Origin of the sequence: Pseudomonas sp. PDM05, assembly GCF_014851685.1 — a bacterium.
Classification (GTDB): Bacteria; Pseudomonadota; Gammaproteobacteria; order Pseudomonadales; family Pseudomonadaceae; genus Aquipseudomonas.
Genome location: NZ_JACVAC010000007.1, coordinates 54,121 through 163,472, shown reverse-complemented (window position 1 = coordinate 163,472; position 109,352 = coordinate 54,121). Strand labels below are relative to the sequence as shown.

Here is a 109,352-nt window from a genome sequence, read left to right as displayed (position 1 = left end):
CCCGAGGCGAGCTTGATCGCCATACCGGACGCCGGCTTGCCGTTGAACTGTGCACTGATGCTGTAGTTCTGGCCGCCCAGTTCGATACGCGCAACGTCGCGCAGGCGAACCTGCGAGCCATCGGCATTGACCTTCATCAGGATCTTGCCGAACTCTTCGGCGGTTTGCAGGCGGGTCTTGCCGATGATGGTTGCGTTCAGCTGGGTGCCGGGCAGGGCAGGCAGGCCGCCCAGTTGGCCGGTGGCCACCTGTACGTTCTGCGCGGCGATGGCGCTGCTGACGTCTACCGGGGTCAGCTGGTAGTTGTTCAGCTTGGCCGGGTCGAGCCAGATACGCATGGCGTACTGCGAACCGAAGACCTGGAAGTCACCGACACCCGCCGTCCGGGAAATCGGGTCCTGGATGTTGGACACGATGTAGTTGGACAGGTCGTCCTTGGTCATGCTGCCGTCTTCCGACACCAGACCGATCACCATCAGGAAGTTCTTCACCGACTTGGTCACGCGGATACCCTGCTGCTGCACTTCTTGCGGCAGCAGTGGGGTCGCCAGGTTCAGCTTGTTCTGCACCTGAACCTGGGCGATGTCCGGGTTGGTACCCTGGTTGAACGTCGCGGTGATGGTCATGCTGCCGTCGGAGTTACTGTCCGAGGCGACATAACGCAGGTTGTCGATACCGTTGAGCTGTTGCTCGATGACCTGCACCACGGTGTCCTGCACGGTTTGTGCGGACGCGCCTGGGTAGGTCACCTGGATGTCGATGGCGGTTGGCGCGATGGCCGGGTATTGGTTGATGGGCAACTTCAGGATCGACAGTGCCCCGACCAGCATGATCACCAGGGCAATTACCCAGGCGAAAATGGGACGGTCGATAAAAAATTTCGACATGGGTTACTCCCCCTGGCCAGCAGCGGCGGCAGGAGCGGGAGCAGAACCGGCAGGCTTGGCGTTGTCGGCGTCCTTGACCTTGACTTCGATGCCCGGCTTGATGAATTGCAGGCCTTCGGTGATCACGCGGTCACCGGCGTCGAGGCCTTTTTCCACCAGCCAGTAGGCGCCGGACGTGCGGTTGGCAACCAGGGTGCGTTGCTCGACCTTGTTGTCCTTGTTCACCACCAATGCCGTCGGGATGCCCTTGATGTCGCGGGTCACGCCTTGCTGTGGCGCCAGGATGGCCTTGCTGTTCACACCGGCTTGCAGCTGGGCATGAACGAACATGCCGGGCAGCAGGGTGTGGTCAGGGTTGGGGAACACGGCGCGCAGGGTTACCGAACCGGTGGTCTGGTCAACCGACACTTCGGAGAATTCCAGCTTGCCGTCCTGGCCGTACGCGCTACCGTCTTCCAGGGTCAGCTTGACCTTGGCGGCATTGGCACCGGCTTTTTCCAGTTGGCCGCTTTCCAGGTCGCGGCGCAGTTTCAGCATTTCAGCCGAGGACTGGGTGACGTCGACGTAGATCGGGTCCAGTTGCTGGATCACCGCCATGGCATCGGTCTGGCCATTGCTGACCAGCGCGCCTTCGGTCACCGAAGAACGGCCGATACGCCCGGAGATCGGCGCGAACACTTTGGTGTAGCGCACGTTGATCTGGGCGGTTTGCACGTTGGCTTCCGCGGTCATGCGGTTGGCGACGGCGGTGTCGTATTCCTGGCGGCTGACGGCCTGCTCATCGACCAACTGCTTGTAGCGATCGGAGATGGACTTGGTCTGGGTCAGGCTGGCCTGCGCGCTTTTCAGGGTGGCGTCATACACCGACGGGTCGATCTGGTAGAGCTGTTGCCCTTCCTTCACGTCGCCGCCTTCCTTGAACAGGCGCTTGAGAATGATGCCGTTGACCTGTGGGCGAACTTCCGCAATGCGGTAGGCGGTGGTGCGGCCTGGCAGCTCGGACGTCAGGGTATAGGCTTGCGGTTGAATGGTGACCACGCCGACCTGAGGGGTTTGGGCGGGCGGAGCCGCTTCTTCCTTTTTACATCCGCTGAGCAGCGATGCCAGGGCGACGGCAGTGACCAGAGCGGTAACAGCTGGCTTAAGTTGCATGAAGATCCTCGGGTCAGGCGCGCAGGATGCGCACAAGAAATGTGGAAGGGTGAAAAACAAGCTGTGAGTGGATAAGTAGCTTGCTACGCAATATACTTACGTTCACGGTTGTTTGTAAACTCTTGACAGGCTTCGCGGAATGTTGACAAAGCAGTGCCCAAAGCCTCGATTTCATTACGTTCGGCACCCACGATGGTGCCGTCCCACAAATATTCAGATGATCGTCAACGGCTATTAATTCTGCGTTAACGATAGTCTCAAGTGTCCTGATTGAGGTTTTACTGCCATGGTTCGTCGCACCAAAGAGGAAGCTCAGGAAACGCGCAGCCAGATTCTCCAAGCCGCCGAGCAGGCCTTTTATGAGCGCGGTGTGGCACGCACCACCCTGGCGGATATCGCTGCGCTGGCCGGCGTGACGCGGGGGGCCATCTATTGGCATTTCAGTAACAAATCCGATTTGCTCCAGGCGTTGCTCGACACCCTGCACGAACCCCTGGACGAACTGGCCCGGGCCAGTGAAAGCGAGGATGAACTCGACCCGCTGGGCTGCATGCGCAAGCTGTTGATTCACTTGTACCATCAGGTGGCCCTTGACCCGAAAACCCGGCGCATCAATGAGATCTTGTTCCATAAGTGCGAATTCACCGATGAAATGTGCGACATGCGCCGTCAACGCCAGACTCACAGCCTGGAGTGCAATCTGCGTATCGGCTTGACCCTGCGCAATGCAGTGCATCGTGGTCAACTGCCGGAAAACCTCGACACCACCCGTGGTGCAGTGTGCATTCATGCCTATATCAACGGGCTGATCGGCCAATGGTTGCTGGTCCCCGACAGCTTCCAACTGCATCAGGACGCTGAGCGCTGGGTTGATATAGGGCTCGACATGCTGCGCTTGAGCCCGAACCTGCGCAATTGAGACAAAATGCGTAATTGCATCCGGTTGTGTCAACAGTAAAGCCTAAGGATGGTCAATCGTCCTTGTGCCGTATTTGTGGGGTGACTTTATATACGCGCTGGCCGGGGGTTGATAGGTAGCCGGCTAAGTATTTTGTAGGGATTTTGTTGCAGGGGTGTGAAGGAATGTTTCCTGGCCCCCATGAAAAAGCCCCGGTTCCTGCGAACCGGGGCTTTTTCGTTTCAGCTTGTTACATCACAGCGCGAGGGTCGGGTAGTCGATGTAGCCGACCGGGCCTTTGCCATAGAAGGTTTGCGGATTCGCTTCGTTCAGCGGCGCATCAGCCTTCAAGCGCGCCGGCAGGTCCGGGTTGGCAATGAACGGCACACCAAAGGCCACCGCATCCGCCTTGCCCGAGGCCAGCCAGGCGTTGGCGCTGTCCTTGGTGAAGCGTTCGTTGGCGATATAGGTGCCGCCGAACGCTTTCTTCAGTTGTGGGCCGAGGCTGTCCGCGCCTTCTTTTTCACGGGAGCAGATGAACGCAATGCCACGCTTGCCCAGTTCGCTGGCGACGTAGGTGAAGGTCTCTGCCAGATTGTCGTCACCCATGTCGTGGGAATCGGCACGTGGTGCCAAATGCACACCCACACGTCCTGCGCCCCAGACCTCGATGGCGGCGTCGGTCACTTCCAGCAGCAGGCGTGCACGGTTTTCCAGGGAGCCGCCGTAGTTATCGGTGCGCTGGTTGGTGCTGCTTTGCAGGAACTGGTCGAGCAGATAGCCGTTGGCACCATGGATTTCCACGCCGTCAAAGCCAGCGGCCTTGGCGTTCTCGGCGCCGGTACGGTAGGCGTCGACGATGTCGGCGATTTCCGCGGTTTCCAGGGCACGTGGGGTCGGGTAGTCGGCCAGTGGGCGCACCAGGCTGACGTGGCCTTTAGGCTGGATTGCGCTCGGGGCCACCGGGGTTTCGCCGTTCAGGTACGACGGGTGGGAGATGCGCCCCACATGCCACAGTTGCAGGAAGATCTTGCCGCCCGCGGCGTGCACGGCCTTGGTGACGTTGGCCCAGCCGCGTACCTGGTCGTTGGACCAGATGCCCGGGGTGTCCGGGTAACCCACGCCCAGCGGCGTCACGGAGGTGGCTTCGCTGAGGATCAGCCCGGCGGAAGCACGTTGCACGTAGTACTCGGCCATCAGCGCGTTGGGCACGCGACCTTCATCGGCACGGCAGCGGGTCAGCGGCGCCATGATGATGCGGTTGGACAGTTCCAGGTCGCCCAGTTTGATCGGATCGAAAATAGTCGTCATGGGAAAACACCTTCTCTTTGAAGTTGATCAGTTGGTCACAGGGGCCAGGTCGGCATTGCCGTTCTGACGGAAAGTAATCAGGGTCACCAGCAGCGCGAGGATCGCCAGGGCACCGGCGGCCAATGGCACGCTGGTGAGGCCGAAACCGTGGGCGATCACGCTGCCGCCGACCCAGGCGCCAAGGGCGTTGCCGATGTTGAAGGCACCGATGTTCAAGGTGGACACCAGGTTCGGCGCGGCTTTGCCGAAGGTCACGACGTTGATCTGCAACGCAGGCACGGCGGCGAACGCGGCGGTGGCCCACAGGAACAAGGTGATTTCCGTCGGGATCACGGCGATGCTGGTCCAGCTCAGCGCGGTGGACACCACCGCCATGCTGATGAACACGCCGATCAGGGTTGCGGCCAGGCGTTTGTCCGCCAGCTTGCCGCCGACGATGTTGCCCAGGGTCAGGCCCAGGCCGATCAACAGCAGGGTCCAGGTCACGCCTTGGGGCGAGATGCCGGTGACGTCGCCCAACAGCGGCGCGACGTAGGTGAAGAGGGTGAACATCGACGCGGAGAACAGCGCAGTCATGGTCAGCGACAACCAGATACCAGCACCTTTAAGGGCCGCCAGTTCGGCACGCATGTCGAGTTTTTCTTCGTCACGCTTGGCCGGCAGGAAGCGGATCAGACCGATCAGCGCGACCACACCAATCACGGTCACCGCCCAGAACGTCGAGCGCCAGCCGGCGGCCTGGCCCAACGCCGTACCCAACGGTACGCCCAGCACGTTGGCCAGGGTCAAGCCGGTGAACATCAATGCCACGGCCGATGCGCGCTTGTTGGCTGGCACCAGGTTGGCGGCGACCACCGAACCGATCCCGAAGAACGCGCCGTGGCACAGCGCGGTGACCACACGGGCAAACATCAGCACGTTGTAGTCGCTTGCCAGGGCGCAGAGCAGGTTGCCGACAATAAAGATGCCCATCAACGCTACCAGGGCGGCCTTGCGCGGCAGCTTGGCGGTGGCCAGTGCCATGAACGGCGCGCCAATGGCCACGCCCAGGGCGTAGCCGGTGACCAGCCAACCGGCGCCGGGGATCGACACACCGAGGTCCGCCGCCACATCGGGCAACAGGCCCATGATGACGAACTCGGTGGTGCCGATGGCGAAGGCGCTCAGGGCCAGTATGAGTAGCGAGAGGGGCATTGGGGTTCCTTTACAGCGGTGCGCTGAGTTCTGTAGTGAGCGCATCGAGGAACGCCTGGATGGTGTCCTCGTTGCGTTTGAAAAAGTGCCACTGCCCGGCCTTCTGGCTGCTGATCAAACCCGCGCGTTGCAAGGTCGCCAGGTGGGCCGACACGGTCGACTGGGACAAGCCGCAGCGTTGGTCGATCTGCCCGGCGCAAATGCCGTATTCGTGGTTGTGCAGTTGCTCGGGGAATTGCACTTTCGGGTCTTTCAGCCAGTTGAGGATGTCTCGCCGTACTGGGTGCGCCAGGGCTTTTATTATTTCGTCGAGGTCGATGGACATGGCAGGTGCTCGGTGTCTTGAAGCGTTATATCGCGATGAGGCGAACCTTAAATCGTTATATCCCGATATACCAATATGATTTTGCTCTGAGAACAGGCCAAATCGGTATATCGGGTTATAACGATACGTTGGCGGCAGTGCTAAACTGCGCGCCATGAATTATCTCGCACATCTGCACCTGGGCGGCCAACTTCCTGCGCAACTGCTGGGCAGCCTCTATGGCGACTTCGTCAAAGGCCGCCTGCAAGGCCAGTTCAGCCCGTCAATCGAGGCGGCGATCCAGCTGCATCGTTCCATCGACCGCTTTACCGACAGTCATCCATTGGTGGGGCAGGCGTTGTCGCGCTTCAGCCTGACCCGCCGGCGTTATGCCGGGATCGTCCTCGACGTATTTTTCGACCACTGCCTGGCGCGGGATTGGGCGCTGTATGCCGACCAGCCGCTGGAGCGCTTCACCTCGCAGGTGTACCGCGTGCTGGCGGCCGAGCCACAACTGCCGGGGCGGCTGGCGCAGATTGCGCCGTATATGGCGGCCGATGACTGGTTGGGTTCGTATCGTGAGTTTGCAGTGATGGAGCAGGTGCTGCGGGGGATTTCGCGGCGGTTGACGCAGCCTGAGGAACTCGGACATGCCATGCAGGAATTGCGGGTGTTGTATGAACCGCTGAGTGACGACTTCCGAGTGTTCTATCCACAGCTACAGGCTTTTGCACAAGCCCAACTGAACACTGAGATCTAAATGTGGGAGCTGGCTTGCCTGCGATGGCGGTCTGCCAGTTGATACATGTGTAGCTGACCCACCGCTATCGCAGGCAAGCCAGCTCTCACATTTTGAACTGTGTTCATGCTGCAAATGCAGGTCGAGCCTCTACCTCTTCCGCCTCTGGCACCGGCCCGAACAGCGCCTTCTGCACCGCCTGCTGCGCCTGATACGCCAGCGCCGCACGCTCCTGCCCGGCGCACGCAATCGGCTTGAGCAGATGAATTTCCACATCGCCCTGATCATTGGCAAACAAGCGCATCAGGTGCGAGAGCAAATCATCATCGCCAATGAACGGCGCCAATGCGTCCACCTGACCCTCGCGCAGATAGCGGATCGCTACAGGTTGTAGCGCCACATCCGCATCAATCGCACTGGCCAGCAAGCGCCCGTGAAAGGTGCGCAGGCTGCGCCCGTCGGTGGTGGTGCCTTCGGGGAACATCAACAGCGGGTGCTGTTGCTCCAGATGGCGGGTCATCTGCTTGCGAATCAACTGGCTGTCGCCCGAACCACGGCGAATGAACAAGCTGCCGGCCTTCGCCGCCAACCAACCGGCCACCGGCCAGGTGCGCACTTCGGCCTTGGACAGGAACGACATCGGGGCCACGGCGCCCAGCAATGGAATGTCGGTCCACGACACGTGATTGCTCACCCACAGCATCGGCTGGGTCGGCAGCTCACCGTGTACCGTTACGCGAAAGGGCAGGGCGTTGGTCAGCCGCGCCATGAAAAACCGCGACCAACGCTGGCGCCGCAGCATCGAATTGGCGATACCCAAGCGCTCGAACAGGCCAAACACACTGGCCATGCTCAAGCCCAGCGCCACCACCACCAGCACGCGGGCAATGCGCCCGTACACCCGCAGGCGGCTCATCACATGGCCGCCTTGAAGTGGCGGGCGTAGCGCGGGCACAAGTTATCGCGCTTGAGCAGGATGAACACGTCGGCCACCTGGAAGTCCTCGTCCCAGCACGGCTCGCCGCAGATCTTCGCACCCAGGCGCATGTAGGCCTTGAGCAGCGGTGGCATCTCCGCGATGACGTTGGACGGCAGGTCCAGCGCCGGCAATGGTTTTTTCGGTTCGGCACGCAGGTGTTCGTTGCACAGGTAGCGTTCGCGCAGGCGCTGCATGATCGCGTGGGCCTGGATGCCGCCGTCGTGCATCGGGATGCTCGCGCAGCCCATCAGGTAGCTGTAGCCGCCCTGGTTCAGCACTTCGGCCAACTCGCCCCACAATACGGCGATGGTGCCGCCGTTGCGGTAGGCCGGGTCGACGCAGGTGCGGCCGATTTCCAGGATCGGGCCTTGCAGGTGGAGCAAGCCATGCAAGCTGAATTCTTCTTCGCTGTAGAACCGACCCAAGGTGCTGGCGGCCGCGTGGTCGAGCAAGCGGGTGGTGGCGACCAAACGACCGCTGTTCAAGTCCCGCACGCCGATGTGGCTGCAGTGAACATCATAGTCATCCATGTCCAGACCCAGTTCCGCGCCTTTCAGCTTGGCGTTGAATTCGCCGCTGAACACGTTGAACCGCAAGGCCTGGGCTTCCTGCAATGCCTGCGCGCCAACCAGGCGTTCGGCTTGCAGACGGCGTTCATTGCCGGTGTCGCTGATGCGGGCGATCTGAGTCATGGCGAGTCTCCGAGTGCCGGCCACGATTTCGGCCGGTCGACTTTGTTGTCCAAACTCAGGCTATGGAGCCCCGGTGTCATCTCCATGAAGTTATGGTGACGCTTGGATGACAGGCTGCCCTGTCGCGAATCTGTCATTGCCCTGCGCTAGCCTCGCGGGCTTGAATGCCCCCCTTGAGTCCGCGTCCATGGTCAGAGGCCTGTTGTGTGTTGCCCTGCTGTCAGTCACCGTTACCGCCCACGCCGAAACCTGGCCTGCCAAGGAGTGGGCCAGGGGCTCGCAAATCGAAGGCCCCGCGCTCGATGCCTTGAACGCCTACGCATTTCCCCCGCGCGACGACGCCACCCGCCAAGGCATTCGCACCGATGCGCTGCTGGTGGTCCGTGATGGCGTGGTCATCTACGAACGCTACGCCGCGCCGACCACGGCCAGCACTGCGCACCTCACTTGGTCTGTGAGTAAAAGCCTGATGGCGACGGTGTTGGGCGTGGCCTACGGTGAAAACCGCTTCAAACTGACCGACCCGGCTGCGCGGTTTTATCCGCCGATGAAGCAGCACCCCACGGTGACGATGGCCGACCTGTTGCACTGGGCCTCGGGTCTTGACTGGCAGGAGGACTACGAATACGCCCCGCTGAAATCCTCGGTGGTGGCGATGCTCTACACCCGTGGCCATCGCGATATGGCTGAGTTCGCCGCCGACACCGACGCCGCCCACGCGCCGGGCCAGGTGTTCCGTTATTCCAGCGGCGACAGCAACATCCTGTCCGCCGCCCTCAAGGGCATGCTTGGCCACAAGGCTTACATGAGTTACCCGTGGGATGCGCTGTTCAAGCCGCTGGGCATTCACAACGCGACCTGGGAAACCGATGCCGATGAAACCTTTGTCGCCTCGTCCTACGCCTACCTCACTGCCCGCGACCTCGCACGTGTCGGCCTGTTGATGGCGCGGGACGGTCGCTGGGGCGAGCAGCAGTTGCTGCCCAAGGAATGGATTGCCTTCAATCGCCAGGCGTTTGCCCACTACCAGGCCGGCCAGGATGAAGCCGTGCCGGGCGGGCACTGGTGGCTCAATCAAGGCGCCCAAAGGCCGTGGCCGGATGCGCCCGCCGATACCTTCGCCGCCCTGGGCCATTGGGGACAGGCGTTGTATGTGATGCCCGACGAACACTTGGTGATCGTGCGCTACGGCGATGATCGCGACGGCAGTTACCGCCACAACGAACTGCTCAAGCGCGTGCTCGCGGCGGTGCAGCCATGATCCGTGGTCGGCCGTTTACAAGCCTGTTGCTGCTGTTGTTGCTCGTGTTGCTGGGGTGGATCTGGCACGAGCGCGTCAACCTGCAAGCCTTTCCCGACATCATCGCGGCCTACACGGCGAAGGAGTATTGCTCGTGCCGGTATGTGGCGAACCACCCGGCGGAGTATTGCCGCGGGTATGTAAAGCAGTACGTGCCGGTCAGCGCATTCACCGACAACCCGGAACGCAGCGAAGTCACCGCCAGCGGGCTGGGCCGCACCCACAGCGCGCGCTGGCTCGGCGACCGCCTTGGCTGCCGCCTCAATCCCTGATACGCCTCATATCCCTTGTGGGAGCGGGCTTGCTCGCGAATGCGGTGGATCAGCCAGCAAGTCTGTATCTGACACACCGCCTTCGCGGGCAAGCCCGCTCCCACACAAGCCCGCTCCCACACAAGCGCCACTCCACACAAACCCGTGCCCAGATTGGATTTGCGCCGCTTGTGACATTGCGCTTAAGGTTCGTGCAGGTTTTTCTCCCTACGAGTCTTTAATGCTGATCAAACCCCTGGCCTTCGCTCTGTTGGCCGCCGCTGCCGTGCCTGCCCATGCCGACTGGTATCTGGATAACGAATCCTCACGCCTGTCCTTCGTCACAAGCAAAAACGCCGACATCGCCGAAGTGCAGCGCTTTCTGGTGCTGCATGGCAAAGTCGACGGCAACGGGGCGGCGCAGGTCGAAGTGGAGCTGGAGTCGATCAACAGCGGCATTCCGTTGCGCGATGAGCGTATGCGCAATGACCTGTTCGAAATCAAGACCTTTCCCGACGCGCTGATCAACGCGCAGATCAACCTGCAACCCATCAATGACCTGGCCCCCGGCGCGCAATTGGAACTGCGCTTGCCGCTGCGCGTCACCCTGCATGGCAAGACCCAGACCTACAACGCCGAACTGCTCGCCACGCGCCTGGATGACCGGCGCTTCCAGGTCGTGACCCTGGAGCCGGTGGTGATGCATGCCGAGGACTTCGATTTGATGCCCGGTGTGGCAGCGTTGCGTAAGGCGGCCGGTTTGGCGTCGATCAGCTTGTCGGTGCCGGTGGGTGCGGTGCTGATCTTTACGGCGCGCTGACCGTGGGCGGCGCAGTGTTCCCGTGGCGCAGCGCCAACCGCTTCGAGTTGTTGATCGACGGGCCGAATTTCTTCCCGCAGATGCTGGTGGAGATTGCCCGTGCCGAGCGGCAGGTTGAACTGGAGTTGTACCTGGTGGAAGCCGGCGCCTGTGCCGAGGCCATGGTGCAGGCGTTGGTGCTTGCCGCTGAACGGGGTGTGCAGGTGCGCTGCCTGTTTGATGACTACGGCAGCCTGGCGTTTACCCTCGCGCTGCGCAAACGCCTGACCGATGCCGGTGTGGAACTGCGTTTTTACAATCGCCTGAGCTGGCGGCGCTGGATGCGCAACCTGTACCGCGACCACCGCAAACTGTTGCTGGTGGACCAGGGCTGCGCCTTCGTCGGCGGCACCGGTGTTACCGATGAATTCTGGAACCCGGGCCACGACACGGCCGACTGGCACGAAGTGATGGTGCAGATCAGCGGCCCGCTGGTGCAGGACTGGCAGGCGCTGTTCGACCGCCAATGGCACGCCAACGCCGCCCGCCGCGAATGGAAACCCGCGACCCGTTTCGGCTTGCCGCGCTTGCCCAGAACGCCTGCCACCGGGCCGGGGCTGGGACGTGTTGCATACGCCGACGCCCGCCAGCATCGGGATATTCTGCAATCGCTGATCCGCGCCTTGAACGGCGGCCAGCAACGTATCTGGCTGGCGACCCCGTACTTCCTGCCGACCTGGGGCGTGCGCCGCGCATTGCGCCGGGCGGCAGGGCGCGGGGTGGATGTGCGCTTGCTGCTGACCGGCCCGCGCACCGACCATCCGTCCGTGCGCTATGCCGGGCACCGGTATTACCCGCGCCTGCTGCGCTCGGGGGTGCAGATCTTTGAATACCAGCCATGCTTTTTGCACTTGAAGATGGTGCTGGTGGACGATTGGGTCAGTGTCGGCTCGTGCAACTTCGATCACTGGAACCTGCGCTTCAACCTCGATGCCAACCTGGAAGCGTTGGACCCAGAGTTGACGCAAGCGGTGGCGGGCAGTTTCGAGCGGGATTTTGCCCAGAGCCTGGCGGTCAGCCTGGAGGCGTGGAAGTCGCGGCCGTTGTGGCGGCGAGTGAAGCAGCGGGTGTGGGGGTGGATTGATCGGTTGGTGGTCAACGTGCTCAACCGACGCGGTTAACCAGACCGCTGAGAGCAAAATGTGGGAGCGGCGGTGCGACGATTCGACTTGCTCGCGAATGCAGTGGATCAGCCAACTCTTCAGTGGCTGACACGACGCCTTCGCGAGCAAGCCCGCTCCCACATTTTTTGACCGCGTACGCTTTTAGAGCAGTTCGAACGTCTGCTGCTGCACATCCTGGGAATCCAACCCGATCTGCACATTGAACTCACCCGGTTCCGCCGCGAACTTGAGCTGGGTGTTGTAGAACTTCAAGTCGTCCTCGGTGATGCTGAAGTGCAGCGTGCGTTCTTCGCCAGCCTTGAGCAGCACCTTCTGGAAGTTCTTCAGCTCCTTGATCGGGCGGATCATCGAACCGGCCACGTCCTGGATATACAACTGCACCACGGTTTCGCCGTCGACCTTGCCGGTGTTTTTCAGCGTGATGCTGGCATCAAGCTTGCCGGTCTTGTTCAAGGTGGTGGACGACAACGCCATGTCCGACAGGCTGAACGTGGTGTAGCTCAGGCCATACCCAAACGGGAACAAGGGCCCGGTGGTGTCATCGAAGTACTGCGAGGTGTAGTTGCCCGGCTTGCCCGGCGTGAACGGCCGGCCGATGGTCAGGTGGTTGTAGTAGGTCGGAATCTGCCCCACCGAACGTGGGAACGTAATCGGCAGCTTGCCCGATGGGTTGTAGTCACCAAACAGCACGTCGGCGATGGCGTTGCCACCCTCGGTGCCGGCGAACCAGGTTTCCAGGATCGCGTCGGCCTGCTGGTTCTCTTCGAGAATCGACAACGGGCGGCCGTTCATCAGCACCAGCACCAGCGGCTTGCCGGTGGCTTTCAGCGCCTTGATCAGGTCGCGCTGGCTCTGCGGGATGTTCAGGTCGGTGCGGCTGGAGGATTCGTGGGACATGCCACGGGACTCACCCACCGCTGCCACGATCACATCGGCATTCCTGGCGGCTTTCACCGCTTCGTCGATCAACACTTGCGGTGCGCGCTTGTCGTCCACCACTTCCGGGGCATCGAAGTTGAGGAAGTTGAGGTAGTCGACCACGGCCTTGTCGTTGGTGATGTTGGCGCCGCGGGCATAGATCACTTTGCCTTTTTCGCCGATCACCGCGTTCAGACCGTCCAGCAGGGTCACCGATTGCGCCGGGCGCCCGGCGGCGGCCCAACTGCCCATCATGTCGATCGGTGCCTTGGCCAGCGGGCCGACCAGGGCGATGGTCGCGGATTTTTTCAGTGGCAGGGTGTTGTTCTGGTTTTTCAGCAAGACCAGGCTGCGCCGGGCAATATCACGCGCCTCGGCGCGGTGCAGGCGACTGTCGGCATAGGTATCGGCCGGGTCATCCTCGGCCTTGCCGATGCGCAGGTACGGGTCCTTGAACAGGCCCATGTCGTACTTGGCGCCGAGTACTTCGCGCACGGCGTTGTCGATGTCGCTCTGTTCGATCTCGCCGGACTTGAGCAGCCCTGGCAATTCCTTGCCGTACAGCGAGTCGTTCATGCTCATGTCGATACCGGCCTTGATTGCCAGCTTGGCGGCTTCACGCCCGTCCTTGGCCACGCCGTGCTTGATCAGTTCGAAGATCGCACCGTGGTCGCTCACGGCCAGGCCCTTGAAGCCCCAGTCCTTGCGCAGCAGGTCGTTCATCAGCCAGGTGTTGGCGGTGGCGGGCACGCCGTTGATCGAGTTCAGCGCCACCATCACACCGCCGGAACCGGCCTTGATTGCCGCGTGGTACGGCGGCAGGTAGTCCTGGTACATCTTGACCGGGCTCATGTCGACCACGTTGTAGTCGCGCCCGCCTTCCACCGCGCCGTACAGGGCGAAGTGCTTGACGCTGGCCATGAGGCTGTCGGCATTCGCGGGGCTGGTGCCCTGGAACGCCTTGACCATCACTTCGGCAATCCGCGAAACCAGGTAGGTGTCTTCGCCGAAACCTTCGGAGGTACGGCCCCAGCGCGGGTCGCGGGAGATGTCGACCATCGGCGCAAAGGTAATGTCGAGGCTGTCGGCGGCGGCTTCCTGGGCGGCGATGCGCCCGGAGCGGTGGATCGCGTCCATGTCCCAGCTGGAGGCCAGTGCCAGGCTGATCGGGAAGATCGTGCGGTGGCCGTGGATCACGTCATAGGCGAAGAACATCGGGATCTTCAGGCGGCTGCGCATCGCCGCGTCCTGCATCGGACGGTTTTCCGGGCGGGTGATCGAGTTGAAGGTGCCACCGATGCGACCGGCGGCGATTTCCTTGCGGATCAGCTCGCGGGGCATTTCGGGGCCGATGCTGATCAGGCGCAATTGGCCGATCTTCTCATCGAGGGTCATCTGCCTGAGCAGGTCGCTGACGAAGGCGTCCTTGTCTTTAAGCGCAGCAGGCTTTGTTTCTGCCCATACGGGGTGACTGGCCAGAGTGGCAACAAGGCCGAGCAAACACAGCTTTTTCATGAATATCCTTTTTCGGCTCACTGCACAGCGAAAATGCGCTGTTCTGCCAAAATGTGGGGAGCGTACGTTGTTGTTCGAGTGTTATACCGACAAATGCCGCACACTTCGGAACTCTTGTTTGCGGTGGGCATCTTTTTAGCTGATTGATTCGATGCAATCCAGTCGTGGTAGCGGATTATGCCTCACGGTTGCCAAATTCCATCAAAGTTCGCCAGGAGAAACACCATGCAAGCAGCACAGGGTTACCGCTGGGGCTTGAAAGCCGCGGCATTGTTATTGATCAGCAGCGTGCTCAGCGGTTGCGGCATCAACAATATTCCGACACTGGACGAACAGGCCAAAGCCGCCTGGGGCCAGGTGCAGAACCAGTACCAACGGCGTGCCGACCTGATCCCCAACCTGGTGGAAGTGGTCAAGGGCTACGCCGCCCATGAGCAGGACACCCTCACCGCGGTGATCGAAGCGCGGGCCAAGGCCACCTCGATCCAGGTGGATGCCAGCACCCTCGACAACCCGGAAAAACTCAAGCAGTTCCAGCAAGCCCAGGACGGTTTGAGCGGCGCCCTCAGCCGCCTGATGGTGGTGTCCGAGCGCTATCCGGACCTCAAGGCCAACCAGAACTTCCTGGCCCTGCAATCCCAGCTTGAAGGCACCGAAAACCGCATCGCCGTGGCGCGCCGCGACTTTATCCAGGCGGTGCAGGCCTACAACACTGAGATCCGCACCTTCCCGGGCCGGCTGTGGCACAGCGTGATGTACAGCGACTTGCCGATCCGCGCCTCGTTTGAAGCCACCAGCGCCGACGCCGATAAAGCGCCGCAAGTGAAGTTCAAGTAAAGCTGCACTGAGGTGTCGATGCGTTTACTAAGGATAGGCCTGGCGCTGTGGCTGTTGGCTTGCGTGGGCGCGGCCCAGGCGGCGCTGACATTCCCGGCGCTGACCGGGCGGGTGGTCGATAACGCCCAGATGCTCGACGCGCCCACGCGCGAGAGGCTGACCCAGCAATTGCAGGCGCTGGAGCAGACCTCGGGCGACCAGATCGTGGTGGTCACCGTGCCCGACCTGCAAGGCGTGCCCATTGAAGACTTCGGTTACCAATTGGGCCGCCACTGGGGCATCGGCCAGAAGGGCAAGGACAACGGCGCACTGCTGATCGTCGCCCGCGATGAGCGCAAATTGCGCATCGAAGTCGGCTACGGCCTGGAAGGTGTGCTCACCGATGCGCAAGCGTGGGTGATCATCAACCAGGTGATCGCACCGAAGTTCAAGGCTGGTAACTTCAGCCAGGGCATCAGCGACGGCGTGGCGGCGATGCTGCAGGTGGTGGGCGGCGAACCGCTGGCCGTGCCGGCGCATGTGGCGGATGCCAACTTTGCCAAGGATAATCCCGGGTTTTCCATTGGCTTATTTATCCTGCTGATCGGCGTGTTGTGGTTGTGCAATCGCCTGGGCCTGCCGGTGGGCGCGATTCTGCTGGCGATTCTCAGCAGCAGCGGCCGTGGTGGTGGCGGCGGTGGTGGCGGCGGTTTCCGTGGCGGCGGTGGTGGTTTCGGCGGCGGTGGGGCTTCGGGCGGCTGGTGATGATAATAATGAGAGAGCAACGATAACCATGGCATTACTGACTGAACACGAGCAGCGCCAAGTCGCCGAAGCCATCGCCCGCGTGGAGAAAACCACCGACGCGGAACTGGTGACGGTACTGGCGGCCCGCGCCGACGATTACGCCTACATCCCGCTGTTGTGGGCCAGTCTGATCGCGCTGGTGGTGCCCGGCGTGGTGCATTACCTGTCGGGCTACATGACCATGTACACCTTGCTGCTGGCGCAGTGGGCGACGTTCATCGTGTTGTGCCTGGTGTTCCGCTTGCCCAAGGTCACCACGCGCTTGATCCCGCGTTCGGTGCGCCATTGGCGCGCATCCAACCTGGCGCGCCGACAGTTCCTGGAGCAGAACCTGCACCACACCCTGGGCAGCACCGGCGTGCTGATTTTTGTCAGCGAGGCGGAGCGGTATGTGGAGATCCTGGTGGATGACGGGATTTCCAAGCGCCTGGATGACAGCAGCTGGAATGCCATCGTGCAGGCGTTTACCCAACAGGTGAAGCAGGGGCAGACGCTGGCGGGCTTTATCGACTGCATCGAAGCGTGTGGTGAGTTGTTGAAGGTGCATGTGCCGGTGACGCAAACCCGCAATGAATTGCCCAATCGCCTGATCGTGCTCAACTAAAAATGTGGGAGCGGGCTTGCTCGCGAATGCGGTGTGTCAGTCAACAGATTCATTGTCTGATCCACCGCATTCGCGAGCAAGCCCGCTCCCACATTGGGTGTTGTGTCGGCAATACAATTACCGTTAGTCAAATAACCCCGTGCCCTGAAGCCCCGTCCCCCCTAAAATGCCCGGCATTCCCAGCCCGAGGCGTTTTTGTTCATGTCTGTCACCGCTCAACCTGTCAGCGACCACCACGCCCAGTTCATCGAACTGCTCGGCACAAGCCTCACGCAGAACGCCTTTATCAAGCTGGTGCTGGCCAAGTACGTCGGTGACGAAGCCGAGTTGCAGCGCCTGATCATCAAGGCGGTGACGGTCAAGGAGCAGGCGTGCCTGTCCTTCGTCTATCGCTATAAAACCCGCGACATCACCAAGAACTTCCCCGTGGCCGAGGGCGTGGCGACGATTGCCGCGCTGCTGCCGGCGCAGTTCAAGAACGCGCACTTACTGTCGTTGACCGACGAAGCCCAGCTGGAATACAGCAAGAAGAACAAAAGCTCGCTGTTCAAAAGCAAGCCGCAGCAACTGCGCGAGGCGCCGAGCGCCGAGCACAACCGTGAGAAGAATCGCTTCCTCGACCTCAGCCGGCCATTCCTCGCTGACCTGGGCGTGACCGACGCCAAGCAGGCGCTGATCCCGTCGATGTCGCGCAAGTGGAAGCAGATCAACAAGTTCATCGAAGTGTTCAGCCATGCGCTGACCAGCTCACCGCTCAAACTGGACCGCCCGGTGCGCGTCGCCGATTTCGGCTCGGGCAAGGGTTACCTGACCTTCGCCATCCACGATTACCTGCGCAACACCCTCAAGGCCGAAGGCGAGGTGACGGGCGTCGAGTTGCGCGAAGACATGGTGACGTTGTGCAACAGCGCCGCCGCGCGCCTTGAACATCCGGGGCTGGTGTTCAAATGTGGCGATGTGCGCAGCGTGGCGCCGAGCGAACTGGACGTGATGATCGCCCTGCACGCCTGCGACATCGCCACCGACTATGCGATCCACACCGGCATCCGTTCCGGCGCGTCGATCATCATGTGCTCGCCGTGCTGCCACAAGCAGATCCGCCTGCAGATCCAGAGCCCGGCGCTGTTGAAGCCGATGCTGCAATACGGCTTGCACCTGGGACAGCAGGCCGAGATGGTGACCGACAGCTTGCGTGCGTTGTTCCTCGAAGCGTGCGGGTATGAAACCAAGGTGTTTGAATTCATCTCGTTGGATCACACCAACAAAAACAAGATGATTCTGGCGGTCAAGCGTGAGCAGCCGCTGGATAACGCGCAGTTGCTGGAAAAAATCCAGGAGCTGAAGGCGTTCTACCACATCACCGAACACTGCCTGGAAACCCTGCTGCGTGCGGATGGCTACCTGAACTGAACAGCTATCCCCTGTGGGAGTGGGCTTGTGTGGGAGCGGGCTTGCTCGCGAACGCGGTGGATCAGTTTAAAAATGTGTGACTGACACACCGCATTCGCGAGCAAGCCCGCTCCCACATTTAGACCGTGTCTGGCTTGAGAGCAGGCGCAGGCTGCACCGAAGTCTTGCGCCCCAGCATCACCGTCACAATCACCCCACAGGCAAACACCCAGGTAATCGGCTCAATGTGTTCGCCAAAGAACAATGCCGAAAACGCGATGGTGAAGAAGATCTGCAACAGCTGAATCTGGCTGACCCGCGCAATGCCGCCCATGGCCAACCCGGCGTACCAGGCGAAGAACCCCAGGAACTGCGAGAACAGCGACACATACCCAAACGCCCACCACGCACGCATCGACACCGCGCCTTGATGCTGCGCCGCCAAGTACCACACCGGGCCGATCAACAGCGGCGTCGACAGCACCAGCGCCCAGCAGATCACCTGCCAGCCGCCCATCTCCTTGGCCAGGCGGCCACCTTCGGCATACCCGAGGCCGCCCACGGCGATGGCGCCGAGCATCAGCAAGTCGCCCGCCTGGATACTGCCCGCGCCGGTGATCAATGCATAACTCAACACCAGCCCACTGCCCAGCGCCGCGCAGGCCCAGAAGGCTTTTGACGGCCGCTCGTGGGACAGCCACGCCGCATACAGCGCCACACACAGCGGTTGCAGGCCGTTGACCAGCGCGCCGTGGGACGCCGGCAGGGTTTGCATGGCCCACGCCGACAGCACCGGAAAGCCCAGGATCACCCCGGCAATCACCAGGCACAGCCCGCGCACCTGGCGCCAGCTCGGCCACTGTTCACGGCGCCACAGCAACAACGCTGCCGCCGGGATCGCCGCGAACAACGCACGGCCGAGGCCGTTGAGCAACGGGTGGATTTCCTGCACCACGATGCGGGTGAAGGGCAGGGTCAGACTGAAGATGATGACGCCCAGCAGGCCAAGGGCCATGCCGGTGTTTTCGCGCGAGCTCATGGAGTGGGACCGAAATCGATAGGGCTTCAAGGGAAGCCCATCTAGCCACAACCCCCGCCGATCAAGGGCCTACAGCTGGGTGCGGATTTATCCGTACAGTTGCATGCTGGAGGAACCGGGTTTGTGTAGGGAACTGGGCTTGGGTGGGAGCCGGGCTTGCCCGCGATGCAGGCACCTCGGTATGCCTGTTGCACCGAGGTGATGCTATCGCAGGCAAGCCAGCTCCCACAAAAGCCAGCTCCCACTCGACCGGCTCGCTCGGTTAGAAGAACCGCGTAACGCTGATCTTCGCGTTGCGCCCTTCGCTGTAGGCGCGGTCGCCGCTGAGTGCCGGGCGGTAGTTGTTGTTGAGCAGGTTATCGACGGTGAAGTTGACCTCGGTGCCTTTCAGGCCGGCTTGCTGCGGCTTCCAGTTGGCGAACAGGCCCATGCTGGCGTAGTCGTCGTTGGCGTATTGGTCGTAGAACGTGTCGCCCACGCTGCTGTTGAAGCCGCTGGAGTATTTGTCGCTGGGCAGGCGGTCGGTCTTGCGCACGAACTGCGCGGTCCAGCCGACCTGCGCGTCCCACGCCGGGATCTTGTTGCCCATCATCAGCACCCATTTGGCCGGTGGAATATCTCGCGCGTACACGTGGGTGCTGGTGGCCCACGGGTTGGTGTAGGGGTTGTCGCGTTTGCCGGTGGCCCAGGAGTAGGTCACCGAGCCGAACACGTAAGTCGAGTCGTAATAGGCTTCCAGCTCGAAGCCCTTGATGGTCATGCCACCGACGTTGCGGTAGTTGGTCTTGGCCGCCATGTCGGCGCTGGTGCAGACGCTGTCGATGGTGCCGGACACGCTGTTTTGCCGGTCGCAGCCGATGCCCGTGGCCTTGAAGATTTCGTCTTCGATGCGGTTATGGAACAGCGTGGTGCGCAGTTGCAGGTTGTCGCCATGGCCGATGAGGTTGGAGAAGTTGGTGACGTTACCCGCCGTGATCGCCGTGATGCGCTCCGGCTTGAGGTTGAGGCTGGTGGACGTGCGGCTGCCGAGGCCTTGCACTTCGTATTGTTCGTCGATCACCGGGGCGCGCCAGGTTTTGTTCCAGCTGGCGAACATCGCCACATCCGGGGTGATGGCCCAGTAGGCGGCCAGGCGCGGCGACCAACCTGTGTAGGTTTTGTCGCTGTAGTCGTGGCCGATGCTGGGATCGGGGTTGCTGTAGTACGGTGCGTCGTTGGCTTCGCCGCGGTTGCGCACATGGTCATAGCGCAGGGACGGGGTGATGGTCACGTCGCCGATCGTCACCGCGTCCTGCACGTAGAACGAATGGGTGTCGACTTTGCCGTGGGGCATGAAGTACGGCTGGAAATGCCCGTAGTTGTACTTGGCGGTGTTGTAGGTGGCGCCCGGCATCCAGCTTTCGGTTTCACGCTTGTGCTTGCGGATCTGCACGCCGGTGGTCAGCGCGTGTTCCAGCGGCCCGGTGTTGAACAGGCTGGTGTTGCGCAACTCCAGGATCTTGTCGCCGTAGGCCGTGTCCATCTTGCGCCCGCCGGTGGCCAGGCTGAACGAGGCGTCCTCGTTGCGCTCGTCGGTCTGGTCGGTGCGGGACACCGAGTAGCTGAGCTTCAAGTCGATCAGCGGGTTGTCCAGCGGCTGGTAGAGGTACTTGCCGGAGTAGGTGGTGTCGACGGTGGTGCGGTTGGCCAGGAAGCGCTTCAGTGCGCCCTCGTAGCCATAGCGGTCGATGGCCGATTGCAGCGGCGGTGTGGGATAGCTTTTGGCCGAGAACGGCGTCCAGCGCTCGCTGCTCGCGCGCGAGTACGACAACCCCATGCTGTGTTCATCGGTGAAGTGCGCGTTGACCTTGAACAGCTTGCCGTCCACATCCTGGGCGCTGTTGGGCAGGCGCTTGGGGTTGATCGGGAACTTGTTGTCGGGATCGGGCGGGGTGCCGGCCAGTTTCATGTCGCCGCCGTCGCGCTGGGTCAGGTAGGCGAGCGCATCGAAGCGGCCGTCGTCGGTGCGGCCGTAGACGGCTGAGCTATAGACCTGCTCGTGGTCGTTGCTGGCGTAGCCGTACTTGAGCATGGCGCCGGCGTCGCGGCCGTCTTCCAGCAGGTCGGGGGCGTCCTTGGTTTCCATGATGATCGAGCCGCCAAAGCCGCCGTTGCCGGTGAAGGCCGAGTAGGGGCCTTTCTCCACTTCGACGCTCTTGATCAGCTCGGGCTCGATAAACACCGTGCCTTGCTGGTAGCGCTCAAAACCGCTCTTGGTCGCGCCATCCACCGACATCGGTACGTCTTCGGCCTCGCCGAAGCCGCGAATGTTGATGGTCTGCCCGCCCGGCTTGGACGAGCCGCCCATGAACACGCCAGGCAGGGTCTGCAACAGCGATGGGATGTTGTTGGGCTGGTAGCGGTCGATGTCGGCCTGGCGCAGGGTTGAGCGGCCGACGGTGGTGGAGTCGACCTTGTTGCCGGTGCCGATCACGCTCAGGGCATCCAGTTGCACGGCGCCGCTGTTGGTGGTCTTGGGGTCTTCGGGCTTGACCACGTAGGTGCTGCCGACCCTGATCAGGGTAAATTCACCGTTTTTGAGCAGGGTGCGAATGGCCACTTCCGGGGTGAAGTCGCCGTCGAGCGCTGGCGCCTGCACGTTCTTGAGCAGCGTTTCATCGAACAGCAGCTGGATTTTAGCCTGCTGCGCCACTTGGCTCAGAGACGTGGCCAGCGCCTGGGCGGGCAGTTGCAGCCTGAGCGAATCCGCCTGGGCGCTGAGGCTGAACGCCAGGCAACTGGCGATGAGGGTCGGTCGAAGAAACAGGTGCGAAGCGTGGCAAGGCGCGCGAAACATGAAATCCCCCGGTGCGGCTAACTAGCCAAAAGGTGTGCGTATCAAATGCAGACCGGAGGGAGACGGGGCAGGTAAATAAATCCACACCTGCGAATGAAAAATATTCTCAAATAGGTGTTATTTGCTTGCTTCGATCCTGATGATGCCATCGGCTGAGGTCACGGTTTTTACCGGCAGCAGGGCCGGGAGGGCGCTGAGCAGGGCGTCCGGATCGTTTACGTCGAGGTTGCCCGAGACCTTCAGTTGCGCCACGGCATGGCTGACCTGCATCGGGGCTTGCGGGCGGTAAAGGCCCAGTTCGTCGATCAGGCTGGCCAGCTCGCGATTGCGAAATGCCAGGTGCCCGCTGCGCCAGTCGGCGACTTCTTCGCCGTTGAGGCTTTGCTGCTGCAGGGTGCCCTTGGCGTAGTTGAAGGTGGCGCGTTGTTGGCCTCCGAGCAGTGCGACGGGGCTTTTGGCATCGGGTGCGAAGGCGACCTGGCCATGGGCGACGCTGACCACCAGTTGCTGCTGGCTGCGGCGCACGTCAAAACCGGTGCCAACCACCCGTACATTCGCTGCGCCGGCTTGTACGAACAGTGGACGTTCCTTGTCAGGCGCGACCTCTATGTACAACTGGCCTTTGTCCAGGTGAAGAATGCGCTGGTAGGCGCTGAAATCCACGCGCACGCGGGTGTTGGCGTTTACATACAAGGTGCTGCCATCGGGCAGGTTCAAGGTGCGCATGCCCTTGGCGTGGGCGGCAACCTGGGTGTGAAAAAGCTCGCGTGGCGTGTCGATCCTGTTGGCCAGCACGGCGCAGACCAACGCGGCGGCCACCGCCAGAGCCGGGCGCCACATCGGCGCTTTGCGCTTGGGCAGCGCCACGGGTTTGTTCAGTTGCTGCAATTGGGCCAGGTCGGCCCACAGTTGCTCGAACTCGGCATAGGCGCGGGCATGTGCAGGCTCGGCCTGCCAGGCGGCAAAGGCCTTGCGCTCGGTACGGTCGGGGTCGTTGCGGTTGCGGGTAAACCAACTGGCGGCTTGGGCGTCGATAGAGTCGATCTCTTCGATGTCCATTGCGTCTGTGTCGCTCAGGCGGTTCATTCTGGCTGCTCCGTGCCGGGTTCGTGTTGAAGGCGTCGCTTGCAATGCAGCAGGGCGAAGGCGATGTGTTTTTCCACCATGCTGGTGGAAATCCCCATGCGTTCGGCGATCTGCGCCTGGCTCAGGCCTTCGAGGCGGTGCAGCATAAGGGCTTCTCGGCGGCGGGGCGAGAGCTCGGCGAGGACTTCTTTCAACTGTTCCAGGCGTTGCAAGCGCTGCACGGCGGCCATGGGCTCGTTGTGCTCGTCGGTGACCGGCTCGGCATTCCGTTCGGCCTGATCGCTGTGGACGGTATGGCGCACCTTCTGTTTGCGCCAGTGATCACGCAGCAGGTTGCGTGCCATCTGGAACAGAAACGCCCGCGGCTGCTCGACCTTGGCGCGGTCGCGGTAGTCCAGCCATTGGGTGAAGACGTCCTGGGTCATGTCCGCAGCGTCGCTGGCGTTGTCCGTGCGTTTGCGCAGGAAATACAGAATATCTGTATAGAACCCGCGAAAGGCATCGGCCGACAGCGGGTCGGGCTTGGGGCGAGACATGAATATCCTTCTTGATGAAGCGCGACGTAGGAAAGTCGCGAATGGTATCGAGAACCATTGCTATTTGTCTCTAAAAAAGTGGGAGAGGCCTTGCCCTCGATGACCCTGGTTCAGCCAACGCATGCAGTGGCTGACACTCCGGCATCGGGGCCACGCCCCTCCCACATTTTTCTCAGCGTTCGACGGGCACGGACAGTGCAGGATTGCCCAACGCATGGGTACGCGCGGCAAAGAACCTCAGTTCCACATCGGTTCCCTCGAACAACTGCGAATACCGCCGCTTCTGCTGACGAATAAACCCATCACTGCGTCCCGACACCGAAATCGCCAAGGTGGTCAATCCCGCCTGGCGAATCGCATCCACCAAGTGTTTGTCCTGTGCCCCCAATTCGTGGCCGAAGATGCACAACGCCCCTTCATGGGTCAGCAATTGCTCATAGCAGAACGACAGGTAATCCGAACTGCGGATGGTCTTGAGCTTCTCTTCAACCTTGCCCTCGCTGACAAACAGTGGCACATCGTCGAGGGTCTTGATCGTGTTGTTGATCGCAAAGCTGCTGAGCAAGGTGCTGTCGGTGGTCGGCAGCTTGCGTGCGGTGCCGTCGAGGTTGCGCACCAGGTGCAGACCGCCGTGCAGGTAGAGGATGCGCGTGGCGTCGGTGCGGGTGTTGCGCAGGTCGAAGCTGGCGTCGGCGCTGCGGAACAGGTCGTCAATGCCCGGCGCGTGCAGGATCGCCCAGTAGTTGAGCAAGTCGTAGTTGCTCGTGAATACCGTGGAGTAGCTTGCCAGTTCGCGGTTGATCGTCGCCAATGTCGACGGTTGCACCAGGCGCCACGGGATATGCACGGCGTGGATGGTATTGATCAGCGCTTCCTTGATCGCGTAGTAGCGATTGCGCGGCGCCGCCGAGCTGACTGCCAGCGCCTTGTTGACCCGGCTGGTGGTTTTCAGGGCACCCAGGGCTTGCTCGAAACTGCGGGTTTGCAGCGCATCGAACACGCTGAGCTCGGATTGGCTCAGGGGCTTTTCTTCGACGGTGCGGGCGTTTTCGAACAGCGAGTCGTAGGCAAAGTCTTCCCAAATCGTACGGCTGGCGCCGTTGCCGATCAGAATCCCGCTGAAGTCGATCGCGCTGCGCAGGGCGCTCCAGTCTTCAAGGTGGGCGTCAATATCCTGGAAATCCTTCATTGCGGCGGGTCTACTCGAAATCGGCTGGGCGGTGACTTTATCACGAGCGGGCGTTGATCCTGATCAAGATGCGCTGCGCGCCATGGGTTGATTCTGTAGGCATAAAGCCTCTGAGGATTCGCCATGAGCAGCACCTTCTTTATTCCCGCCGTCAACATCATGGGCACTGATTGCCTCGACGAAGCCATGACTGCCATTCGCAACTACGGCTTTCGCAAGGCGCTGATCGTCACCGACGCCGGCTTGGCCAAGGCGGGCGTGGCCCACATGATCGCCGAGAAACTGGCGATGCAGGACATCGACTCGGTGATCTACGACGGCGCCAAACCCAACCCCAACGTGGAAAACGTCGAGAACGGCCTGGCGCTCTTGCAGGCGAGCGCCTGCGATTTTGTGGTGTCCCTGGGCGGCGGTTCTCCGCACGACTGCGCCAAGGGCATCGCCCTGTGCGCCACCAATGGCGGGCATATCGGCGACTACGAAGGGGTCGACCAATCGAGCAAGCCGCAACTGCCGCTGGTGGCCATCAACACCACCGCCGGCACCGCCAGCGAGATGACCCGTTTCTGCATCATTACCGACGAAACCCGCCACGTGAAAATGGCCATCGTCGACCGTAACGTCACGCCGCTGCTGTCGGTCAACGACCCGGCATTGATGGTCGGCATGCCCAAGGGCCTCACCGCCGCCACCGGCATGGACGCCTTGACCCACGCCATCGAAGCCTACGTGTCCACTGCCGCCACGCCGATCACTGACGCTTGCGCGATCAAGGCCATCGAACTGATCAGTGCCAACCTGCGCCTGGCCGTGCGCGACGGCAGCGACAAGGCCGCGCGGGAAAACATGGCGTATGCGCAGTTCCTCGCCGGCATGGCGTTCAACAACGCGTCGCTGGGCTTTGTGCACGCCATGGCCCACCAACTGGGCGGCTTGTACGATTTGCCCCACGGCGTGTGCAACGCTGTCCTACTGCCCCATGTGCAGAGCTTCAACGCCAGCGTCAGCGCCAAACGCTTGTGCGACGTGGGCCGCGCCCTGGGCGCAGACGTCAAGGGCATCACCGTGGAAGAGGGCGCCCAGGCGGCCATCGCGGCGATTCGCAGTTTGTCCCAGGACGTCGACATCCCCGCTGGCCTGCGTGAATTGGGCGCCAAGTTGCAGGACATCCCGCTGCTCGCCACCAACGCCTTGAAGGATGCGTGCGGGCTGACCAACCCACGGCGCGCGGATCAAAGGCAGATAGAAGAGATCTTTCGCAGCGCTTTCTAGCGGGGCAGTGACGAGCCGCAAGCGTTAAGCTACAAGTGAAATCGCATTCAACTTGAAGCTTGAGCTTGCGGCTTGCCGCTGAGGTCCCCCTATGAGAGTTCTGTTATTCGGCGCCACCGGCATGGTCGGCCAAGGTGTTCTGCGTGAATGCCTGCTGGCCGCTGACGTGCAGGAAGTGGTCGCGGTTGGCCGCACGCCCCTGACCCAGGAACACGGCAAGCTGCATCAGGTGTTGCACAGCGACATGCTGGATTTCCAACCCCTGGAAAACCTGCTGCAAGGTTTTGATGCGTGCTTCTTCTGCCTCGGCGTTTCGTCGGCGGGCATGAGTGAAACCCAGTACACCCACCTCACCTACGACCTGACGTTGGTCGCGGCCAGCACTTTGGCGCGGCTCAATCCGCAGATGACGTTTATCTATGTGTCCGGCGCCGGTACGGACAGTTCCGAGGCGGGTAAGTCGATGTGGGCGCGGGTCAAGGGCAAGACCGAGAATGCCTTGCTGCGCTTGCCGTTCAAGGCGGTGTATCTGTTCCGGCCAGGGGCGATCCAGCCGCTGCACGGGGTGCGGTCGAAGACGCCGTTGTACCAAGGGTTTTATACCGTGCTCGGGCCGTTGCTGTCGCTTGTACGCCAGGTCAAGCCAAGTTGGGTTGTCAGCACCGAGACCGTTGGCCGGGCGATGTTGCAGGCGGCGAGCCAGGGCGCGCCACAACCGGTGGTGGAGCAGGCCGAGATCAATCGACTGGCCGGCGAGCGCCGCTGATGTTGCACAAGAGCCTGGTGCGCCGCCTGGATTTGATCACCCTGCAACTGTTTGTCGCGGTGTTTGAAGAGGGCACGCTGACCCGCGCCGCTGCGCGCGAAGCCATCGCGGTATCGGCTGCCAGCAAGCGGCTGATGGAGTTGGAGCAAGTGCTGGGCGTCAACCTGTTTGTGCGGCGGGCCAAGGGCATGGACCTGACGGCCGCCGGTGAAACCCTGTTGCACCATGCACGGCAGATGCTGTTCAACGTCGAGAAAATGGGCCTGGAACTTGGCGAACACAGCCATGGTGTACGCGGATATGTGCGGATGCTGGCCAATCTCTCGGCGATCATTCAGTTCCTTCCCGAAGACCTGCGGGATTTTTCCGCACTGCACCCTCAGGTCAAAACCGACCTGGAGGAGCGCCCCAGCAACGGCGTGGTCCAGGGTGTGCTGGATGGGGTGGCGGACCTGGGGATCTGCTCCAGCGACACCGACATCAAAGGCCTGCCCAGCGTGATTTATCGCCTCGACAAACTGGTGGTGCTGATGCCCGCGGATCACGCCTTGGCAGCCCGCGATAGCCTGGCCTTCGCCGAAACCCTGGACAGCGACTATGTCGGCCTGCACGCCGCCAGCTCGATCAATATGCGTACCCACGCCGCCGCACGGGAGGCGGGCAAGATGCTGCGCCTGCGTATTCATGTGCCGGGGTTTGATGCGATGTGCCGGATGGTCCAGGCGAACATGGGCATCGGCATTCTGCCGCGCAAGGCGTACGAATTGTTCGGCCGCGCCCTGGGTTTGCATGCCGTGCCGCTGACGGATGCCTGGTCGGATCGCAGCCTGATCCTGGTGGTACGTGATGAGGCGCAATTGTCGCCAGTGAGTCGTTTGCTCTTTGATTACCTGAGCAATACGTCTGAGTCCTACAGATAATTCTTCGATCGTTCGCCTTTCGCGAACGCTACTTGCCAACTGACGGTTGGATTTCTGCCGTATTGGCCCTCTAGTCTTGGCGCCACATTCCAAGAATAAGAGGTCCACACCATGACGGGTCCCCTGAGCGGTATCAAGGTGATCGAGATCGGCACGCTGATTGCCGCGCCGTTCGCCGCCCGGCTGATGGCCGAGTTTGGCGCCGAGGTGATCAAGATCGAAGCCATTGGCCAGGGCGATCCACTTCGCAAATGGCGAAAGCTGCATGAAGGTACGTCGCTGTGGTGGTACCTGCAATCGCGCAACAAGAAGTCCCTGGCGTTGGACCTCAAGTCCGGCGAAGGGCTGGACCTGATCAAGCAACTGCTCGGCGATGCCGACGTGCTGATCGAAAACCTGCGTCCCGGTGGCCTGGAAAAACTCGGCCTGGGCTGGGACGTGTTGCACGCCCTCAACCCCAAGCTGACCCTGGTGCGCATCTCTGGCTATGGCCAGACCGGCCCGTATCGCGACCGTCCTGGCTTCGGTGCCATTGGCGAGGCCATGGGCGGCATCCGCTACACCACCGGCAACCCGGACTCGCCTCCGGCGCGGGTCGGGGTGAGCCTGGGGGACTCCCTCGCGTCCCTGCACGGGGTGATCGGCGCGCTGATGTCGCTGTTGCGGGTCAAGACCGGGCAGGGCGATGGGCAGATCGTCGATGTGTCGCTGGCCGAAAGCGTGTTCAATCTGATGGAAAGCCTGGTGCCCGAATACGACATGCTAGGCCATGTGCGTGAACGCAGCGGCGGCGCCTTGCCCGGCATCGCGCCGTCCAACACTTACCTGACCGCCGATGGCGCCTACGTGGTGATTGCCGGCAACAGCGACCCGATCTACAAGCGCCTGATGAACGCCATCGGTCGCGCCGACCTGGGCGAAGCGCCGGAGTTCGCCCATAACGATGGCCGCGCCGCCAAGAGCGGGCTGCTCGATGCGGCGATCACCCACTGGACCAGCAGCCTGCCCATCGACCAGGTACTCAGCGCGCTGGAAGCCGCCGAAGTGCCGGCCGGACGCATCTATTCCGTGGCGGACATCGTCAGCGATCCGCACTATCAGGCGCGGGACATGTTGCTCAGCGCCGAGCTGCCCGGCGGCGTGTCGGTGAAGATGCCCGGCATCGTGCCCAAGCTCTCGCAAACGCCTGGCGGGGTGAACTGGTCGGGTCCGGCCCTGGGCCAACATACGGATGACATTCTTGGCAGCCTGGGTCTTACCGGCGCCGATATTCAACGCCTGAAAACGTCCGGAGTGGTGCAATGATTCGCGACTATTCAGACCCGCTGATCGTGCAGGAAGTCTCCCCGCGGGACGGCCTGCAAATCGAGCCGACCTGGGTCGAGACCGCCGACAAGATCGCCCTGATCGACCAACTTTCATTGGCCGGTTTTTCGCGGATCGAAGCCGGTTCGTTCGTGTCACCGCAGGCCATTCCCGCATTGCGCGATGGCGAGCAGGTGTTCCAGGGCATCCAGCGCAAGGCCGGTGTGATCTACGTGGCGTTGATCCCCAACCTCAAGGGCGCCCAACGCGCCATCGAGTCCCGCGCCGATGAGTTGAATCTGGTGATGTCTGCCAGCCAGACCCATAACCTGGCCAATATGCGCATGCGATGCGAGGCGTCGTTGGCGGCGTTCGGCGATATTGTCAGCTTTGCCGCCGACCATCCCGTGCGCCTCAACGCCAGTATCGCCACCACCTTTGGTTGCCCGTTCGAAGGAGCGATCGATGAGGATCGCGTGCTGCAGATTGTCGATGCTTATCGCGAGCTGGGCATTCAAGGCATCAGCCTTGCCGATACCACAGGAATGGCCAACCCGCGTCAGGTCGAGCGCCTGGTCAAGCGTGTGCTGGAGCGCGTGCCTGCCAGTGACCTGACCCTGCATTTCCACAACATCCGCGGCCTGGGGTTGTGCAACGTGCTGGCGGCCTACGAGGCGGGGGGCCGGCGGTTTGACGCGGCCCTCGGCGGCCTTGGTGGCTGCCCGTTTGCGCCGGGGGCGTCGGGCAATATCTGCACCGAAGACCTGGTCAACCTGTGTGAAGAAGTGGGCATTCACACCGGGATCGACTTGCCGCACCTGCTGCACCTGTCCCGCCAATTGCCGGCCTTGCTGGGGCATGAATTGCCCGGCCAGGTGGCCAAGGCCGGGCGCAATTGCGACCTGCATCCACCACCGGCGTACATCGCCACGCTGTAACCCCGCACCAGACAACAAAAACAATCGGGCGCCTGTGAGCAGCCCGCTGGAGAGAAAACATGAGCACTAATCCGTTAGAGGCCGGCGCGCGGCCGGCAGTTGAAGTCGACCCGATCAAAGCCGTGGTCAACAAGGTCGCCTGGCGCCTGATGCCCCTGATCATGGTCTGCTATCTGTTCGCCTTTTTTGACCGTATCAACATCAGCTTCGCCAAGTTCCAGCTGCAGGCCGACCTTGGCCTGAGCAACACTGCATACGGCTTGGGGGCTGGGCTGTTTGTGGTTGGCTATGTGATTTTCGAAGTGCCGAGCAACATGATGCTCTACAAGGTCGGGGCTCGCCGGTGGATCGCGCGGATCATGGTGTCCTGGGGGCTGGCGACGGCGGCTATGGTGTTTGTCACGGCTGAGTGGCAGTTCTACGTGCTGCGCTTTCTGATTGGCGCCATGGAGGCAGGCTTTGCGCCGGGCGTGCTGTATTACCTGACGCTGTGGTTTCCCCAGGACTTCCGTGGGCGTATTACCTCGATGCTGTTCCTCGCTTCGGCGTTTGCCGGGCTGGTGGGGGCGCCGTTCTCCGGGCTGGTGCTGGAGCACATGGACGGTGTGCTGCAAATGCGCGGCTGGCACTGGCTGTTCCTGCTCGGCGGTATGCCGTGTGTGGTCTTGGCGTGGATGGTGCTGACGCAGTTCAAGGACCGTATTGAAGATGCGCCGTGGCTGAGCGCCGAAGAAAAAACCTTGCTCTCCAGCCGCATCGCCGTGCATGAGGTCCACAAGAAGGGCTCGCTGCTCCAGGCCCTGCGAATTCCCGGTTTCCTGATGCTGGGGCTGATCTACTTCCTGATCCAGGTAGCGTCCTACGGCCTTAACTTCTGGGCGCCGCAATTGATCCGCAGCACCGGTATCGAAAGCTCGGTGGTGATCGGCTTGCTGACCGCCATCCCCTATATCTGTGGTGCGATCACCATGGTGCTGGTAGGACGCTGGTCGGATGCCACCGGCGAACGCCGCAAGTTTGTCAGTGGGTTGGTGGCATTGGGCGCGGTAGGGTTTTTCTGTGCCGGTATCTTTGACGACCACACCACGTTCCTGATCGTGGCGCTGGGCCTGTTGGGTGCGGGGATCATCGCTGCCATCCCGACCTTCTGGACCTTGCCGCCCAAACTGCTGGCCGGCGCGGGTGCCGGTGCGGCGGGTGGGATTGCCTTGATCAACACCCTGGGACAACTGGGCGGTATTGTCAGCCCGGTGATGGTTGGGCGGATCAAGGACATCAGCGGCAGCACCACCCCGGCGCTCTACGTGATTGGTGTGTGTGCGTTGATCGCCGCTGCGCTGTTGTTGTGGGGGCTGCCACAAAAGCTGCGTACGTCCGACAAGCGTTGACGAATTATCACGCTGCGGCCAAGGCCTTGGCTGGCGTGGCGCTGAACTGAATCAACGCTACCCCGCCAATCAACAACAACGCCCCCAGCACCCGGGGCGTTGTCAGTTGGCGCTCCGCCAGCCCAAACAGGCCAAAGTGATCGAGCAGCAACGAGGCGAGCATCTGCCCGGCCATGGCCAGTGCAATAAATCCTGACGCACCGAGTTTGGGCAACAGCATCAACGCCAGGGAAATAAAACACACGCCAAATGCGCCACCGGCCCACATCCACAACGGCGCCTTGCTGATAAAACCCAGGCTCGGCAGGGGCAAGCGCAGCGCCACAATCACCGGCAGCAACACCACAATGCTTACCAGCAGCGACGCCAGGGTGGCCCACAACGGGTGCCCGAGCCCGCGCCCGAGGTTGGCGTTGATCGCACTCTGAAACGGCACCACTGCCCCGGCGATCACTGCCAGCGCCAATAAACCCAGCCAATGCAATGTGGTCATCATGAATCTCCCAAAGGTTTTGCTGGACTCTAAGGTATTCGTCGCGCAAATTTAAATTCCAAGTTCTTATGCCGAGCATGCAGCTGATGAATGATCTGCGCCGCATTGATCTCAACCTGCTGGTGATCCTCGACGCCTTGCTCAGCGAGCAACACGTCACCCGCGCCGCCGAGCGTTTGCACCTGAGCCAGCCGGCGGTCAGCCATGCGCTGGCGCGCTTGCGCGATGTGCTCGGCGATCCTTTGCTGGTACGCCAGGGTGGCAGCCTGGTGCCCACCGCGCGCGCCTTGGAGTTGGCGGCGCCACTGGCCGAAGCCTTGGCCCAGGTACAGGCGTTGCTGGCGCCCAATCAATTTGATCCGGCGTCGGCCAAGCGGCGGTTTCGCCTGGCGATGTCGGACTACAGCGCGGCGATTTTCCTACCTGATTTGGTGCGCATGCTGCGCCGTGAAGCGCCGGGTATTGACCTGCAAATCATCCAGGCCAGCCGCGAGGGCATGGTGGATGGGGTGCTTAATGGCGATCTCGACCTGGCTGCCGGGGTCTTTCCTGACATGCCGGCGGAACTGCGGACTACACCGCTGTTTGAAGAGCACTACACCTGCCTGGTGGACCGCAACAGCTTGCCGGAGGGTGGCACGCTGGACCTGCCCACCTACCTCTCGCGCCCCCATGTGTTGCTGGAAATGCGAGGCAGCGGCACGCCGGAAATCGAGCGCGCATTGACGGCAATCCGTGAGCGCCGGCATGTGGCGATCAGCCTGCCACACTGGGGCGTGGCGCCGCAGTTGATCCAGGGCACGGATCTGATTTTGACGGTGTCGTCGCGGGGCTTGCTGAACATCGATCACCGGCATTTGGTCGCGGTGGCGCCGCCGTTTCATATTCCGTCGTTCGCGTTTGAGCTGGCGTGGCACGTGCGGCGGGGTGGGGATTCGGGGTTGCAGTGGTTGCTGGGGCGGATGCGGGGTGTATTGACTGATATAGAAGTGTGTTCAGCATTGCGCTGCGAGGTAGAACATGCAGAATCTTTCCACCCTTAACCGTCCGTCAGAGTCGCGCCCATGACCCCCTCCTTGCTGCTCGCCGTCCTCGCTTCAGGTTTTATCTACGGTATTACCCCGGGTCCAGGCGTCCTCGCCGTATTCGGCATCGGCGCCGCCCGTGGCCGTCGCGCCGGGGCGGGTTTTCTGTGTGGGCACTTGTTGGGCGACGTGGTGTGGTGCAGCACGGCGCTGATCGCCATCGTTGGTGCGCGGGAGGTGGGCAGTGGTGCATTTGATGTGCTGGGCGTGCTCAGCGGCCTGTATCTGTTCTGGCTCGGCTGGCGTGCGATCCGCACCCAGCGCCGCAGCAGCGATGCACCGCAAGGCGCTGCGCGGCATCCGTTCTGGCACGGCATCCTGTTCGGCCTGACCAATCCCAAGGCATACCCGGTGGCGGTTGCAACCTTTACGGCGTTGTTGTCCAGTCGTGCCGAGTTGCTGACGTGGTCGATGTTGCCTGCGCTGATCTTCCTCAGCTTCGTCGGTGGCGTGCTGGCCTACGCGATCCTGATTGGCGTGGTCGGCGCCCAGCGGGTGCGCACGGTGTATCAGCGGCATGAAATCCTCATCACCAAGCTTTGTGGGGTGATGTTTATCGGCTTTGCCATCAACGCGTTGGCCCATGCGCTGCCGGGCCTGTTTGCCAGTAAACCGGCGTGACGCAATCACGACCGTTCGTCGCACTGGCAAGTTTTTTCTAAACCTTTGCCGCCCTGAAAATTCGAATTCAGGGCGGGGTGTATTCCCCCTCGCCTAATTTTGCCCTGGAGGAACCCATCATGAGCCGCATGGCTATCCGGTTACGCACCGCCAGTTTCGCGATGCTGCTGGGCCTCGGCGCCAGCAATGCTTTCGCCCAGTCGCCTGCTGAATTCATCGAGCAGGCCTCGGCCAAAGGGATGGCCGATATCGAAACCAGTCGCATGGCCCACGCCAAGACCTCGTCCCAGGAAATCAAGGATTACACCATCGAGGTGATCAACGAACGCACCCTGGCCAACCAGCACCTGGCGGCCATCGCCAAGAAGCTGGAGCTGCCGGTGGCGCCGCGGGAAAAGATCGTCGACAAAGCCGAAACCTTGATGCCCGAGCTCAAGGACGGCGACTCCTTCGACGCCGCCTACACCGCGCAACAGGTCAAGGAAAACGAAGACGCCATTGCCCTGTTCAAACAGGAAGGTGCGGCGTCGGATGTGCCGGAAATCAAGGCGCTGGTGGATGAGACGTTGCCCAAGTTGCAGGAGCGTCTGCAAAAGGCCCGTGCCCTGGCGTCGACCTACGGTAAAGGCCATCAAGGCGACGGTTGAGTGTCTGGCCGGAACTGAAAAACGGCGGTTGGAGCCTCTCCAACCGACGTTTTTTATTCGCTCTAGAACGCCATTTCCGCCTGGCCGGTGCCTTCCAGCGCAAGCAGGTATTGCTTGGCTTGCAGGCCGCCGGCGAACCCGGTCAGTTCACCCGAGGCGCCAATCACCCGATGGCACGGTGCGATGATCGAGATCGGGTTGCGCCCGTTGGCCGCGCCCACGGCGCGCACGGCCTTGGGGTTGCCGATCTGCCGGGCGATCTGGCTGTAGCTGCGGGTTTCGCCGAAGGGGATGGTCAGGAGTGCCTGCCAGACCTGTTTCTGAAAGTCGGTGCCGCTGAAGTCCAGCTCCAGCGTGAATTGACTACGGGTGCCGGCGAAATATTCCTGCAACTGGCGCTCGGTTTCCAACAGCACCGGGCTGCTGTTGGCCTCCTGCAATTGCCCCAGGCGTACACGGTTGGCGCGCTCTTTTTCCCACAGGATCGCGCTGAGCTTGCCGTCGCGCGCCACCAGGGTGAGCTGGCCGACCGGGGAGGGCATGAGTTTGTATTCGTAGGGCATGGGTGGGCTCCTGTGGGCGAACGTCATGGCGCCACTGTAATTGTATCCGCCCGGTTGGAAACTACGTTTCTTGCGATTGAATTTTCCTGGGCCTAGAAGTTCCAGTACACCCAGTTGGCGTAGAGCGGGTACCAGTAAATCCAGGAAATGTTATACAAAGCCTTAAGAAATGAGGCTGTTCCCGTCAGTAACAGTGAAATGACATTGAACGCGGTGATGATTGAGGCGAACACGGTCAAGCGTCGGTTGGCATGTTGCCTGGCCAACCGTATGCCATAAGCCGACGCGACGATCGATCCTGCCGCGATGACCGGTCCGATGAAAAACGGCAGCCTCATAAACGACAGTAGCAGCGGCAAGACCAGTACCCAGCCGACCACCTGGCGTCGTATGGCCTTTGGCGTGTGTTGCTGGGGTTCTAGCATGGGCGTGATCTCGGTGTCAGGGGGGAGGAGCTGACATCATTTAGAGATCAACTCGTCACCACAGTCGGACTTTGCTGAAGTGGCGCTGGCGGTCTTGTTGCAGACGCTTCAGCGCCGCCGCCGCGGCTTCTTCGGCAATGATCTCGAAGTATCCTTCGTAAACATTCTGCTTGCTATCGAGCGTCTGCCACTTCACCTATCACCCTCATAAAGGCTTGTACTGATAGGTTTTTTTCTACATCACGAGTCAGTACCAACAACTGTGCACACGCATCCACTTCCACCAAAGGCCTGTACGTCACGCCCTTGTGCATCAAGCTTTGCGCGCATTGCGGCACCAACGCCACGCCTTGCCCTGCCGCCACCAGGGCAATGATCGAGGTGATCTGTCGGCCGGTCGGCCCCGCGCGCAGGGGCTGCCCATGCTCGCGGTACAGCTGTTCGATGGACTGGTTCAGTCCCGATCCATGATCCGCCGGAAACAGGATCAGCGGATAAGCACTGAGCTGCGCCAAGCTCACCTGCGCCTGGCGCGCCAACGGGCTGTCGCTGGCCAACGCGGCCACCAAGGGTTCCTGGCCCAGCGACAGTGCCTGCACTTCACTGCTTTGCGGCAACCGGCGGCTCAAGCCAATGTCCAGGCGCCCGTCCGCCACCTGCGCGCCGAGGCTGCCGGAGGCGCATTCCACCAGGGTCAGCTGCACGTCGGGAAAGCGTTGGGCAAAGGCATGAATCACCTGGCTGAACAGGTCCGACAAGGCAATCGAACTGACATACCCCAATGCCAGTTGCCCAGCGGTGCCTGCGGCCAGTTTGCCGGCGATCACCTGTGCCAGCTCCACCTGTTCCAGCACACCCCGCGCATAGGGCAAGAACGACCGGCCTTGAGCGGTAAGTGTCACGGTGCGGCTGGTGCGATCGAACAGCTTGAAACCCAACTCGGCCTCCAGCGCCGAAATCTGCCGGGTCAGCGGTGGCTGGGCCAGGTGCAGGCGAATGGCGGCTCGACCGAAGTGCAGTTCTTCGGCGACCGTCAGAAAGTACCGCAGCTTGCGTAGGTCGAGCATCCTGGCCCTCGGGTATTGATCGGTGTGAATTCGGTATTGGTTCAAGACCTGCCGGGCATTCTATAAAGACCTCACAACATAAAACGAGAGGTTTCATGACGTCGCGCCTGTCTTGACCGGCTGCAAGCGCCTTGAGCCTGAGCAGATTCCTACGCCATGACCGACACCGTCGTTATACCCGCTTCCCAATGCTCTGCCCGCCGTCGTTCGTTGATCGCCGGGTGCAGCGCCCATGCCGTACACGATGGCTTGACCGACGTTATCTATGTGCTGCTACCCATCTGGCAGGCGCAGTTCGCCATGTCCTACGCGCAGATCGGGCTTCTGCGCGGCGCCTATTCCGGGATGATGGCTGTGTTCCAACTGCTGGCGAGCCGCGCCGCCAAACGCTGGGGGCGCACACCGTTGCTGGTGGGGGGGACTGCGCTTGCGGGTATCGCTTACTTGATGGTTGGGCAAGCCACCGGGCTGGTCCTGTTGCTGCTGGCCTTGCTATTGGGCGGCCTGGGCGCGAGTACGCAGCACCCGCTGGCGTCGTCGATGATCAGCGATGCCTATGAGGAGGGGGGTGGGATCAAGCAGGCGCTGTCTCAGTACAATTTCTCCGGAGACATCGGCAAAACCCTGATCCCCGGCTTGGTTGGCCTGCTGCTCACCGTCATCAGCTGGCGCGCCAGTGCCACCTTGTTGGGGCTACTGGGTTTGGCGGCGGCGGGGCTATTGTGGTGGCTGATTCCTACGCCGTCGCGAGCACCTGCCACCACGAAAACGGCCAGACCCTCCAGTGGAATCGGCTCCGCCAGCGGCTTGCGCGCACTGATCTGCACCGGCACCCTCGATAGCGCCGTGCGCATGGGCTTTCTCACGTTCCTGCCGTTCCTGCTGCAAGCCAAAGGCGCAGGTACGGCCGGTGTCGGCCTGGCCCTGAGCCTGCTGTTTGTCGGCGGCGCGTTCGGCAAATTGCTTTGCGGTTATCTCGGAGCGCGCATCGGCATGATGAAGACCGTGTGGCTGACGGAAACCACCACCGCGCTGCTGATCATGGCGGCGGTGTACCTGCCGCTGAACGGTTTGATGCTGACGTTGCCGCTGCTCGGCCTGGTGCTCAACGGCACCTCGTCGGTGCTGTACGGCGCCGTGCCGGACCTGGCCGGAGCAGGCAAGCGGGAGCAGGCGTTTGCGCTGTTCTACACCGGCACGATCGGCGGCGGGGCCCTGGCCCCCGTGGTGTTGGGTGGCGTTGGGGATGCGCTGGGCGTGCCGGTGGCGGCGATGGTGTTGGCGGCAGTGTTGTTGCTGACGTTGCCGTTGGCGTGGTGGGTGGAGAGAGGGATGGTAGACGAGCGGTGATGTGATTGTTCATCTTGCGACGTTGCCTACACCCCCATCGGAACGGCGCGGGTTGTACTCGCTGTGTGAGCTATTTATGGTTTTCCAACGCCTGCATCGCCAGCCTCGGCGTTCGACGGCAGCTGTGCGCGGTACCACTCGAGTGCGCCGGTATCCCGAAAGCTACCCGGTGCATTTATCCGCGCGCAGTTGCCACCCTTATCGAATCACCTTATTTCAGGCATAAAAAAACCGGCCACCAGGGCCGGTTTTTTCATGCATCCCCCGTCAAAACCATCCTGACGTCGGACCAACAATTAAGTGGAGCGGGTAGAGGGAATCGAACCCAAACCCACGTGTCACGTAAGTCAATGATTTATAGGAATAATCAACGCTGATTGTAGGAGAAATTTGTAGGAGGGGAAGGAAGGGGATTTGTCTTTGAAATGGAATCTTTGGTTTTTCAGAAGGTTGGAGGTCCTAGAAAGGGTTGGGGCATTCAAAGGCATTGAAGCCATTCTTTGTCAGCTCCAAACGTAGGTCCTTATAGGTCGCTGAGCCCGTTTGAGACGTTAGCCATTGATTCAAAAATTTACTTTTGGTATACATATCGAATCACTCAGTGCTCTATCGGGAACCTTACGTTCGGGCATTGTTTTAAAGCCGTGTAGCCACGGCGGACCCTAGAAGGTAGCGACAGAGGGGTTGTCGGTGGAGATGCCATGAGGCAGCTGGGACCGAGTCGAGCGCAACACCATGAGAAACCTTAGACGCCTTATCATGGTGAATGTGAAAGCTCAGCTACAGACGTCAGAGAGACTCTAAACGGAAGGCATTGCCTCCGGTGGATTTCGAGGTTGGTTCCCTAGCCTGTTCATCTGAACGGGTTAGGGGAAATACAACCTTCTCTACCGGAAGGCCCATAAAATCAAAAGCTTCACGTCAACAGCGTGTGGCTTTTTTTGTTTCTGTCAGTTTGTCCATACATTCTGAAAACGTCCTGAAGCGCATACCGAAGGTCGCCACCTAAGTATAAGAAACCCCCGGGCACAAAATTTTGGGCGTTGCGAAGCATTTCACACCGGCCACCCAGGGACTTCATTGCCTGACCCTTCAAGGTTGGAATTGAACTTACTGGGTGAAACCCTCTGCTTGGCTGATAGCCCGCCTGGGCTAGCAAAAAGGTTCGGTGGTGCTTTTGCTTGCTCAGGATAGATCGCGTCGTAGGCGAGTTGTGGCGAGCCCTGACGAATAAGCCCCTCCGTCCATCTGTTGGCCAGGTCTGGCGTCCTAGACGCCCGCATTATCTTTTGGTCGCTTCTTAGGGAATTGCACAAACTTCCGCAATTATTTGCATTTAACCTGACCGGGGGACAGAGTTGGGTCTACTTACGATTGCGGAGCTTATATATCGTGGCTAGCTCTTCCACTGGCATAGAAATGGGGCGTTTGGTGTGAACCATTGCGTGACAGTTTGGACATAAAGGAATCAGATCGTTGATTGGATCTACTCGGTATTTTTTGACTTTCGTGTGAATGTCAGTTCGATGGTGAACATGGATATAATCTTTGCCAATGTCGCCATAAATCTCCTCGAAATTAAAGCTGCAAACAAAGCAGCTGTAGCCGTGATGCTCGATGCATTTTTCTCGTGCGTATGGGTTTCGTTCATTGGCAGTAGTTCTAATTTCGTATTTCTCTCCTTCTTCAAAAATTTCATTGCGTAATACTGAAGGTGCGTTGCATTCGAAAAGTGTCCAGCGAGTATTTTGCCCCAGTTTCTCCTTACCTCCGGACTCCTTCCACAGAGTCTCGGCGTCAATCGAGGTTAGGCAGGCTGCTCTTTGGTGGCCGTAGCCTTTAATCTGGCTTTGACCTTCTTCAAATGAATATGGACCTAATACCTCAAAGACGCAGTTGCGCTTGCCGTTTGAGTTGACGATCACTAAATCACCTTCAGCCATCTGTTTGTAGAGGTTCCATAAGGTTGGTCCGCCCAGATTCGCATTGTTTAAATCAGGATATGCGCGGCTGATCAAAGAAGTGATTTTTGACGCGTTATTAATCTCGGGGATTTGCAGATCACCTATTTTGCTCCAGCCAATGGCTATACGGCCGCGCTCTTTCATTTCCTCAATTGCACCAAGTGCATCTTCATGATGTGCTACGAGTCGCCAGACCTTCATTTTTTTTCCTATTGTTGTGATTAGCGCATCAGAATCCAGCCGGATGAGGTAACTTCGCAACTAGCAGCCGAAACACCTGTAACCCACGCAGCATATGAGGTGTAGCGATTTACGCGCAACGTAACGCATACGTAACGCAACCGCAAAATGCACCTGAAGCTCGTTGTTTTAGTGGGCGCCTTCGGTAGAAACTCACCCCGGATTACGGGTCATCTTGACGTGCTTTTACGCTTCTCAGCTTTTTCCCAGCGCACGGCCGATACGAGGCCCCAATTCCCAGAGTCGTTCGGACGGCGCCACTTTGCTACCGGCATAGTCTTGAGATATGCCAATGCCTCGTCAAATGAACCGAAGCGAAGCTCTGTGGGCTTTCCCCCCACTCGGAATGTGCCGTCGCGCGGGCTCGCGAGCCCAGGATGAAAGCACGTCCCGTCTGCGGCGAAGGGCACCTCTAGTGCGGCGTCGTATGACGCTGGTGGCTCGACGATCTCAAACAGCTGGCTCGGATCTACGCCTAACGCGTCTGCAAGGCTTTCTACAGCGTCTAACGAGGGGTTAGCCATACCGCGTTCTATGCGGCTCATGTAGCTGCGGGCTATAGACGCATGGTCCGCAAATGCTTCTTGGCTTAAACCGGAGGCGAGCCTCAATGCTTTGACTCGCAAGCCGAAGCGCTCTCTTAGTGGAATTTTCATACCTCGAATGTCGCCGCGATGTAGACTCATCGGCCACGCTCTATTCGGAACATTTTGAACATGAGTGAGATTTCATAGCACTTGCTGCTATGGCGGGGCTAACAGCCGCAGATCCCTACGTGCATGTCTCGTAAGCACACGTTTGGGCGAGCGAAACCATATAAGGATGTGTGCGATGCAGTTTGTTATGAAGCTGGCGGGGTGTGTCGGGATTGTGTTTTTGATAACGCAAGGAGTCAGCCGGTGTTCGGGCGGCGAAGAGAACCCCAAGATCGTTACGAAACCTTTTATCAACGAGACTCAACTAATCAGTGCCCTACAGGCGAAAGACGACTCTGCACCTGAATCGCTGCTTTCAGATGAAGGCATCGCAACGGCCGACGAAGGCTCTGAGTGCTACAGCGATGTTTCCCCTAAGCTCAGGTCTCTGATTGATGATATTCGTGCCTGTGAAGTTGAAAATGCTTTGGGTAATCACGACAGTTCGGCCTTAAAGATCATTCCTGCACGGGGCTACAAAAATGGTGCCGCCGGTGTCTTCAAAAAGTATCGCCTGCATGTCAATCAGAATGCCGATGTAACTTGCCGAGATGAGCCTTGGCCGGATACGGGCGCTGCTGGCTGTAAGGTTGGCGTTTACGTAAGCCGTATCAGGGCATCGAATCAATACTCGGACTCTGCTGGCTGGACTGCGGTCTGGTTTCGTGGAGTTAATGACTCCTCATTCCGCCCCGTGAGTCCTTTTGCAGAACACATATCAACGGTCAATGACTCCATCCTGCGAGTCGGCGGTCTCATGGATGTTTCTGATCGGCCTTGACCCCGGCGATGGTCGCCCTTGAGACCGCGTATAACTTCGATAGAGCGCTGATGCTCATGCCCTCGTCGAGAGCTGTCGTGATTTCGGAACGCTGTCTCTGCGTGAGCTTGGGCGGCCTGCCAAGCTGTTTTCCTTGTGCCTTGGCTCTTACCAGTCCCGCCTGAGTGCGTTCGATTAGTAAGTCCCGTTCCATTTCAGCAACTGCTGCAAGCATTGATAGCAATAGCTTTCCTGCTGGAGAGGTTAGGTCGGTCGACCCTAACTGTTGCACAACGACTCGGATGCTGCGTTCGCCGAGCATTCGAACGGTTTGAAGAATATCAATCGCATCTCTCCCTAGCCGGTCTAGCTTGGACACTACGAGTGTTTCCCCATCCCGGATCTTACTCAAAAGCTCTCGGAATGCCGGGCGCTGAGCTGCGTGGGTTTTCCCGCTCACTGTGTCTGAGAACCAGAAATCTATGACCCATCCAGCGTTCTCTAGCTCTATACGTTGGTTGAGGGTCTCTTGCAGTCCTGTAGATACTCTGCCATAAGCGAAAGTAGTAGCCATTTGCCCGTGCCCTTTGAGGTGTTAGAAAACGGTGTCGAAAATAGGACGCCATGCCAGGAAAGCCAAGGCTAATTTTCTGACAGGTCTTGGGCGAGGCTGTTATGGATGCCAGAAAACGGTCGTTTGTTGGCATAGTGGCAGGATTTATGAATTACAACTGGAGAGGGGTCACCTCCCCAGGTCATAAATACATACTGCACGCGATCCCTTGACGGGGCTAGTGAGCAGATGTCAAGGAGTATCAATCATATTCAACAAACGGGAGATCGTCAGATACTGCCTGGCCGGGCGTAGTCAGCCATTGCCAAAGCTGCATTTGGGTCAAATAACCTTGCCGTAAACGCAGCAACGCCTCCGCTAAATCATGGCTTTCGACTATGCTTAATCTTGTGCATGAGTTGATTGCTAACGGCACACTTGGATCAACACCGGGATGGCATAAAGTCACGCAGGAAGTATCCTTGTAGCCATGTATTTCAGATGCTGAGAGAACCTCAGTAGCGCCGTTGTAATCAACGAGTTTATCCCCTTGTTTTGATTTTAGCTCAAAGATAAGGTCTGGTGACCCGTCAAGGCTTATCAAATAGTCTGGCGCACCAGTGGTTTTATTGGAATCCAACTTGGTATAGTTTATACCCAGATGATCTAACAGTCGCTCAAATGCGAGTTCGAAGAAGTCTCCGAGTGATTCGTAGTAGTCTTTAAAGTAAACAAGGCTATCTAAGTTCATTGCGCGTTTAATATGATATTTTGAAGATTTTTTGCGGGACTCTGTTTTCCAATCGCGCACGGAATCTCTCAGCCAATTTGCCTTTACTACGGGGGCGGGCTTCGCTTTTATAAAAACTTCCTTGCGGCAATCGTCAGCTTCCTGCGATCCAAGCATCAGCTTCTGAGGACTTGAATAGCCAGCGGCGTCAAAGGCAAGTATTTCTTCACGCTGGAGCTTATATTTCTCGGAGTCGGCATTTAGCTCCATAAGCCAGAGCACGTTGTCTGGCAAGCCAAATGTGAGGCGCATGATCACCCGCCTGATGACTCGCGGAAGCCTCGCCAGCTTTCTAAGGTCGGGCATAGTATTTGTTATGACCGATGGAAGTAGTTCAGTTGGTGTTCTTCGATCAACAACGGCGGTCAAAATAGAAGCCAACCCCTGAAGCACCCAACTAAGATCACGAATTAAGCTTCTAATCGCGCCAGCTCTGAGGTCAGGTGTTAGTCCTTCTAGATCCTTCAACTGAGCTCCCTTCGCCCACGTCGAGCAAATATGAGCGGCGTTAACAGGTTTGAGGTTTGCTCTCCACACGGTTTCAGCCAAACTGTCCTTGTAAATATCAGCATTGAATAGAGAGTATTTTTCAAGCGCCCACGGTAAGTTTCGAGTTACTCCTTTTCCGTTCATAGGCACGAACTCCGGGCTGTTCAATGCAGCGGAAAAGAGAAGGAAAATTAACTTGTCCATGTTGCCAGGATTGTCAATCTGCGGCAGGCAGTATGTTAGCGAATCTTGCTTTTCACAAATGTATTTAAGTAAATATGTGGAAGTTTCAGGTGTCAGGCCGCTCAAGCCAACTGCTTTTCCTACGATGGTAGCCGACAGCTGCTTTGAATCTGATAGCAGCAGATAGCCTTGCGTTACAAGCTCCCCTACAGCTTGAGATATACGGTCTGGCCAACGTTGATAAGCTACGGGGTTCTTATCTAATTCTCTTATTGCGCTAAATGTGCCTAGTATAAGCTCTGCTACCTGCCCCTCTGTCACACACAGTCCAGACGAAACTAACTGTAGTGCAAGTAGATTGAATCGATCGGGGCTTATTCTAGCTTTGATCAACGGCATAGAGCCAAAGTTAAGATATTTCCGCGCTTCTATGGCTTCGGATTGAGATTTGGCAAAATAAAATATTTTCCCACTTACTCCATCATATCCCATTCTGCCGACCCTGCCTGCCATGTTGTGGAATTCAGCAGAGTCAATCGGGATATTTGTTTTTCGGGGGAAGTTATATCTTGAGAATTTTGAAAAAACCGCAGATGCTAATGGGAAGTTAACACCTGCTGCCAGAGTGGTAGTGGCGAATACAACATCTAATTCTTTACTCAAAAGCTTTGCTTCAACAACTCCGCGCTCTTCGTCTGTTAGATCGGCGTTGTGAATGGCGATTCTTTTATCCATGGATCTAGATAGGAACTCATTTGCAAATGTGGCCGGTAAACCGTCAAAATCTAGGCTGCCCTGAGCGGGCGGGGTGGGACCCAAAAGTAACTCTGCTAGAGTATAAGTATCCTTCACGGTCATGCAGAATACTATTAAGGGGAGGCTGCCGGACTCATGCTTTACCACATGTTTAACTAGAGCAATAGCATCTAGTATGTTGGGGGACTGTGGTATCGGTCCGACAAGGAGATCTGGCTGGCCTGTATTCGCCGAGATTAGCCCGCTTGGAGTATGGCAGCTGTATTCGATATGTTTTTCGCGAGCAGGGCTCAGTAGTAACTTAACTCCTAGCCAGTCGCTCAACTCCCTTGCATCTTTAGTGTCGAGAACTGCCGAGAGACCAATAAATTGCAACCATCCAACTCTCCTAAGTAACGAAAGCAAAACTTCAACGCTTTGCCCACGGCTCTCATCTGCAATAATTTGTATCTCGTCGCATACGACTACAGTATTACGCATATCAGATGGGATACCGGAAGCAGACAGCAGAGCAAGATATTTTTCATATGTAGCAACTAAAACGCGGGCCCCCAAAGGATCTGCACAATTTTCACCGGCTGCGTCTTTGACAGAGTCTCCTGTAGCGAGCACCAAGGAAGAATGATCACCACCTAAGAAGTCGTTGAGTAGTTGACTACGAAAGTCGGACATTTTTTGCTGTGCTAATGCGCGGTGTGTGACCAGGTAAACCGCGTTAGCACCTCGTTCCAGATTCTGCGCGATACCCCATAGGCCAATCAGAGTCTTCCCAGTCGAAGTCGGTGAGACTACGAGTAGGCTCTCTCCTCTTCCTACACCGTAATCTAGGGCCCCAAACTGAGCATCCGTAAAAGATACTTCACCATCAAACAACGATAATTTGGTTATAACGTTCTGTGTAAGGCAGTGATTATCAGGGAACTCATATTTCATTTGTGCGTCCTTGGCATTGTCACGGTGTAGATCGGTGTGGTTACAAACACGAGATACCACATGTCAAATCATTTTGCCACCATATTGCTGGCGAAATGCCTCGGTTACGAGGAGCCATGGTGCCTCGCTATCAAGGCTGGATGACTGATAGCTATAGAGCATCCTGAAAAGATAAGTAAGAATTTGGCGTGCGATTTCCTCCGCATTGGAGTCTGTCTACAAACTAGATTTAGCTCTATCTATGGAGCTCTTGCTGTTAAAATGCATGAGCCTTTCGTCGCAATGCATCAATGATCGCATCCAGTCCATCTGAAATGATAAAAGGCTGTATTTGCGGAAGTTCATAGTTAAGTAGCTTTACGTAAGTTAACAATAAGTCCGCTTCGGCATCCTTCCTATAACGACCTGTAGTCTCTGTTGAACCTCTGATATGACCTGCCAGCTGAGCAATGATGTCAGACGGAACCCCTTGCTGGTTCAAAGCAGTAATGAAGTTATGTCTGAAAGAGTGGAAGGTTCGCTTGCCGTCACGGGGGACGAGTAACTGTTTGCCAAGGAAACGCTCGTTGAACCAACTCCCTGCTGGTTTACCGTAACCTTTAATTGCATCACGTTTGAGCTCTGGGAACAGGCGATTGTGGCCCGCCTTAGATAACGCTTTGACATAGGCCGGAAATCCTAACTCTATTACGTGAGGGTGAAGGGGGATGATTCGTTTGGAGTTGACAGTCTTTAAGGATTTATCTGAACCATCAGTAACGACGCAATCACGCACATCCGAATCCATTTTGTCAGGGGTGTCGAGATTGAAGTCAAGATAATACACTCCGGATTCGGAGAGTTTTATGTCGTCAATATAAAGTTGGCAGAGCTCATTTACTCTGCCGCCTGTGTAGAGTCCGAGCAATGGTAGCCAGTAGAAGTGAGGACGGAATTGATAGAACCTTCCTTGTTTGTTTCTTTCACCCGTTCCTGTTGAAAACCAAGGTGCAGAAAAGATCTTGTCAAGGTATACCTTTTCAAATAAGAAGCGATCATCTTGATTTCGGGTGGTTTTTTTCGATTTTTCAATTGCTCTTTTTGCCGGGTTTAGAGTGAGAATCATATTGTCGACCGCCCATGCGAACATACTCGACAGTGAGTCCATGTAGCGTTCAACACTCGCAGATGAAAGGCGAGTTTCTGCGTGTTCCTCGGCCATTGCGAGTAGCTGATTTGCGTCTTGGGTTTTATGGCGACGAGCAGCGCTATACCTATTTTCTGGCATTTTCCGAAGTTTTGCCTCGTAGTCCCAAATCAGTTGTCGGTTTAGAGTTCCCAATGGAGGGTCGTTCATGAGGTCTACAAATGCACCACATTGGGTAGCCATTCTCTTCTGCTGATCGGGTTTCCACTTGATTTTTTTCCTCGTCAAGAACTGATCCATTAAAGATGAAACGAGTTCTTTGGCACGATCCGATCTACAGCATTCATAAGGTAGTGATGGTGGAGCCGAGATGGTGGAAATGACTGCCGTTGGGGCTGAGGTGGATGCTAGTGGCGCGGCTTTGTCCACTAAGACTTTTACCCAAGGAGCCCTGATTCTTTCGGCCTGAATCTTTGTGATAAAAACCGAGCTGGTAGTAAACCGTATACCGGGTAGGTCACAGAAGGCTGCTGTCCGAGCATTTAGCTTGAAGCGAAACGCAGTTTCGTCGGAGTAACCACATTCAATTATATTTGCAATCGTATGGCTGCGATGGAAAGGTCTGAGGTGTCCAGTGAAGGTTTGCGGTATGCCCAACTCAAATGCACTGTCCAAGACAAAGCCGCCGGTATCTTCTTCCCTGTCCACTATTGTGTAATCGTCAACCCAATATATTGGATGGGCATTCAGCCTGCATACGATGGGAATTTTGTGGTTCAGGATCTCTCCAAGCACCAGCGCGGGCACAACCTCAAAGGTATCGCAAAAATCTTGGATGCTGATTAGCCCGGGTCCTGCTAGCAGAGGGCTCCCCTCAATCACCTTCGTCTCATTCACTTTTTTCAGCTCACTTATGCATGAATGCCATCGCGCCATTAGGTGCAATGCTACAGCCTTCGCTGCGCTGAGATCAGTGGTTCGGGTAGACGCGTGAATTTCTCTCTGACCCAATTGAAAGCGATAGCGAGCCGGGACGGTGATGCGAAGGACGTAGATTCCGCTCGAACGGCGGTAGAGGTTGTTGCGCTGCGTCACGTTGTAGGAGCCCTTTGTAGGAGGACTACGTGACTATCTCGCTTTCTACCCACTAGATTTCTAGGAAATCAATGAGTTAGAAGAGAGGTGGAGCGGGTAGAGGGCTTGTGACTCGCCAGTGTTTCCGGGGCCTGCAAGGCAGTTCGATGGTTTGCCATACACGCCACCATACAGTGTGTCTGGGGCTGTCGCGGATTGCGAAGCCCCTGCAGGGTGGGAGTGGTGGTTATTGATCGGTGCTGCCAGCTTGGTTACGCGCCGCCTTCTTGTCGGCGATCCACTGCTCGACCTCGACCGGATCGAAGCGGCAGCGGGCGCCGCGTGCATCGCTGCTTTTGATTGGCGCAGGGAACGTCTTGTCCCGCACCCGCAGCTTGTTCAGGCCCGACACGCTTTGCATGCCAAGCATCTTGATTACTTCGGCGTTGCCCACCAGGGCGGTGTGTTGATTTTGCACAGTTCTATCCTCGGCCGCTATTGCAGCTTGCATTGTAAGGGGGAGGGGTTACTTGGTGTTGAGGCGGGTTACTTCTTCGCGAATGACCTTTACGCAGTCCTCAGAATCCATCAGGTAGTCTTCCTTGGAAAGCCTGGCCTGCTCGGTCTCGATGGCGGTAATGAGTTGCTTAGGCGTCACCACCGCTACCGGCGCGGGCTGCTCGGCGTAGGCTCGCTCATACCCAGCTTTAAACCAAGGGAATCCAATGGGGAACATAGCGGGCGTAGCTGGATGGTTTTTGAACGTGAATTGCTTTGCATGCTCGCAGAAGGCGTGGACCATTCTTGACTCATTTGCCACCGGCTCGACCTGGGGCTTCCCGTCGATGCGGTACGACTCTGCAAGCTCGGCGCGCAGACTGGCGATCAGGTTCTGTTGCTGCTCGACGATCTCTTTCTGCTGATCGGCTACCCCCCTCCAGTTCACGCCGCCCCCCTGGGGCTGGGCGGCTTTGCGCAGATCGGCAATAGCAGCGGCCACAAGAACCTTGTTGCCTATCGAGGTGTTCGGCCACTGCGACTACTCCAGGGCATCCGCGATGGCGCAAGGCGTCACTGGTGCAGCAGGCGCATCCAGCAGGGCGCGCAGCTCAACGCATTCCGGCTCGTTTCCGAAGTGCCAGCGGGTCAAGTTGTTTAGGCGCACCAGTAGCTCACGCGATACCAGCACGCCGTCAATCGTTTGGTTGGTCATGGCTTGGCCTCGTCCGGGATTTGCGATTCCAGGGCGTGCAGCACGTTGCAAGTCGGCGCGTGAAGCTTCTGAACTTCGTCAGCCGCAAACTTATAGCACGCGTAATTCGCCTTATCGAGCGGGTCATCACTGCCAGCGTATTGAATGGCGTACATGCTAGCCATATCCCGCAGGCGCCTCGCCTCGTCGCAAATATGCTGTTGAAGCCCATTAGCAATGTCAGTTTTCATAAATCACCTCAGCAAATCAGTTGTGCCAGTGCCAGCAGGCACCAGCAGTAGGCGGGGAGTTACCCGATCAGGCGGTCATCGCTATCGCCACGCTCAACGCAAACCCCGTGGCAATACTCGCTGTCGCATTCGATGCACTTGTGGTCTGCTGGGAGCATCTGTGTTGACTTGGCGCACTTCGGACAAGACGGCTTACCGCCAACGCCAAACAGTTCTTCCGGCGTGTAGTCGCCCGCTTCAAGGAGTGCCCGGTCTTCGGCTGAAACCGTGCAGCACTCTGCTGGCTTGAGTGCTGCACGCATCGCCTCGATCACCCAATAATGCGGCTCCCAGTTGTTGGCTTCCTCGGGAAGGCATGGCATGTAGTTGTAGCGATGCACGCTGTTCAACGCCGCGTGTCGTGCAATCGCGATCAGGTCCTCATTGGTCAGAGCTTCCAGCCGATCCGCCCGCTCATCCGCTGCGGTCAGGCGCTGTTGCAGGGCGTCACGCTCGGCAACAAGGCGGGCGGTTGTATTGAGCCCCAAGGCCACAGTCTCTTGTCCGAGGACATTCAACTGTTCCAGCCGCGCAATGTATTCAACAGCGGCGTCATAGTCAGCCGCCATCACAACACTGAGCCGCCCCAGTGATTCACCCTCTACAAGCCCTGTTTCGGTTACGTGGTAACGCTTTACTTCGGACACAGTAATTTCCTTGCCGGGCCATGCCCGTGCGGTGGAGTGGGGGAGTTACAACGCCATTTCGGTCTGGGTTTCTCGCTGCCAGATAGGCGAACTGTTGTGCGACTCAATGCGGTCGGCGATGACGTTGGCGCGCTGGCCCGCAGTGGGCGGGGCGTACATTCCGAATCGGCTGATGCTCCCGCCATTAACCGCAGCGTTCGTGGAGTCGGCTGAAGCGAAGGGAAGGTGCTGGAAGATGGCAGGGTCGAGCATCCGCAACCCGTGCAGCCTACACATCGGCCGGCCCTGGTCGTCGCAGACAGCGTCCATCGCCGCGCCTATCCGCTTCCACCATGATCCAGTGCCCGGTGTAGCCCATTGCCCAGAACTGCCAAGGGCAACCGTTCGCCAACACCTTGCCAGCCGCTGCAGGCGCTCAGTCGATTCGTGTAAGTGCCAGACAGGCACGCCGCGAAGCTCCTCTGGCCACTGCCGAACAAGGTCGTCGTTGGCCTCTTCATCGCCGTCGATGACATCCGGAATGAGCGCCCAAGTGAAACCGGGGTGTCGATGCCAGTCTTCTACCCAGCGCGTGTAACCCTCGACGTCTACCTGCCCGCCCTTTTTCCATACCGTGAACGCGCCGTTATCGAAAACAAACGATTTGCACACATCGGCGACGATCCCAAGATCGTCCTTGCGTGGGAACGGCACCAGCGCGTGCCGGCCGGCCAGGAACTTTGCCGCATCCTCTCGCTTACCGCCGACAGGCGTGCCGTGGTAATGGATCATCCGCTGAGCCTCACTGTTTCGATCTCGACGCCCTGGTGGGTAGCAATGATGGTTTGGTCGCCGCCCAACGATTCGGCCAGGCGATCGGCGATCTGTTCATGCCAGCCTTTTTTAATCAGCGCGGTGGCTGCCCGGATATGTTCGACATGGATCATCGACAAGGATTTCAGCTCAAGGCGATAAACAATGGTTTCGCCGTCAGAAGGGCATACCGCGGCGAACGTGTGTCGATACGTGTTCATAGGGGATCCTCGCCGGCTGGCGTGATTGGTTTAAGTGGGAGTCACGACGGCATGTCACGCAATGCGAATATGCGCAGCCAGTTGCTCGTCGGTCATGCGGCCGGCGCCACGGATGAATCGAGAAATCAGGTCTTGCTCTTCGTCGATCCCGGTCCTGGCCATGACCCGTTTCAGCGCAGCGTCATCGTTGTGATAGAGCTTCGTGACGATCTGGCGAGACAGTAGGGCGGCTTCTTTTTCCGCCTGAGTCATCTTGTCCCGCTCGCGCTGTTCGCGTTTTCGTTCTGTGGGAGTCTTGGCCATGGCCTACCTCTTCTATTCCGCTGGCCGGGAGTGCCAGCCAGGTTTGACGTTTGCGTTGCTGGGTACGGGCTATGCGGCGCATGAGGTACTGCCGCGTCGTGCCTTCGGGTAGTCGATGCTGAACTTTGCCAGCAGCCGCTCCAGGGTCTTGTTTGAAATCGCAAGCCTCCCGCAGCACTGGCGCCGGGTGATGCCAAGCTCTTTGAATGCCTTTATGCGCTCGGCGTACTTTTCGTCGCGCTCCAGTAGCTGCTTTTGGCGTTCCGGCCCGTTGTACCCGCCGTGATTTGTTCTTTTGAACTGGAAGCCGAACTCTTTCGACATACTCAGGAGCGTGCGCCGACAGATTCCCAAGGCATGCATCACCTCTGTCTGGGTGTGCGTCGGCGCCATTGCCATCACCTGCTCGGCCTTCTTCCTGCGAGCCTCTAAGCGCATATCGACGAGATCTGACGGCTCGACAGGTAGCGGCACAGCCTCTACCCGACGGCGAACAAATGGCTTTGGCGCTGGTGGCATTTGGTTGCTGTAGGTGATGGGCTTGGGCTTGTAGCCGATCGGTTCGGCTACTTCGATCTTGCCGCCGGCCGCCAGGTACTGCTCGACCTGGGAGGCCAGTTCGGCCGATGCTGGCCGTAGCGCCTCGACCAGGCTTAGGTGGTTGCTGATCATGCTGCGATCCCCAGCACCTGATTCATGCGCTCGTCGAGGATTTCGTAGAAGGTCTTAACCCGCTCGGTGATTTTTCGAATCATCGCTTCATCGCGGTAAGCGCGCTTGATGAACAGCGGCATACCGGGCCAGTAGCAAACAAAGTCGATCCACTCGCGTTCCGAGACCCACAGGCCGCCCTGGCACTGGGCGACGTGTTCCTTGGGGATCTCTCCGGACAGGATCACTTCGACCTGGAATTTCGGCAGCTTGGTTTTGATTTCCGTCAGGCCCTTGGCCCCCACCAAAGAGTCAGGCGAATAGCCGGCCCCGTGGTTGAGGATGATTGCCACCTGGTTGGTTTCGACTTCCTCGCGCTGCTCGTACAGCTTGCGGGCGACACCCTCCAGCTCGTGGCCACGCTCGGTGTGGCGGTTGCCCGTGAACGGGTCGGCAGCCTCGCCGGTGATGCGCTCGCCGATCAGCGTGTGCATGTAGGTGAAGGCGCCGACACCGAAACCTGCCTCGCCTTTACCGTTGGTAAGCAGACATTCCAGCTCGGAGCAGGTGACGATACCCAGGCGCAGGGCTAGCCATTCCGGCGAACCCTGCTCAACTTCTGTGATGATTTGCATGGCCATGATCAATTCCCCTGCTGCGCCGCCTTGGCGGCCTTTGAGATTGAGTTGTTGAGGCCGGCTACTACGCCGTCAAACGCTAACTTCGCAATCTGGCCTGGGTCGCCGTACATCTTTTCGAAGTTGGCGTGGACAGCCTCACTGCATTTATCCAGAAGTGCCTGAACCTGCCGCGCCTGGGCTGGCGTGACCAACTGATCGGTTGGCTCTACATAGCCATCGTTGTCGTTGTCGTCGCCGCTGGTGATGTTCAGCAGGGCGCACATGACATAGCGCTTGCCGTAGGTGGTGGTTGAGCCTACCGACTGCACAGCGCTGCGCCCGGCGCCGGTATCAAGCGGGAGGATCATGGTCGTTTCTTCGCGGTGACCGGCCTTGTGCATCAGGATGCCGGTAATGCTCACACCGGCAGCCTGGTTGATGATCTTGAACGACACGCCAAAACCAAACTTGGCCATGACCGGGCGCACCGCGAAGTTGATGTCGTCCAAGTCGGCATACATCTTCTTGGTGTGCGTGTTTTCGGTTCGCTTCTCAACAGAGGGCATTTCGCATTGCATTTCGGCGAACGAAGCGTTGAAGGCCTCAAGTGCGCTTTTGGCTTCCATGCGGTCTTGAAGCGCGATCAGGCGCTCCAGCTTATCCATGTCGCAGCGAGGGTCGAGGGCAAGCCGACTGATCGTCGATAGCATGCTGATTTCTTGCCCCTGCTGATTGAGCGCAACAGACTGGTGCCGTTCTTCCGGCATGATGATGTCGGTGGACATGCTGAATACCTCAGAATTGAATGGATACGTTCGGCACTTCGCCGCGGGCGATCTTGAGGACGATGGCCTTGGCCAGCTCTTCGCTGATGTTCATGCCGATCAAAGCCTGCTTGGCCTCTCCCAGGATTTTCGACTTGTGCGCTACGTCGGCCTGGCGTTCCTGCTGCTGGCGCAGAATTTCGTCGGCCGCTGCATCGGCGCGGGCCTTCTCGTCTTTGCGCGCCTGCTCAACTGCTGCCGCTTGGCGTTCGGCGGCGGCAACTTGCTCGCGTTCGGCGCGCTGTTCGGCTTCGATCTTCTCGCGCTTCGCCTGTTCGGCCTGGCGTTCGGCTTCGGCGGCCTGCAGTTTCAGGTCGTTCTCGCGCTTCTCGGCGGCGGCCTGCTCATCACGAACACGCTGCGCTTCGGCATCACGAACAAGCTGGGCACGCGCTTCGGCTTCGCGGGTGGCCTGCTCGGCGGCTTCGCGGGCAATTCGATCCTCGTTGTCCTTCTTGTCACGGGCTTCCTTCTCCAGGCGAAGGCGGGTCAGTTCGGCCTGTTCGGCTTCGTACTTGGCGCGCTCGGAATGCAGGGTGCGCAACTTCGACAGGGTCTGGTCTTTCACCTGGGCGGCTTCGGCCAGGAACTCTTCCCAGGTCTCGTTAATTTCTACCAACTCAAGGTCGGCAATGATCTGGGCGACATGGGCGGCGGCCGGTGTTGTATCGAAAACAGCCAGATCCTTGATGCCCTGAATCCCGTCAACATGCTTGTCTTTGCGGGCCTGCTCGGCCTCCTCCCAGTCCGTCAGCGGCTGCCGGGTGGTATCGCGCAGGTTGTCCATCTTGGTCACGAAGTCGCGCAGCTCGGCTTCCACCACCTTTGGCATCTCCTTGAGACGGCGAAGGTAGTCACGGCCCGGCTTTTCCACGGCTGCTTTCGACTTACTGACAGTGGCAGCCAGGGAAGCAATGCGCTCGCGGCCCTTGCGGGTGGTCAGGTCGGGCACCTCGCCGGTAACCTCGGCCTTCACTGCGTCGAAGAACTGACCCAGGCCACCGGCAACGTAAATGGCCGGAGCGTTGTCGACGCTGATGTCGTCGATGGTGATTACTTGCTGTTTCGCGGACATGGCGATACTCCCGCGCCATCCTTGCGGGGCGCTTTGTAGTGTTTTTAGTTGGTGATCAGGCCGCCAATGGCTGGGCCCAGTAGAACGATGGTGAGGAAGGTCAGGCCAACGATGGCCGACAGAGCGCGGATGGCGCGGCGCCGGTGCCGCTGGTGGGTGGTCATGGCGCTGGCTGCTTGCGGTAGCCGGCGTCGTAGATCAATCCCGCCTGATGGTATTCGTTGGAGTTTCCGCGGCTGGTGATCAGGATGTCGCCGATCGCCATGACGACTCGCTGACGCTCATCCGCCGCGATCTGGTCGGGCGTTCGGAGGGGGCGGAACCGTTTCGGGTTGTCTTCCTGGCGCCATCCATCAGTAAAATCTACAAAGACAAAGTTTCTCCAAGAGCCAAAGATCTTGACCTCTGACCATTCGTTGTATTGGTGCGCGCCCAAGTACTCACACACCGTACCAACAGGCGGCAGGCCATTACCGGGCCATGGGCGACGCTCAACAACAGAGAAGTCCTTCAGAGAATACGAATTCTCTTTGAATGGATGGCAGGGTGGATTGTAGATTCCTTGAAAGCAGTAACCAGAATCGCAAATCCAAGCGAGGCTTATATTGTGTTTTCCGACTGCGGTTGCCCAGGCCGGCGCCTTACTCCAATCAATGCTCATGACACCCTCGCAATCAGCATGCCGCGCCGCTGAGTGATGCGAACCCGCGATGGCAGGTCAGCGACCAAAGAAAAGCCCTGACGGTGCAGGGCTTGTTTAAGTGCTTCGTGGTTTCGAGCGATGATTGCGATCATGCTTCCCGTCCTTGCCGGCGCTCGTAAACACGGTGCAGGCGTTCGGTGTAGTAGGCATCCTCGGTGGCGTCGATCACGCCAAGGGTGCGGAAGATGAGTAAGGCGGTGTTGGCCGAAGCCTTGACCGCGACAGCGCTGCATTCGGGATCAATCACGCGAGTAATGAACCCTTCAAGCATGCCAACGGCCAAATCGTGCTGGCTGCTCATGCTGCCCACCGTCTTTCCCGGCGCTTGAGGGCGTCAATCTCGACCCACAGCGCAATAACGATCGGTGTGTACAGCTGATGGGCCAGCACCGGCAGCTGATGGCCAGGTACATCCATCGGGATGCCGTCATCGTCGTAGCAACGGCCCGACACCAGCTTGAATTCCAGTTCCCGCTCACCCTGTGCGTCCCAGTCGCTGTTCCAGCTTTCGGGGCAGGGCGGGTCATCTGCGAGGACGTTTACCTCCACCTGGAGGACAAACCCCTCAACAACTATTTCGTGTTCCATGGTCGCCTCCAGGGTGGCGTTAGTCGTAGTAGTCCTGATCGGCCAAGTACTCGGAATGCTCGTTTACAAGCCACTCCTCCATCGAGGCAATCTCGGATTCAGTCATGAAGCTGGTGTCGTCTTTCGACTCCCAGTTGATTTCGCAATGTCCGAAGTACTCATCGGGATCGGCGGCTTGTGAGCTGAAATTGCCTTTTCGAGCCGAGAAATATGCGACGGTCAGGTTGATGGCAATGTCCTCGCCATCCTTGACCGTCCAGTATTCGTAAGTGCGGGCCATGGCGACCTCCAGTGTTTGGGGTTAGGCGGAACGGGCGGCGAGCATTGCGTCGGCCATCTGGTAGGCGCACACGGCAACACCTTCGTTGATGCTGTCCCAGCCATCCGCTTCAAAGTAACCATCAGCGAATGCTGTCCAGGCGGTCGGGAGAGCCTTGGCCGCGAAGTAGTCGCGCAGGCTCATGCCGGACAGGTCACGCTTCGTTTCGGCGACTGTCTTCGGCTCAAACACCATGTGGTCGTAGTCCGCGACCGGGAAGGCTGGGCCTCCGTCTTCTTTGCTCATGACTCTCTCCATTCGTTGGTTCACCCGGTTAGGCAGCGTCGGCTTTCGGCTTGTCTTTGTCGTACTTCTCGCCGCAGAACATGCAGTAGTTGGCCTGCATGCTCATGGACTGCTTCTTATCCTTCATCACGCCAGCCCTGTTCGGAGCCTGATAGGTGATGTCGATCGGCATCACTTGGCGGGACATCATCACCCCGTCGCCGAGCATGATTGCGTAGCCAGTCAGGCGCGCACTCAGGTTCTTGTGGCCTTCTGGCAGTTGGGCTGGCAGCGCCTCAAGCAAGCGGCGCTCTGTATTCTGTCTGCAATCGCACATTGCTGATTCCTCAGTGGTTGGTTCACCTGTATTCGTCAACACTCATTCCTCCCGCTGGTTGCCGATGGGCGCGGGGTGAGTGCTGACGTAATAGAGGTGGGGAAGGGTGCAGGCGCCGAGCGCTACCTCGGACGCTTCTGGTCTGACTACGGATGTTCGTAGGCCCAGGAATCACCTGCATGAAAAGCAATAAATGAATTACTGAATGAATCTGCGGACGGGGCGGACACGGAGCTCGAAGTCCTTGCCGTTGAGGTCCTGACTGCCATCATCGAAGTCCATGACGAATGCGATGTGGGCTGAGCGCTGCGAACTCGACCACACCCAGCCGGCCAACTTGCCATTCAGGTTCAGCCAGATCTCGTACAGCTCGGCGGCGGCGGGCAGGTAGAAGTCGGCGTGGCCGTCGGCTTCGTGCTTGTGAGCTGCGATGGCGGCCGGGTATTCGCCGCCCGACTCGATCAGCGCCAGAGTGTTGGCTCGGCCGTCGATCAGGCTGGTGGCCGGCGACTCGTCGCCATACTGACCCCACTCCGCACGTTCCAGATCATCACCCAGGATCAGGTGGTAGCCCTCGGCGCCGTTACGGGCCGGGATGAATCCGGCGTAGATGCCGCCCTGACCAGGCCAAACAGCGCCGATCTCAGGGATGGTGATTTGTGCTTGTTCTGCTGCTTGCATGGGTTATTCCTCGTCGGGGATGTTCGTTTGATTTCCCGTCAGGCCCTCTTGCGAAGGCCTGCCAGTGAAATCTGTTGTCTCCACCACGCGCATCGCCCGATTCATATCTCTGGCCAGGTCACACATTTCGTGGACGGTGTTCTTCCCGGCTGGCTTGCGTGGTTTCGCGTACTCACATGAGGGAGTACGGCAGCTATCCAGAGGCTGCATGGGCGGCGGTTTAGCTTCTTCCGACCCAGGTAATGGCCTGGGTACGTCGCGGGGGTCACGTCTGGTTGTTAAAGAGCGGTGCCGCATATGCAAGCCGACTTGCATTTATAAAAGCATGCTTGTACTTCATATGCAAGTGCCCTTGTGTTTATTTCTTCTGGACGAAAAAAAGCCCGCTCAGTGGCGGGCTCGTTTTGCGTGGTGGGTTATTGAGGGCTCAGCTCACGCGTACAGCCAAATCCGGCGATATCCGAATTGGTGCAGTAGAACGTTTTGCCCCGGCAGGTCGCAGTCCAGGTGTAGGCAGTCCACCCCATATCCTGATCTTTGATTAGCGTTTCCGCTTTCGGGCAGCCGATAGAGGCGGATGTCATCGATACCAGATCGGACTGGGTGGCGCATCCAGTCAGCAGCGCAGCCACGGCAAGGGCAAAAAGCTTTTTCATTATAGCTTCCTCGCGTTCCAGGCCAGCAGCACGCGGGCGTGAATGATCATGTCCGTCAATTCGACGCCCTTGATGTCGTAGGGCGGGAAAGTTTCGTTGTCCGAAATCATGCGCAGCATCTTCGGCAGGCGTTGCAGGCGCTTGATGTAAAGGTGTCCCTCAAGGGTGAACACGTAGACCCCATCTACTACGACCTCATTGACACCCTGGTCAACGATCAGTGGGTCTCCGCTGGAGAACGTCGCCCCCATGCTCTCGCCAAACCCGGTGATCACCGACAGGTTGTCGCCGTGGGTATAGGTGATGCCCTGTTCCCGCAGGTATTCGGTGCGCACGGTGATGTTGCGCACGGTCTCGATGTATTCCTTTGGCAGAACCTGGCCGGGGCCCATTGACGCGACAACGTCATATTGAGGGATCAGCAGTTCGTCTTCCTTACGGTGCTGCGTGAAGTCGCCCAGCACTACGTTATCCATGGTACGCCGCCTCGGTGGTTCGCCAACGCCATCCAGCAGCCAATCGACCGTTGTGTCCAGTCCACGGGCCAGCGCCAGCAGGTTGTGGTTTTTGATATTCCCCGTATCACCGGCATACCACTGGCGCACAGCTTCGTAGCTAACGTCGCATGTGGTCGCGATCAGCCGCTTTACGCCACGTACGCCGGTTTCAGGCTTCCGTGCCAATACAAGTTTCGTCATTCGATCAGTGATGTTCATTCGCCAAATCTACAAGTTCGCTTGTCAAGCATGCTTGCTTATTAGATACAAGCATGCTTGAATTTGGCGTAACAGCATTGGAGGTGCCTATGAAACGCCAAACAGCGATTGATTATTACGGCTCCATCCCCAAGCTCGCCCGCGCTCTCAAAATCACTTATGAGGCTGTGCGGCAGTGGGGGGATGAAGTCCCAGAGTTACGTCAGTACCAGCTGGAAAAGCTCACCAATGGAGAACTGAAGCCAGGCAATAAAAGCCAGTCTCAGTCGGCGGCCTGACCATGCCAACGAGCCCATTAAGCCAAGAGCAGACCGTAAGGGCCCGCAAGAACTACGCGGTTCTCATGCAGCAGCTTGCATCGGTCGGCAACGCGCCGGTCGCGCTTGCAGTTGGTTGCGACGAAGCAACGATCAGCCGGATGAAGCCCGAGAAGTTCGAGCAGTTCTGCCAGATCCTGGCGGTTCTCGACTTGAAGGTGGTGCCGAAGGCCATGCAGTGCTTTGACAAGCGGGACATTGAAACCCTTCTGCATCAGGCCAAGCGGTACATGGAACTGATCCAGAACGTTGATCAGTTGCAGGAGGAATAGTCATGGCCGCACTCCCATACATGCAGCTGTACGTCGCCGATTACCTGGCTGACACGATGCACCTGACCACCGAGGAACACGGCGCGTATCTGTTGCTGATCTTCAATTACTGGCAGACCGGAAAGCCAATCCCGGTGTCTCGGCTTGCCCGAATCGCACGCTTGAGTAACGACCGTTGGACGGACGTTGAACGCTCGTTGAACGAGTTCTTCAACGAGCGTGATGGCGAGTGGGTACATGAGCGCATTGAGCGCGATCTTGAATCGTTGCACGCAACGCAGGCTCAGCGTATCGCCGCTGGAAAGGCGTCAGCAGAGGCGCGCAAGAATGCCGCAAAGTCGCAACCTAAAGCCTCCCGCAACGCCCGTTCAACGCCCGTTGAAATTTCGTTGAACGAAAACCCAACGAATAAAGAAGAGAAGAGAAGAGAAGAGAATATACAAGATCAAAAGCCTGTCGCTCCCGCTCCCTCGCCGGCGAAGTCACGCAAGTTCGACCCGCTCACCGTCAAACCCGCCAACGTCACCGAAAAGGCCTGGGCCGACTGGTGCCAGCACCGCCGCGAAATCCACAAGCCCCTGACCGCCAAGAGCTGCGAGCAGCAGGCCAAGGCGCTGGAGGGGCACGTCAACCCGGAACAGGTCATTGCCAACTCGATTGCCGGTGGCTGGAGCGGACTATTCCCTGACAAGGTCACCGACAACGTTCGCCAATTCCAGCCACGCCGCCAAGGCAACGAGCCTGACTTCGACAGCACGGCCTGGGCCAACGGCCTTCTGGTGAACCCATGAAGCCAGTCAGCCAGCTGTTGGCGACCCTCGGCAACCTGCCGCCGGCCGTCCAGTCCGAACCGATTCAGGTCACGCCGCAGACCGCCGAGGTGGTCAACGAGCTTTTCCGCCGACTGCGCGGGATCTTCCCGGCATGGCGCCAGGCCTGGCCATCCACCGAAGCGCTCGACGCCGCCAAGGCCGAGTGGATCAAGGAATTCGCAGACGCCGGTATTCGCTCCCTGGAGCAGATCGAGTTCGGTATCCAGAAGTGCCGCAAGCTCAAGAAGCCCTTCGCACCGAGCGTGGGTGAGTTCATCGCCATGTGCATCCCAGGCCCGGAAGACTTCGGCATGCCCGCACCGGCTGACGCTTGGATCGAGGCGCTGATGGGCGTGTACAGCCACGACGCGGTGAAGCTCGCCGCTGAAGCCACCGGCATTTTCGACCTGCGCAGCGCCAAGCAGGAAGACAAGGGCCTGCGCGCCAGGTTCGACCGCAGCTACGAAATCATTCTGCGCCGCGCCCAGATGGGGCAGCCCCTCGACGGGAAGATCGCCACCGGCATCGGTCACGACGGCCAGAAGTCCGAATTCGAACTCGCCAACGAACTGGCCGACCAGCAAACCCAAGACCGAATCATCCAGCAGGGCATCCCGACTGACGGCAAATCGGCGCGTGCGCTGCTGCTGGCCCAGTTCGGCAAGAAAACCGGGGAGCAACGGACATGACCGACAAGATCAGCGTGAACAGCGCCAGTAAGCTTTCCGAGGCCATCACCGCGCTTACCGCGATGTACCGCGAGAAGAAATTCGTTGTGGTCTCCCTTCGCCCGGGAAAGGACCGCACCCTTGACCAGAACGCCCTGTGGTTCGCCCTGTACCAGCGTATCGCCCAGATGACCCAGATCGGCGACGTGGAAGACGCCCGCAAGTACTGCAAGCTGCACTTCGGCGTGCCGATCATGCGCAATGCCGACGCCGACTTCCGCAACGGTTGGAACCGGATGTTCCTGCACCTGGACTACGAAACCAAAATCGAGCTGATGGGCCCTTGCTCGATCTTCGGTCCGGACGGCTTCCCGGTGACTCGCCTGTTCAACCGTGCCCAGGGCATTGCGTACACGGACCAGATCGTCGCCGAGTTCACCGCCAAGGGCGTGTTCTTCTCCGACCTGTTGGGCGAGGTGGCAGCGTGATCACCAAAAAGCCCCGTCCGAAGAAGTGCAAGAACCCCGCATGCGGCGAGAAGTTCGTGCCCGCCATCAGCTTCCAGAGCTGGTGCAAACCTGACTGTGCCGTGGTCATCGCCCGTGCACGGCAAGAGAAGTCCCGAAAGGCCCTGGCAGAGGTAGGCAGGAAGGAGCTACGAGCGGCCAAGGAGCGCTTAAAGCCAAAGGGCCAGTACATGCGTGAGGCTCAGGCCGCGTTTAACGCCTGGATACGCGCAAGAGACGCCGCCCGTCCGTGCATCAGCTGTGGCCGTCACCATGAAGGCAAGTACGACGCTGGCCATTACCGCACCGTGGGTAGCAATCCCGCTCTGCGCTTCGAACCACTCAACTGCCACAAGCAGTGCGTCCCGTGCAATCAGCACAAGTCCGGCGACATCGTGAACTACCGAATCAACCTCGTGTACCGCATTGGCCAGGCCCAAGTCGATTGGCTGGAAGGTCCGCACGAACCACAGCGCTACACCATCGACGACTTGAAGGCGATCAGGGCCAAGTACAAAGCGATGGTGAAAGAACTGCAGGGGGAGGGTGCGACAACTCACTCTGTCTCGCGCGCGCACGCGTTTGGAGGCTGACCATGCGAACCCAGGCCCACCCCAACCAATTGGATTTGTACCTTCCACCAGCAGAGCCGGTCGTGTCTGCGCGGGAAGGGGTTGTGGTTGCTCGCCTGGTCATTCCTGCGCGGCAGACAGCCAGGTCGCAGCCCAAGACGGAAAAACGCGTCGATTGGTTCAAGGTGATCACCGGCCTGACCAATACGGGTTACTCACTGAACACCGTGTCAGCCGCCGTCGGTGTTGCACGCACAACGCTGATTGGCTGGAAGCAGGGCGCCGAACCTCGATATACCGAGGGGGAGCGCCTTGTGTCGTTTTGGTCCCAGGTCACTGGCCGGGATCGTTCAAAGCTGCCCATGGTCGCCGTCGGTGACTGGTGGGCTTATCACTCCAAGGCTTGAGGGAATACCGATGCTTACCTACGAAATGCAAGGCGCAATTGTCCAGCTCTCCGACGCCGCGAACCGCGCCAGGGATAGTGGTGGCTGCGCACTGGCAGACAAGTTGACCGCCGAGGCCGAGAAGCTGTTGAAGCTTGGCGCCGGCGTAACCTTTGAAGAGTGGATTGCTCCGCGCAATTACAACCTGGAGCGTTACGAGGGCGCCTACGTCAGTAAGATTACGCAGGAATTCCATGAATGCTGGGTGGCTGCTGGCGGGCAGGCGGTGGCGTAATGGGCATCAGCATGAAGAAGTTCAGCCGCATGACGCCGGAGCAGTTGGCCAAGTACCGGAGCAACGTGATGCGCCTGCATCGCGGTCTGTTGCTGGCGCACGTCATCGGCTTGAGCTGTGTGTGTTTGTTCGGCGTGGGCCTGCTGGCCTACCACATGGTGACATCATGAGCGTCCGTTTCATCTGTCGCCGCTGCCACAACGCGTATAGGGCTGGGCAGATGCATGGCTCCATGTGCCCGGCATGCGTTCGCGAAGTATCTGAGGCTGCGCGTCAGGAGAAAGCCAAGACCGCGCTCGCTGATGATCTGGTGCGCGGCGACACACCAAATAGTCGGGATTCCGACACCTGACCCCGACGACTCTTACGGTCATCGCAGCCCAGCCACTCGCGCTGGGCTTTTTTTTGACCCTGGAGGCGACATGAAGCATCCAGTCAGGAGTAACAGCATGGCCAACCCTGCGCCGGAGAGCATCGTTGAGGTAGTCGGCGCATCAGTTGCCAGCAAGGGCATGATCACCGGCGGGGCCGTTGGCTTCGTTGGTTGGTTGTCCCAGGTGAACTGGATAGGCATGACCGGTGTGGCAGTTGCAGTGCTGGGCCTGGTGATCAGCACGTACTTCCAGATCCGCAAGGACCGCCGCGAACACGCCGAAAGCCAAGCCCGGCTCCAGGCCCTTCGCGATCAGTGCAAGGTATGAGCCCACTCAAGCAACGGATCCTCGCCGCGTCACTCGCTGGTGCCACTGGTATGGCTGGTGTGCTGGTCTCCAACTTCGAAGGCCGCAGCCTGGTGGCCTACCTCGACCCGATTGGCATTCCCACCATCTGCGAAGGCGTTACCCGTGGTGTGCGTCTGGGCCAGACCAAGACCCCGGCGCAGTGTGATGCGCTGTTGCAGGCTGAACTGTCCATCGCCATGGCCGGCGTTGACCGCAACGTCACCGCGCCACTCACCGAGACCCGCCGCGCCGCCCTGGCATCGTTCCTCTACAACGTCGGCGAACCACAGTTCAAGGCATCCACCCTGTTGCGCAAGCTCAATGCCGGCGACGCACGCGGCGCCTGTGCCGAGTTGAGCCGCTGGGTCTATGCCAAGGGCAAGAAGCTGTCCGGCCTGGTCAATCGCCGGGCCGCTGAGCGTGAGTTGTGCGAGGTTGGGCTGTGAGCCGCAAGCAGCCCTACACCCAATGCAAGCTGTACGTCGATGGCGCCGACGGCATTCAGGTCGGCGACTACATCACCACGGCCGCCGGCTCTGCGTATCTGGTTCAGACGCTCCGACTGAATCGCAACCGGCCAGAGCGCAAGCACATGGACTGCCTGCGGTGGCCTATGGCCCAGATCCCCGATGACGCGAAGTGCTACCAGATGACCTGGTACGCACGATGAATAACCAACCCCGAGAGGCATCACCCATGACTAAGCACTTCATCGGCACCAAGATCGTCTTGGCACTAGCAATGACCCGTCTCGCCTACAACGACTACCGAGGCTGGGCACTGCCTGCCGACGAGAATGGCGCCGATGACGGCTATCTGGTCGAGTACACCGATGGTGGCGCGCCCAACCATCCTGACCATGCCGGATACGTCAGCTGGTCTCCCAAGGCGCAGTTCGACGCGGGCTATGTGTCGGTTGGTGAAGTCGGTCACCTGCCTCCGCACCAGCAGCGCGTGATTGCCGAGCGCGAGCAGCTGGCCGACCGCATCCAGAAGCTGGAAGCCTTCCTGCACACCGATCTGTACGCCAGCCTTCCCGACGACGAGCGTCAGCTGCTCAAGATGCAGGCTGATGCGATGGTGCTGTACCTGGGCATCATCAACACCCGCACTTCGAAGTTCGCCTGACCATGGGCGCCGTGGCTCGCTATCTCGTCGCAGGCCTTGCCATGGCGCTGGTCCTGGCGCTCTGGCGTCTGGACCACATCAGCACAAGCCTGGACACCGCAACGGAGCGTGTAGGCGTGCTGGAGGCCGCCAACGCATCACGCAAGGCCACCCAGAAGCTGCTGACCCAACTGGACACCGACAACACCAAGGTACTCACCGATGCTCAATCCCAGAACAAAGCCCTGCTTGCTGGTGTTGGCACTGGCGCTCAGCGGCTGTCAGTCCCAGCCCGCTGCCCCGTCGTGCGAACCGGCCCAGGCCCCAGCCGCGTGGATGGTGCAGAAGCGCGAGCCGAACTTGACCCAGCGCCTGCTCAACGAATTGTCGCCGTCGCCACAGACGGAGACGAAGCAATCATTGCCTTGAACAGCCTGATTGATTGGGTCAACACCGCCTGCCTCCCTCGCAAATAGTCGGGAACCCGACAGCCCGCCCCATTGATTCTGGCCTCCTCGTTGATCACCAACCAGCCCGAGGCCAGTCCAATGCCAGCTCCAGAACTCACCGTCCAGACCCCAGGCGATCCGCTCGCCAACACCACCACTACCACCACCAGCACGGATACGGCGACCGACACCACCGCGCCGCCGCTCTACGTCGCCAAGCACAAGGGCGCGGGCAAGTGGATTGCCGTCACCAACGACGAGAAGGCCGAGCAGGTCGGTGACTTCGTTGGCGACAAGGCCACGGTCATTCCCGAGGTCGAGCGCCTGAACGCTGGTGGCGAGCCCCTGGTGCTGGACCCGCAGCGGCTGAACGAGCCGAAGCCCGCCACCACGACCACCACCAGCATCGACGCAACCACGCTCGCTCAGGCGGTCATGACGCCCGAAGGCTGGTTGTGCCCTGAGCCCAAAGCAAAGGACTGACACCATGGGAAGCAAGCCAAAGGCACCAAAGACCGTTGCCACGCCTGATCCTGCTATCGAGGCGCAGAAAGCCGCCGACCTGGCAGCCCAGAAGGCCAACGAAGAAACGGCCACCCGCAAGAAGCGCAAGCAGGAGAGCAGCTTGCTCTCTACTGGCGGCGCGGCGGGTAGCGTCCTTGACCAGGGCAAAAGGACACTCGGCGCATGAATGCAGACCAGATCGCCAAAACGCTGAGCACATTGAAGTCTCTCCGCTCGCCGCATGAGTCGGTCTGGCGCGATTGCTTCGATCACAGCTACCCGATTCGGGGTAGTGGCTTTTGCACTGAGCAGATCACCGCCATCGAAGCGCAGATGCGTAAGGCGCGGATGATCGACGGCACCACCACGGACGCGGCCCGGATTCTGTCGTCTGGGATCATGTCGGGCCTGACCCCGGCCAACTCGCTGTGGTTCGGCATGGACGTTGGCCAGGAAACCGAGGAAGAGCGCCGCTGGCTGGACGACTCGGCCGACATCCTGTGGCAGAACATCCACGCATCCAACTTCGACGCGGCCGCCTTTGAGGGGCTGATTGACGTTGTGTGCGCTGGCTGGTTTGCCCTGTACATCGATCAGGACATGGAGAAGGGCGGCTTCACCTTCGATCTGTGGCCCATCGCGAGCGTGTATGCATCCGCATCCAAGGCCGGGGGCAAGATCGACACCGTGTATCGCGAGTACAAGCTGACGGCTGAACAGGCGGTCAACGAGTTCGGCGAACAGAACGTCAGCGATGCCACCCGCAAGCTGTCCAAGGACAAGCCGCAGGAAATGGTTCGGTTCGTCCACGCCATCTACCCGCGCACCACCCACATGGTCAACGCCAAGCTGGCGAAGAACATGCCCATTGCATCGTGCAAGGTCGAGGTCGAGGCCAAGCACCTGGTGAGCGAGTCGGGCTATCACGAAATGCCTGTTGTCGTGCCGCGCTGGATGATGATCCCGGACAGCGTGTATGCAATTGGCCCGGTGTTCGATGCCTTGCCTGATGCGCGCACCCTGAACGAACTGTGCCGGATGGACCTGGCAGCCGGTGACCTGGCCATCGCCGGCATGTGGATTGCCGAAGACGACGGCGTGCTGAACCCGCGCACCATCAAGGTGGGGCCGCGCAAGATCATCGTGGCCAACTCAGTGGACAGCATGAAGCCGCTACAGAGCGGGTCAAACTTCCAATACGCAGAGACCAAGATCCAGCGCTTGCAGGGCTCTATCCGCAAGATCCTGATGGCCGACCAGCTCCAGGCCCAGGACGGCCCGACGATGACCGCGACCGAGGTGCACGTGCGGGTCAACCTGATCCGTCAGTTGTTGGGCCCTGTGTATGGCCGGCTCCAAACCGAGTACCTGCAACCGATGATCGAACGGTGCTTCGGCATCGCTTACCGCGCCGGCGTGCTGGGCGTTGCACCTGAGTCGCTTGCCGGTCGCAACTTCACCGTGCGCTACCTGTCGCCGCTGGCCAGGTCGCAGAAGCTGGAGGAAGTGACGGCAATCGACACGTTCATCCAGGGCGCGCTGGTCATCGCTGCAACCGATCCGACGGTTATGGACAACATCGACATGGATGCGGCCCAGCGATTCAAGGGAGAGGCGCTTGGCGTGCCTGGCTCAGTCATCCGCAGCTCAGCCGACAGGGACAAGATCCGCGCAGACCGTGCCCAGGCCCAGCAGGCGGCCATGGAGCAGGAGCAGCAGCAAGCAATGATGCAGCAGGCCGGTGAAGCCGCATTGAAACAAGGAGCTGCAGCATGACCCCCGAGCAGATCGACGCGATGTTCAAGCGCGTATTCGAGGACCACCACGAAGGCCGCATCGTGCTGGAGCTGCTGATTCAGCGCTTCGCCAAGAACGCCTGCACCGTCGGCGGCATCGACGCAATTCTCACCACGTACAAGCAGGCCGGGGCCCGTGAAGTCCTCGACCACGTTGTAAACCGCATCAACCGCGCCAACGGCGTCCAAGCCGATCCCAACGAGCAAGAGGAATAACGATGAACATGTTTATCCATGGCCGCCTGGGCCACTTCTACATGGCCGAAACTGGCGAGGGTGGCGACCCGTCCACCCCGGCAGCGCCTGCGCAAGCCCCAGCGCCTACTGGCTCCGTTCTGGATAGCGGCGCCAACACCACCGACTTCATCCCCGAGAAGTACCGCGTGGTCAAGGAAGACGGCTCGCTGGACCTCGACCAATCCAGCCGCAAGCTGGCCGAGTCCTACAAGCACCTTGAGACCCGCCTGGGTTCTGGCGACGTGCCGCCCAAGACCGCCGAGGAATACGCGGTCAAGCTGGAAGGCGTCGAGGGCTTCAACTGGGATGAATTCAAGGCCGACCCTGACACGCAGTCGTTTTTGAAGGGCGCGCACGCCAAGGGCCTGACCAATGACCAGGTCCAGTACGTGATCGGCGAGTACATGAAGGCGGCGCCCGGCCTGATCGAGGGCGCCGGTCAACTGAGTGTTCAGGACTGCACTGCTGCGCTCAAGACTGTTTGGGCTGACGACCAGTCCATGACTACCAACATTCAGTCTTCGTTTCGAGCAGCCAACGCGTTCGCCAGTGAGCCGGGCAAGCCGGGCAACTACGCGGCACTGAATGCGAAGTTCGGCACAGACCCGGACTTCATCGCCTTCACCGCCAACATCGGCAAGGAACTCAAGGAAGACAGCGCCATCAATGGCGGCGCCCAGGTCAGCGAGGCGGATTTTGCTGTGAAGACATCCGAGCTGCGTAGCCAGTTGCAGGCGTTGCCCGTACACGATCCGAAGCGTAAAGGCATCCAGGCGCAACTGGACGGCATGTACAACCAGAAGTTCGGCAAGCCTCAACCCCGCCTGTAATCCATGCATCAAATAGTCGGGAAACCGACACCCCCCATGCACAAACATCGCAGGCATCCCAGCAATGGGCCGGCCTGCGATGGCACGCAGACACCCGGAAAGCCCCGAGGCGCAGCAAAGCCGATGCACGCCAGGTAATACCGGCCCGCGATGCGGACACCCGGCAGGCAATCCCTTATCTGCATTGGAGTGCACCGCATGTCCCAGCAAATCACCGAAGCCTTTGTTCAGCAGTTCGCTGACAACTTCATGCATGTCGCTCAACAGGCCACCTCCCGCCTGGAATCGACTGTAACCCTCGAACCAAACATCGTCGGCATGTCCAAATCGGTTAACCGCCTTGGTCAGCGCACCGCGACCCGTCGCACCCAGCGCCATGGCGACACCCCAATCAACGACCAACCGCACAGCACCCGGTACGTGGACCTCTACGACTGGGAAGACGGCGACATGGTCGATGACCAAGACAAGATCCGTATGTTGGTTGACCCGACTTCGGACTACGTCAAGGCAATGGTGTCCTCGCTGAACCGCGCCAAGGATGACGTGATCATCAGCTCGCTAGGTGGCAGTTCCCGTGCGACCACTGGCGGCATCATCCTGCCGGCCTCCCAGAAAATTGCCGTCGGCGGTACCGGCCTGACCAAGACAAAAATCATTCAGGCGAAAAAAATGTTCCGCCTGAACGAGGCTGACGAGGAAGGCGGCGAAGAGCTGTTCATGGTTTATCACGCCCAGGCGCTGAACGACATTCTGGCAGACACCACCCTTACATCCGCTGACTTCCTGGCGGCCCAGATGCTCCAGAGCGGAACGCTCAAGGGCAAGTGGATGGGCTTCACCTGGGTTCCGTCTGAGCGCCTGCCGAAATCCGGCGCCACTCGCTTCTGCTACGCATACGCCAAGTCCGGCGTGGTGCTGGGTACCGGCGCGGACATCCAGCGCAACGTTGGCCCAGATCCAGGCAAGGGCTTCAACGTGCGTATCTACGCGAAAATGTCCATCGGCTCTGTGCGGGTGGAAGAAGAGAAGGTAGTGGAAATCGCGGCCAACGATCCGTAAGGGTCGCTGGTTTCGCCTTCTTCCCCCATTGATTCAGGAGCTTTCAACATGGCAACAGTTCTCGCAAGTCTTGCGGCGGCCCGAGTGGCCTTCCCGCAAACCCTGGTTAAACCGAATCTGCAAGGCGCAGACATTCAGGTTTTTGTCAGCACCTACACCGTGCCTACTGGTGGGCTGGCTATCGCCGATGTGATTTCGTGGGGTTACCTGCCACTCGGTGCGCGCCTGATGCCTGGTAGCGCCATCTTCTGCGCTGCTGGCACCGCATCTTCGACAATCAACCTGGGCGACCCTGTCGCGCCGGCCCGCTACATGGCAGCCGCATCCGTTGCCACTGCCGCCAAGCTGCCAGCCGAAGCCCAGTTCACCAACGGCGCATTGGCCGAAGTGACCGTGGTCAAGCCTGGCGATGCAACCGATACCAGTGAGTTGCGCTCTGTTGTTGCCGGTGCCGGGTTGCCAGCCGGTCAGGTCATCACCTTGGTTGCTCTGTACGCCGGTCAAAACTGATTTCACAGGCCGCCAAGGATGGCAAATCATTTACCGGGGCCGCGCGCCCCGGTCTTTTTATCTGGAGGTTGGCAATGGCCACTGGCGTTTCAATCTGCTCTAACGCGCTGCTGATGCTGGGTTCGCAGACCATCAACGACTTTGCCGACCAAACAAATCTGGATCGGGCCAAGCTGTGTTCAAACCTTTACCCCACCGTGCGGGACGACCTCCTGCGCTCGCACCCATGGAACTGCTGCATCAAGCGGGTTGTGTTGGCCCCTGATGCTGAGGCTCCTGCCTTCGGTTATTCACACGCATTTGAGCTGCCGGCCGACTTCTCCCGCGTGCTGGAGGTTGGCACTAGCGGCCAACAGATCGATTACCTGGTCGAGGGCCGAACCATCCAGGCCAGCACAACGGTGCTGGAGCTGCGCTACGTGTTTCGCAACGAGGTAGAAAGTACCTGGGATGCTCACTTGGTTGCGCTCGCCACGCAGGCAATGTGTGCGGCGCTTGCATACCCAGTCACTCAGTCGAGCGCAAAGCAGGCCGGTGAAGAGCAAAAGCTTGAGCTGATGCTGCGTCGTGCAAGGTCCGTAGATGGCCAGGAAGATCCGCCGCAAACGATGGGCGACGAGCGTCTTTATGCCGCGCGCTTCGGGAGTTACTGGTAATGGCTCGCCTCACTCTGAATCAAACCAACTTCACCGCCGGTGAGGTTTCCCCGCGCATGCTGGGGCGCGTCGATATTGCTCGGTATCAGAACGGCGCCGAGATCATCCAAAACGCCTGGCCAGTGATCCACGGCGGCGCGGTTCGCCGGAATGGCACGCTGATGTGTTCGCCCACCAAGTACCCAGATAAAAACTGCCGTCTGGTGCCGTACGTGTTCAACGCGGCCCAGGCGTACATGGTTGAGATGGGTGACCTGTATGTGCGCATCCACTTCGCCGACGGCACCTACAGCGGGATCGAGCTTCCCAGCCCGTACGCGCACACGATCCTGGACCGCCTGGACTATGTGCAGGGCGCGGACACCATGTTCATCTTTTGCAACACGGTGCCCGTCTACCGCCTGCGACGCATCACCAATACCGAGTGGAGCCTGGCCCCGGCCCCGTTCGTAACCAAGCCGTTCGACGAGAAGGGCATCGACTTCCTGACCGCGATCACCATCGACAACCCGGCAGCCGGCACTGGTCGTACTGTGACGGCGTCTGAAGCTGCATTCCTTGCTGCTGACGTTGGGCGCGAAATCTGGTCGGGCGGCGGCGTGGCGAAGGTCACGGCGGTAACCAGTGCCACGGTGGCCACGGTTGAAGTGACCAATGCTTTCAGCGCAACCACGCGCCCGACCTGGTCCTTGAAGGGCTCGCCGCAGACCACCAACACACTGAGCGCCGCCACTCCCGTGGGTGCATCCGTCAGCATGACGCTTGGGGCTGCTGGCTGGCGCGCCAACGACATTGGCAAGTTCGTCAAGATCAACGGCGGGCTGCTGGAGATCATCACCTACACCAGCGCTACAGTGGCATCAGGCGTCATCCGTTCAGCGCCGACATCGGCCGTCGCGTCACCGGCAAACGCTTGGTCACTTGAGGCGTCGGTATGGAACGACATTGACGGCTATCCAGGGGCTGGCACGCTGTATGAGCAGCGTCTTGCCCTCGGCGGATCGCCAAACTTCCCGCAGACCATATGGGAATCGCGCACCGGTGAGTACCTGAACTTCGAACTGGGCACCAAGGACGACGACGCAATCTCCTACAACCTGTCGTCGGACCAGATCAACCCAATCCTGCACATCGGCCAGATCAACGCCCTGATCCCGCTGACCTACGGCGGCGAGTTCACGGTGAGCGGCGGCGTAGAGAAGGCCATCACGCCGACCAACATCCGCGCCAAGAACCCATCGGTTTACGGCTGCAACAAGGTCCGTCCGGTACGGATCGGCAACGAGCTGTACTTTGTTCAGCGCGCCGGCCGCAAGTTGCGCGCCATGGCCTACAAGTACGATTCCGACACCTTCGGATCGCCCGATATGTCCGTGCTGTCCGAGCATGCAACCAAGTCCGGCATCATCGACATGGCCTACCAGCAAGAGCCCGAATCCATCCTGTATTTGGTCAGGGCTGACGGCATGCTGGCCACCATGACCGTGGACCGGGACCAGGACGTTATCGGCTGGGCCAGGCAGATCACCGATGGCGCTTTCGAATCAGCCGCGTCAATCCCCACAGAGAACGGTGATCAGGTGTGGGTAGTGGTTCGGCGCAATATCAATGGGCAGAACGTTCGCTACATCGAACGGTTTGTTGCAGATGTACAAGTCGACTCCGGCGTGAATGCCACCAGCGTCTCCGGTGCGTCCACCTGGGGCGGCCTGGCGCATCTTGAAGGGAAGATGGTCGACATCGTTGCCGACGGCGTTGTGATGCAGCAGCAGCTCGTTACCGGCGGCCAGGTAACCATCCCAAGAAACGCCTTCGCCACGTCAATCGGTCTGCACTTCAAGACCTTGATCAAGACCTTGACGCCAGAGGTCGCGGGAAGCACTGGCAGCGCCCAGGGCAACAGCATGCGTATCGGCGAAATATCGCTGCGATTCCTCGAAACCATCGGCTGCAAAATCAATGGGCAGACCATTGCGTTCCGCGATCTTGGCGCCCAGATCCTCGACAAACCCCCTGTGCTGTTCACCGGCGTGCACCGCCTGGAAAACCTCGGCTGGGAGCGTGGCCAGGCATCGCTGGTTATCGAGCAAGACCAGCCTTTGCCGTTCCACCTGCTGAACGTCATCAAAAAAATAACCATCAATGATTGAGGTGTACCCATGATCCGGCCCGCCAAGCACTCCGACGTACCCCGGCTGATCGAGCTGGGCACGCTGCTGCACGCCACCACCAGTTATTCCACCATGAGTTTCTGCCCGGACAAGTCGGCTGCCTTCCTGCATGAGCTGATAAACGGTCAGCAGGGTGTCGCATTCGTTGCTGAAATTCGAGGCGAGGTGGTGGGGGGGCTGGTCGCCGGAGTGATTGATCAGTGGTTCAGCAACGACCTGATCGCTTACGACTACACGCTTTTCATAGATCCATCCAAGCGCCATGGGATCACTGCAATCCGGCTGATTCAGGCGTTCAAGGAGTGGGCAAAAATCAAAGGCGCGAAGCAGATTTACATGGGGATCGGAACCGGAGTCAGCGTTGAGGGAACCACCGAGCTTTACCAGTCACAGGGCTTTCGCAACATCGGCCCGCTTTTGATGATGGAGATTTGATATGGCTGTAGGAGCAGTAGGTGCCGCGGCTTACGCGGCAATGGCGGCGGCGACCGTGTATTCGGTTTACACCACCCAGCAGTCGGGCAAGCAGGCCCAGCTCAATGCCAATGCCCAGTCGGATCAGGCGCAAAGCGATGCAGATGCAGCGGCCAGCGCCGCCGTGGTGCAGGCCGACCGTATCCGTCGCCTGGCGCGCAATCAGGCCAGCGAGGCCAATGCCGCGTTGGCGGCCTCGGGCGTGGAGACTGGCGCCGGCACCGCCATCAACATCAACGAGGAAATCATCGGCAACGCCGAAGAGGATGCGGCGCTTACCATCTTCAACGGACAAAACCAGAAGGCCCGTGGCTATGTCGACTCCAGCAACTATTCGCTGGCTGGTACCCAGGCGCGCGGCGCTGCAAACGCGCAGTCCATCGGCACCGTGCTGTCTGCCGGTGCCCAAGCGGGCATGGCCTGGAAGGCATCGGCGGCAGGCAATAACGCGACCGTTCCAAAAGTTGGGGGGGCAGGCTGATGGCACAGATTCCGCTGGGTAACTTCGCGCAGGCCCGTGCTGTGCCTGAGGCACCGCAAAACCGCGTCATCACCGTAGACAACCGTGGTGAGGCCCAGGCCGCGCAGCAGGCGGCAAGCACCGTACAAAACGCCGCGCTTGGCGTTCTTGACAATATAAACAAGGAAAATCAAGCGCTTGCAAGGGTTAAGGCTGACAACGCGCTAATCGATCGAGAGTCGCAAATCACCACTATCGCTACTGACCTTGATGAGCAGATGCGCACCGGCAAGCTGAGCTATGAGAAAGCCCCGGAAGCTTATGCGTCGGCAGTATCGAAGCTTGATCCGCTGGAAACGCCAGGTCTTGACGATGCTCAGAAGGGAGAAATGGGAAATGTCCTTAAGCGCATGCAGGTGCGTGGATTGGGCAAAGTGCAAGAAGCAGTAAGCAAAGGCAGAATCCTGGCAGCTCAAAGCGATCTGACCTCCCGCATGGATATGCTGGGCAAGGATGCTGCCATGCCCGGTGCAAACGTCGAGCAGATCAACGCCCGCATGGATGCCGAGGACATCGACGTTGCCGGGCGCCTGGCGTTCGGCGAGGCCTGGGCCAGCAAGAAGCAGGAATTCAAGGACGGCAACTGGACTACGCATGCCACCCAGCGGGTGATTGAGGCGCGGGAAAGCGTGGGGAGCCTGCAAAAGCTTGAGCATGACCTCACCGCCGAGGATGGTTTCTACGCCCATAAGCTTGACCCAGAGAAGCGCAACCAGCTGCTCAACACCGTCAGCGGCCGAATTTTTCAGGTGAAGGAACACCAGCAGCGCCAGGCAGAAATGCGGGAAATGAAGGCTGAGCGCGTCTTGACCCAAATGGATCGCCAGGCCGCCACGGGCGTTCCGCCAACGCCGGCTGATCAGCAGCGGTGGAAGTCCGCACTGTCCGGCACGTCGGCCGCTGGCGAGTTCGATACACGCATGAATGAAATGACGCAGGTACAGAGCCTGCTACGCCAGCCTCCAGCGGTCGCCCAGCAGTTCATTGACCAGCAGCGCCAGCAGATGCAGTCCAAGGGCGCCAGCGTGGCAGAGCAAGCCAACCTGAACCGCTTGCAGGCTGCCGTGGACAGCAACACGAAGATGATGCGAGAGAACCCGCTCAGCTTCAACGCAATGCGAACCGGCGCCGATGTGGCACCACTGGACGTTTCGGGCATTACCACGCCGGAAGGTCAGCAGAAGTTGGGCGAGCAGATCGCCGACCGATTCGACGTGGTGAACTCTGTGCGCAAGGCTTACGGCCCAGAGGTTGCCCGCAACCCGTGGAAGCCGGAAGAGCAGACGATGCTGTCATCGCTGATCAAGCAGGCCGACGACGGGACAAAGCTGCAGCTATTCGGCGCTATCGCCGCATCATCCCCGTCGGGCGCTGACTTTTCCGCCGCCATTAAGCCGTTGGTGGCTGACGACCCTATCGCCACGCTTGCCGGTATGGCCCAGTTCCGTGGGCTCAAGGGCGCCGACGGAACCGACGTTCCCCGCACGCTGCTGTCGGGGGCCAAGGTGCTGGCCGACAAGTCGGTGCCACTGCCGAAGGACAAGTTCTTCCGCGAGGCTTTCGATGAGCATGCCGGCGCATCGCTTGTACCGGGCACCCCGCAGCGCGAACAGGCCTATCTGGCATTCAAATCGCTGTATGCAGGCACTGCGGCGGCGAAGGGTTTGAAGTATGACGAGGGCGACGACCTCGATAGCAAGACATCCCAAGCCGCGTTCGACATGGCAACCGGGGGTGTTGCTGAGCGAGCAGGGGCCAGGGTGATCAAGCCTTACGGCATGGCCGATGATGCCTTCAATAAGTCCGTTGACATGCAGATCGAGGGCATGGCCAAGACCAGCAAAATCCCGGTGAGTCAGCTGGAGGACATGCCATTGTCGCCAGTTCCGGGCAAGGAAGGCTCCTATTACCTTTTGAACGCCGGCCGGGTGCAGATCGATCCGGACACCAAACAACCAATCATGGTGATCGTAAAATGAGCTGGTTAGACGGGATGATCGAGGACAGCGAGGCGCGTAGCCAGGATCAGCGCCTTGACCGCACGGCCGATAAGCTCGCCCCCGGTGTATTCACTGGGGCGCTCGGCACCATCGGGCCCAACCTTCTGCGCGGCGCCATCGAGGGCGGGCGCACCATCCAATCAACCGCGCTGCAACTGGGTAGCCTGGCGGTTGAATCCGACCTGGCTATCGGTTCGTCTTACGCCCCTGATGATGGTCAACTCGCTGATCAGCAGCAGTTCCGGAAAACCCAGGCCAGCGACATCGGCGAGGCTACGGCCAAGTCGGTCATGAGCTTGCGCCCCGACCCAACAGAAGTTGGTGTTGTCGGCCAGATCCTTGGGGAAGCAGCTGCAGTTCTGCCGCGCACCATTGCCGGTGCCGTGGTTGCCGGTCCTGCTGGTGCTGCCCTTGCTGCTGGTGCACCTGCTGGCTTTTCCAGCAAGCAAGTGGGCATGGCCGAAGGCCTGGACGAATCCACCGCGACCAAAAAAGGTTTGATCGATGCCGCAACCACGGGCATTGGCGTTGTGCTGCCCGCTGCGAAGTTCGTTAAACCCGTGCTGGGTGATGCCGCAATCGCTGTGGGAGCGAACGTTGGGTTGGGCATGGCTGGGCGTGGCGCCACCGCTGCGCTGCTGGAGAGCAACGGCTATCACACCCAGGCAGCCCAGTACAAAGTCATGGACGGCACGGCCCTGGCAACTGACGCCATCATGGGGCTGGCGTTCTTCGGCATTGGCCGGACCAACTTCCGCCGGCCTACTACTGCCCAGGTCGATGCAGCGCTGACCGAACGCACCAACCAGCATGCCGACATCGACACCGCGCCTGGCGCTCCGGTTGCTCCTAAGTCGGCCATGGCCCATCAGGATGCGATCCGATCAGTCATCGACCAGTTGCAGCGCGGCGAGCCGGTGGTACTGCCCGATAACATCCACAGCGCTCAGTTCCTGCGTGAAGGTGATTCCGCTCCCACAATGAAACCCACACCTGACGCTGCCCTGGCAACCGCGCGCCAGGACTTGGAGCCGAAACTGCGCATTGAACTGGAGCAGGAAGCCGCCGGCATCTTGCCCAACGTCAAGGACGTAAAGGTCGAGCTATCCACCGTGGCGCAAAGCCTTGCCGCCCTTGATGCCTCGTTCAAGGCCCGAGCCAAAGAGTTCCAGCAGCAGGGCCAGGGGCGCAAGCAGGCCGAGCAGTCAGCACGCCAAGCTATCGACGCGGAGCGCCTGGAGCTGGCCGACCGCCAAGCCTCGCTTAATGAGGCCCTGGGCGGCAACCGCAGCGCCGAGCAAGCCCGTGCAGACCTGAACGCCATGGATCGCGGAGAGGTTCCTCAACGGTTTCAAGACCGATTGAGCCAGCGCGCCGACGCCATCGTGAAGGGTTTCGACAAGAACCCGCTATCCGCCGGTGTTGCCGAGGCTAATACTAAGCTGACCATGGCGCAGATCGCCCGCCAGGAAATCACGCGCATCCTCGACGACATCGAGCGCGCCGACCCAACGTTGCAGCCCAAGCCTCTTGATATTCCGGCTCCCAAAGCAGCGCCAAAGCCGGAAGGCGCAGCGCCCAAGGCAGATTCCGCACCTGGCGGGAAACCAACTATGGCAAAAACTGCCACGGTTGAAAGTGACGCCACCAAGCCAGCCGGCGAGTCTGGCACTGCTGACCCGGTCGTGCAGGTCGCTGACGAAATCCTGGCCCGCGTCGAGGATATGCGCATTGGCACGGGCGCCATGGACGCCGACGGCAACCCCATCACCGTGTCAGCCCGTGAACTGCTCGCCAGCGCAGACGCAGACATCGCCCAGGCCACCCAGGACGCCAAAGGCTTTGCCGCCGCCGCCGCCTGCTTCTTGCAACGAGGGCTTTAAATAGTCGGGAAACCGTCTATCCCGCAACCATAGGCTTGCTCCCATTCCAACAGGAGCAAGCCCATGCGCCCCGAATGCATCAAGGCCGTAACCCAGGCAATTGGCCGTCCCCTCAACCAGCAGGAAATCCAGGGCATCGAGAACCGCGTGCGCCGAAACATGAAGCAACTGGCGCAGACCGATACCACCTGGCAATCCAAAACTGCCGCTGACCGGCTCAACGAGGCCGCCGCCAAATCCGCCAAGGATCTGGTGGAAGAGGCGAACCTCAAGAAAAAGCGTGTGGCTCTGACCATCCTGGCCCACGACCGTATCGACAGCTATATGAAGCGCTTCCCGGATCAGCCCCTTGAGGGCCTCGACCGTATGTTGGCGTTTTCCGCCGACGGCAAGAGCGGGATTCTGTCGATTGAATCCTCCACGCGCGCCATCCGCGACGACTCGCTAAGCCGCATGCTGGACGTGATCGACCAGACCAAAGGCAAGTTCCTTGGCCTGTTCCAGAATGAAGCCGGCAACCTGGCACTGGTGCGCGAGCTGCACGGCGAGGACTCCGGTGATGCAGTGGCCAAGACCGCCGCGAAGCAGTTCAAGGACACCGCCGAGCAGCTGCGTCAGCGTTTCAACCGCGCCGGCGGTGATATTGGATTGCTGGACGACTGGTCCATGCCACGTGATCACTCCCAGGTGAAGGTGGCCAAGGACCAGGACAAGTGGGTTTCCGACCATGTGAAGTGGGCGAACCGTGGCAAGTACCTCAAGGAAGACGGGACGCCGATGAATGACGCCGAGCTGGCCGACTTCCTCGGGCATGCCTGGACCACGCTGGCCACGGGCGGCGCCAACAAGATGCAGCCCGGGCAGGCGGCTGGTAACGGCATGCGCGCCAACCGTGGGAGCGAGTCGCGGCAGATTCATTACAAGGACGCCGAAAGCTTCATCGCCGCCCAGAAGGCATATGGGGACCATAACCTGCTGGAACTGCTTATCGGGCACATCGACCGGGCATCGCGGGATATTGCTCTGGTGGAAACCCTGGGCCCCAACCCATCCAACCAAATGCGTTACTTCTTGGATTCCGGGCAGAAGGCCATGGACACCGCCAAGCCAAACGACCTGGCTAAGACCGCCAAGCAACGCAAAAAGATCGAACACCTCTACGAGGAAGTGGCCGCCACCCGCGAGCCGCCGGTATCTGCCGCCCTGGCGAATGGCTTCGACACCTACCGGGCGCTCAACGTAGCCAGCCGCCTGGGCTCTGCCGTGCTGACGTCGGTCACCGACCAAGGAACCCTGGGCCTCACCGCGTCCATGAACGGAATGCCGGTGATGAAGGTGTTCGCCAATGAAATCCGAATGCTCAATCCAGCAAGCGCCGGTGACCGCCGTCTTGCGCAGCGCGCCGGCCTCGGCCTGAATCAGCTGATCGGCAGCCTGAACCGCTTCGGCGCTGACGGCCTTGGCACCAATGAGCAGGTCGCCGGGCGAATCGCCAAGTTCTCGCAGACCGCAGCCAGCAAGGTTATGCAGGCGTCCGGCCTCAATGCATTGACCGCCGGCAGCCAACGGGCGTTTGGTGCGACCATGCTGGACACCATTGGCGATATGACCCGCCGGCATGATTCGCTTGCCGCCATGGACCCAGCAGACGCCAAGCGCTTGGCGGGCCAGGGAGTTACCGATACGGATTGGTCTGTCTGGCGCTTGGCTCAGCCCGAGGACTGGCGCGGCGTGGGCGACACCGTGCTGACTGCGAACAGCATCTACCGCATCCCAGACGCCGACCTGGCGCAGATGGCGCAACAGCTGAAGACAACCCCGCAGCGCCTCAAGGATCAGGCCGCCACCAAGCTGCTGGGCGCCGTGCTGGATGAAACCAACATGGCAATCATTGAGCCCGGCGCCCGCGAGAAAGCCATGATGCACGGCGGCGTAGAGCGCGGGACCATGAAAGGCGAGCTGGTCCGCTCGTTCTGGCAGTTCAAGAGCTTTTCCATTGGCATGATCATGCGCCACGGTGCGCGCGGCATGGCCCAGGAAGGATGGGGTAAGGCTGGGTATCTGGCTGCATTGGTCGCGTCCACCACCGTGCTGGGTGGGATGGCCATCCAGTTGAGCGAGATTGCTGCCGGCCGCGATCCGAAGGACATCACCGACGACAAGAAGTGGGGTGTCCCCGGCCTGCGCTTCGGCATGGCGGCATTCCTCAAGGGTGGCGCCATGGGGCTATACGGCGACTTCCTGTTCTCCGACACGTCGCAGGGTGGTAGCTCCCCGCTTGCAGCCCTGGGCGGCCCCATTGCCGGGGATCTGGAATCCATCTTCAAGTTGAAGGACAACGCAGCAGACGGCGAGGTCAACCAAACCGGAGGCAAGCTGGTGCGCCTGGCCAAGAGCCATTTGCCTGGGGCCAACCTTTGGTACACCAAGGCCGCTACCGATCACCTGATCTTCAACCAATTGCAGGATTACTTCTCGCCTGGCTACCTGCGGCGGATGAAACAACGCGCCCGCAAGGAATTCAAGCAATCGTACTGGTGGGAGCCGGGCGACTCGACACCAGATCGCGGCCCGAACCTTGGCGCTGCAGTAGGAGCGAAGTGATGCGACCAGACCAGATTGAACGATTGAAGTCCCTTTCCGAAGGCCTGGCCGATGTGGTGCTGGATGAGGCGAACCCGGAAAACTGGCCCGGCACCGGCAAGATGTTGGACCAATTGACCCGTGATGAGCGAGGTGATCGGCACTGGTGCAAGAAGAACGCCGCCGCCACCATGACGCTGCTGGTCAAGGTGATCAGCATCACCGGGCACATCCAGGGCGGAACGCTGCCGAAGGACAGCACCGAGGATGACTTGGACAAGGTGCAGGCCCAGGCTGAACGTGAAGCCGTGGCGCTACTGGAGCGCGCACAGGCGGGCGTGCATGTCCATTAAGCACATCTCGTTCCTGGCGTTCTTCCTTATATGGGCAAAGCGCATGAAGTGGGAGGTGCCGGACATCCATATCCGGGCCTGCCACTGGCTGGAGCACCGCGGCGATCACGCGGTACTTCGCTGTTTCCGAGGGTTCGGCAAGTCCACCATCTTGGCGCTGTACAACGCCTGGCGGTTCTACCTGAACCCCACGTACCGAATCCTACACCAGGGTGACACCGACCCAACGGCCTATAAGACCAGCCGGGATACCAAGGCGATCCTGATGCGGCACCCGCTGACGATGGATGCCCACCGCAAGATGAAGGGCGACACCGCGTTCTGGTGGGTGCCCGGCGCCGTGGATGAGCGGAACCCGTCCATGCAGGCATCCGGCATCATGTCGAACATCACCAGTTCGCGGGCCGACGAGTGCCAGAACGATGACGTGGAGGTGCCCAAGAACATCGCCACGCCTGAGGCTCGGGAAAAACTGCGCTACCGCCTGGGCGAGCAGATCCACATCATGGTGCCCGGCGCACGCCTGCTGTTCGTTGGCACGCCGCACACCCACGACAGCCTGTACGACGAGCAGGAAGCCCTGGGCGCCGACTGCCTGACCATCCGCATGTTCGCCCGCGAGCATCGAATCGAGGATGCCAGGCTCATTGCCTACGACGTGCCGTTCATTCCTGAATTCGTTTTCTCCGGGATCGGTAAGCATGCCCGCGCCCTGGTGCTTGGCAAGGATTACCAGCTCACCAAGACCGGCATCGCCTTCTTCTCACCGCCGGGCACGCTCATTGATTGCTACGCCGGCATAGCCTGGGTGGATCGGTTCGACCTGCTGGAACTGGAGAAGCGCCGCAAGAAAACCCGCACCATCAACGAATGGGACTCGCAGTATCAGCTCCACTCGAAGCCCGTCACGGAGGTTCGCTTGGACCCTGAACGCATCATTCCCTACGACGCGCAGCCAGTAATGCGCTACGCCAACAACGCGGCCGCCATGTACCTGGGGTCAGCACAGATCGTCGGTGCCGTGGCGTATTGGGACTGCTCCCTGGGCAAGATCAAGTCGGATGCCTCGGCCTTCTCGCTGATGCTCACCGACGCGCGCGGCCAGCTCTATTGGCACCTGGCCGTGGGCTTAACCGGGGAAATCGCGGAGTACGGCGCTAGAGACCAGATCATCGGGGGGCAGGTGCACCAGATCCGAGAACTGGTGATCAAGCATCAAATCCCCCGAGTGATCATCGAAACCAACGGCCCGGGCGGGTTCGCCGCCACCATCCTCCGGCAGGCGCTCAAGGGCACCGGCTGCGGGGTAGGGGAAGAACACTCCACCACCAACAAGCAGAAACGCATCCTTGATGCCTTCGAATCGCCGCTGTCCGCTCGCTTCCTGTGGGCGCACGTCGACGTGTTGAACACCATCTGGGACCAGATGCGCGACTTCAACCCGGCACTGACCAACCAGGAAGATGACTACATCGACTCCGGCGCCGGCGGCATCGCCCAAACCCCCGTACGCATTGGCCGGATAGTCGGGAAACCGACAGAGACCCGGCGAGACGATTGGCGTCCAGATGCGGGCGTGCATGAGGTTCAAGTGGACTACTAGCCCGCGACCACCCGAGGGCGCAGAGCATGGCAGTTCAACCAGGACCAACCGAAAAACGTTATGCGGCAAATGGCGTGACGACGATTTACGCAGTGCCATTCCTCGTTATTGAGCCCGGCGACCTTCAAGTATTGCTAAACGGCGTGCTGCTATCGTCCGGTTATACGCATACAGGAGTAGGTAGCCCAACCAGCACCATCACATTTGCAGTCGCTCCAACTGGCGACCTCCTGCTGCAGTTGAGCGTCCCATTCCAGCGCCTCGTCGACTACCAGGAAAACGGTGATTTTCTTTCGTCCACGGTGAACCGAGACTTCGACCGGGTCTGGCAGGCGCTAAAGCAATTGCTGCGGATCACAAGTCGTTCGCCCGTGCTGGGCGTGAACGATATTGATGGCCAGGGCCAGTATCAGGCCAAGGGCAATCGGCTATCCAATCTTGCAGATCCCATCCTCGCCCAGGATGCCACCACTAAAATTTGGGTTGATCGTTTCGTGTCTGGTTTGCTTGGTGCGATCACTGGGCCAATCAACAACGCGCTGAACATCTTCTACCGTGCGCCCAACGGCACGTCGCGAGTGGTCCAGGATATTGCAGTGGCTGACGGTACGACATTGGTAGGTCGTGGCGCTGGCACCCTGGAAGACTTCCTGATTACCTTGGCACTGAAGGCTGAACTGGAGTCAACGTTTGAAGTCGGCCGCGCAGATGCGCCACTTGATCGGGTGCTTGATGCCACTGATTACAACTCGCTGAACTTCTGTGCAGCCGCCGCCGGGAAAATCCGCAGCATTCCGCTGGAGGCAACGGTAGCGTGGAAGGCCAATACAGAGGTTGGCTTCTTCAACGACAGCGACACCGCCTTGCGTATTTCTCCGGTGGCCGGGGTATCGATCGTTACGCCAGTCGGGAAAGTTGCCAAGGTCACCCCTCGCGGTCGGGCAAACATTCGCCGCATTACTGCCAATCGGTGGCATATCACGGGCGATCTGGACAACGGAAAGCAATACGGCGCGAACTTCGCGTTCGGCGATTCCATTACTTTCGGTGTTGGTTCGACGCCTGTAGGTGGGGTCTACGTAAACGGTTACGTGCGGACTCTGGCAACTTACCAAGGTCGGATCGTAACTATCAGCGCGGTCGCCGCATCCATGATGTATGACCAGGCTCTGGTGATGTTCGCGTTCACCATCGACTCAACTTTCACAACCTCGCTGATGATTGGCACCAACGACTGCCGCGTTTATCTGGATGATGCTTACCGTAAGGATTGCTTCGCGACGGCTCACTTGGCATGTCTGTCTTGGCTGGCGGTGCCTGACGCATACAAGGTTTTCCCGAACAATGCGGCGTGCACCTACACCAGCTCCTGGGGCAATTCGTCCTACGGGAAGATCTTCACAAAGTTCACCACCACCGTCGGCGCGACTGTAACCGTTCCCTTTAGCGGTCCGGTGGTCTACCTCAACATCATGCGAACTGACGGCAACGCAACAACAGGCGAGGTTCGGATTGACGGTGTGTTGCGCTCTACGGTCAACTTTGCAGGGCCTGGAACCGGGACGCTCCTGAGCCCATCGCCAGCCCCCGCTGGCGCTGTCGGGCCATCCGCGCTGCGTATCGGCGGATTGTCTGATGGGCCGCACAGCCTGGAACTGAAAATTGTGACCGTAGGCTCTGGGGGTTCCGCGACATTCCTGGGGATCAGCGTCCCGCCGCCGTCTGGCGCTCTGCCACGCGTAAATGCGATGACAATCATCCGTAGCAGTGACTCATCTACGGACGCTCGTGTTGCCGCCTATAACACTCTCGTGTCGACCAACGTGGCAATTTTGAAAGGGGATGGGCTGGACGTAGCCATCTCAAACACGAACGCGGTTATCGATCCGTCGACAGATCTTGCCGACACGCTGCACCCGAACGACCAAGGGCACAACAAGATCGCCCGCCAGGCGGCCTTGGATTTCTAGCCGCCCAGCCGAGCAAGGATGCTCACCATTGGTTATCGATGAACTTCTCTTTTTCTTCTTCGTTGAAAGCTGCCAGGGCCTGCTGCCATTCTGCCTCGATAGCCTGGTCGATGTAGGCGCCGTCTTCTGATCGATCAGTGTTGGCCTGGGTGTGCTTTCCTTCGAACTTGATGCGGAACGACTCTTCCGGCGTTCTGAGGCTATCTACTACCGCTTCCTTTATTTTCTCGAACATGGCGTATTGCTCCTTTTGGCGCCTTCTATATGGCGCTTGGTTATTTCCGCCGGCCTGCCTTGCCTGCGACAGCGGGGCGATTCTACAAGCGAACGCAGGATGTGTCAGTTGACTATCCGGCATTCACCGCCGCTTTGAATCCTGAGCGTTTCTCTTCGGTCATGCCTTCTCGTAGCGCATCGAGATAGTCGGCGTACCACTGCACCATCTTCCTTCTCTGGGGCAGGTACGTCGCTTTGTCATATACGCCCTTGAGCCCCGCCTTTTTATGAGCCAGGTGCATGTCGCGCCAATTCTCATCCCACCCGTATTCGGATAGCAGCGTTTCGCAGGTGTGCCGGCTTCCGTGCCCCGTCATACGGCCTTTGTATCCGATCAGTGCGAAGCACTTGTTGATCGACGCGTCAGATATGACCGGCACCTTTTCGCCGCTGGAAGGGAACAGATAGCGCGATCGACCAGTAAGCCGCTGTAGATCCTTGATCATCTCCACCGCTTGGACGGGGAGCGGCACGACGTGGTCGCGGCGCATCTTCATCTTCACGGCTGGTACGGTCCATAACGCCCCCTCTACATCCACCTCGCTCCATTCCGCCCAACGCGTCATGCCGGGGCGCGAAGCCGTCAGCAGCGTGAGCCATGAAGCTGTGCGAACGATTGTGCCGCTACTCGACATCTCCAGGGCGCGCAGAAACTCCGGCAACTCAGACTCGACCAGGTGCGGATACTGTGTTTCCGCTGGCGCCTTCTCGGCGATGTCGATCAGGTTGCTGGCCGGATTGTTCTCGGTCATGCCCCTGGCGATGGCCAGGCCGAATATCTGGTTGACCCATACACGCACCTTCTCGGCGGTGTTGTGGGCACCGCGGCTCTCGATACTCGCCTGCAGGTTGGCGCAGTCGGCGCGTGTGATCTTGTTCAGCGGCTTGCTGCCCAGGGCGGGGAGGATGTCGTTGGTCAGCGCGCCATTGATACCGGCGAGCGTCTTCTCGGCCCGGCCATCCTTTACCTTCTTTTCCAGCCACAGATCGGCGGCGGCCTTGAACGTGTTCGCCTGGGCCGCGTCCCTGGACGCCTTGATATTCGCCTTATGCGTGATGGGGTCGACGCCGTCGGCGTTCAGCCTCTGCGCTTCCTGCGCCTTGTCTCTGGCCTTTTTGGCAGTGACGTCTGGATATGAACCCAGGCCGTGCCAGCCCCATTTGCCGTCAGGCTTCTTGAATCTCAGCTCCCAGCGCTTGCGGCCGGTGCTGCTGACCACGAAATAAAGCCGATCAATTCCATAGTTCTCGCGGTACTCCTTTTCCTCTGGCTCCAGGGAAGCCAGCACCGTGTCGGCCAGTGGCCGGCGCTTGATTTCGGATCGTTTCATGGTTGGTTTTTGTATGGTTTGGTTCGAAGTGTTCCGCACCATACATCGCGCCATACACGGAATCAAGGGCAATGTGGGTATGGATGGGAATAGAAGGGATCAGCCGGGAGTTGGGTTGGTTCAGTGTTTGCGGGGGCTTGGGGTGTTTCGGGAGGGGGAGGGATAACGAGGGATTGAAAAGGTGGAGCGGGTAGAGGGAATCGAACCCTCGTCGGAAGCTTGGGAAGCTACTGTTCTACCATTAAACTATACCCGCTCAGAGCGGCTGACTTTGTACCAGATGTTCATCGGGATTTGAAGTTTTTCTTTGGAAAATGTGCAGGTTGCGTGCGTCGGATAAACCGATGGACGGAGCCTGTGCAGGAGCAAGTCTGCGTTCGATCACTGACTTTCTCCTGCACAGGATCGCATTTCAGATTGCAAATGCATGCTGTGTCTGGCCTTGGTGGTACCGCAATCGGCTGGCTGGCCGCTCTGATTTCAAGAAGCCGAGGACCGCGTCCCGGCTGTCCCGGCACGCTGCCTTGTGCTCCATATCCAGGAAGTGCCCGGTGGCCTGGATGGTGTTGAAGCTGCTGTTGGCCACATGTTGGCCGAACAGCTTGGCATCCTCGGCGCTGGTGTATTCGTCCCATTCGCCGTTCAAGAACAGCACCGGAATGTCGATCTGCTTGGCTGCCTTGAGGTAGCACAGTCGATCACTGTTGAGCACTTGGCTGATGTGGAAGTGCATCTGCCCGTATTCATGCTCGGCCAGGCTGCTCACGTGCTTGTAGTTGAAGCGCTTGAACAACGACGGCAGGTGTTTGCCGATGGTGTTGTTGACGAGGTGGCCGACGCGGTCGCGGTCGAGGTTGCCGAGGTAGTCAACGCCACGTTCAAGGTAGTCGCGCATGGGCGCGTTGATCACGGGTGAGAACGAGCTGATCACTGCCTTCTCCACACGGCGCGGGCGGTGGGCGAGGGCGACCAGGGTGGCGGCGCCGCCCCAGGAGAATGACAGCACGTGTTCGGCGGCGAAGTGGTCGATGAGTTCCAGGAGGATCTGGCCTTCGACGTCCTTTGTCAGCATTTGCTCATGACGGTTATGGATTTTGGAACGGCCAGCATAGGGCTGATCGTACAAAACCACATTGAATTGCGGGTGCAGGCTTTTGACGGTTTGAGCGAAGGATGCCGTGGTGGCCATGGAGCCATTGACCATGATGATGGTCTTTGCAGCAGCGTCCGCGCGATAGAACTCCGTGTAAACCCGATACTGACCCTGTATATCCAACACAGCGATTTCTGGCCTCATGTCGTAAGACTCCTGGCAAGCGGGTAGGGCGCGCAGGTAACTCTGCACGAGCTTTGTGACAGGTAGGCATACGCCTGGAAAATGAGCGCCCATGTCGATCCGCTGACGGCTGGCCGACGGGTGTTGTTATGGCGGGCAGTTTTGCCTGGAAGGCCCGTAGATCAAGCGCGGGCGGGGGTAGGGTGTTTCTTGGAAGTTATAGGCGACTCGCCAGTCATAATTTGGCTGGTGATTTGGATTCAAGCAGCAGACCTGCCACCTCGCAAGGTTATAAAACGGTTTTTTGCCATCACCGGCCGAACGGTCGTCAGACCTGTCGGATTTCGTCGTCGGTCAGCGCCCGGTACTCGCCCGGCGCCAGGGCGGCATCCAGCACCAAGGGGCCCATCCGCTCGCGATGCAGGCCGATGACCTTGTTATCGAAATGCCCGAACATACGCTTCACCTGGTGATAGCGCCCTTCAATGATGCTCAGCCGCGCCGTTCTCGGCCCCAGCAACTCAAGTGCGGCCGGTTGGGTGGTGAGGTCTTCGAACGCAAAGTACAGGCCTGCGGCAAACGTCGGCGCGTATTGCGGGCCGATGTCCTGTTCGGTCTCGACAAGGTAGACCTTGGGCAGCTTGGTCTGCGGCTGTGTCAGGCGCCGTGACCACTGGCCGTCGTTGGTGATCAGCATCAGGCCGGTGGTGTTGAAGTCCAGGCGCCCGGCGATATGCAACTCGTCCTTGTCCGGTTCATCGAGCCAATCGAGCACGGTCGGGTGTTGCGGGTCTGTTGTAGCGCTCACGCACCCCTGCGGCTTGTGCAGCATGAAATACCGCGCCGGTTTGCCCGCCTGCAGAACCTCATCATCAACACATACACGACTGAATTCGCGCACTTCATGGTGCGGATCGCTGACTGCAACGCCGTCGACGGTCACACGCCGTTCAACCAGCAGCAGACGCACTTGCTTGCGATTGAAACGTGGCAGGTTGCTGAGGAAACGATCGACGCGCATTACGGCTGCTCAAGTCCGCGTAGCTGCGCATCCACCTGGGCACAGTGCGGACACAGGCAGGCTTTGTTGCGCAGATCATCGGGCAGCGCTTCGAGCACCGCCGGGTCGATGGTGACGCTGTAGCACCAGCAGGCCTGGTCGACGGTGCGAGGGTCGGCCAGGGCGCAGTCGTTGCGGGCGCCGCAGGCGGGGCAGAGGGTTGGCGTGGTCATCGGTCGGTTCAGGCTGAAAGGGTGCAAGGTCCCGGTGAGTCCCGGTGTGCCTTGCACGATACAGCGCTGCCCCGACGCAGGCTACTTACAGCTGGAACTTGCTGACCAGTACGTTGAACGATGTGGCCAGGCGCGACAGGTCCTGGCTGGAGGCGTTGGTCTGGTGGGCGCCAGCGGCGGTCTGGGTGGACAGGTCCTGGATGTTGAGCAGGTTGCGGTCGACTTCACGGGCAACCTGGGCCTGCTCCTCGGAGGCGGAGGCGATCACCAGGTTGCGCTCATTGATCAGCGCCACGCTGTCGGTGATGCGCTGCAGCGCTTCGCCGGCATTTTGCGCCAGGGTCTGGGTGTTGTTGGCCCAGGTCAGGCTTTTGTTCATCGCGGCCACCGCGTCGTCGGCGCCCACCTGCACTTCCCCAATCATTTTTTCGATGTCGACCGTGGAGGTTTGGGTGCGATGAGCCAACGCACGCACTTCATCGGCCACCACCGCAAAACCACGGCCTTGCTCGCCTGCGCGGGCCGCTTCGATGGCCGCATTGAGCGCCAGCAGGTTGGTTTGGTCGGCGATGCCGCGGATCACGTCGATCACCTTGCCGATTTCCCGCACCTGGCCGGCGAGGTCTGCGACCGACTGCGTCGAATCGTTGATCTCGACCACCATCGCGCTCATGCCGGACACCGCCTGCGCCACCTGCTGGCGGCCGTCTTCGGCTTCGTCGGTGGCCTTGCGCGAGGCTTGCGAGGTGGACACGGCGTTGCTCGCCACTTCGTCCACGGCGGCGGTCATCTGGTTCACGGCGGTGGCGGCTTGCTGGATTTCGTCATTCTGGCGGGTCAGCCCACGGCTGCTTTCTTCGGTGACCGCGCTCAGTTCTTCGGCGGCGGAGGCCAACTGGTCGGAGGCATTGGCGATTTCCAGCAGGGTGCTTTTCAGGCCACCTTGCATGTCCGACAGCGCCATCAGCAGTTGCCCGGCTTCGTCGGTGCGTTCGGTGAGGATGGCGTGGGTCAGGTCGCCACGAGCAATGCGCTGCGCACTCTGCACCGCTTGTGCGATAGGGCGGGTGATCAGGCGGGTGATCAGCACGCCAATGATGATCGCGATCAGGAAGGCCATCACGATGCCGCCGATCATCCAGGCCATGGCGCTGCTGCGCAGTTCGTCGGCGGCCACGGCGCCTTCCTTGATCTGGCGGTTATTCGACTCGATGATCACGCGAATCAGCTCGCGTGCCTGGCGGAACAGTTCGTTGTTGGTGCTGTTGAGCTGGGCCCGAGCCTGCTCGACCTGGCCGCCGTCGAGCATGGCCATGATGCGTTCGGAGTTGCTGATATAGGTGGGCCAGATCTGGTCAAGCTTGTCGCCCGCCGCCCGTTCGTCGGCTTCCAGCGGTGTCGCGCGGTAGGTGGCGTAGGCGGCCTGGCTGCGCTTGAGTTCGGTGGCGATGTCCTGACGCACGCGGTCGCGGTCTTGCTGGGAGACGTCGCCTTTGCTGGCATCCATCAGCCGGTACAAACCGCGGTTGTGCGCGACCAGGCCATTGAGGGTGGCGGCGGTGGTGCTGACCGAAACCAGATTGTTGGAGAACGTCAGTTCCAGCGCGGTGGCGAGTCGGACCACGCCTTTGATGCCCAGCGTACCGACCCCAAGTGTGACCAGTGCACAGAGTAGAAATGAAAGTAGAAGCTTGGTTGAAATTTTCATGGCTCGAATCCGAGGGAGTTGGCGAAGTACGCACGCTAGAGCCTCCCTGGCCTGGTGCGATGTCATAGCGACATCATCGCAATCAACAAAGTTTCGGGCCAGATAAATTTACTGAATCGATACAGCCCCATGATGGATAAACCTTATGCGTGAGTACGCTGCGCAGGGCGTGTATCGGCAACCTGTGTAGTTGTGTCTAGTTGTAACCAAAACGCACCAGATTCGGTTTTTGTTGTCAGATATTTCGTCATTCGGTGAAAGCTGAGTGCCGCCCCCCAGCGTCGCTGGAGGAGCTCCTTCGCGGTCCAGGAGGCCGCCATGTATCGACGACTGCTGCTCAGCGCTTTATTCGGTCTGACCCTTTCAGCCTGTGTGCCCTACTACGATGGAGGCCAGAGTTACTATCGATCCGAGGTCTATACGTCACCGGCGCCGGCGTATTACTACGGGGGTGGCACCGCTTACCAATACCGCCGTGATTACTACCCCGCACCGCGTTATTACGCGCCGCAACCGCGCTACTACCCGGCGCCGCGCTATTACCAGCCGGCCCCGCGTTACTACGGCCCGCGTGCCGGTTACCGGCCCTATCCGAACCAGGGCTGGGGTGATCGTGGCGATCATGGCGGGCATGATGGACGTGGTCGCGGTTCCGACCATGGCGGCGGCCGCGGCGGTCACCGCTGACAGGACTTGAAAGCAAGCGGCGCAGGAAGCGCCGCTTTTTTTTGCGCGAAATACTCAGTATTCGGACAAATCCGCCAGCGGGTGGCGACCTTCCCACACCTTGTGGAAGTGAGCCTGTACGACCGCGTCCGGCAGGCTGTTGATGTCCGGCCAATGCCAGTGCGGCGTCTGGTCCTTGTCGATCAAGCGCGCACGCACGCCTTCGCTGAACTCCGGGTGACGGCAGCAATTGAGGCTCAAGGTGTATTCCATCTGAAACACCTGGGCCAGGGACAGGTGACGGGCTCGGTGCAGTTGTTCCCACACCAGGTGCGCGGTGAGTGGGCAGCCTTCGCTCAAGGTCTTGCCGGCACGGCTGAACAGCGGGTCGTCGTGCTCGCGCAACTGGCTCAAGGCGCGCCAGGCTCCGCGTACATCACCCACGTCCAGCCAGGCGTCGATCTGCGTCCGGCGCGGCAACCACTGCGCTTCGGGTTGCTGGCTGACGGCTTCCTGGGCCAGCGCCTTGAGCAGGCTGTTGAGTTGTATCGACGTTTGTTCCTGCCAGTTCAGTTGCAGCAGGCCTTCGATCAATTCGTCCTGCTGGTCGTCGCGCAGGAAGCGGTCGGCCAGGCCCAGGTCCAAGGCATCGCGACCGTTGATATGCGCGCCGGTCAGGCCGAGGAACAGGCCGAGCTTGCCCGGCATGCGCGACAAGAACCAACTGGCGCCCACATCCGGGTACAGGCCGATACTGATCTCCGGCATTGCCAGGCGGCTGCTTGGCGTAACGATGCGCACCGACGCACTTTGCAGCAGGCCCATGCCGCCACCCAGCACATAGCCGTGGCCCCAGCAGATCAGCGGTTTCGGGTACGTGTGCAGGTGATAGTCGAGGCGATACTCCGCCGCAAAAAACTGCGCGGCCAGCGCCGGCACCACGCCGGGTTGTTCGCGGCACTCCATCGCGAGGCTGCGCACTTCGCCACCGGCGCAAAATGCCTTGGGCCCATTGCCGCGCAGTAGCACGCACACGATATTCGGGTCTTTCGCCCAACTGTCCAGGCGTTCGCCCAGGGCCAGGATCATCGGTAGGGAGAGGGCGTTGAGGGATTTTTCGGCGTCCAGGCTGGCGATACCGATGCGGGCACCGTCGCTGCCGGTCAGCTCTTCGAAGTGCAGGTTCATCGTGACCTCATTCAGGAAGGTAGAGGATTAGTATGATCGCTTCGTAGGAAAGTGCCGGTGGTGTGTCAGATCAATTGACAAGCGGGGTCGGCTTTCCTAGGGTTCGCCTCATTCTTTTTTACAAGACCATTGCATCATGACCGAAGGCGACCGTATCAAACTCGAACCCACCTGGAAGCACGCCCTGCGCGATGAGTTCGAGCAACCGTATATGAGCCAGTTGCGCGAGTTCCTGCGCGAGGAACATGCGGCCGGCAAAGAGATCTACCCGCCAGGCCCGCTGATCTTCAACGCGCTCAACTCGACGCCGCTGGACAAGGTCAAGGTGGTGATCCTCGGCCAGGACCCGTACCACGGCCCCGGCCAGGCCCACGGCCTGTGCTTCTCGGTGCAACCGGGCATACCCACGCCGCCGTCGCTGCTCAATATCTACAAAGAGCTCAAGCGCGACCTGAACATCGACATCCCCAACCACGGTTGCCTGCAAAGCTGGGCGGATCAGGGCGTGCTGCTGCTCAACACCACCATGACCGTGGAGCGTGCCAACGCCAACGCGCATGCGGGCAAGGGCTGGCAGTTTTTTACTGATCGGATTATCGAAGTGGTCAGCGCGCATCAGCCGCACTTGGTGTTTTTACTGTGGGGCGCCCATGCCCAGGGCAAGCAGAAGTTGATTGATGCGACCAAGCACCTGGTGCTGACGTCAGTGCATCCGTCGCCGTTGTCGGCGTATCGCGGGTTTTTGGGTTGCGGGCATTTCAGCCGCACCAACAAGTTTCTTGAGCAGAATGGCGAAACGCCGATTGAGTGGCGGTTGCCGTCGCTTTAATGTCGGTCGCTGTGCCCTACAAGCGGACTTCTGCCACTGTTGAACTGCCGATATTGGCGACGTATGCCAATCGGCCGCTGGGCGCTACAACGATGCCGCGCGGCTTGTCGAAGCCAGGGATCGTGCCAGTCACGGTTTGGGTGCGGGTATTGATGATACTGACTCGGTTGCCATCGGTTTCGGTGAGGTAGGCTCGCTCCAGCATCGTGTGAAAAGCGATCTGGAAAGGGCCGAGCAACCCGCTGAGAGTCGAGCTTGCCTGAGCGGTGGTGGTGTCCCCGATATACACCTCGCCACGATCCCGGTAGGTGATGTACACGCGAGCGGCGAAGCGTGCATGCACAATGCTGGTGGGCTCTCCAGCAATCGTGCTGGTTTGGAACACGACCCGATTGGTTCCCAGGTTGATGCTGGTCCAGTCATCGAGGATCGAGGCGACATGTGAGCGCGCGTTGCCGGGCGCCACACAAATGTCTCTGGGATGGCGCACGGCAGTCGCAGCGATTCGCTGATGGGTGCTGGTATCGATCGCCACCACTTGCGAAGCGCCTTGGTCAGCGACGTACAGGCGCGCACCGGTCGAATTCAATGCAATGCCCCGGACGGTGGTGAACCCCCTGATTTGATTGATGAGCGTGTTGGTCGAGGTGTCGATCACGTTGACAGGCGTATCGGTGGCTTGGCTGCCGTCGCAGGCATAGAGGCGTTGGGCAGTTGGGTGCATGGCGAGCCAGATGGGCGAGCCTGCCTCGGTGATCGTCGTGATGATGCTCAAGTTTGCGGTATCGATAACAATGATGCCTTGTGGAAGGGTGGAACTGGTGACGTAGAGGCGCGATCCATCACCATTCAACGCAAGGCGATTGGGCGCGCCTGGAACGGCGACCGTTTTGACGATGGCAGCCGGTTCGTCATCGGTTTTTTGATCCTTGAAAGACGGGCGCATGATCACAGTCCTCGATAGGCATGTGCACATCATTGATCATCGTGACGAGAGCGTTTGGCTAGCTGTCAGACTTGACAGTTCAGACGAATGGCAGTGGCCCTTGAGAGGCCACTGTTCGATGGCAGATCAGGTTTGGCGGTTCCAGTGACGAAACAGCGGCTCTGCCAAAAACAACACGAACAACAAGCGCATTACCTGCATCGCCGTCACCAACGGCACCGACAGTTGCAGGGTCTCGGCCGTGAGGCTCATCTCGGCAATGCCGCCGGGCATCATGCCCAGGGTCAGCGAGCGTAGATCCAGATGGGTCAACGCACTCAATCCCACCGCAGCCAACGTCGCCAAGGCCATGGTCAACGCCGTACCAACCAGGGTACGGCCCATGAACGACGGCGCCCGGCGAAAGAACTGACGATTGAAGTGGCAACCCAAACCGCTGCCGATCAACCACTGGCCGATCTGGCTGCCGCCATCGGGCAGGCCGATATGCAGATCCCATACGACGCTGGCGGTCGCACTCACCAGCAACGGCCCGAACAACCACGGGTTTGGCTGACGCAAATGCTGCCAACCCCAGGCCACCAATGCGCCAAGCGCAAACAACGCGAACAGCCACGGCCAACTCACCGGCGCCGGATGAAACTGTGGCGCGCCGCCTTCCAGCACATACTTGAAGATCGCCGGCACGCACAGCACCACCACCAGCACCCGCAGGCTTTGCCCCGCCGCGACCCGGCTGAGCACCGCACCATTGCGTGCGCCCAGGTTGACCATCTCCCCGGAACCGCCCGGCATGCTGGAGAAAAATGCGGTGGCGCGGTCTTCACCGCTGCGCCGCATCAACCAGACGCCGACCACGCTGGAAAGGCTGGTGATCAGCGCGCCGAAGAAGATCAGCCCGAAATGGCTCAGCACCTGCTCGATCACCAACGGCGTGAAGTGCAGGCCGATGCCAATCCCTACCACCCATTGGCCGCATTTGCGCCCGCCGGGAATCTCCGCCAACTGCCACGGCGTGAGGCAGCGCACCAGGATGATCGCCAGCAACGAGCCGACCATATACGGCAAGGGCCAGCCGACAAGGCTGGCCAGGTAACCGCCGGCCAGGCCGACCAGCGGTGTTCCCCACCAATGTTTAAAGGTGACTTCAGACATCGGCCACGGCACGACGCTGCAGGGCACGTTTGCGATAGATCCGTACCAGCGGTAAAGCCAGCATCAGCGCGGTCAGCACCCACACACCAAAGGTGATCGGGCTCGACCAGAGGATGTCCAGCGCACCGTTGGAAATCGACAGCGCCCGGCGCAGGTTCTGCTCCATCAAGCCGCCGAGGATAAAGCCCAGCAGGACTGGCGACAGCGGGAAGTCGAGCTTGCGCAGGATGTAGCCGAAGATGCCGATGCCGACCATCAGGAACAGGTCGAAGGTGGTGGCGTGAACGGCGTACACACCGATCGCGGTGATGATCGCGATCACCGGTACCAGCGCCCAGTTCGGCACGGCGAGGATGCGCGTGAAGATGCGGATCATCGGGATGTTGAGGATCACCAGCATGATGTTGGCGATAAACAACGAGGCGATCAGGCCCCAGACGATGTCCGGTTGCTGTTGGAACAGCAGCGGGCCGGGCGTGATGTTGTACAGCGACAATGCGCCGATCATCACCGCCGTGGTGCCCGAACCGGGTACGCCGAGGGTCAGCATCGGCACCAGGGCACCGCAGGCGGATGCGCCGATCGCGGTTTCCGGGGCGGCGAGGCCGCGCATGTCGCCCTGGCCGAATTTGCCGCTGGCACCGGCCATGCGTTTCTCGGTCATGTAGGCAACCGCTGAGGCCAATGTTGCGCCAGCGCCAGGCAGCACGCCCATGATGAAGCCCAGCAGGCCACAACGGATATTCACCAAGAAGACAGCGGATGCTTCCTTCAGGTTGAACATCATCCGTCCGGTGGCTTTCACGGCTTCCTGGCCACGGTGGGTTTTTTCCAGCAGCAACAGAATCTCGCTGATGGAGAACAGACCCAGCACCAACACCACAAACTGGATGCCGTCGGTGAGGTGGATGTTGTCGCCGGTAAAGCGGTACACACCGCTGTTGGCGTCGATGCCCACCGCCGACAGGAACAGGCCGATCAGCGCTGCAACAAAGGTCTTCAACGGTTTGTCACCGGCCATACCGCCGAGGCAGACAATCGCGAACACCATCAGTACGAAATATTCCGCCGGACCGAAGGCAATCGCCCATTTGGCAAGCAACGGTGCAAACAGCACCATGCCGCAGGTGGCGATGAACGCGCCGATGAACGAACTCCACGCCGACAACGACAGCGCTACACCCGCCAGGCCTTTGCGGGCCATCGGGTAACCGTCGAGGGTGGTCATTACGGTGGAGGCTTCGCCCGGAATGTTCAGCAGGATCGAACTGATCCGGCCGCCGTATTCGCAGCCCAGGTACACGGCCGCCAGCAGGATCAACGCCGACTCCGGCGGCAAGCCCAGGGCGAATGCAATCGGGATCAGCAAGGCCACGCCGTTGATCGGACCCAGGCCCGGCAACAGGCCGACTACGGTGCCGATCAAGGTGCCGCACAGCGCGGTCACCAGGTTGTACGGGGACAGTGCAACGCCGAAGCCCTGGCCCAAATAGCTGAAAGTATCCATATCAGTTCTCCAGAACGTCGAGCAGGCCGAGGGGCAGCGGAACATCCATGGCTTTATCGAACAGCAGATAGAGGCCCACGGCCATCAGGCTGACGATCACCACGCTCGGCAACCAGCGGCCGCCATACAGGCGCGCCATGGGGATGCCGATCAGCATGCTGCTGAGGATGAAACCCAGAGGCTCGAAGGTGGCGGCGAACACGATGAGCAGCGCCACGCAGATGCCGATCTTGATCAGGGTCTCGCGATCCAGCGCCGGTTCTTCTTCCGTGTGTTTGGTCGGCTGTGGGCGGATGATCATGTAGATCAGGCCCAGGCTCATCAGCCCGAGCATCAGCAGCGGGTAGGCACGAGGCCCGACCGGCTCGTAGGAAAATGCGGCCTGGTACGGCCACGCCATCAGCGCAAGACCGGCACAGACCAGCAGCATCACGCTGGCGAAAATGCGTTGTAAAAGCATAGGAAACTCCTAGGCCGCTTTTGTGGGAGCGCAGTGGCTCGCGAAGAATGCAAGGGCGCCGCGTGTATCCAGGCCGCACGCGTCATCGTTGACGTTTTTCGCGGGCAAGCGCGCTCCCACAGAGGGCATTTACTGGATCAAGCCAAACTCTTTGGCCAGCACTTTGTAGTCAGCCACCTGTTTCTTCACGTAGGTGTCCAGCTCCGGGCCGGTCATGGCGAACGGGAACAGCTCGCGCTGGTCACGCAGCTTGGCGAACTCGTCGGAGGCCAGCAGTTTGTCGAACGCATCTTTCCACCAGGCGTAGTCGGCATCGCTGACTTTTGGCCCGAGGTAGAAACCGCGCACCACTGGCCAGACGATGTCGTAGCCTTGCTCTTTGGCCGTCGGAATGTTCTTCATTTCCGGCTCGTCCAGGCGCTCTTCGGAGAACACCGCCAGCAGACGCATGTCACCGCTGAGGATGTGTGGCATGGAGTCGGAGATGTCGGTACTGCCCACCTGGATGTGACCGCCGAGCAGGGCGGTGGCGATTTCACCGCCGCCTTCGAGGGCCACGTAGCGCAGCTCACGCGGGTTGATCCCGGCGGCCTTGGCGATCAGGGCGGTTTGCATCCAGTCCTGGCTGCCGACGGTGCCGCCGGAACCGATGACGACACTGCCCGGATCTTTCTTCAGGGCTTTGACCAGATCGTCGAGGGTCTTGTAGGGCGAATCGTTTTTCACTGCGATGGCACCGTAGCTGGTGCCGACCGCTGCCAGCCAACGTACGGCGCTTTCATCGAAACGGCCGAACTTGCCCTGCGCCAGGTTCAGCAGCGAACCGCTGGACCAGGCCACCAGGGTGCCGGCATCCGCAGGGCGCTGCGCGACCACCGCGTTGTAGGCCACCGCGCCGACGCCGCCGGGCATGTAGGTCACGCGCATCGGCTTGCTCAGCAACTTCTCGTTGACCAGCGCGCTTTGCGCCAGTTTGCAGGTCAGGTCGAAACCACCGCCGGGGGAGGCCGGGGCGATGCATTCCGGGCGCTTGGGTTCTTCGGCGGCCAGCAGTTGGCCGGCGAACAGCATGCAGCCGGCGGCGAGGGCCAATTTACGCAGTGAAGGGGTCATTTTCTATCTCCGTCATTGTTGTTATGAGTGGCTGTTACCAAAGCGCAATGCTGTAGCTGACCAGCACGCGCATTTCATCCGCATCACGGGCTGAATAGTTGGAGCGGTACGTGGCGTTACGCAGGCGCACGGCCACATCCTTGAGCGTGCCGCTCTGTACGACGTATTTGATCTCGCTGTTGCGTTCCCACTCTTTGCCGGTGTCGCCGTTCTTGAGCTGGATGTTGTCACCCGAGATGTAGCGGCTCATGAAGCTCAGGCCGGGAATCCCCAGTTTGGCGAAGTCGTAGTCGTAGCGCGCTTGCCAGGAGCGTTCTTCGGCGCCGGCAAAGTCGTTGATCTGCACGAAGTTGACCAGGTACGGGTCGCTGCCATCCACATACGGAAACGCATTGTCACCGGACATGTGCTGGTAGCCGGCGCTGAGCTTATGGCCATTGAGGGCATAGCTGAACAGGCCGTTGAGGGATTTGTTGTCGATCTTGCCGCCACGGGCGCTACCGGTGTCATCACTGATGGCCAGGCGCAGGTCGGTGGAGAAGGTGCCGGGGCCCATCGGGCGGGCGGCGACCAGGCCGAGGAAGTGCTGGCGGTACACGTCATCGAGCTGGGCGAAGTGGTAGCTGCCGGTGATCTTGTCGGCGAATTTGTAGTCCACGCCACCGAAGTTGAAGTGCTTGCCGGTGGCGCCACTGACGAAGCGGCTGTTTTTGTTGTTGAGGGCGATGTCTTCGTAATTGGTGTCGTCGCGGTCCTTGGCTTTGTCCAGGCGGCCGCCGGTGAACACCAGGTTCTTGAACTCCTTGGAGGTGACCAGGCCGCCATTGAAGGTTTGCGGCAGGATGCGTCCGTCGTTGGGCTTGAGGATCGGCAGTTCGGGGGCCAATGAGCCGATCTTCAGCTCGGTGGCAGAGATCTTCACTTTACCGGTCAGGCCCAGCTTGGCGTATTCGTTGGCGGCGCGGCCGTCATCATGGGTGGGCAGCAGGCCGGTGCCGGTACGGTCGGGGCTGGAGTCGAGCTTGACGCCGAGCATGCCCAACGCGTCCACGCCAAAGCCGACGGTGCCGTCGGTGTAGCCCGATTGCAGGTTGAGCATGAACCCCTGGGCCCATTCGTCGCGTTTGGATTGCTGTGCACTGGTGCCGTCGCGGAAGTCGCGGTTGAAGTACATGTTGCGGGTTTCCAGGGTACCGCTACTGTCTTCGAAGAAGGCAGCCTGGCTAAGCGGCGAAAAGCCGGCAAGGGCAGCGGCGCTGGCAAGGGCGGTCTGGGTCAGACGGGAAAAACGCACAGGCGAGAATGCCTGGGGCTGTGTCGACAGCATCGTGGTGTACTCCGTTATTGTTCTTATTTTGGCGAAAACGCTTCGAGGCGTTTTTCGGGCGCTGCGGCTCAGGCAGCTCAGTGGGCAAAGACCACCGTGTCTGGATGCTAAAGGGCGAAGCTTTCACTAACCTTTCAACCACCTTTCAATGTTTTCGGGCTTCACAGGGCAGGTTGCGCCTGTAAACTGCCCGCCAAAGCGTGGCGTCGACCACCCCTGAACGAGGTACAAATCCATGCGTGTCCTGTTGGTTGAAGACCACCTGCAACTCGCCGAAAGTGTTGCCCAGGCGCTCAAGAGCACGGGGTTGACCGTCGACGTGTTGCACGATGGCGTGGCCGCGGACCTGGCCTTGAGCAGCGAGGAATACGCGGCGGCGATCCTCGATGTGGGGCTGCCGCGCATGGACGGTTTCGAGGTGCTCGCACGCTTGCGGGCGCGTGGGAAAAATCTGCCGGTGTTGATGCTGACCGCGCGCAGTGATGTGAAGGATCGCGTGCACGGCCTGAACCTCGGCGCCGACGATTACCTGGCCAAGCCTTTTGAACTGACGGAACTGGAAGCGCGGGTCAAGGCGTTGCTGCGGCGCAGTGTGTTGGGCGGCGAGCGCCAGCAGGCGTGTGGTGTGTTGGTCTATGACCTGGATACCCGGCGCTTTACGGTGGGGGGCGAACTGATGACGTTGACGTCCCGCGAGCAGGCGGTGCTTGAGGCGCTGATTGCACGTCCGGGGCGGGTCATGAGTAAAGAGCAGCTGGCGTCCCAGGTGTTCGGCCTGGACGAAGAAGCCAGCCCCGATGCCATCGAAATCTACGTGCACCGCCTGCGCAAAAAACTCGATGGCCAGCCCATCGCCATCGTGACCTTTCGTGGCCTCGGCTACCTGCTGGAAGCGCGCGATGCATAAACCCAGCAGTTTGCGCTGGCGCCTGTTGTGGAACCTGGCGCTGTTGCTGGTGTTGTTGATGCTCGCCAGCGGCATGAGTGCCTACTGGAACGGGCGCGAGGCCGCTGACACCGCCTACGACCGCACCTTGCTCGCCTCGGCGCGGACCATCGCCGCCGGCCTGACCCAGGTCGACGGCACCCTCAGTGCCAACGTGCCGTATGTGGCCCTGGACACGTTTGCCTACGACAGCGCCGGGCGTATTTACTATCAGGTCAATGATATTGATCAGAAGCTGATTTCCGGCTACGAAAACCTTCCCGGCCCGCCACCCGGCACGCCGCGCACTGATGATTACCCGGCGTTGGCGCGATTCTACGACGCCACCTACCTGGGCCAGCCGGTGCGTGTGGTGAGCCTGCTCAAGGCGGTCTCCGAGCCAAACATGAACGGCATGGCGGAGATCCGCGTGGCCGAGACCGACGAAGCCCGTGTGAGCATGGCGCGCAGCCTGATGGCTGATACCTTGCTGCGCTTGGGCATGCTTGCCGTCGGTGCCTTGCTGTTGGTGTGGTTTGCCGTGAGCGCCGCGTTGCGCCCGCTGGAGCGTTTGCGCACCGCCGTGGAAGAGCGCCAGCCCGATGATCTGCGGCCGCTGCCGTTGGTGGAAGTGCAGCATGAATTCGGCCCGTTGGTGCGTTCGCTCAATCACTTCACCGAACGCCTGCGTGGCCAGTTCGAGCGCCAGGCACAGTTTATTGCCGACGCGGCCCACGAGCTGCGCACACCGCTGGCGGCGCTCAAGGCGCGCTTGGAGTTGGGCCTGCGTGCCGAAGACCCACCGACCTGGCGCAGCACCCTGGAAAGCGCGGCACAGGGCACGGATCGCCTGACCCATCTGGCTAATCAGCTGTTGTCGTTGGCGCGTATCGAAAACGGTGCACGGGCGATTGCCGAGGGCGGTGCGCAACTGCTCGATCTGAGCCAATTGGCCCGGGAGCTGGGCATGGCCATGGCGCCGCTGGCCCATGCACGCGGTGTGGCGTTGGCGTTGGAGGCCGATGAGCCGGTGTGGCTGCGCGGCGAGCCGACGCTGTTGAACGAGTTGTTGAGCAACCTGGTGGACAACGCCCTGGCCCATACACCACCGGGTGGCAATGTGATCTTGCGGGTCACGGCGCCGGCGGTACTGGAAGTGGAGGACGATGGCCCGGGCATCCCGCTGGATGAGCGCGACCGGGTCTTCGAGCGCTTCTACCGCCGCAGCCAGCAGGGCTTGGGCTCTGGCCTGGGGCTGGCGATTGTCGGCGAGATCTGCCGCGCGCACCTGGCGCAGATCAGCCTGCACGATGGCGAACTGGCGGGATTGAAGGTGCGGGTGAGCTTTATCGCCGGTTGATCAGTAGAACATCGAGCGTGCTTCATCCAGCTCGGCGCGCAGGGCTTCGCTGTACGGATCGACGCGTAGCTTCTTGAGCGCGGGGAGTGTGGAAACCACCACATCCGCCAAGGGGTGGTCGGTGCCGCGATGGCAATACAGCATGGCGATTTGCACCAGATCGATGTAGTCGAGGCTGGCGGAGTCACGTTCAAGGTTCAGGTATTGCCCCGGCAGGCTGGCCAGCATCTCCGGGAAATCCCAGCCGTGCAGCAGCTTGTCGCCGAGCAGTGGGTGGATGCTGTCGATCACGTGGTTGAGGGCGATCGGGTCCGATAGCAGTTCATAGTGGTCCTCGGCGTAGGTCAGGATCGGCAGCACACCGATCTGATGCACCAGGCCGCCAAGGGCTGCCTGGTCCGGCTTGAGCTGGCTGTGGCTGCGGCACAATGCATAGCTGACGCCTGCCACTTCGAGGCTGCGGCGCCAGACATCGCGCATCTTTTGTTCGACCGTTTCGGAGCGGGCGTGGAAGATCTGTTCCATCACCAGGCCGATGGCCAGGTTGCTGCTGTAGTTGGTGCCCAGCCGGGTGATGGCGGTGTGCAGGTCGGTGACTTCCTGGGTCGCACGCAACAGCGGGCTGTTGACCACTTTGATCAGGCGCGCCGACAGCGCGGTGTCGCGCCCGATCACTTTGCTCAAGTGGCTGATGCTGATTTCCGGGTCTTCGGCGGCCTGGCGAATTTGCAGCGCCACTTCGGGTAATGTCGGCAGAACCAGATCATCGTTGCCGATGGCCGTAATCAAAGCCTGTTGGACTTTTTCCGCCAGCTTGTTCATTCAGGATCTCTAGGGTGTTGCCAAAAGGTACGGCGATTAACGCTGGATCTCTCGATCGCGGTCGAGTGTGTATGGCAGGTCAAGCAGGTGCAGGGCGGGGCCTTCAAGGCTGCCTAGATGCACATCGCCACTATCGGCAGCTTCGGCTTGCAATACGGCCAGAAGTTCAATCGTCTGGTCAGCTTTTGCTGCAATCACCACTTCGCCGATCGAGCTGTTATGGCTGGGCGAAAACAGCGGGGTGCCTGGCTCGGGTGTTTCAAGCGTATCCAGGCGCAAACGGTACAGGCGGCGTTTGAGTTTGCCCAGGTACTGCATGCGCGCGACGATTTCCTGGCCGGTGTAGCAGCCTTTCTTGAAGCTGACGCCGCCGATGGCTTGCAGGTTGAGCATCTGCGGGATGAACAGTTCGCGGGTTTGCGCCATGACCTGGCCGATGCCGGCGCGGATCTGGCCCAGCAGCCATTCGTTCAGGTCGGTTTCTTGCGCTTGCGCAGCCAATTGGGCGCGCACGGTGTCGGCGTGCTCGACGGGCACCCAGAGCTCGGCGCGCTCGGGCGAAACCCGAATCGCGATCAAGTGCTCGGTGCGTGCAACGCTGTCGGTCTCGGCTGGCAGTTCAAGGCCGAGGGCGGTCAGTGCCGGATCCGCACCCATCAGGCCGAAACGCACCCAGGCGGCGCTTTCGTCGGTGAGTTTGGATTTGGAGAAGACGGCGTATTTCTTCAAGTCGGCCAGTTGCGGCTCCAGCAGCTCGGTGGCCATGGCCAGCAACACGCCGTCACCTTGCAGCAGGATGCGAAAGCTCGATTGCATGCGCCCTTTTTGCGTGCAGCGCGCGCCGAGGCTGGCCTGGGTATCGCTCAGGTAGTTGAGGTTGCAGGTCAGTTGCCCTTGCAGGAACTTGGCAGCGTCGGAGCCGCGGACGGCGAGAACGCCTTCGTGGGACAGGGGGCAGAAGAAAGCGGAGTCAGCCATGGGTCATCGCAGGTCAAAAAGTCATGGGTGCATCATAGAGGGGCGCCCGGCAAATGGATAGTTTCCGTATGGGGCGACCAAAGCCGACTGTTCGGGTGCGGCCGGGCCTGTATACTTGCCGCCTATTTGAGGAGCGTTCCATGGTCGAAGATGTTGAAATCAATCGCCTCTACTGGCACAGCCGTCGTGGCATGCTGGAATTGGACGTGTTGTTGGTGCCTTTTACCAAAGAGGTTTACGCGACGCTCAATCAAGTGGACCGCGACCTCTATGTGCGGCTGCTGACGTGCGAAGATCAGGACATGTTCGGCTGGTTCATGGAGCGCGCCGAATCTGAAGATCCGGAGCTGCAGCGCATGGTTCGGATGATTCTGGATCGTGTCCAGCCCAAGTAATCACGCCTTTGAATGCCGCTGGCAGGCCTCACGGCTGTTGCTGGCGGCGTATCTCCTTGCCCAGCTATTCGCGCTGGGTGCGCTTTTGTTGCTTGATCTGTCCTATTCCAGCCTTGGTCTGTTGGTGTGCCTGGCGCATGCCGCCTGGGTCTTGCCGCGTCATATCCTGCTGACTCACCGTTCGTCGATTCGTGGCCTGCGCCGCGACGCAGACGGTTGGCACCTGTTCAGCGCCGAGCGGGGTTGGCATAGCGTGCAGTTGCGCCCCGACAGCCTGGCGTTGCCGCTGATCGTGGTGCTGCGCTATCGCGTGCCGGGGCAGTGGTGGGTGCGTTCGATCTGTGTGCCGGGTGATTCGCAGGCAGCCGATGTGCATCGGCGCCTGCGGGTGCGCTTGAAGTTCAGTCGCCGTAGGTGGTTGGCACCAGGATAGTGTCGTGGGCTTCGGGCAGCATCTCGGGGTAGTCGAGGGTGTAGTGCAGGCCGCGGCTTTCCTTGCGTTCCATGGCTGAGCGGATCATCAGTTCCGCGACTTGGGCCAGGTTGCGCAACTCGATCAGGTCGCGGCTGACTTTGTAGTTGCTGTAGAACTCGACCCTTTGAGGCTAAACCCAATGGATACAGGGGTTTCAGCCGATGATCGTCAACCACCGCTCCCCAAGTGGGACAAACCTGTTACAAACTGCGCTCGCCAAGCCGTACCACTATCGCCGGTCTGGTCGCTATTACCTTCGCCTTCGCCCTCAAGGAACCGTTAAGGGCTTCTTCACGCTGTCACTCAGGACCACCGACAAGGCCACCGCAATGACCATCTCCGACGACATCCTCTCGACCCTCAAGGCTTACCACTTGGACAACCCCGAGGCGTCATGGGACGAACTCCGTGAGCGCTTGATTGAGTTCGCTGAGTACAACCTGACGATGGCACACGGTGACAGCTCACTGGTCGCTTACGAGATGATCAACGATGAGCATCACTTGGCGTTGCGTAAGGCATCCGCAAAGCTGCCCCTGAGCATCAATCAGCAACGAGCAGTCAGTAAGGCCCTTGAGATCCTTGAGGCCTCACAGGAGCGTATGCGGGGGCGTTCAGGGAAGCTGGTCGAGATCGTGAAGGACCTCAATGGTGAACCTTGTGGCACGCCTTTGGCCCTCTCCCTGCCTATATCTGTAAACGCTTCCCCAAGTCTTACCTTCAAGTCCCTTTCTGCTCTGTACATGGAGGAACGCAAAGACAGCATTCAGGCCAGCACCATGCGGGACGTGAAGTCATCGTGTGAGGCTATCAGCGTGATCCTTGGCGACTTGGACATGAAGAGCCACTCACGGGAGGACATGAAGAACCTTCGGGATAAGCTCCTTGAGGACCGCAGACCTTCGACAGTTAAGAAGCTGCTGACCCGGCTATCAACGGTCATGGATTGGGCTGTGAATAACGGTTACCTCGACAAGAGTTTCGACAAGGGTCTGAAGCCAACTAAAGGCGCTGACAGTTCCCGTGAGGCGCTCTCTCAGGCTCAGGTAAAGGCCTTGATGGCTCACGCTAACTCACTACCGGTGGACGCATGGCAGCGTTGGGCGTTGTCCCTTGGGGTCATCACCGGGGCCCGTATTGAGGAACTGAGGCAGTTGACCAAGGCTGACGTTAAGCAGGTGGGGACCGTGTGGGTCATCGACATCAATAGGAACGATGGCAAGACAGCGAAGACCAAGAATGCTCTGCGTGTAGTGCCGCTGACTGACGGTGCCTATGGGTTCGACCTTCAGGCGTTCCGTGAGTTTGTCGATAGCTCCGACTCCCGGCTGTTCACGTTGGGCGCTGGTCAGTTCTCGAACGTGCTTAATGGAGCCCTTAGGGATGTTCTGATCTTGAACGCTGATCGGACCCAGACCTTCCACTCGTTACGTCACTCGCTGGCCGGTGCCTTGAAGGCCGCTGAGGTCCCTGTGGGGACAGCCGAGTCGATTCTGGGCCATGCTTCAGGGTCGATCAGCTATGACCTGTACGGGGCTGGGAGTGCCGTTGAGGTGAGGCGAATGGCCGAGGCTCTGATTGAGGCATTATCAGAAGGCTGATCTGAAGCTCGCTGGTGCGTCGGCAGGCATCTCTCAGGCAATCTTAGGGCATAGCTCTGGATTGCTGGCGTTCGATCCCCACGGCGGCAATGCGAGCGCCTCAATGGTGCCAATGCTGAAAACTTTGCGGAATGTGAGATAGTTTGGCGATTTTGATGCATAGAAAGTTCTGATTTGAGAGTTTAAATTACTATTACGAGGATGGATTCTTGAATTCGCGAAATGAGACGAATGAGATCAAGTGGTTGTTGATCGACCAGATGGTTGATTTGACCTCTGCTGTTGCAATGGGCCGGGAAGTTCTGGGAAAGTATCGAGATGGCACTTATACGCTGGAACAAGTGGTCGGCAGATTACGGGTATGTAATCACAGTGTGATTCTTTCTCTTTTCAAATTGAATGAGGTGCGTGTTAATTATTCGCGACACCTTAATTCTCTGGATAAAAATATGGTGCAGCCGCTATATGACTGCGCGAAGGAAATTAAAAGGAGAAAGATTGACGTTTTCCGGAGTCGGCATGCTGCTCATATCTGGGATAGAGATGATAGACCCATTTCATTGATTGAAGGTGCTGCGCTGCTTCAAGAGATTACAGGGTCCGATAACTCTCAGGTTGATAGATTCTACGACTGGGTATGGAAGGATGGAGAGCCCTGTGTGGTGCTGATGATTGACGCTCTAATCAAATATCTGAAGACTGTTCCCGGTGGGGACGAACCTCGCTTTTGACTTAATGAATGCTCATTGCCGGATTTAAAAACCCTCACAATAACAGGGACAGATCACACCAACGTGGTTTCCCATCCAAGATGCCGTAAGGTCACCTCCAAGGTGGCCCTCTGCGGGCAAGGCGTGTACGTCCAGTGACCAACGCTACCTCTTAAGGTAGTCCAATATCCAAGACGCCACGACCACCAAGTGCAGCCTTAACGGGATCTGCGGGACCAGCATCAGGTCCACTGTAGCGATTCTGTCTGTTCACTTCGTGTGAGTAGACCCTTGATAGGTTTGGGCCTCCTATCTCTGATCGCACAGCACAGGGGCCTTTTAACTTAAAGACCTCTAAGAGCTTAAAGAGAACTTAAAGTTATTATTCTTTATAGATTAAACTAATAAGAAATAATACTTAAAGAGAATGGTCTAAAAGTTACCTTAAGGTTGATCGTTAAGGCCTTGGGTCTACCGTCGATGTCGTGGTGATGGAAGCGTGACCGTAACGGCTCATTGAGTCTCCGATATGACCAGATTAAAAACCCTCACAATAACAGAGACAGACCGCTCCGCTAATTGGTCTGCCTGGATTCCCCTACGCCCGTCGCTGGGCTTACATCAACGTCAAGTCTTTCTGAATGCTCCTTGAGCCATAGTCGATGCCCGTAGTGGGGCCTTGACGGTCGGCCTGTGGGAGCGAACTCAGGGAGCATTCAAAAAGGACACCACTACTATGTTTAACGGTATCAAAGAAATCACCATGACCACCATCGAGATTGCTGCGATGACTGGCAAGCGTCACGACCATGTGCTTCGAGATGTTGACCGGGTAATAGCACAAGTAGGAGCCCCCAAATCTGGGGCCACCGAATCGAGCTATGCCACTGCCCAAGGTAAAGTTCTCCGAATGCTGGTCTTGAAAAAGCATATGGTATTCACTCTTATCACCGGTTATGACACTGGGCTGCGGCACACTGTAGTCGGTCGATGGATCGAGCTTGAGCAGTCAGCTAACCCGGCGTTCGCTTCGCAGGCAATCACAGCCACACTGAATGACCTACAAACCCGAGTCGATGCTATGGCGCCTGCTTACGATGAACATGTCCGTAAGGGTCGTACATCTGGCTATACGTGGCGTGAAGCTTGCCGTTTGGCTGGCGTAGAGAACCCCGATAAGGTTCTCGCCATGCTGGTCGATAAGGGGCTTGCACGGCGCTCTAACGGGCTGACCTCTCTCGCTCCGAAGTTCATTGAGCGCGGTGATGCCAAGCGCGTGAGCAAGGCCAACAAGGCTATTCAACTGACCGGCCACCTCTTCAAGGTCACCCTCAAAGGTGTCGATGAATGGCTGCGACCGAATGCTGAGAACATCGCCAAGGCTCTGATCGAACACCGCAAGCCCCGACCTGTGGTCGACAATGACGGCTATGTGATCGACATAAAGGGCGAAGGCGCTGCTCGCATGACGACTGCCCACCTGCCGAAGGAGGTGACCCAATGAGCAGCCGCCCAATGAGCAACCGCCAGCGTCACCTACTTTGTTTGGGTCTGAAGCTAATGCTGGCCGGGGTCCCTGAAGACGAACGCCGCGCCATCATCGAGCGAAGGCTTCATTACTACCGTGAGGCTCGCAAGCGTCAGCGCTACCCGTATCACCAGCGGGAGCAACGCCTATGACTTTTGCTGACCAGCTCAACGCATTCTTTGTGTCCCCTTCAAGTCGAACCAAGCTGATCACCCTGCGCACAATCTGGCGTGATTGGCATGTTCGCGAACAGGTCGTCACCAGCGATGAACATGGTGTGGACTACCAGAAACTTATCGGGCACTTGAAGTCCACCAATCCGGTCATGGTCTCATTCGTTGAGTCCATCACTACAACAACCAGCATGAACCTCGATGCAGTAATGCGCGCCCCTATGCGAATCCCACTGACCCGCCAACCGATCACTTCCCCGCTTTAACTTACCGCCGTCCGCCATCGGCACCCGGATCACACCCGCCAAGCTACAGACCCGTGATCGCACTAACTAACCAAAACCCAGAAGATATTGATCATGACCTTGAGAGGCCCGTGCGGCTACTCCTTGCCATCTGGTCACGTTGCCTCTATGCGGCAAGGCCATGAATCAATGTCTCGATGTAGGAGACCCAACACCATGCAACTGAATATCCAGAAAGTCACCCCTGAAACCGTTGAAGTACAAGGTCAGGTCGTATCCCGTGCGTATGCCGAGGGCGTCATGCTGGCGACTCTGATTGCCACCGCTGGGAGCAGCAAGCCAGCCCAAGAGGCAATCGTAAGCCAATACCTGGACGCTGGTCTGAGCGCTGCTACCTTCCCGGCCATCGTGAGGTCCATCGAGACCCGCAAGTTGGCCGCTGAGCGTGAACATGCAGAGCGCCTCAAAGAAGCTCGTGAGCATGCAGAGCGCTTCAAGTCCTACGAGTCCACCCCTTTGGACGAAGCGCGTCGCCGTGCCAAGCGTGAAGACCGTGAGCGCAAGTATCAAGACATGGGCCGCGCTATCCGCAGTGCCAATGGTCGTAGCGACTTCTCGTCTGGCAACTGGCTCGACAACAACTAAGCCTGTCCTTTCTCAACTTATTTCAGGAGACCCATCTCATGTCCAACCCATCCAAATCTACAGATCACCGCGACCAACGCGACCGCTACACCGCGCCGACTTCCTATGAGACCGCCGTATGGGGCAATGGCGGTAACCTTCAGTTCACCACCCAGGCCTCTATGGGCGCCCAGGCGACTGACTCAAGTGTCCTGGCTCAGGTCATCACCCAAGCCATGGACGAATTCTTCAATGGTGGCGAGTGGCAGGATAACGCTGCCGATGCTATTCCCTGTGAGTTCCGCCCGAAAGGAACCGAGCCGACCCCTGTGCAATTGGTCAACATGGTCAATCGTAACCTTGAGTTCGATCCTCGCCAGTCGATCTACGACACCTCGACCATCGCCAAGGGCGAAGCGGTTGCCGGTGACTTCATCTTCACTGAGCCGACCAATACCGCTGCGTTCTTCTCGCACCGCTTCACCCTTCTGGATGCCCACGTTGTTGCTGGCTTCACTGGCAACGGCATGGAGCAGATGATGGACAAGATGCTGGCCGACTTCGAGAAGGCCTGTGGTTCTACCGTTGTGGACATCCTCATTAAGTCCCCAAGCACCGAAGCCAAGGAGGTCACCATTGCGGGCACCACTCCGCGTGATCGTGCTGAGGACTGGATCGACGCTTTGACCATGAGCATTAACCAGTCGGTAGGTAACTCTCTGAGCGACTTCGTGTTGCTGATGCACATGACTGAGCAGGCAATGCTTGAACGTGCGGGCCAGCGCGCCGGTGTCGAGTCCATTGAGGACCTGTTGGGTTGCAGCACCCAGTTCTATTCTGGGGCTGACCGTGGCGTCTTCATGCTGCCTAAGGGCTTTGCCTCGCTGTCGTTCCGCCATAACCAAGAGGGCGACGTATGGAAGATCCTGGCGAGCCGTAACGCTGGCGTACAGGGCTGGGACTTTGAGGTGAGCGGTGTGGCTGACGTAATGGCTCAGGCCAAGGTCAGGATCAAGTTGGCAAACCCAGCGGACCCTACTGAGAAACTTCAGGTCGAGACCGTAGACTTCCCGTTGATCACCCGTGTAGTCGCCAAGCCGTAACACCCGCTGTATCCATGAGGTCCGTAACGGGCCTCGTGGGCTGGCCTGAGTGCCTATCTAAACTGATGGACCTTCAGGTGAGCCCATGTGAAATGCGTTGCTATGCAAAATGTGCAGGGCAATGACCCACGTTCTTTATCAGACTTCACGTAGGAGACCGCTATGGCCGCCAAGAAACAATGGTTGGCCGTCCTAAAGGCTATCGTCGTGTCGAAAGCCACATGGAAGCTGGTCGGCACCGTAGCGGTTCTTTATGGCTGCGCTCATGGCGAGCTAATCGCTGGGCTGGTCGGAGAGGTTATAGCGGACGTGTCGGGAGCCCTTTAAGGATCTGACAGAAATTTCTGAGTGACCACCTGTAACTACTAACCTGCGCGCTTACCCCCGTAGGCCCCCGCACGCTCGCTCAGGCGCACGATAGGGACCCTTGCGGGCAGGCGATAAGGACCCCAGCGTTGGGACAAATGTGCGC

General features: G+C 59.7%; 125 protein-coding genes, 1 tRNA gene and 1 pseudogene (1 of these 127 running past the window's edge). 65 read left to right on the top strand and 62 right to left on the bottom strand.

Going from position 1 to position 109,352, the window contains the following annotated elements:
- Both IB241_RS16085 and IB241_RS16080 read right to left on the bottom strand, forming a co-directional pair.
- On the bottom strand, positions 1–887 hold the beginning of the coding sequence (locus tag IB241_RS16085; protein WP_192299271.1) for an efflux RND transporter permease subunit. The gene continues 2,275 nt to the left of window position 1, outside the view; 887 of the gene's 3,162 nt are visible here — the first part of the coding sequence; the start codon lies at positions 885–887; the stop codon falls past the left edge of the window.
- Positions 888–890: 3 nt separating this feature from the next.
- A complete protein-coding gene (locus IB241_RS16080; RefSeq protein ID WP_192299270.1) occupies positions 891–2,039 on the bottom strand; it encodes an efflux RND transporter periplasmic adaptor subunit in 1,149 nt (382 codons plus the stop codon).
- Positions 2,040–2,325: 286 nt separating this feature from the next.
- Between IB241_RS16080 and IB241_RS16075 the strand changes: the two genes are divergently transcribed.
- A complete protein-coding gene (locus tag IB241_RS16075) occupies positions 2,326–2,958 on the top strand; it encodes a TetR family transcriptional regulator (protein ID WP_192299269.1) in 633 nt (210 codons plus the stop codon).
- Between the two features lie 234 nt (positions 2,959–3,192).
- Here the strand turns inward: IB241_RS16075 and IB241_RS16070 are convergent, their stop codons facing one another.
- Genes IB241_RS16070 through IB241_RS16060 form a run of 3 tightly spaced genes read right to left on the bottom strand, consistent with a single transcriptional unit; the run spans position 3,193 to position 5,767 of the window.
- Positions 3,193–4,248, bottom strand: coding sequence for an alkene reductase (locus IB241_RS16070; protein ID WP_192299268.1), 1,056 nt, complete (start codon positions 4,246–4,248; stop codon positions 3,193–3,195).
- A gap of 27 nt (positions 4,249–4,275) precedes the next feature.
- Positions 4,276–5,442, bottom strand: coding sequence for an MFS transporter (locus tag IB241_RS16065; RefSeq protein ID WP_192299267.1), 1,167 nt, complete (start codon positions 5,440–5,442; stop codon positions 4,276–4,278).
- A gap of 10 nt (positions 5,443–5,452) precedes the next feature.
- The gene (locus IB241_RS16060) at positions 5,453–5,767 is read right to left on the bottom strand and encodes an ArsR/SmtB family transcription factor (RefSeq protein WP_192299266.1); all 315 of its coding nucleotides are present in this window, start codon (positions 5,765–5,767) and stop codon (positions 5,453–5,455) included.
- A gap of 154 nt (positions 5,768–5,921) precedes the next feature.
- On the opposite strand from IB241_RS16060, the gene IB241_RS16055 reads away from it, so the two are divergent.
- A complete protein-coding gene (locus tag IB241_RS16055) occupies positions 5,922–6,506 on the top strand; it encodes an ACP phosphodiesterase (protein ID WP_192299265.1) in 585 nt (194 codons plus the stop codon).
- A gap of 103 nt (positions 6,507–6,609) precedes the next feature.
- Here IB241_RS16055 and IB241_RS16050 read toward each other — a convergent pair whose 3' ends face one another.
- Together IB241_RS16050 and olsB are read right to left on the bottom strand one after the other, a co-directional pair.
- Positions 6,610–7,401, bottom strand: coding sequence for a lysophospholipid acyltransferase family protein (locus IB241_RS16050; RefSeq protein ID WP_192299264.1), 792 nt, complete (start codon positions 7,399–7,401; stop codon positions 6,610–6,612).
- A complete protein-coding gene (gene olsB / locus IB241_RS16045) occupies positions 7,401–8,156 on the bottom strand; it encodes an L-ornithine N(alpha)-acyltransferase (protein ID WP_105525131.1) in 756 nt (251 codons plus the stop codon). The genes IB241_RS16050 and olsB overlap by 1 nt, the downstream gene beginning before the upstream one ends.
- A 187-nt stretch (positions 8,157–8,343) precedes the next feature.
- Here olsB and IB241_RS16040 point away from each other — a divergent pair, with 187 nt between their 5' ends.
- The 4 genes from IB241_RS16040 to IB241_RS16025 all read left to right on the top strand — a co-directional run bounded on the left by IB241_RS16040 (position 8,344) and on the right by IB241_RS16025 (position 11,687).
- On the top strand, positions 8,344–9,417 hold the full coding sequence (locus IB241_RS16040) for a serine hydrolase domain-containing protein (protein ID WP_192299263.1): 1,074 nt from the start codon (positions 8,344–8,346) through the stop codon (positions 9,415–9,417).
- Positions 9,414–9,728, top strand: coding sequence for an amidase (locus IB241_RS16035; protein ID WP_192299262.1), 315 nt, complete (start codon positions 9,414–9,416; stop codon positions 9,726–9,728). The genes IB241_RS16040 and IB241_RS16035 overlap by 4 nt, the downstream gene beginning before the upstream one ends.
- Positions 9,729–9,948: 220 nt before the next feature.
- Complete coding sequence (locus IB241_RS16030; RefSeq protein WP_192299261.1) at positions 9,949–10,527, top strand: YceI family protein; 579 nt, start codon at positions 9,949–9,951, stop codon at positions 10,525–10,527.
- 2 nt (positions 10,528–10,529) lie between these two features.
- On the top strand, positions 10,530–11,687 hold the full coding sequence (locus IB241_RS16025) for a phospholipase D-like domain-containing protein (protein ID WP_192299260.1): 1,158 nt from the start codon (positions 10,530–10,532) through the stop codon (positions 11,685–11,687).
- Between the two features lie 144 nt (positions 11,688–11,831).
- Here IB241_RS16025 and bglX read toward each other — a convergent pair whose 3' ends face one another.
- Complete coding sequence (gene bglX, locus IB241_RS16020; protein ID WP_192299259.1) at positions 11,832–14,123, bottom strand: beta-glucosidase BglX; 2,292 nt, start codon at positions 14,121–14,123, stop codon at positions 11,832–11,834.
- Positions 14,124–14,348: 225 nt separating this feature from the next.
- Between bglX and IB241_RS16015 the strand changes: the two genes are divergently transcribed.
- The 4 genes from IB241_RS16015 to IB241_RS16000 all read left to right on the top strand — a co-directional run bounded on the left by IB241_RS16015 (position 14,349) and on the right by IB241_RS16000 (position 17,760).
- The gene (locus IB241_RS16015) at positions 14,349–14,960 is read left to right on the top strand and encodes a LemA family protein (RefSeq protein WP_192299258.1); all 612 of its coding nucleotides are present in this window, start codon (positions 14,349–14,351) and stop codon (positions 14,958–14,960) included.
- Positions 14,961–14,978: 18 nt separating this feature from the next.
- Positions 14,979–15,704: a TPM domain-containing protein gene (locus tag IB241_RS16010; protein WP_192299257.1), complete on the top strand. Its 726-nt coding sequence runs from the start codon at positions 14,979–14,981 to the stop codon at positions 15,702–15,704.
- A 28-nt stretch (positions 15,705–15,732) separates the two neighbouring features.
- The gene (locus IB241_RS16005; RefSeq protein WP_192299256.1) at positions 15,733–16,350 is read left to right on the top strand and encodes a TPM domain-containing protein; all 618 of its coding nucleotides are present in this window, start codon (positions 15,733–15,735) and stop codon (positions 16,348–16,350) included.
- Between the two features lie 201 nt (positions 16,351–16,551).
- Entirely contained in the window at positions 16,552–17,760 is a 1,209-nt protein-coding gene (locus IB241_RS16000) for a class I SAM-dependent methyltransferase (protein WP_192299255.1), read from the top strand.
- Positions 17,761–17,878: 118 nt separating this feature from the next.
- Here IB241_RS16000 and IB241_RS15995 read toward each other — a convergent pair whose 3' ends face one another.
- From IB241_RS15995 to IB241_RS15975, 5 genes are all read right to left on the bottom strand, one after another.
- Positions 17,879–18,778: a DMT family transporter gene (locus IB241_RS15995; protein ID WP_192299254.1), complete on the bottom strand. Its 900-nt coding sequence runs from the start codon at positions 18,776–18,778 to the stop codon at positions 17,879–17,881.
- A gap of 262 nt (positions 18,779–19,040) precedes the next feature.
- Positions 19,041–21,614 carry a TonB-dependent receptor gene (locus tag IB241_RS15990; protein WP_192299253.1) on the bottom strand — a complete coding sequence of 858 codons (2,574 nt, stop codon included), beginning with the start codon at positions 21,612–21,614 and terminating at the stop codon, positions 19,041–19,043.
- Positions 21,615–21,731: 117 nt separating this feature from the next.
- Positions 21,732–22,700: a FecR family protein gene (locus IB241_RS15985; protein WP_192299252.1), complete on the bottom strand. Its 969-nt coding sequence runs from the start codon at positions 22,698–22,700 to the stop codon at positions 21,732–21,734.
- On the bottom strand, positions 22,697–23,236 hold the full coding sequence (locus IB241_RS15980; RefSeq protein WP_192299251.1) for an RNA polymerase sigma factor: 540 nt from the start codon (positions 23,234–23,236) through the stop codon (positions 22,697–22,699). Before IB241_RS15980 ends, IB241_RS15985 begins: the two co-directional genes overlap by 4 nt.
- Before the next feature lie 172 nt (positions 23,237–23,408).
- The gene (locus IB241_RS15975) at positions 23,409–24,425 is read right to left on the bottom strand and encodes a DUF4917 family protein (protein WP_192299250.1); all 1,017 of its coding nucleotides are present in this window, start codon (positions 24,423–24,425) and stop codon (positions 23,409–23,411) included.
- A 123-nt stretch (positions 24,426–24,548) separates the two neighbouring features.
- Here IB241_RS15975 and yiaY point away from each other — a divergent pair, with 123 nt between their 5' ends.
- The 6 genes from yiaY to IB241_RS15945 all read left to right on the top strand — a co-directional run bounded on the left by yiaY (position 24,549) and on the right by IB241_RS15945 (position 31,014).
- Positions 24,549–25,697, top strand: coding sequence for an L-threonine dehydrogenase (gene yiaY, locus IB241_RS15970; RefSeq protein WP_192299249.1), 1,149 nt, complete (start codon positions 24,549–24,551; stop codon positions 25,695–25,697).
- Between the two features lie 91 nt (positions 25,698–25,788).
- Complete coding sequence (locus IB241_RS15965) at positions 25,789–26,463, top strand: NAD(P)H-binding protein (RefSeq protein WP_192299248.1); 675 nt, start codon at positions 25,789–25,791, stop codon at positions 26,461–26,463.
- Positions 26,463–27,383 carry a LysR family transcriptional regulator gene (locus IB241_RS15960; protein WP_192299247.1) on the top strand — a complete coding sequence of 307 codons (921 nt, stop codon included), beginning with the start codon at positions 26,463–26,465 and terminating at the stop codon, positions 27,381–27,383. The genes IB241_RS15965 and IB241_RS15960 overlap by 1 nt, the downstream gene beginning before the upstream one ends.
- 111 nt (positions 27,384–27,494) lie before the next feature.
- Positions 27,495–28,688 carry a CaiB/BaiF CoA transferase family protein gene (locus tag IB241_RS15955; RefSeq protein WP_192299246.1) on the top strand — a complete coding sequence of 398 codons (1,194 nt, stop codon included), beginning with the start codon at positions 27,495–27,497 and terminating at the stop codon, positions 28,686–28,688.
- Positions 28,685–29,626, top strand: coding sequence for a hydroxymethylglutaryl-CoA lyase (locus IB241_RS15950; protein ID WP_192299245.1), 942 nt, complete (start codon positions 28,685–28,687; stop codon positions 29,624–29,626). Before IB241_RS15955 ends, IB241_RS15950 begins: the two co-directional genes overlap by 4 nt.
- A 59-nt stretch (positions 29,627–29,685) precedes the next feature.
- Positions 29,686–31,014, top strand: a complete 1,329-nt coding sequence (locus IB241_RS15945; protein ID WP_192299244.1) for an MFS transporter — start codon at positions 29,686–29,688, stop codon at positions 31,012–31,014.
- Between the two features lie 7 nt (positions 31,015–31,021).
- Here IB241_RS15945 and IB241_RS15940 read toward each other — a convergent pair whose 3' ends face one another.
- Positions 31,022–31,507, bottom strand: coding sequence for a DMT family transporter (locus IB241_RS15940; protein WP_192299243.1), 486 nt, complete (start codon positions 31,505–31,507; stop codon positions 31,022–31,024).
- Positions 31,508–31,584: 77 nt separating this feature from the next.
- Here IB241_RS15940 and IB241_RS15935 point away from each other — a divergent pair, with 77 nt between their 5' ends.
- From IB241_RS15935 to IB241_RS15925, 3 genes are all read left to right on the top strand, one after another.
- Entirely contained in the window at positions 31,585–32,550 is a 966-nt protein-coding gene (locus tag IB241_RS15935) for a LysR family transcriptional regulator (protein WP_412547875.1), read from the top strand.
- A 21-nt stretch (positions 32,551–32,571) separates the two neighbouring features.
- A complete protein-coding gene (locus IB241_RS15930) occupies positions 32,572–33,213 on the top strand; it encodes a LysE family translocator (RefSeq protein WP_192299241.1) in 642 nt (213 codons plus the stop codon).
- 119 nt (positions 33,214–33,332) lie between these two features.
- Positions 33,333–33,860, top strand: a complete 528-nt coding sequence (locus IB241_RS15925) for a DUF4142 domain-containing protein (protein ID WP_192299240.1) — start codon at positions 33,333–33,335, stop codon at positions 33,858–33,860.
- A gap of 62 nt (positions 33,861–33,922) precedes the next feature.
- Here the strand turns inward: IB241_RS15925 and IB241_RS15920 are convergent, their stop codons facing one another.
- From IB241_RS15920 to IB241_RS15905, 4 genes are all read right to left on the bottom strand, one after another.
- Positions 33,923–34,423, bottom strand: a complete 501-nt coding sequence (locus tag IB241_RS15920; RefSeq protein WP_192299239.1) for a methylated-DNA--[protein]-cysteine S-methyltransferase — start codon at positions 34,421–34,423, stop codon at positions 33,923–33,925.
- 92 nt (positions 34,424–34,515) lie between these two features.
- Positions 34,516–34,848, bottom strand: a complete 333-nt coding sequence (locus tag IB241_RS15915) for a hypothetical protein (protein WP_192299238.1) — start codon at positions 34,846–34,848, stop codon at positions 34,516–34,518.
- A gap of 55 nt (positions 34,849–34,903) precedes the next feature.
- A complete protein-coding gene (locus IB241_RS15910; protein WP_192299237.1) occupies positions 34,904–35,044 on the bottom strand; it encodes a hypothetical protein in 141 nt (46 codons plus the stop codon).
- Positions 35,022–35,915 (bottom strand): LysR family transcriptional regulator, encoded by an 894-nt coding sequence (locus tag IB241_RS15905; RefSeq protein WP_192299236.1) that lies wholly within the window; start codon positions 35,913–35,915, stop codon positions 35,022–35,024. The genes IB241_RS15910 and IB241_RS15905 overlap by 23 nt, the downstream gene beginning before the upstream one ends.
- Positions 35,916–36,071: 156 nt before the next feature.
- Here IB241_RS15905 and IB241_RS15900 point away from each other — a divergent pair, with 156 nt between their 5' ends.
- Positions 36,072–37,265: an MFS transporter gene (locus tag IB241_RS15900; RefSeq protein WP_192299235.1), complete on the top strand. Its 1,194-nt coding sequence runs from the start codon at positions 36,072–36,074 to the stop codon at positions 37,263–37,265.
- Positions 37,266–38,629: 1,364 nt separating this feature from the next.
- On the opposite strand, the gene IB241_RS15895 is transcribed toward IB241_RS15900, so the two are convergent.
- Both IB241_RS15895 and IB241_RS15890 read right to left on the bottom strand, forming a co-directional pair.
- Entirely contained in the window at positions 38,630–39,430 is an 801-nt protein-coding gene (locus IB241_RS15895) for an HNH endonuclease (RefSeq protein ID WP_192299234.1), read from the bottom strand.
- Between the two features lie 209 nt (positions 39,431–39,639).
- Positions 39,640–40,125, bottom strand: a complete 486-nt coding sequence (locus tag IB241_RS15890) for a helix-turn-helix domain-containing protein (protein WP_192299386.1) — start codon at positions 40,123–40,125, stop codon at positions 39,640–39,642.
- Positions 40,126–40,300: 175 nt separating this feature from the next.
- Between IB241_RS15890 and IB241_RS15885 the strand changes: the two genes are divergently transcribed.
- Positions 40,301–40,945 carry a hypothetical protein gene (locus IB241_RS15885; protein WP_192299233.1) on the top strand — a complete coding sequence of 215 codons (645 nt, stop codon included), beginning with the start codon at positions 40,301–40,303 and terminating at the stop codon, positions 40,943–40,945.
- Here IB241_RS15885 and IB241_RS15880 read toward each other — a convergent pair.
- The 25 genes from IB241_RS15880 to IB241_RS15760 all read right to left on the bottom strand — a co-directional run bounded on the left by IB241_RS15880 (position 40,920) and on the right by IB241_RS15760 (position 57,668).
- Complete coding sequence (locus tag IB241_RS15880; RefSeq protein WP_192299232.1) at positions 40,920–41,498, bottom strand: recombinase family protein; 579 nt, start codon at positions 41,496–41,498, stop codon at positions 40,920–40,922. The genes IB241_RS15885 and IB241_RS15880 overlap by 26 nt on opposite strands.
- Positions 41,499–41,739: 241 nt before the next feature.
- Positions 41,740–44,628, bottom strand: a complete 2,889-nt coding sequence (locus IB241_RS15875) for a DEAD/DEAH box helicase (RefSeq protein WP_192299231.1) — start codon at positions 44,626–44,628, stop codon at positions 41,740–41,742.
- Positions 44,629–44,884: 256 nt separating this feature from the next.
- Complete coding sequence (locus IB241_RS27780; protein ID WP_192299230.1) at positions 44,885–46,849, bottom strand: tyrosine-type recombinase/integrase; 1,965 nt, start codon at positions 46,847–46,849, stop codon at positions 44,885–44,887.
- 226 nt (positions 46,850–47,075) lie between these two features.
- On the bottom strand, positions 47,076–47,306 hold the full coding sequence (locus IB241_RS15865) for a helix-turn-helix transcriptional regulator (protein WP_192299229.1): 231 nt from the start codon (positions 47,304–47,306) through the stop codon (positions 47,076–47,078).
- A 48-nt stretch (positions 47,307–47,354) separates the two neighbouring features.
- Complete coding sequence (locus IB241_RS15860; RefSeq protein WP_192299228.1) at positions 47,355–47,828, bottom strand: hypothetical protein; 474 nt, start codon at positions 47,826–47,828, stop codon at positions 47,355–47,357.
- 39 nt (positions 47,829–47,867) lie between these two features.
- The gene (locus IB241_RS15855) at positions 47,868–48,041 is read right to left on the bottom strand and encodes a hypothetical protein (RefSeq protein WP_192299227.1); all 174 of its coding nucleotides are present in this window, start codon (positions 48,039–48,041) and stop codon (positions 47,868–47,870) included.
- The gene (locus tag IB241_RS15850; RefSeq protein ID WP_192299226.1) at positions 48,038–48,271 is read right to left on the bottom strand and encodes a hypothetical protein; all 234 of its coding nucleotides are present in this window, start codon (positions 48,269–48,271) and stop codon (positions 48,038–48,040) included. Before IB241_RS15850 ends, IB241_RS15855 begins: the two co-directional genes overlap by 4 nt.
- 59 nt (positions 48,272–48,330) lie before the next feature.
- Positions 48,331–48,957: a hypothetical protein gene (locus tag IB241_RS15845; RefSeq protein WP_192299225.1), complete on the bottom strand. Its 627-nt coding sequence runs from the start codon at positions 48,955–48,957 to the stop codon at positions 48,331–48,333.
- A 45-nt stretch (positions 48,958–49,002) separates the two neighbouring features.
- A complete protein-coding gene (locus tag IB241_RS15840; RefSeq protein WP_192299224.1) occupies positions 49,003–49,728 on the bottom strand; it encodes a hypothetical protein in 726 nt (241 codons plus the stop codon).
- Positions 49,725–49,970: a hypothetical protein gene (locus tag IB241_RS15835; RefSeq protein ID WP_065927266.1), complete on the bottom strand. Its 246-nt coding sequence runs from the start codon at positions 49,968–49,970 to the stop codon at positions 49,725–49,727. The genes IB241_RS15840 and IB241_RS15835 overlap by 4 nt, the downstream gene beginning before the upstream one ends.
- Before the next feature lie 54 nt (positions 49,971–50,024).
- On the bottom strand, positions 50,025–50,273 hold the full coding sequence (locus IB241_RS15830) for a hypothetical protein (RefSeq protein WP_192299223.1): 249 nt from the start codon (positions 50,271–50,273) through the stop codon (positions 50,025–50,027).
- A 69-nt stretch (positions 50,274–50,342) separates the two neighbouring features.
- Positions 50,343–50,945 carry a hypothetical protein gene (locus IB241_RS15825; RefSeq protein WP_192299222.1) on the bottom strand — a complete coding sequence of 201 codons (603 nt, stop codon included), beginning with the start codon at positions 50,943–50,945 and terminating at the stop codon, positions 50,343–50,345.
- Positions 50,942–51,559, bottom strand: coding sequence for a lambda exonuclease family protein (locus IB241_RS15820; protein WP_192299221.1), 618 nt, complete (start codon positions 51,557–51,559; stop codon positions 50,942–50,944). Before IB241_RS15820 ends, IB241_RS15825 begins: the two co-directional genes overlap by 4 nt.
- Positions 51,560–51,567: 8 nt before the next feature.
- A complete protein-coding gene (locus IB241_RS15815) occupies positions 51,568–52,329 on the bottom strand; it encodes an ERF family protein (RefSeq protein ID WP_225595522.1) in 762 nt (253 codons plus the stop codon).
- Between the two features lie 10 nt (positions 52,330–52,339).
- Positions 52,340–53,443: a hypothetical protein gene (locus IB241_RS15810; protein WP_192299220.1), complete on the bottom strand. Its 1,104-nt coding sequence runs from the start codon at positions 53,441–53,443 to the stop codon at positions 52,340–52,342.
- A gap of 160 nt (positions 53,444–53,603) precedes the next feature.
- A complete protein-coding gene (locus tag IB241_RS15805; protein ID WP_192299219.1) occupies positions 53,604–54,104 on the bottom strand; it encodes a hypothetical protein in 501 nt (166 codons plus the stop codon).
- The gene (locus IB241_RS15800) at positions 54,101–54,238 is read right to left on the bottom strand and encodes a hypothetical protein (protein ID WP_192299218.1); all 138 of its coding nucleotides are present in this window, start codon (positions 54,236–54,238) and stop codon (positions 54,101–54,103) included. Before IB241_RS15800 ends, IB241_RS15805 begins: the two co-directional genes overlap by 4 nt.
- Positions 54,235–54,447, bottom strand: a complete 213-nt coding sequence (locus tag IB241_RS15795) for a hypothetical protein (RefSeq protein ID WP_192299217.1) — start codon at positions 54,445–54,447, stop codon at positions 54,235–54,237. The genes IB241_RS15800 and IB241_RS15795 overlap by 4 nt, the downstream gene beginning before the upstream one ends.
- A complete protein-coding gene (locus IB241_RS15790; RefSeq protein WP_192299216.1) occupies positions 54,444–54,734 on the bottom strand; it encodes a hypothetical protein in 291 nt (96 codons plus the stop codon). Before IB241_RS15790 ends, IB241_RS15795 begins: the two co-directional genes overlap by 4 nt.
- A gap of 19 nt (positions 54,735–54,753) precedes the next feature.
- The gene (locus IB241_RS15785; RefSeq protein ID WP_192299215.1) at positions 54,754–55,014 is read right to left on the bottom strand and encodes a hypothetical protein; all 261 of its coding nucleotides are present in this window, start codon (positions 55,012–55,014) and stop codon (positions 54,754–54,756) included.
- A 21-nt stretch (positions 55,015–55,035) separates the two neighbouring features.
- A complete protein-coding gene (locus IB241_RS15780; RefSeq protein WP_192299214.1) occupies positions 55,036–55,299 on the bottom strand; it encodes a hypothetical protein in 264 nt (87 codons plus the stop codon).
- Between the two features lie 28 nt (positions 55,300–55,327).
- The gene (locus tag IB241_RS15775; protein ID WP_192299213.1) at positions 55,328–55,615 is read right to left on the bottom strand and encodes a hypothetical protein; all 288 of its coding nucleotides are present in this window, start codon (positions 55,613–55,615) and stop codon (positions 55,328–55,330) included.
- 198 nt (positions 55,616–55,813) lie between these two features.
- A complete protein-coding gene (locus IB241_RS15770; RefSeq protein ID WP_192299212.1) occupies positions 55,814–56,296 on the bottom strand; it encodes a DUF1566 domain-containing protein in 483 nt (160 codons plus the stop codon).
- A gap of 416 nt (positions 56,297–56,712) precedes the next feature.
- On the bottom strand, positions 56,713–56,952 hold the full coding sequence (locus IB241_RS15765; RefSeq protein WP_192299211.1) for a hypothetical protein: 240 nt from the start codon (positions 56,950–56,952) through the stop codon (positions 56,713–56,715).
- Positions 56,952–57,668 carry a S24 family peptidase gene (locus IB241_RS15760; RefSeq protein ID WP_192299210.1) on the bottom strand — a complete coding sequence of 239 codons (717 nt, stop codon included), beginning with the start codon at positions 57,666–57,668 and terminating at the stop codon, positions 56,952–56,954. The genes IB241_RS15765 and IB241_RS15760 overlap by 1 nt, the downstream gene beginning before the upstream one ends.
- 89 nt (positions 57,669–57,757) lie before the next feature.
- On the opposite strand from IB241_RS15760, the gene IB241_RS15755 reads away from it, so the two are divergent.
- From IB241_RS15755 to IB241_RS15605, 31 genes are all read left to right on the top strand, one after another.
- Entirely contained in the window at positions 57,758–57,946 is a 189-nt protein-coding gene (locus IB241_RS15755) for a Cro/CI family transcriptional regulator (RefSeq protein WP_192299209.1), read from the top strand.
- A gap of 2 nt (positions 57,947–57,948) precedes the next feature.
- A complete protein-coding gene (locus tag IB241_RS15750; protein WP_192299208.1) occupies positions 57,949–58,257 on the top strand; it encodes a CII family transcriptional regulator in 309 nt (102 codons plus the stop codon).
- A 2-nt stretch (positions 58,258–58,259) separates the two neighbouring features.
- Positions 58,260–59,048 (top strand): YdaU family protein, encoded by a 789-nt coding sequence (locus IB241_RS27520; protein ID WP_225595520.1) that lies wholly within the window; start codon positions 58,260–58,262, stop codon positions 59,046–59,048.
- Complete coding sequence (locus IB241_RS15740) at positions 59,045–59,758, top strand: replication protein P (protein ID WP_192299207.1); 714 nt, start codon at positions 59,045–59,047, stop codon at positions 59,756–59,758. Before IB241_RS27520 ends, IB241_RS15740 begins: the two co-directional genes overlap by 4 nt.
- Positions 59,755–60,225: a hypothetical protein gene (locus tag IB241_RS15735; protein ID WP_192299206.1), complete on the top strand. Its 471-nt coding sequence runs from the start codon at positions 59,755–59,757 to the stop codon at positions 60,223–60,225. The genes IB241_RS15740 and IB241_RS15735 overlap by 4 nt, the downstream gene beginning before the upstream one ends.
- A complete protein-coding gene (locus tag IB241_RS15730) occupies positions 60,222–60,836 on the top strand; it encodes a recombination protein NinG (RefSeq protein WP_192299205.1) in 615 nt (204 codons plus the stop codon). Before IB241_RS15735 ends, IB241_RS15730 begins: the two co-directional genes overlap by 4 nt.
- Before the next feature lie 2 nt (positions 60,837–60,838).
- Positions 60,839–61,222: a hypothetical protein gene (locus tag IB241_RS15725; RefSeq protein WP_192299204.1), complete on the top strand. Its 384-nt coding sequence runs from the start codon at positions 60,839–60,841 to the stop codon at positions 61,220–61,222.
- Positions 61,223–61,232: 10 nt separating this feature from the next.
- Complete coding sequence (locus tag IB241_RS15720) at positions 61,233–61,496, top strand: hypothetical protein (protein ID WP_192299203.1); 264 nt, start codon at positions 61,233–61,235, stop codon at positions 61,494–61,496.
- Positions 61,496–61,666: a hypothetical protein gene (locus IB241_RS15715; RefSeq protein ID WP_192299202.1), complete on the top strand. Its 171-nt coding sequence runs from the start codon at positions 61,496–61,498 to the stop codon at positions 61,664–61,666. The genes IB241_RS15720 and IB241_RS15715 overlap by 1 nt, the downstream gene beginning before the upstream one ends.
- Positions 61,667–61,945: 279 nt before the next feature.
- Positions 61,946–62,197, top strand: a complete 252-nt coding sequence (locus IB241_RS15710; protein WP_124525884.1) for a holin — start codon at positions 61,946–61,948, stop codon at positions 62,195–62,197.
- The gene (locus tag IB241_RS15705; RefSeq protein ID WP_192299201.1) at positions 62,194–62,664 is read left to right on the top strand and encodes a lysozyme; all 471 of its coding nucleotides are present in this window, start codon (positions 62,194–62,196) and stop codon (positions 62,662–62,664) included. The genes IB241_RS15710 and IB241_RS15705 overlap by 4 nt, the downstream gene beginning before the upstream one ends.
- Positions 62,661–62,888 (top strand): hypothetical protein, encoded by a 228-nt coding sequence (locus IB241_RS15700; RefSeq protein ID WP_192299384.1) that lies wholly within the window; start codon positions 62,661–62,663, stop codon positions 62,886–62,888. The genes IB241_RS15705 and IB241_RS15700 overlap by 4 nt, the downstream gene beginning before the upstream one ends.
- A 26-nt stretch (positions 62,889–62,914) precedes the next feature.
- On the top strand, positions 62,915–63,346 hold the full coding sequence (locus IB241_RS15695) for a crAss001_48 related protein (protein WP_192299200.1): 432 nt from the start codon (positions 62,915–62,917) through the stop codon (positions 63,344–63,346).
- A 2-nt stretch (positions 63,347–63,348) separates the two neighbouring features.
- Complete coding sequence (locus IB241_RS15690; RefSeq protein ID WP_192299199.1) at positions 63,349–63,801, top strand: lysis system i-spanin subunit Rz; 453 nt, start codon at positions 63,349–63,351, stop codon at positions 63,799–63,801.
- Positions 63,802–63,843: 42 nt separating this feature from the next.
- Positions 63,844–64,257, top strand: coding sequence for a hypothetical protein (locus tag IB241_RS15685; RefSeq protein ID WP_192299198.1), 414 nt, complete (start codon positions 63,844–63,846; stop codon positions 64,255–64,257).
- 4 nt (positions 64,258–64,261) lie between these two features.
- Positions 64,262–64,465 (top strand): hypothetical protein, encoded by a 204-nt coding sequence (locus IB241_RS15680; protein ID WP_124525879.1) that lies wholly within the window; start codon positions 64,262–64,264, stop codon positions 64,463–64,465.
- Positions 64,462–66,054 carry a portal protein gene (locus tag IB241_RS15675; RefSeq protein WP_192299197.1) on the top strand — a complete coding sequence of 531 codons (1,593 nt, stop codon included), beginning with the start codon at positions 64,462–64,464 and terminating at the stop codon, positions 66,052–66,054. The genes IB241_RS15680 and IB241_RS15675 overlap by 4 nt, the downstream gene beginning before the upstream one ends.
- On the top strand, positions 66,051–66,290 hold the full coding sequence (locus tag IB241_RS15670; protein WP_124525877.1) for a hypothetical protein: 240 nt from the start codon (positions 66,051–66,053) through the stop codon (positions 66,288–66,290). The genes IB241_RS15675 and IB241_RS15670 overlap by 4 nt, the downstream gene beginning before the upstream one ends.
- Positions 66,291–66,292: 2 nt before the next feature.
- Entirely contained in the window at positions 66,293–67,141 is an 849-nt protein-coding gene (locus IB241_RS15665; protein ID WP_192299196.1) for a hypothetical protein, read from the top strand.
- Between the two features lie 198 nt (positions 67,142–67,339).
- Positions 67,340–68,203, top strand: a complete 864-nt coding sequence (locus tag IB241_RS15660; protein ID WP_225595519.1) for a phage capsid protein — start codon at positions 67,340–67,342, stop codon at positions 68,201–68,203.
- Positions 68,204–68,251: 48 nt separating this feature from the next.
- Positions 68,252–68,713 (top strand): hypothetical protein, encoded by a 462-nt coding sequence (locus IB241_RS15655; RefSeq protein WP_192299194.1) that lies wholly within the window; start codon positions 68,252–68,254, stop codon positions 68,711–68,713.
- A 74-nt stretch (positions 68,714–68,787) separates the two neighbouring features.
- Positions 68,788–69,369: a hypothetical protein gene (locus IB241_RS15650; protein WP_192299193.1), complete on the top strand. Its 582-nt coding sequence runs from the start codon at positions 68,788–68,790 to the stop codon at positions 69,367–69,369.
- Positions 69,369–71,519, top strand: a complete 2,151-nt coding sequence (locus tag IB241_RS15645) for a hypothetical protein (RefSeq protein ID WP_192299192.1) — start codon at positions 69,369–69,371, stop codon at positions 71,517–71,519. The genes IB241_RS15650 and IB241_RS15645 overlap by 1 nt, the downstream gene beginning before the upstream one ends.
- 9 nt (positions 71,520–71,528) lie before the next feature.
- Complete coding sequence (locus IB241_RS15640) at positions 71,529–71,975, top strand: GNAT family N-acetyltransferase (RefSeq protein ID WP_192299191.1); 447 nt, start codon at positions 71,529–71,531, stop codon at positions 71,973–71,975.
- A gap of 1 nt (position 71,976) precedes the next feature.
- The gene (locus IB241_RS15635) at positions 71,977–72,495 is read left to right on the top strand and encodes a hypothetical protein (protein ID WP_192299190.1); all 519 of its coding nucleotides are present in this window, start codon (positions 71,977–71,979) and stop codon (positions 72,493–72,495) included.
- The gene (locus IB241_RS15630; protein ID WP_192299189.1) at positions 72,495–74,513 is read left to right on the top strand and encodes a hypothetical protein; all 2,019 of its coding nucleotides are present in this window, start codon (positions 72,495–72,497) and stop codon (positions 74,511–74,513) included. Before IB241_RS15635 ends, IB241_RS15630 begins: the two co-directional genes overlap by 1 nt.
- Positions 74,510–76,417, top strand: coding sequence for a hypothetical protein (locus tag IB241_RS15625; protein WP_192299188.1), 1,908 nt, complete (start codon positions 74,510–74,512; stop codon positions 76,415–76,417). The genes IB241_RS15630 and IB241_RS15625 overlap by 4 nt, the downstream gene beginning before the upstream one ends.
- Positions 76,418–76,480: 63 nt before the next feature.
- Positions 76,481–79,021, top strand: a complete 2,541-nt coding sequence (locus tag IB241_RS15620; protein WP_192299187.1) for a hypothetical protein — start codon at positions 76,481–76,483, stop codon at positions 79,019–79,021.
- Positions 79,021–79,353: a hypothetical protein gene (locus tag IB241_RS15615; RefSeq protein WP_186761820.1), complete on the top strand. Its 333-nt coding sequence runs from the start codon at positions 79,021–79,023 to the stop codon at positions 79,351–79,353. Before IB241_RS15620 ends, IB241_RS15615 begins: the two co-directional genes overlap by 1 nt.
- Positions 79,343–80,956, top strand: a complete 1,614-nt coding sequence (gene terL / locus IB241_RS15610) for a phage terminase large subunit (RefSeq protein WP_192299186.1) — start codon at positions 79,343–79,345, stop codon at positions 80,954–80,956. The genes IB241_RS15615 and terL overlap by 11 nt, the downstream gene beginning before the upstream one ends.
- Before the next feature lie 26 nt (positions 80,957–80,982).
- Positions 80,983–82,926 carry a hypothetical protein gene (locus tag IB241_RS15605; RefSeq protein ID WP_192299185.1) on the top strand — a complete coding sequence of 648 codons (1,944 nt, stop codon included), beginning with the start codon at positions 80,983–80,985 and terminating at the stop codon, positions 82,924–82,926.
- Positions 82,927–82,948: 22 nt separating this feature from the next.
- Here the strand turns inward: IB241_RS15605 and IB241_RS15600 are convergent, their stop codons facing one another.
- The 7 genes from IB241_RS15600 to IB241_RS15570 form a co-directional block, all read right to left on the bottom strand.
- The gene (locus IB241_RS15600; RefSeq protein ID WP_192299184.1) at positions 82,949–83,161 is read right to left on the bottom strand and encodes a hypothetical protein; all 213 of its coding nucleotides are present in this window, start codon (positions 83,159–83,161) and stop codon (positions 82,949–82,951) included.
- Positions 83,162–83,273: 112 nt separating this feature from the next.
- Positions 83,274–84,533 carry a tyrosine-type recombinase/integrase gene (locus tag IB241_RS15595; RefSeq protein WP_192299183.1) on the bottom strand — a complete coding sequence of 420 codons (1,260 nt, stop codon included), beginning with the start codon at positions 84,531–84,533 and terminating at the stop codon, positions 83,274–83,276.
- Between the two features lie 182 nt (positions 84,534–84,715).
- A tRNA-Gly gene (locus tag IB241_RS15590) sits at positions 84,716–84,789 on the bottom strand.
- Between the two features lie 156 nt (positions 84,790–84,945).
- Entirely contained in the window at positions 84,946–85,830 is an 885-nt protein-coding gene (locus tag IB241_RS15585) for an alpha/beta fold hydrolase (RefSeq protein ID WP_192299182.1), read from the bottom strand.
- A gap of 307 nt (positions 85,831–86,137) precedes the next feature.
- On the bottom strand, positions 86,138–86,830 hold the full coding sequence (locus IB241_RS15580; RefSeq protein WP_192299181.1) for a 16S rRNA pseudouridine(516) synthase: 693 nt from the start codon (positions 86,828–86,830) through the stop codon (positions 86,138–86,140).
- Entirely contained in the window at positions 86,830–87,042 is a 213-nt protein-coding gene (locus IB241_RS15575; RefSeq protein ID WP_192299180.1) for a cysteine-rich CWC family protein, read from the bottom strand. Before IB241_RS15575 ends, IB241_RS15580 begins: the two co-directional genes overlap by 1 nt.
- 85 nt (positions 87,043–87,127) lie before the next feature.
- Positions 87,128–88,750, bottom strand: coding sequence for a methyl-accepting chemotaxis protein (locus IB241_RS15570; protein ID WP_192299179.1), 1,623 nt, complete (start codon positions 88,748–88,750; stop codon positions 87,128–87,130).
- Between the two features lie 318 nt (positions 88,751–89,068).
- Between IB241_RS15570 and IB241_RS15565 the strand changes: the two genes are divergently transcribed.
- On the top strand, positions 89,069–89,437 hold the full coding sequence (locus IB241_RS15565) for a hypothetical protein (protein WP_192299178.1): 369 nt from the start codon (positions 89,069–89,071) through the stop codon (positions 89,435–89,437).
- Between the two features lie 54 nt (positions 89,438–89,491).
- Here IB241_RS15565 and IB241_RS15560 read toward each other — a convergent pair whose 3' ends face one another.
- A complete protein-coding gene (locus IB241_RS15560; RefSeq protein WP_192299177.1) occupies positions 89,492–90,604 on the bottom strand; it encodes an enoyl-CoA hydratase/isomerase family protein in 1,113 nt (370 codons plus the stop codon).
- A 136-nt stretch (positions 90,605–90,740) separates the two neighbouring features.
- On the opposite strand from IB241_RS15560, the gene ung reads away from it, so the two are divergent.
- A complete protein-coding gene (gene ung / locus IB241_RS15555; protein ID WP_192299176.1) occupies positions 90,741–91,433 on the top strand; it encodes a uracil-DNA glycosylase in 693 nt (230 codons plus the stop codon).
- A 16-nt stretch (positions 91,434–91,449) separates the two neighbouring features.
- Here ung and IB241_RS15550 read toward each other — a convergent pair whose 3' ends face one another.
- From IB241_RS15550 to IB241_RS15525, 6 genes are all read right to left on the bottom strand, one after another.
- Positions 91,450–92,379, bottom strand: coding sequence for a YncE family protein (locus tag IB241_RS15550; protein WP_192299175.1), 930 nt, complete (start codon positions 92,377–92,379; stop codon positions 91,450–91,452).
- 126 nt (positions 92,380–92,505) lie between these two features.
- The gene (locus IB241_RS15545; protein ID WP_192299174.1) at positions 92,506–93,534 is read right to left on the bottom strand and encodes an AbrB family transcriptional regulator; all 1,029 of its coding nucleotides are present in this window, start codon (positions 93,532–93,534) and stop codon (positions 92,506–92,508) included.
- A complete protein-coding gene (locus IB241_RS15540) occupies positions 93,527–95,041 on the bottom strand; it encodes a tripartite tricarboxylate transporter permease (protein WP_192299173.1) in 1,515 nt (504 codons plus the stop codon). The genes IB241_RS15545 and IB241_RS15540 overlap by 8 nt, the downstream gene beginning before the upstream one ends.
- Before the next feature lies 1 nt (position 95,042).
- On the bottom strand, positions 95,043–95,501 hold the full coding sequence (locus IB241_RS15535) for a tripartite tricarboxylate transporter TctB family protein (RefSeq protein ID WP_192299172.1): 459 nt from the start codon (positions 95,499–95,501) through the stop codon (positions 95,043–95,045).
- Positions 95,502–95,630: 129 nt separating this feature from the next.
- Complete coding sequence (locus IB241_RS15530) at positions 95,631–96,614, bottom strand: Bug family tripartite tricarboxylate transporter substrate binding protein (protein ID WP_192299171.1); 984 nt, start codon at positions 96,612–96,614, stop codon at positions 95,631–95,633.
- Between the two features lie 34 nt (positions 96,615–96,648).
- Positions 96,649–97,941 carry an OprD family porin gene (locus tag IB241_RS15525; RefSeq protein WP_192299170.1) on the bottom strand — a complete coding sequence of 431 codons (1,293 nt, stop codon included), beginning with the start codon at positions 97,939–97,941 and terminating at the stop codon, positions 96,649–96,651.
- Positions 97,942–98,176: 235 nt separating this feature from the next.
- On the opposite strand from IB241_RS15525, the gene IB241_RS15520 reads away from it, so the two are divergent.
- Positions 98,177–98,848: a response regulator gene (locus tag IB241_RS15520; RefSeq protein WP_010212220.1), complete on the top strand. Its 672-nt coding sequence runs from the start codon at positions 98,177–98,179 to the stop codon at positions 98,846–98,848.
- The gene (locus tag IB241_RS15515) at positions 98,841–100,226 is read left to right on the top strand and encodes a sensor histidine kinase (protein WP_192299169.1); all 1,386 of its coding nucleotides are present in this window, start codon (positions 98,841–98,843) and stop codon (positions 100,224–100,226) included. Before IB241_RS15520 ends, IB241_RS15515 begins: the two co-directional genes overlap by 8 nt.
- Here IB241_RS15515 and IB241_RS15510 read toward each other — a convergent pair whose 3' ends face one another.
- On the bottom strand, positions 100,227–101,048 hold the full coding sequence (locus IB241_RS15510; RefSeq protein ID WP_192299168.1) for an HDOD domain-containing protein: 822 nt from the start codon (positions 101,046–101,048) through the stop codon (positions 100,227–100,229).
- A 36-nt stretch (positions 101,049–101,084) separates the two neighbouring features.
- Positions 101,085–102,026 carry a YgfZ/GcvT domain-containing protein gene (locus IB241_RS15505; RefSeq protein WP_192299167.1) on the bottom strand — a complete coding sequence of 314 codons (942 nt, stop codon included), beginning with the start codon at positions 102,024–102,026 and terminating at the stop codon, positions 101,085–101,087.
- 140 nt (positions 102,027–102,166) lie between these two features.
- On the opposite strand from IB241_RS15505, the gene IB241_RS15500 reads away from it, so the two are divergent.
- Together IB241_RS15500 and IB241_RS15495 are read left to right on the top strand one after the other, a co-directional pair.
- Positions 102,167–102,421: a succinate dehydrogenase assembly factor 2 gene (locus IB241_RS15500; protein ID WP_014717362.1), complete on the top strand. Its 255-nt coding sequence runs from the start codon at positions 102,167–102,169 to the stop codon at positions 102,419–102,421.
- Positions 102,405–102,854: a hypothetical protein gene (locus IB241_RS15495; RefSeq protein WP_192299166.1), complete on the top strand. Its 450-nt coding sequence runs from the start codon at positions 102,405–102,407 to the stop codon at positions 102,852–102,854. The genes IB241_RS15500 and IB241_RS15495 overlap by 17 nt, the downstream gene beginning before the upstream one ends.
- Here IB241_RS15495 and IB241_RS15490 read toward each other — a convergent pair.
- A pseudogene (locus IB241_RS15490) lies at positions 102,823–103,014 on the bottom strand (L-aspartate oxidase); the annotation flags it as partial. The gene IB241_RS15495 and the pseudogene IB241_RS15490 overlap by 32 nt on opposite strands.
- Positions 103,015–103,057: 43 nt before the next feature.
- On the opposite strand from IB241_RS15490, the gene IB241_RS15485 reads away from it, so the two are divergent.
- The 7 genes from IB241_RS15485 to IB241_RS15455 all read left to right on the top strand — a co-directional run bounded on the left by IB241_RS15485 (position 103,058) and on the right by IB241_RS15455 (position 109,207).
- Positions 103,058–104,497 carry a tyrosine-type recombinase/integrase gene (locus IB241_RS15485; protein WP_192299165.1) on the top strand — a complete coding sequence of 480 codons (1,440 nt, stop codon included), beginning with the start codon at positions 103,058–103,060 and terminating at the stop codon, positions 104,495–104,497.
- Positions 104,498–104,706: 209 nt separating this feature from the next.
- A complete protein-coding gene (locus tag IB241_RS15480; RefSeq protein ID WP_192299164.1) occupies positions 104,707–105,228 on the top strand; it encodes a hypothetical protein in 522 nt (173 codons plus the stop codon).
- 715 nt (positions 105,229–105,943) lie between these two features.
- A complete protein-coding gene (locus tag IB241_RS15475; RefSeq protein ID WP_169839458.1) occupies positions 105,944–106,711 on the top strand; it encodes a Rha family transcriptional regulator in 768 nt (255 codons plus the stop codon).
- Between the two features lie 172 nt (positions 106,712–106,883).
- Positions 106,884–107,174: a hypothetical protein gene (locus tag IB241_RS15470; protein WP_169839456.1), complete on the top strand. Its 291-nt coding sequence runs from the start codon at positions 106,884–106,886 to the stop codon at positions 107,172–107,174.
- Positions 107,175–107,369: 195 nt separating this feature from the next.
- On the top strand, positions 107,370–107,798 hold the full coding sequence (locus IB241_RS15465; protein WP_225595517.1) for a hypothetical protein: 429 nt from the start codon (positions 107,370–107,372) through the stop codon (positions 107,796–107,798).
- Positions 107,799–107,836: 38 nt separating this feature from the next.
- Positions 107,837–108,880 (top strand): hypothetical protein, encoded by a 1,044-nt coding sequence (locus IB241_RS15460; RefSeq protein ID WP_192299163.1) that lies wholly within the window; start codon positions 107,837–107,839, stop codon positions 108,878–108,880.
- Between the two features lie 162 nt (positions 108,881–109,042).
- Positions 109,043–109,207 carry a hypothetical protein gene (locus IB241_RS15455; RefSeq protein WP_192299162.1) on the top strand — a complete coding sequence of 55 codons (165 nt, stop codon included), beginning with the start codon at positions 109,043–109,045 and terminating at the stop codon, positions 109,205–109,207.
- Positions 109,208–109,352: the final 145 nt, after the last annotated feature.

What these genes read in the sequence shown, in the direction of transcription:
- IB241_RS15520 (WP_010212220.1), top strand. Translation starts at nt 98,177, where the DNA reads ATGCGTGTCCTGTTGGTTGAAGACCACCTGCAACTCGCCGAAAGTGTT.
- IB241_RS15535 (WP_192299172.1), bottom strand. Translation starts at nt 95,501, where the DNA reads ATGCTTTTACAACGCATTTTCGCCAGCGTGATGCTGCTGGTCTGTGCC.
- ung (WP_192299176.1), top strand. Translation starts at nt 90,741, where the DNA reads ATGACCGAAGGCGACCGTATCAAACTCGAACCCACCTGGAAGCACGCC.
- IB241_RS15915 (WP_192299238.1), bottom strand. Translation starts at nt 34,848, where the DNA reads ATGCTAGAACCCCAGCAACACACGCCAAAGGCCATACGACGCCAGGTG.
- IB241_RS15720 (WP_192299203.1), top strand. Translation starts at nt 61,233, where the DNA reads ATGCTTACCTACGAAATGCAAGGCGCAATTGTCCAGCTCTCCGACGCC.
- IB241_RS15905 (WP_192299236.1), bottom strand. Translation starts at nt 35,915, where the DNA reads ATGCTCGACCTACGCAAGCTGCGGTACTTTCTGACGGTCGCCGAAGAA.
- IB241_RS15615 (WP_186761820.1), top strand. Translation starts at nt 79,021, where the DNA reads ATGCGACCAGACCAGATTGAACGATTGAAGTCCCTTTCCGAAGGCCTG.
- IB241_RS15455 (WP_192299162.1), top strand. Translation starts at nt 109,043, where the DNA reads ATGGCCGCCAAGAAACAATGGTTGGCCGTCCTAAAGGCTATCGTCGTG.
- IB241_RS15595 (WP_192299183.1), bottom strand. Translation starts at nt 84,533, where the DNA reads ATGAAACGATCCGAAATCAAGCGCCGGCCACTGGCCGACACGGTGCTG.
- IB241_RS15550 (WP_192299175.1), bottom strand. Translation starts at nt 92,379, where the DNA reads ATGCGCCCGTCTTTCAAGGATCAAAAAACCGATGACGAACCGGCTGCC.
- IB241_RS15820 (WP_192299221.1), bottom strand. Translation starts at nt 51,559, where the DNA reads ATGCAAATCATCACAGAAGTTGAGCAGGGTTCGCCGGAATGGCTAGCC.
- IB241_RS15780 (WP_192299214.1), bottom strand. Translation starts at nt 55,299, where the DNA reads ATGAGCAAAGAAGACGGAGGCCCAGCCTTCCCGGTCGCGGACTACGAC.
- IB241_RS15790 (WP_192299216.1), bottom strand. Translation starts at nt 54,734, where the DNA reads ATGGAACACGAAATAGTTGTTGAGGGGTTTGTCCTCCAGGTGGAGGTA.
- IB241_RS15980 (WP_192299251.1), bottom strand. Translation starts at nt 23,236, where the DNA reads ATGTCTCGCCCCAAGCCCGACCCGCTGTCGGCCGATGCCTTTCGCGGG.
- IB241_RS15800 (WP_192299218.1), bottom strand. Translation starts at nt 54,238, where the DNA reads ATGATCGCAATCATCGCTCGAAACCACGAAGCACTTAAACAAGCCCTG.
- IB241_RS15470 (WP_169839456.1), top strand. Translation starts at nt 106,884, where the DNA reads ATGACTTTTGCTGACCAGCTCAACGCATTCTTTGTGTCCCCTTCAAGT.
- IB241_RS15475 (WP_169839458.1), top strand. Translation starts at nt 105,944, where the DNA reads ATGTTTAACGGTATCAAAGAAATCACCATGACCACCATCGAGATTGCT.
- terL (WP_192299186.1), top strand. Translation starts at nt 79,343, where the DNA reads ATGTCCATTAAGCACATCTCGTTCCTGGCGTTCTTCCTTATATGGGCA.
- IB241_RS15990 (WP_192299253.1), bottom strand. Translation starts at nt 21,614, where the DNA reads ATGTTTCGCGCGCCTTGCCACGCTTCGCACCTGTTTCTTCGACCGACC.
- IB241_RS15630 (WP_192299189.1), top strand. Translation starts at nt 72,495, where the DNA reads ATGGCACAGATTCCGCTGGGTAACTTCGCGCAGGCCCGTGCTGTGCCT.
- IB241_RS15895 (WP_192299234.1), bottom strand. Translation starts at nt 39,430, where the DNA reads ATGAAGGTCTGGCGACTCGTAGCACATCATGAAGATGCACTTGGTGCA.
- IB241_RS15880 (WP_192299232.1), bottom strand. Translation starts at nt 41,498, where the DNA reads ATGGCTACTACTTTCGCTTATGGCAGAGTATCTACAGGACTGCAAGAG.
- IB241_RS16010 (WP_192299257.1), top strand. Translation starts at nt 14,979, where the DNA reads ATGCGTTTACTAAGGATAGGCCTGGCGCTGTGGCTGTTGGCTTGCGTG.
- olsB (WP_105525131.1), bottom strand. Translation starts at nt 8,156, where the DNA reads ATGACTCAGATCGCCCGCATCAGCGACACCGGCAATGAACGCCGTCTG.
- IB241_RS15620 (WP_192299187.1), top strand. Translation starts at nt 76,481, where the DNA reads ATGCGCCCCGAATGCATCAAGGCCGTAACCCAGGCAATTGGCCGTCCC.
- IB241_RS15725 (WP_192299204.1), top strand. Translation starts at nt 60,839, where the DNA reads ATGCGAACCCAGGCCCACCCCAACCAATTGGATTTGTACCTTCCACCA.
- IB241_RS15930 (WP_192299241.1), top strand. Translation starts at nt 32,572, where the DNA reads ATGACCCCCTCCTTGCTGCTCGCCGTCCTCGCTTCAGGTTTTATCTAC.
- IB241_RS15710 (WP_124525884.1), top strand. Translation starts at nt 61,946, where the DNA reads ATGGCCAACCCTGCGCCGGAGAGCATCGTTGAGGTAGTCGGCGCATCA.
- IB241_RS15645 (WP_192299192.1), top strand. Translation starts at nt 69,369, where the DNA reads ATGGCTCGCCTCACTCTGAATCAAACCAACTTCACCGCCGGTGAGGTT.
- IB241_RS15505 (WP_192299167.1), bottom strand. Translation starts at nt 102,026, where the DNA reads ATGGCTGACTCCGCTTTCTTCTGCCCCCTGTCCCACGAAGGCGTTCTC.
- IB241_RS15750 (WP_192299208.1), top strand. Translation starts at nt 57,949, where the DNA reads ATGCCAACGAGCCCATTAAGCCAAGAGCAGACCGTAAGGGCCCGCAAG.
- IB241_RS15805 (WP_192299219.1), bottom strand. Translation starts at nt 54,104, where the DNA reads ATGAGCATTGATTGGAGTAAGGCGCCGGCCTGGGCAACCGCAGTCGGA.
- IB241_RS15515 (WP_192299169.1), top strand. Translation starts at nt 98,841, where the DNA reads ATGCATAAACCCAGCAGTTTGCGCTGGCGCCTGTTGTGGAACCTGGCG.
- IB241_RS15965 (WP_192299248.1), top strand. Translation starts at nt 25,789, where the DNA reads ATGAGAGTTCTGTTATTCGGCGCCACCGGCATGGTCGGCCAAGGTGTT.
- IB241_RS16005 (WP_192299256.1), top strand. Translation starts at nt 15,733, where the DNA reads ATGGCATTACTGACTGAACACGAGCAGCGCCAAGTCGCCGAAGCCATC.
- IB241_RS15485 (WP_192299165.1), top strand. Translation starts at nt 103,058, where the DNA reads ATGATCGTCAACCACCGCTCCCCAAGTGGGACAAACCTGTTACAAACT.
- IB241_RS15680 (WP_124525879.1), top strand. Translation starts at nt 64,262, where the DNA reads ATGGGAAGCAAGCCAAAGGCACCAAAGACCGTTGCCACGCCTGATCCT.
- IB241_RS15985 (WP_192299252.1), bottom strand. Translation starts at nt 22,700, where the DNA reads ATGAACCGCCTGAGCGACACAGACGCAATGGACATCGAAGAGATCGAC.
- IB241_RS15540 (WP_192299173.1), bottom strand. Translation starts at nt 95,041, where the DNA reads ATGGATACTTTCAGCTATTTGGGCCAGGGCTTCGGCGTTGCACTGTCC.
- IB241_RS15460 (WP_192299163.1), top strand. Translation starts at nt 107,837, where the DNA reads ATGTCCAACCCATCCAAATCTACAGATCACCGCGACCAACGCGACCGC.
- IB241_RS16080 (WP_192299270.1), bottom strand. Translation starts at nt 2,039, where the DNA reads ATGCAACTTAAGCCAGCTGTTACCGCTCTGGTCACTGCCGTCGCCCTG.
- IB241_RS15840 (WP_192299224.1), bottom strand. Translation starts at nt 49,728, where the DNA reads ATGATCCATTACCACGGCACGCCTGTCGGCGGTAAGCGAGAGGATGCG.
- yiaY (WP_192299249.1), top strand. Translation starts at nt 24,549, where the DNA reads ATGAGCAGCACCTTCTTTATTCCCGCCGTCAACATCATGGGCACTGAT.
- bglX (WP_192299259.1), bottom strand. Translation starts at nt 14,123, where the DNA reads ATGAAAAAGCTGTGTTTGCTCGGCCTTGTTGCCACTCTGGCCAGTCAC.
- IB241_RS15545 (WP_192299174.1), bottom strand. Translation starts at nt 93,534, where the DNA reads ATGTCTGAAGTCACCTTTAAACATTGGTGGGGAACACCGCTGGTCGGC.
- IB241_RS15465 (WP_225595517.1), top strand. Translation starts at nt 107,370, where the DNA reads ATGCAACTGAATATCCAGAAAGTCACCCCTGAAACCGTTGAAGTACAA.
- IB241_RS27520 (WP_225595520.1), top strand. Translation starts at nt 58,260, where the DNA reads ATGGCCGCACTCCCATACATGCAGCTGTACGTCGCCGATTACCTGGCT.
- IB241_RS15920 (WP_192299239.1), bottom strand. Translation starts at nt 34,423, where the DNA reads ATGCCCTACGAATACAAACTCATGCCCTCCCCGGTCGGCCAGCTCACC.
- IB241_RS15625 (WP_192299188.1), top strand. Translation starts at nt 74,510, where the DNA reads ATGAGCTGGTTAGACGGGATGATCGAGGACAGCGAGGCGCGTAGCCAG.
- IB241_RS15675 (WP_192299197.1), top strand. Translation starts at nt 64,462, where the DNA reads ATGAATGCAGACCAGATCGCCAAAACGCTGAGCACATTGAAGTCTCTC.
- IB241_RS15665 (WP_192299196.1), top strand. Translation starts at nt 66,293, where the DNA reads ATGAACATGTTTATCCATGGCCGCCTGGGCCACTTCTACATGGCCGAA.
- IB241_RS15565 (WP_192299178.1), top strand. Translation starts at nt 89,069, where the DNA reads ATGTATCGACGACTGCTGCTCAGCGCTTTATTCGGTCTGACCCTTTCA.
- IB241_RS15735 (WP_192299206.1), top strand. Translation starts at nt 59,755, where the DNA reads ATGACCGACAAGATCAGCGTGAACAGCGCCAGTAAGCTTTCCGAGGCC.
- IB241_RS15560 (WP_192299177.1), bottom strand. Translation starts at nt 90,604, where the DNA reads ATGAACCTGCACTTCGAAGAGCTGACCGGCAGCGACGGTGCCCGCATC.
- IB241_RS15935 (WP_412547875.1), top strand. Translation starts at nt 31,585, where the DNA reads ATGCAGCTGATGAATGATCTGCGCCGCATTGATCTCAACCTGCTGGTG.
- IB241_RS15600 (WP_192299184.1), bottom strand. Translation starts at nt 83,161, where the DNA reads ATGTTCGAGAAAATAAAGGAAGCGGTAGTAGATAGCCTCAGAACGCCG.
- IB241_RS15995 (WP_192299254.1), bottom strand. Translation starts at nt 18,778, where the DNA reads ATGAGCTCGCGCGAAAACACCGGCATGGCCCTTGGCCTGCTGGGCGTC.
- IB241_RS15855 (WP_192299227.1), bottom strand. Translation starts at nt 48,041, where the DNA reads ATGACCAACCAAACGATTGACGGCGTGCTGGTATCGCGTGAGCTACTG.
- IB241_RS15650 (WP_192299193.1), top strand. Translation starts at nt 68,788, where the DNA reads ATGGCCACTGGCGTTTCAATCTGCTCTAACGCGCTGCTGATGCTGGGT.
- IB241_RS15850 (WP_192299226.1), bottom strand. Translation starts at nt 48,271, where the DNA reads ATGAAAACTGACATTGCTAATGGGCTTCAACAGCATATTTGCGACGAG.
- IB241_RS15885 (WP_192299233.1), top strand. Translation starts at nt 40,301, where the DNA reads ATGCAGTTTGTTATGAAGCTGGCGGGGTGTGTCGGGATTGTGTTTTTG.
- IB241_RS16050 (WP_192299264.1), bottom strand. Translation starts at nt 7,401, where the DNA reads ATGAGCCGCCTGCGGGTGTACGGGCGCATTGCCCGCGTGCTGGTGGTG.
- IB241_RS15775 (WP_192299213.1), bottom strand. Translation starts at nt 55,615, where the DNA reads ATGTGCGATTGCAGACAGAATACAGAGCGCCGCTTGCTTGAGGCGCTG.
- IB241_RS15760 (WP_192299210.1), bottom strand. Translation starts at nt 57,668, where the DNA reads ATGAACATCACTGATCGAATGACGAAACTTGTATTGGCACGGAAGCCT.
- IB241_RS15660 (WP_225595519.1), top strand. Translation starts at nt 67,340, where the DNA reads ATGTCCCAGCAAATCACCGAAGCCTTTGTTCAGCAGTTCGCTGACAAC.
- IB241_RS15530 (WP_192299171.1), bottom strand. Translation starts at nt 96,614, where the DNA reads ATGACCCCTTCACTGCGTAAATTGGCCCTCGCCGCCGGCTGCATGCTG.
- IB241_RS16000 (WP_192299255.1), top strand. Translation starts at nt 16,552, where the DNA reads ATGTCTGTCACCGCTCAACCTGTCAGCGACCACCACGCCCAGTTCATC.
- IB241_RS15510 (WP_192299168.1), bottom strand. Translation starts at nt 101,048, where the DNA reads ATGAACAAGCTGGCGGAAAAAGTCCAACAGGCTTTGATTACGGCCATC.
- IB241_RS15755 (WP_192299209.1), top strand. Translation starts at nt 57,758, where the DNA reads ATGAAACGCCAAACAGCGATTGATTATTACGGCTCCATCCCCAAGCTC.
- IB241_RS16015 (WP_192299258.1), top strand. Translation starts at nt 14,349, where the DNA reads ATGCAAGCAGCACAGGGTTACCGCTGGGGCTTGAAAGCCGCGGCATTG.
- IB241_RS15900 (WP_192299235.1), top strand. Translation starts at nt 36,072, where the DNA reads ATGACCGACACCGTCGTTATACCCGCTTCCCAATGCTCTGCCCGCCGT.
- IB241_RS15810 (WP_192299220.1), bottom strand. Translation starts at nt 53,443, where the DNA reads ATGTCCGCGAAACAGCAAGTAATCACCATCGACGACATCAGCGTCGAC.
- IB241_RS15670 (WP_124525877.1), top strand. Translation starts at nt 66,051, where the DNA reads ATGACCCCCGAGCAGATCGACGCGATGTTCAAGCGCGTATTCGAGGAC.
- IB241_RS15525 (WP_192299170.1), bottom strand. Translation starts at nt 97,941, where the DNA reads ATGCTGTCGACACAGCCCCAGGCATTCTCGCCTGTGCGTTTTTCCCGT.
- IB241_RS16070 (WP_192299268.1), bottom strand. Translation starts at nt 4,248, where the DNA reads ATGACGACTATTTTCGATCCGATCAAACTGGGCGACCTGGAACTGTCC.
- IB241_RS15960 (WP_192299247.1), top strand. Translation starts at nt 26,463, where the DNA reads ATGTTGCACAAGAGCCTGGTGCGCCGCCTGGATTTGATCACCCTGCAA.
- IB241_RS15825 (WP_192299222.1), bottom strand. Translation starts at nt 50,945, where the DNA reads ATGATCAGCAACCACCTAAGCCTGGTCGAGGCGCTACGGCCAGCATCG.
- IB241_RS16075 (WP_192299269.1), top strand. Translation starts at nt 2,326, where the DNA reads ATGGTTCGTCGCACCAAAGAGGAAGCTCAGGAAACGCGCAGCCAGATT.
- IB241_RS16035 (WP_192299262.1), top strand. Translation starts at nt 9,414, where the DNA reads ATGATCCGTGGTCGGCCGTTTACAAGCCTGTTGCTGCTGTTGTTGCTC.
- IB241_RS15925 (WP_192299240.1), top strand. Translation starts at nt 33,333, where the DNA reads ATGAGCCGCATGGCTATCCGGTTACGCACCGCCAGTTTCGCGATGCTG.
- IB241_RS15770 (WP_192299212.1), bottom strand. Translation starts at nt 56,296, where the DNA reads ATGCAAGCAGCAGAACAAGCACAAATCACCATCCCTGAGATCGGCGCT.
- IB241_RS15945 (WP_192299244.1), top strand. Translation starts at nt 29,686, where the DNA reads ATGAGCACTAATCCGTTAGAGGCCGGCGCGCGGCCGGCAGTTGAAGTC.
- IB241_RS15835 (WP_065927266.1), bottom strand. Translation starts at nt 49,970, where the DNA reads ATGAACACGTATCGACACACGTTCGCCGCGGTATGCCCTTCTGACGGC.
- IB241_RS15955 (WP_192299246.1), top strand. Translation starts at nt 27,495, where the DNA reads ATGACGGGTCCCCTGAGCGGTATCAAGGTGATCGAGATCGGCACGCTG.
- IB241_RS15795 (WP_192299217.1), bottom strand. Translation starts at nt 54,447, where the DNA reads ATGAGCAGCCAGCACGATTTGGCCGTTGGCATGCTTGAAGGGTTCATT.
- IB241_RS15815 (WP_225595522.1), bottom strand. Translation starts at nt 52,329, where the DNA reads ATGTCCACCGACATCATCATGCCGGAAGAACGGCACCAGTCTGTTGCG.
- IB241_RS15765 (WP_192299211.1), bottom strand. Translation starts at nt 56,952, where the DNA reads ATGAAAAAGCTTTTTGCCCTTGCCGTGGCTGCGCTGCTGACTGGATGC.
- IB241_RS16040 (WP_192299263.1), top strand. Translation starts at nt 8,344, where the DNA reads ATGGTCAGAGGCCTGTTGTGTGTTGCCCTGCTGTCAGTCACCGTTACC.
- IB241_RS15715 (WP_192299202.1), top strand. Translation starts at nt 61,496, where the DNA reads ATGGGCATCAGCATGAAGAAGTTCAGCCGCATGACGCCGGAGCAGTTG.
- IB241_RS15875 (WP_192299231.1), bottom strand. Translation starts at nt 44,628, where the DNA reads ATGAAATATGAGTTCCCTGATAATCACTGCCTTACACAGAACGTTATA.
- IB241_RS15740 (WP_192299207.1), top strand. Translation starts at nt 59,045, where the DNA reads ATGAAGCCAGTCAGCCAGCTGTTGGCGACCCTCGGCAACCTGCCGCCG.
- IB241_RS15605 (WP_192299185.1), top strand. Translation starts at nt 80,983, where the DNA reads ATGGCAGTTCAACCAGGACCAACCGAAAAACGTTATGCGGCAAATGGC.
- IB241_RS15830 (WP_192299223.1), bottom strand. Translation starts at nt 50,273, where the DNA reads ATGGCCAAGACTCCCACAGAACGAAAACGCGAACAGCGCGAGCGGGAC.
- IB241_RS15655 (WP_192299194.1), top strand. Translation starts at nt 68,252, where the DNA reads ATGGCAACAGTTCTCGCAAGTCTTGCGGCGGCCCGAGTGGCCTTCCCG.
- IB241_RS16055 (WP_192299265.1), top strand. Translation starts at nt 5,922, where the DNA reads ATGAATTATCTCGCACATCTGCACCTGGGCGGCCAACTTCCTGCGCAA.
- IB241_RS15690 (WP_192299199.1), top strand. Translation starts at nt 63,349, where the DNA reads ATGGGCGCCGTGGCTCGCTATCTCGTCGCAGGCCTTGCCATGGCGCTG.
- IB241_RS16065 (WP_192299267.1), bottom strand. Translation starts at nt 5,442, where the DNA reads ATGCCCCTCTCGCTACTCATACTGGCCCTGAGCGCCTTCGCCATCGGC.
- IB241_RS15570 (WP_192299179.1), bottom strand. Translation starts at nt 88,750, where the DNA reads ATGAAAATTTCAACCAAGCTTCTACTTTCATTTCTACTCTGTGCACTG.
- IB241_RS15500 (WP_014717362.1), top strand. Translation starts at nt 102,167, where the DNA reads ATGGTCGAAGATGTTGAAATCAATCGCCTCTACTGGCACAGCCGTCGT.
- IB241_RS15890 (WP_192299386.1), bottom strand. Translation starts at nt 40,125, where the DNA reads ATGAAAATTCCACTAAGAGAGCGCTTCGGCTTGCGAGTCAAAGCATTG.
- IB241_RS15640 (WP_192299191.1), top strand. Translation starts at nt 71,529, where the DNA reads ATGATCCGGCCCGCCAAGCACTCCGACGTACCCCGGCTGATCGAGCTG.
- IB241_RS15635 (WP_192299190.1), top strand. Translation starts at nt 71,977, where the DNA reads ATGGCTGTAGGAGCAGTAGGTGCCGCGGCTTACGCGGCAATGGCGGCG.
- IB241_RS15575 (WP_192299180.1), bottom strand. Translation starts at nt 87,042, where the DNA reads ATGACCACGCCAACCCTCTGCCCCGCCTGCGGCGCCCGCAACGACTGC.
- IB241_RS16030 (WP_192299261.1), top strand. Translation starts at nt 9,949, where the DNA reads ATGCTGATCAAACCCCTGGCCTTCGCTCTGTTGGCCGCCGCTGCCGTG.
- IB241_RS15940 (WP_192299243.1), bottom strand. Translation starts at nt 31,507, where the DNA reads ATGACCACATTGCATTGGCTGGGTTTATTGGCGCTGGCAGTGATCGCC.
- IB241_RS15705 (WP_192299201.1), top strand. Translation starts at nt 62,194, where the DNA reads ATGAGCCCACTCAAGCAACGGATCCTCGCCGCGTCACTCGCTGGTGCC.
- IB241_RS15695 (WP_192299200.1), top strand. Translation starts at nt 62,915, where the DNA reads ATGACTAAGCACTTCATCGGCACCAAGATCGTCTTGGCACTAGCAATG.
- IB241_RS15950 (WP_192299245.1), top strand. Translation starts at nt 28,685, where the DNA reads ATGATTCGCGACTATTCAGACCCGCTGATCGTGCAGGAAGTCTCCCCG.
- IB241_RS15585 (WP_192299182.1), bottom strand. Translation starts at nt 85,830, where the DNA reads ATGAGGCCAGAAATCGCTGTGTTGGATATACAGGGTCAGTATCGGGTT.
- IB241_RS15580 (WP_192299181.1), bottom strand. Translation starts at nt 86,830, where the DNA reads ATGCGCGTCGATCGTTTCCTCAGCAACCTGCCACGTTTCAATCGCAAG.
- IB241_RS16060 (WP_192299266.1), bottom strand. Translation starts at nt 5,767, where the DNA reads ATGTCCATCGACCTCGACGAAATAATAAAAGCCCTGGCGCACCCAGTA.
- IB241_RS15975 (WP_192299250.1), bottom strand. Translation starts at nt 24,425, where the DNA reads ATGAAGGATTTCCAGGATATTGACGCCCACCTTGAAGACTGGAGCGCC.
- IB241_RS15785 (WP_192299215.1), bottom strand. Translation starts at nt 55,014, where the DNA reads ATGGCCCGCACTTACGAATACTGGACGGTCAAGGATGGCGAGGACATT.